Below are 115343 nucleotides of genomic sequence, written 5' to 3'. Positions count from 1 at the left end.
GATGGGGTCAAACGGGAACACTTGGTAAACTTGATGAAACGTCCGGAAACGAAACACTCCCTGAAGCTCCTGCCGACCTGCGTACAAATCTTGCAGAAACAGCCTTCTTCTATCCGCAACTTCGCACCAATGAACAGGGAGAAATCTCATTCTCTTTCACGATGCCCGAAAGTCTGACGCGTTGGAACTTCCGTGGATATTCTCATACGAAAGGGATGCTGATGGGAACATTGGACGGTGAAGCTACCACAAGTAAGGAATTTATGCTGACTCCTAATCTTCCCCGCTTTGTACGTGTGGGAGATAAGACTTCTCTTACAGCTTCTATCTCTAATATGACTGGTAAGCCACAAGCCGGAACAGTAACTCTGATTCTTTTCGATCCGATGACAGAGAAAGTAATCAGTACACAAAAACAGAAATTCAGCCTTGTTGCCGGAAAGACGATTGGCGTGAGCTTCCAGTTTACCGTCAGTGATAAATACGAAATATTGGGATGCCGGATGATAGCCGACAGCGGTACTTTCAGCGATGGAGAACAACAGTTGCTTCCGGTGCTTAGCAATAAAGAACATTTGGTAGAGACACTTCCAATGCCTGTACGTGGAGAAGAAACCCGTACTTTCTCACTCGACCGCCTGTTCAACCAACAAAGTAAAACGGCAACCGACCGTAAACTGACTGTCGAGTTTACAGGAAATCCGGCCTGGTATGCTATTCAGGCATTGCCTTCTTTGAGTCTTCCTACAAGCAATAATGCGATCTCCTGGGCTACGGTATATTATGCAAATACCTTGGCTTCGTTCATTATGAACAGTCAGCCGAAGATCAAAGCAGTGTTTGAAAGTTGGAAATTGCAGGGAGGTACGAAAGAAACCTTCTTGAGCAATCTGCAAAAGAATCAGGAAGTGAAGAACATCATTCTGTCCGAATCTCCCTGGGTGCTCGAAGCGCAAACGGAAGAGCAACAGAAAGAACGTATCGCCACTTTGTTTGACTTGAACAATATTCGTAGTAATAATATTGCGGCTTTGACCCGATTACAGGAGTTGCAGAACGCAAACGGTGCATGGTCTTGGTATAAAGGAATGACCGGCAGCCGATATGTCACTGCCTATATCGCCGAACTGAATGCCCGTCTGGCTATGTTGACAGGTGAGAAATTAACAGGTCCAGCTCTCTCCTTGCAACAAAATGCTTTCACTTACCTTCATCAATCAGCTTTAGACGAATATAAGGAAATCCTGAAAGCACAGAAAGAAGGAGTGAAATTTACCGGTGTTTCGGGCAGTATTCTGCAATATTTGTATCTCATCGCTATTTCCGGAGAGCAGGTGCCTGCGACCAATAAAGCTGCTTATACCTATTATCTTTCTAAGGTAGGAGAATTGCTTACTTCTCCTTCGATGGATACGAAAGCGATTGCCGCTATTGTACTGGATAAAGCCGGACGCAAGAAAGAAGCACAGGAATTTGTCGCTTCTTTGAAAGAATTCCTGACCAAGACGGATGAACAGGGAATGTTCTTTGCTTTCAACGAGAATCCGTATACATGGGGCGGAATGCAGATGCAGGCTCACGTAGATGTGATGGAAGCATTGGAGGCGATAGGCGGTAACAGCGATACCGTGGAAGAAATGAAACTTTGGCTGTTGAAGCAAAAGCAAACGCAACAATGGAACTCTCCGGTAGCTACTGCCGACGCGGTATTTGCGTTGCTGATGAAAGGTGTTAATTTGCTCGACAATCAGGGAGATGTACGGATTGTAATTGCTAATGAAGTGCTGGAAACGGTTGCTCCGAGTAAAACAACTGTTCCCGGATTGGGATATATCAAACGTTCTTTCACACAGAAGAGCGTGGTGGATGCCCGTAAGATTGAAGTGGAAAAGAGAAATCCGGGTATCGCCTGGGGAGCTGTATATGCAGAATTTGAATCCCCCATCAGTGATGTGAAACAACAGGGTGGTGAGTTGAATGTAAAGAAACAATTGTATGTGGAACGTATGGTAAATAATGTCCCTCAATTGCAGCCTATAACAGTGAAAACTGTTCTTCAGATAGGTGATAAAGTCGTTTCCCGTTTGAGCATCCGTGTAGACCGTCCGATGGACTTTGTGCAGTTGAAAGATCAGCGGGGAGCTTGCTTCGAACCGATCGGCAGCATTTCCGGTTATCGTTGGAACAACGGACTGGGCTATTACGTAGACATCAAAGATGCATCGACCAATTTCTTCTTCGATCATTTAGGAAAAGGAGTATATGTATTGGAATATAGTTACCGTGTCAGCCGTGCAGGAACTTACGAAACAGGTCTGGCAACCATGCAATGTGCATACGCACCAGAATATGCTTCACATTCTGCTTCGATGACGGTAGCTGTTAAAGAGTAACGCAGGACATTTGTAAGAGAAATATTCAGGCACGCATTATGCCGATTTTACGGTTCATTAGATAAACTGAAACCGTAAAATAGGCGTAATCCGTGCCTGAATCTATTTGATACCTCTTGATGGGGAGAATTATCCTCTTTCGTCAATCTGTGTTAATCTGTGTAATCTGTGGTGAAAAACTCATCTAAAACCCCTACATTTGTGCACCAAAATAAAAAATATCGCATGAAACGTAGTTTACTATCTATATTATCTTTACTTACTGTCGCTTTGGCAGCCGTTGCCCAACCTCGTATCTCTTCAAATAAAGAGACACATAACTTCGGACAAATTGAGTGGAAACGTCCGGTGACAGTGGAATATACCATCACTAACACGGGAAACCAGCCATTGGTACTGACCAACGTCACAACCTCTTGTGCTTGTGCCGTGGCCGATTGGACCAAAGAACCGATTGCCCCGGGAGGAAAAGGAGTAGTAAAAGCTTCTTTTGACGCAAAAGCGTTAGGACATTTTGAAAAGTCGATAGGAATATATAGTAATGCCAGTCCGAGCCTGGTCTATCTGAAGTTTACCGGTGAAGTAGTGCAGGAAATAAAAGATTATACAAAGCTACTTCCTTATACAATTGGAAATATTCGTTTAGATCGTGATGAGTTTGCTTTCCCCGATGTCTATCGCGGACAGCAGCCTTCATTGACCTTCGATATCGCCAATCTTTCGGATCGTCCTTACGAACCGGTATTGATGCATCTGCCTCCTTATCTGAAAATGGAAGCGGAACCCAAAGTCTTGTTGAAAGGCAAGAAGGGAACTATCAAACTGACGCTGGATGCGAGCCAGCTAAAAGATTACGGATTGACACAGACTTCTGTCTACCTTTCCCGTTTCTCCGGTGATAAGGTGAGCGAAGATAATGAAATACCGGTTTCGGCCATTCTTCTTCCCGACTTCTCTCGTATGACGGAAAAAGATTCTTTGAACGCTCCTGCCATGCACATTTCGGAAACGGATATTGATCTTAGTATCCCGTTGATAAAGAAGAATAAGGTAAGCCATGATATATTGATAGCCAATTCCGGAAAGACTCCGTTAGTCATCAGTAAGTTGCAGGTATTCAATTCATCGGTAGGAGTGAGCCTGAAGAAGACGGTCCTTCCTCCGGATGGAATGACGAAGCTCAAAGTAACTATTCGTAAGCGTGACGTAGGTAATAAGAAGCATCATCTACGTATCCTGATGATAACAAATGATCCGTTACGCCCGAAAGTCGAAATCAATATCAAACGCTAAATCCTATGATTATGGAACATCCTGAAAATAATGAAGAATATAAGGGGCTTGTTGTCAATAAAGGCATTGAGCAACCCTCATCTGTGAATCCTTACTTAAAGCGGAAACCTAAGAAACGCCAACTTTCAGTAGCAGAGTTTGTAGAAGGTATCGTAAAAGGTGATGTCACCATATTGAGTCAGGCTGTGACATTGGTGGAAAGCGTAAAGCCTGAACATCAGGCTGTCTCACAGGAAATCATAGAGAAGTGTCTGCCATTTTCCGGTAATTCGATCCGGATTGGTATCAGCGGCGTTCCCGGTGCGGGAAAGAGTACATCCATAGATGTATTCGGTCTGCACGTGCTCGAAAAGGGGGGCAAACTGGCGGTATTGGCCATCGACCCTAGTAGTGAGCGTAGTAAAGGCAGTATCTTAGGGGATAAAACGCGTATGGAGCAGCTTTCCGTGCATCCTAAATCGTTTATCCGCCCTAGTCCGTCAGCCGGTTCTTTGGGAGGAGTGGCACGCAAAACACGTGAGACGATTATTCTTTGTGAAGCTGCCGGATTCGATAAGATTTTTGTGGAGACCGTAGGAGTGGGACAGAGCGAAACGGCTGTTCACTCGATGGTTGATTTCTTCCTGTTGATTCAGTTGTCCGGTACGGGCGATGAACTGCAAGGGATTAAGCGTGGTATTATGGAGATGGCGGATGGTATCGTTATCAATAAGGCCGATGGAGATAATCTGGAACGTGCCAAGTTGGCTGCCACTCAATTCCGTAATGCATTGCATCTGTTTCCTGCGCCTGAATCCGGATGGATTCCCAAAGTATTGACTTACTCCGGTTTTTATAACCTGGGAGTGAAGGAGGTCTGGGATATGATTTACGAATACATTGACTTCGTGAAAGAAAACGGCTATTTTGAATATCGCCGCAACGAGCAAAGTAAATATTGGATGTATGAAAGCATCAATGAACAACTTCGTGACAGCTTTTATCATAATCCGAAGATTGAAGCGATGCTCTTAGAAAAAGAACAGCAGGTATTGAAAGGCAACCTGACTTCGTTTATAGCTGCAAGAAGTCTGCTCGATACTTATTTTGAGGATTTGAAATGAGGCTTTTCTGCTTTTTCAAGATCAGCTCTCGATTTACTTTGAGTCACAATATATACTCCTAGGAATACAAGTGCGATAGCAATCCCTTTCTCCCAGCCGAAACTTCCGATACCCATCGCGATTGCTGCAATCGTAGCCACGATCGGTTGCATATAATTGTACATACTGACTACCGTAGGACGGAGCAGCCTCTGTGCAGTCATAATGCAGAGATACGCGAGGAAACTACCTCCTAATACGACATAAAGTACCTGTAGAATGGCGACAGTGGAAATAGAAGTCCATTGAATCGTAGAAATATCATAATAGGAGAACGGAATGTAACACATCGAAGCATATATGAACATCCATTTATTAATCGTTACTGCCGAATATCGTTGAGACAATCCCTTGAATACAGTCAGGTATATGGAAAAACTGATTTGTGCAACGAGACAAAGCAAGTCACCAATCAGGCTTCCATTTCCGTTGCTTCCTGCCTGGCTGCTCACAATGAGAATGAGCGCTCCCATAGCACCTATAAAAATTCCCAGTACTTTTTTATTTGTCACCGGTTCTTTTAAATAGATAGCTGCTACAACCATTGTTACAATCGGTAGAGTGGTAGTTACGATAGAAGCATCAATAGGAGAAGTCATAGAAAGCCCGAAGATGAACACTCCTTGATTGAATACTAGCGCAAACAGTGAAGCAAAGAAAATTTTCAGCATATCCTGATGGTTCACATGTTCCTGTTTGCAAAATATAGAAAGGATCCAGAAAGCGGCTGCTGCCCCTACCATGCGGAATGTAGTGACAGAAATTGGAGAAAACTCTTGAAGAGCCGACTTACCGATGGGAGACATTAATCCCCACATAACGTTTGCTGTAAGCGCAAACAAATGACCATACAGGTTCTTACTTTTGTCCATGTTGATACTATTTATTTTACCATATCTCTGATATCATTAACAATCAAATAGAGAAAACGGTTGCAAAGGTAGTCTTTTATCGTATGATTTGTTTATATTTGCCTTGATTAAACTTGAATATTATGGAACAACAAGCCAATTATATCCGTCGTATCGAGATACACGGACTATGGGAACGCTTTAATATAGGATGGGATTTGCGTCCCGATGTGAACATCCTCTCCGGCATCAACGGAGTGGGGAAGACTACCATTCTGAACCGTTCGGTGGGATACCTCGAAGAACTTTCCGGTGAAATGAAAAGTGACGAGAAGAACGGAGTGCGTCTCTTTTTCGACAATCCCCAGGCAACCTATATTCCTTATGACGTCATCCGAAGCTACGACCGTCCCCTGATTATGGGTGACTTCACAGCCCGCATGGCCGACAAGAATGTAAAGTCTGAACTGGACTGGCAACTCTATCTCTTGCAACGCCGTTACCTCGATTATCAGGTCAACATTGGTAATAAGATGATTGAAATGCTTTCCAGCACTGATGAAGAAGAGCGTCGTAAAGCAGCTACATTATCTGTAGCCAAACGTCGTTTTCAGGATATGATTGACGAACTGTTCAGCTATACACGCAAAAAGATAGACCGGAAACGGAACGATATCGCTTTCTATCAGGATGGCGAACTATTATTCCCTTATAAACTGTCGTCCGGTGAAAAGCAAATGCTGGTTATCCTGCTGACCGTACTCGTGCAGGACAACAGCCATTGTGTATTGTTTATGGATGAGCCGGAAGCCTCCCTTCATATAGAATGGCAGCAGAAACTGATTGCTATGATACGTGAACTGAATCCGAATGTGCAGATTATCCTGACTACCCATTCGCCTGCCGTCATTATGGAAGGCTGGCTGGATGCCGTGACAGAAGTAAGTGATATATCTACCACCGTAGGGCACAAGCTCGACAAGGATTCTCCCAACTGTAATTTGTAATTCGTAACCTGTAATTGAACAAATGGCAACTTCACTACGAGATAATCTGACTTCTTCTTATTTCAATGCCGCCCATAAGCTTTATCCGAAGAAAGCCCGCCGACGTATCATCGCTTACGTAGAAAGCTATGACGACATCGCTTTCTGGCGCACATTGCTTGAAGAGTTTGAAGACGACGAACACTATTTCCAAGTGATGCTTCCTTCGGCCACCTCCCTGGCAAAAGGAAAAAAGATGGTACTCATGAACACGCTGAATACAGCCGAATTGGGGAGAAGTCTGATTGCCTGTGTGGACAGTGACTATGATTTCCTGTTGCAGGGAGCTACCAATACTTCCCGTAAAATCAATCGGAACAGGTATATTTTTCAGACTTATACCTATGCTATTGAAAACTATCATTGTTTTGCCGAAAGCCTTCACGAAGTATGTGTGCAGGCTACGTTGAATGACCGTTCCATTTTAGATTTCAACTTCTACCTGAAGAAGTACTCTGAAATAGTATATCCGCTTTTCCTCTGGAACGTATGGTTCTATCGCCAACGGGATACTTACACTTTCCCCATGTACGATTTCCATACTTATACTTCTTTGCGCGAGATTAATCTCCGGCATCCGGAAAAGAGCTTGGAATCCCTTCAACAACGGGTTAATCAGAAGTTGGCAGAGTTGAAAAGGAAATTCCCCCATAACATTAATCAGGTGAATGGATTGCGGACTGAATTTAAAGAGCTGGGCTTGGTGCCGGAAACTACTTACTTGTATATGCAGGGACACCATGTGATGGATAATGTGGTAATGAAACTACTGATTCCGGTCTGCACCGTATTGCGTCGTGAACGGGAACAGGAAATCAAGCGACTGGCCGAACACAATGAGCAATTCAGAAACGAACTGACTTGTTATCAGAACAGCCAGGTGAATGTAGAAATCATGCTCAAGAAGAATGTAGCCTACAAAAGACTCTTCCATTATGATTGGCTACGGCAGGATATCAGTGAATATTTGGAAGAAGGAAAGAATAAAGAAGAAAAGAAACAGAGATCATAAATAAAAGAAAAACTAAAAAAGAGAGAGACGATTGCTTATGAAAGAAGTAAAAGAAGTGGTTGATACAGTGAGTGTGGCATTAGCAAACGGGCAACCGGAAGAAGCAGGTAATGTAGTGATGCAAGAGGTGAATCATGCTTTGCTCTCGATGGGAGTGGATGAAGCTATGGCTGATAAGATTGATAACTTTATCATCTTATTGTTTATTATTGGAATAGCATTATTGGCTAATCTGATTTGCCGCAAGATTATTCTGCGTACCGTGGCTAAATTGGTGAGACAGACAAAAGCTACTTGGGATGATATTGTATTTAATGATAAAGTAATGGTGAACATCAGCAGGATGGTGGCGCCTATATTGATTTATATATCTATTCCTATTGCCTTCCCCGAACATGCAGACTCTGCTTTGCTTGATTTTCTTCGAAGACTTTGCATGATTTATATCCTTGCAGTCTTTCTTCGCTTCGTCAGTGCTTTGTTCACGGCTGTGTATCTGGTATATAGCGCGCGTGAACAATATAAAGACAAACCTTTGAAGGGGCTTTTGCAGACAGCGCAAGTCATTCTCTTCTTTATAGGAGCTATCATCATTATCAGTATTCTGATAAAGCAAAGTCCGGTAGTGTTGCTGACCGGATTGGGAGCTTCCGCTGCGGTTCTGATGTTGGTTTTCAAGGACAGTATCATGGGATTTGTCTCCGGCATTCAGCTTTCCGCCAATAATATGCTGAAGGTGGGCGATTGGATCACGATGCCGAAATACGGTGCGGACGGTACGGTGATAGAAGTAACATTGAATACCGTAAAAATACGTAACTTCGATAATACCATCACCACCATTCCTCCTTATCTATTGATTAGTGATTCTTTCCAAAACTGGCAGGGAATGCAGGAATCCGGCGGACGTCGTGTGAAACGTTCCATCAATATAGACATGACCAGTGTGCATTTCTGTACACCGGAGATGTTGGCAAAATACCGGAAGATACAACTGTTGAAAGACTATGTGGATGAAACGGAAAAGGTAGTGGAAGAATATAATAAGGAACATCATATCGACAACTCTGTGTTAGTGAATGGACGTCGGCAAACAAACTTGGGAGTTTTCCGGGCCTATCTGACTAACTATCTGAAGAGTCTGCCTACCGTCAACCAAGACCTGACCTGTATGGTACGTCAGCTTCAGCCTACTGAAACCGGTATCCCATTGGAACTTTATTTTTTTTCTGCCAATAAAGTATGGGTTGCCTACGAAGGCATACAGGCAGATGTTTTCGATCATGTGCTTGCCATTATTCCCGAATTCGACTTGCGTGTCTTCCAAAACCCGTCGGGGGCAGACCTGCATCGGATAGGGGTAAAGATAGAAAACTAATCAAACGATAAAACGCTTATAAATTGTAATTACTATGACTACACCGTTATCCAACCAGATTATCCGTGAAATCACTCCTTTGTCAGATAAGGATTGCTTTTACATTGCGGAACGTTATAAAACGGAATTCACTTATCCTATACACAACCACTCCGAGTTTGAATTGAACTTCACCGAAAAGGCTGCCGGAGTAAGGCGGATTGTAGGAGACTCTTCCGAAGTGATAGGTGATTATGATTTGGTATTGATAACAGGAAAAGATTTGGAACACGTCTGGGAACAGAACGACTGCCATTCGAAAGAGATACGGGAGATTACGATTCAGTTTTCTTCCGATCTTTTCTTCAAGAGCTTTATCAATAAGAATCAGTTCGACTCTATCCGCCGGATGCTGGATAAAGCACAAAAAGGGCTTTGTTTCCCGATGTCTGCCATACTCAAAATATATCCGTTGCTGGATACGCTTGCTTCCGAGAAGCAAGGATTTTATGCGGTCATTAAGTTTATGACGATCCTGTATGAACTTTCTCTCTTTGAAGAAGAAGCGCGTACCTTGTCCAGTTCGTCTTTTGCCAAGATAGATATTCATTCGGACAGCCGGCGTGTGCAGAAAGTGCAGGAGTACATCAATACACATTATCAGGAAGAAATACGTCTGGGGCAGTTGGCTGATATGGTTGGGATGACGGATGTGTCATTCAGCCGCTTTTTCAAACTGCGTACAGGCAAGAATCTTTCCGATTATATCATTGATATTCGGCTGGGCTTTGCTTCCCGGTTGCTGGTAGATTCTACGATGTCTATCGCCGAGATTTGTTATGAGTGCGGTTTTAATAACCTTTCCAATTTCAACCGGATCTTCAAGAAGAAAAAGAGTTGTTCGCCTAAAGAGTTTCGCGAGAACTACCGGAAGAAAAAGAAATTGATTTAGCGCATTCTCTTTTATGAACTCGGTGATTAACTCCCGAGTTCTATCTTCCACTCACCAATCGTTCGTGTGGCACTGTCAAAGTTTACACCTACTTTAACTATTTTCCTGTGATCCGCCTGATACGGAATAGCATACTTTTTGCTGTTAATCTGCGTTAATGCTTCTTCGGGTGTACCATCTACTTTAAATTCAAAAACATAGATGGTATCTTGAAGTTTCACAACCGCGTCTGCTCTTCCAATGGCTGTATCCACTTCCACATCTATATACTGTCCCATCAGCCGGAAAAACAGATAAAAGATAGTTTGGTAATGTTTCTCTTCCTTGTTGTTCAGTTTATTCGGGATAGACGCAAAGAAAGATTTCAGTCTTTCCAGACATTCTTCTAAATGACCGATACGCAAGTCTTTAATAAAGGACACTACATAAAATGTATTCTCTCGTGCAGGCAGATGCACATAAGCGGGCATTAGCGATTCGATAAATCCTTTTCTTACTTCTTTGTTGGGATAAGCCAGTGTATACAGTTGGAAATCCGGATCATATTCCTTAATTGTGAGATAACCGCTTTGGTAGAGCACCGGAAGAGGATCGGTGATTCTATTGCTGGGCGCATCAAACTGTTCGGCGGTGGCGGTCGTGTTATCCAGTTCCCGGATATCAAAATTGCTTTCTTGCAGAATATCTATCAGGAAAGTGGGAGTACCGGTCGAAAACCAAAAATTGGCATACTTCTTCTGTGCGAATGCATTGAACAAACTGAATGGATTATAAATATCTTCACTGTTCTCACTGAAATGATAGCCGTCATATTGTTGTTTCAAATGTACACAGGCTTCCTCGTATGTTTCTTTGTTGGCTTGCGCCATTTGTTCAATATCAATTTGTAGCTGCGTGCGCAACTCTTGTTCGGTGATGCCGCAGATGGCACTGTAATCATCCCTCATGCTGATATTCTGCAAGTTATTCAACTCGCTGAAGATACTCATTTGGCTGAATTTGCTGATACCTGTCAATAATAAGAAGCGAAGATACTGTCCCTGGGCTTTCAGTGGACTAAAGAAATCCCGCATGATATTACGTATTTCCTTTTGAACTTCATCATTATGATTGCTGTCCAGCATTGGTGAGTCATACTCATCTATTAATACCACCACCTGTTTACCCGTCTGTTTGTAAGCACGACGAATAATTCCTTCAAAACGTAAACTGAAAGTCGTTTCTCCTTCTTCCCGTTGATAAATTTTCTCCCATAAAAGCAATTGGCGGTTAATAACGGCTGACAGCATATCAGCGGTTATATATTTACTCACACTAAAATCAAAGTGTAGTACCGGGTAGACCGTCCAATCCTTTTCCAGAGTCTCCATAGCCAAGCCTTGAAACAGTTCTTTTTTTCCCAGGAAATAAGCTTCTAGTGTAGAAACCAGCAAACTTTTCCCAAAGCGTCGGGGACGACTTAGAAAATAGACTTTATTTGTATGAGTCAAACGATAAATCAATTCTGTTTTATCAACATAGACACAATCATTATTGCGTAAATCTTCAAAGTTCTGTATTCCTATCGGATATCTTCTGAAATTCTCTTCCATGACGCATATCTGTTTTTAGCGTGAAACATTCACAAAGATAATGATATTTAGTTTCAAGTCAATTATGCCTGTTCTTTTTTTAAGAAAGTCCAACGTTGGATATATACTTAGTGGGAAAGGAGCTATCGGTGTTTCTTTGCGTAATGCATTGAAAAGCGATGAAACATATCTTTGACGACAAACGGGTGGAAATACACTATCAGCCAAAATTTTCACCTTCTCACAACTGTCAGCCGATTAATTTTATGCATAATGAGAGATAAAAGAGTGAAGTTCCGGTCTTAAATTTGCTTATAAACAAGTTAAACTAATAGCGTAACTGATTGATAATACGTTTGTAACATCTTGTCATCATCTTGCAATGACTCTTTCAATAGATTGTATTTTTTTCGTCTTACGGTTGTAATGCTCACCCTCTATCTTTGCCAGCGTAATTAAAACGTAGAGCAAAGTTAGATGAAAAAACTATTTCTTATCCGATTTTCAGTGGCGGCCTTCTTTTGCCTGTTGTGTGTACTTCCTGCATTGGCTGCCAATATCAAGATTAAAGGAGCTGTGAAAGACAAACTATCCAAGGAACCTTTGATAGGAGCTACGATACGTTTGCTCGGAACTCAAGCCGGAGCAGTGACCGATATGGAGGGTAATTTCGAATTGAACAGCATGGGCGTTCTGGAAGGTATGTATGATATTGAGATTAAATATGTAGGCTATAAAACCGAAGTGCGCCGTAAAGTGCGTGTGGAGAATGGAAAACTGGTGATACTGAATCTGGAGTTGGAAACCGATGCACAGGAACTTGCCGATGTGGTGGTTGTAGCTAAGAAGAATAGGGAAAATGAGAATATGCTGTTGCTCGAACAGCAAAAAGCAGTCATTGCCGTACAATCTGTTGGTGTCAGGGAGCTTTCCCGTAAGGGTGTTTCGGATGCAGAAGGTGCTGTGACGAAAGTTGCCGGAGTGTCTAAACAAGACGGAGTGAAAAATGTCTTTGTCCGTGGATTGGGTGACCGGTACAATGCAACTACTTTTAATGGATTTGCTCTTCCTTCCGAAGACCCGGAATATAAGAATATCTCTCTTGATTTCTTCGGTACGGACATTATTCAGTCCGTAGGCGTAAATAAAGCATTCAACGCGGGAGGCAGCAGCGATGTCGGAGGGGCAACCATTGATATTGTATCCAAAGAACTCATTGGTAGCGGTCATCTGGGATTCGGCATTTCCGGTGGCTTGAATACACAAACGGTAGCAGCCGATTTTCTGAAACAGGATGGAGTGAACTTCATGGGCTTTGCCAATCGTACCGAACCTGCCGATGAAAACTCATGGAACTTCAGAAATAAGTTAGACCCTTCCGCTCAACATTTGCAAATCAACCGGAGTTACAGTATTTCCGGAGGTAAACGATTCTATGTCGGAAAAGACAAAAATCCGCTTTCTTTCTTCCTGACTGCCGGACATACGACGGACTATCAGTATACGGATGAAATCATACGTAATACAACTACCGGCGGTACGGTCTACAAAGATATGAATGGAAAGAAGTATGCCGAGAATATCAGTCAGCTGGCACTTGCCAATGTGGATTTCGATATGCAGAACCGTCATCACATCAGTTATAATTTGATGATGATTCATGCCAATATCCAGTCGGTGGGCGATTACAACGGTAAGAACTCGATTTTTAGTGACGACTATGAAAACCTCGGATTCACCCGTCGCCAACAAACGAATGATAATATGCTGATCGTTAACCAACTGATGACTAACTGGGGATTAACCAAATCATTAAGTCTCGATGCAGGTGCTTCCTATAATATGGTGAAAGGCTATGAACCGGATCGTCGTATCAATAACCTGACTAAAGCGGAAGACGGCTATACGTTGCTAAGGGGCAACTCACAACAGCGCTATTTCTCAACTTTAGATGAAGACGACTTGAATGTAAAAGCAGGCTTGGTCTATCGTCTGAAAGATAATATAGAAGAGATTTCGAATGTCCGTTTCGGATATACAGGCCGATTCGTAGATGATAACTTCAAAGCTACGGAGTATAACCTGACCGTAGGACATGTTTCTGTCATCCCTTCTTTGGACGACTTCTCGCTTGACGATTATTATAATCAGGAAAACTTTGCTTCCGACTGGTTCAAGATACAGAAGAACTTAGATGAATATACCGTAAAAAAGAATATCCATTCCGCTTATGCCGAGGCTACCTACCAGTTTACTCCCTGTTGGATTGTGAATCTGGGAATGAAATACGACAAGGTAGATATTGAAGTGGATTACAATGTGAATCGTGGAGGCTCTAAAGGAAACAATACCATTCAAAAAGATTATTTCCTGCCCAGCTTGAATCTCAAATACAATCTGAATGATAAAAACTCGTTTCGCCTGGGAGTTAGTAAAACATATACGCTTCCGCAGGCAAAGGAAATATCTCCTTACCGTTATGTCGGCGTGAACTTCAACAGTCAGGGTAACCCCAATCTGAAACCTTCGGATAATTATAACCTTGATCTGAAGTGGGACTTTAATCCCACTCCGACCGAATTGATTTCTCTCACGGCTTTCTATAAATTGATTAAGAATCCGATATCCCGCATTGAAGTGGCAAGCGCCGGAGGTTATCTTTCTTATGAGAATATAGCGGATAAGGCAACCGTGGCAGGAGTGGAGATAGAAATACGTAAGAATCTGTTTGTCCGTCCGGTGAGTAATGCTGCGCACGGAATGAATAAACTCTCTTTGGGATTGAATGGCTCTTATATCTACACGAATGCAAAAATGCCTTTGGCAACGGTTACCACCGGTTCGCAACTGGAAGGAGCCGCACCGTGGATTGTCAATTTCGACCTCTCGCATAACTTCACGAAAGGAGAACGCAGTTTTGTCAATACATTGGTACTTAATTATGTGAGTGATAAAATATATACCATTGGCACACAGGGCTATCAGGATATAATGGAGCAGGGAGTACTGACACTGGATTTTGTGTCCCAAGCCAAACTGAACAAGCATCTTTCGCTTAACCTGAAAGCCCGCAACCTGCTGAATCCCTCTTATAAGTTAAGCCGCAAAGCGAACGAAAACGGGGAAAAGGTGATATTGAATGATTATAAGAAAGGAATAAATATAAGCCTGGGAGTGTCGTGTACATTCTAAACCGGGTGATGAAATAAGATTATTAACTAATAATGAAAGCAAAATGAAAAGATTGTTTGTGAACTTTATGACGTTTGCCGTTATGGCAACAGCACTTACATTGACTGCATGTAGCAGTGATAGTGACGGAGATGGTAACGGAGATGGTGGAAACAACGGTGGGACCGGTAGCTCTATTGTTGTGGGCGAAAATATCCTGTCCGGCACGCTGACCGGAGAACAGACACTGGAAGCTAAGGAATATATTCTGAACGGAACGGTAGTCATTGAAAATGGAGGCCGTCTGAATATCCCTGCCGGAACAACGATTAAGGCTCGCGAAGGTTTCAGCAGTTATCTGCTGGTAGCACAGGGCGGTAAACTTTATGCTGACGGTACAGCTGATAAACCGATTGTTTTCACTGCCAATTCAACAACCCCTACATCCGGCTATTGGGGAGGAATCATTATCAATGGTAAAGCTCCGATTTCCGGTTCGAACGCCAATAAGAGTGATACAGGTCTGACGGAAATCGACAACAACTATAAATACGGTGGTAATGTCGATAATGACAATTCCGGTTCACTGACTTATGTGAAAATCTGCTATGCCGGTGCCCGCTCTACTGCCGATATCGAGCACAACGGATTGACACTGAACGGTGTTGGAAACGGTACCAAGATCGAGAATATCTACATTCTTGAGAGTGCGGATGATGCCGTCGAATTCTTTGGCGGTACGGTGAATGTAACCAACCTATTGGCTGTGAACCCGGATGATGACATGTTCGACTTCACTCAAGGATATTCCGGTAAATTGAAAAACTGCTATGGTGTTTGGGAAAGCGGTTATACCAGTACGGAAGCAGATCCGCGCGGCATTGAAGCAGATGGTAACTTGGATGGCATTTATCCGGATCATTTACGTCAGTCGGACTTTGTGGTTGAAAATATGACAATCGTAAATAATGCTGCCAATACAACGGATAATGTAGACCGTATGCAAGATGTGATTAAAATCCGTCGTGGAGCAAAAGCTACGATCACCAATGCCCTTGTCAAAGGTTCAGGCGGTACAATCGATTTGATTGATATGAATGACAGTAAAGGGGCAGGAAGTGCGTCTTCCAGCATCAGTATCACCCATACATTGAACTTTAAGAATAAGCTGAACGGTACATTGAATACATTTACCGAGCCGACTACGAATACTGGTGCAGATGCATCCCTGTTTACTTGGACTGGATATAATATTTCCTCATTATAATAAGATATAGGTTAGCGGAGTCCGTATTTTTCAATAGGAGGTATGGGAGAATTTGTAACAAACAGATTCTCCCATATTCTATTTATTTATTTTCGTAATCTTCTTTTAGCTTTTTTATTTGCTCCTTTATGGTATCAGTGATTACCTTTTTTGTATATTTGTCAACCTATTGTCTTACAATAATACAAAATATGCAGACAGACAACGAGCGATACAAAAAAATGGCTTCTCTTGCACAAATCGGGTGGTGGGAAGTAGATTTAACGGCAGGATATTATTTATGTTCCGATTATCTTTCTGATCTTTTGGGATTGGACGGCGACACCATCTCTACTTCGGATTTTCTGAACCTGATACGTGAAGATTATCGCAAGCAGATTGCCCAGGAGTTCCGGGCAAATTCTTCTATTCATAAGGACTTTTATGAACAAACTTTCCCTATTCATTCAAAATATGGTGAGGTCTGGTTGCATACCCGTCTGGCTTTTCGTGAAAAGGGTACAGGGGCTGGTGGAGGAGATAAGTCCTTCGGAGTAATCCAGCGTGTCGAGGCTCCCAAGGAAGAAGATCAAAGGGATGCCTTAAGGCGTGTGAATGATTTGCTTTGTCGTCAGAATTTTGTTTCGCAATCGTTGCTTCGTTTCCTCCGTGATGAGGCGGTAGAATCTTGTATCGCAGATATTCTAAGAGATATTCTGAATCTTTATAATGGGAAAGGGCGTGTTTATATTTTTGAATACGACGAAAATTATGCCCATCATAGTTGTATCTACGAAGTGGTTTCTGAAGGAGTATCGGCAGAGATAGACAATCTGCAGGACATGCCTGCCAATGAGTCAAAATGGTGGAGTGAACAGATATTATCGGGCAAGCCGATTATTTTAAATACACTGGAGCAGTTATTAGAAGAGGCTCCTGATGAATATCAGATTCTTGTAGTTCAGGGAATCAAATCGTTAATGGTGACTCCTTTGATGACAGGCGACCGCGTTTGGGGATATATGGGGATTGATTTGGTTGAGACTTACCATGACTGGAGTAATGAAGATTTTCAATGGTTCTCCTCATTGGGAAATATTATAAATATCTGTATCGAGTTGCGTAAAACTAAGGACAAGGTAATCCGTGAACAGACTTTCCTAAATAATCTGTTTCATTTTATGCCGATGGGATATATACGTATGTCCATTATCCGTGACGAGAATAATAAACCTTGCGATTATCGGGTGACGGATGCGAATGAGGTCAGTTCAACCTTTTTCGGGCTTCCTTTGGAGTCGTATATTGGTTCTTTGGCATCTGAAAAGCATCCTGACTATCTCCAAAAACTTAATTTTCTGGAAGAAATACTGGATAGTAATTCTTATAGAGAGAAAGATGAATATTTCTCTCGAACGGAACGGTATACGCATTGGGTGATTTATTCTCCCGGAAAGGACGAAATAGTCGGTCTATTTCTCGATTCTACGGGATCGGTACAAGCTAACCGGGCATTGGATCGTAGTGAAAAACTCTTTAAGAATATCTTTGCTAATATTCCGGCAGGAGTAGAGATCTACGATAAGGACGGCTATTTGATAGATTTGAATAATAAGGATTTAGAAATATTCGGTGTAGTGAATAAATCGGATGTGATAGGGGTTAATTTCTTTGAGAATCCGAATGTGCCGCAGGGGATTCGTGATCGTGTGCGGAATGAAGATCTGGTGGATTTCAGACTTAATTATTCTTTTGAGCAAGCAGGAGGATATTATGAGACAAGCCGTTCTAATGTGATAGAACTATATTCGAAGGTTAGTAAACTATATGATAATGAGGGTAACTTCAGCGGATATATTTTAATAAGCATTGACAATACGGAGCGTATTGATGCAATGAACCGTATTCGTGATTTTGAGAATTTCTTCTTGATGATATCCGATTATGCAAAAGTAGGATATGCCAAGTTGAATCTCTTGAACCGCAAAGGTTATGCTATAAAACAGTGGTATAAGAATTTAGGTGAGGAGGAAGATATTCCTTTGAGTGAGGTGGTAGCAGTTTATAGCCAAATGCATCCCGAAGACCGCAAGCGTTTCCTCGATTTTTATGATGGAGTCAGAGACGGAAAAAGGAGGCATTTCCAAGGGGAGATGCGTATTCGTCGTCCCGGAACGAAGAACGAATGGAATTGGGTCAGCAGTAATGTAATGGTCACCAATTATAAACCGGAAGAAAATGAAATAGAAATCATCGGTATCAATTATGACATTACAGAATTGAAGGAGACTGAAGCCGAATTGATTCAGGCACGTGATAAAGCAGAGATGATGGATCGTTTGAAAAGTGCTTTCCTTGCCAATATGAGTCATGAAATCCGTACGCCGCTGAATGCCATTGTCGGTTTCTCCGATTTGCTGGTAGAAACTGAAGAGCTGGCAGAACGTCAGGAGTATATTAAGATTGTACGTGAGAATAATGATCTTTTGTTGCAATTAATTTCAGATATACTCGATTTGTCAAAGATTGAAGCGGGTACATTTGAGTTTACTAACGGAGATGTAGATGTAAATCTGTTATGTGAGGATATTGTCCGCTCTATGGGGATGAAAGCGAAAGAAGAGGTGGAACTGGTGTTTGATGATCATCTTCCGGTTTGTCATGTCATTAGTGACCGTAACCGTATACATCAGGTGATCTCTAACTTTGTTAACAATGCAATGAAGTTTACCTCTGAAGGTAGTATTCATGTGGGATATAAACTAAAAGATGGCGAATTGGAATTCTATGTTGAAGATACAGGCATCGGTATTGAAAAAGAGCAGTTGCCACATATCTTTGAGCGTTTTGTGAAGCTTAATTCTTTTGTACACGGTACAGGATTGGGACTTTCTATCTGTCAGAGCATCGTTGAACAATTAGGTGGGCGGATTGGCGTTGATTCTGAAAAAGGAAAAGGATCAAGGTTTTGGTTTACTATTCCCGGAGTGATCGTGACGGAAGAGATGAACTGTGCCCGGTAGAGTGGTAATAAGGCAGGTGAATATCTTCCTTCCTCATTAATAAAAGCGGCTTTTATATAGAAGAAACGGTCTTGGTTTTGATGTCGATTGATACTGACATGAAACCAAGACCGTTTCTTTGGTGAAAAGGTGTAGTCCGTTTAAATTCCGAACGACAGTTTATCGATAGATTGATATACGATACTTGCAATACCCAGTCCGATGATACCCAATGTGCAAAGTGCTAGTCCCCATTTTGTGCAACGATCGCTGCGGAAAGTAGGAATCGGGTTGTCGGAAGGAGTGATGTACATTGCTTTTACAATCAATAGATAGTAATACAACGAAATCACTGTATTTACCAATGCGATGAATACCAGCAAGTGGAAACCTGCATCGAAAGCAGCCATGAAGATAAAAAACTTAGAGAAGAATCCGGCAAACGGAGGGATGCCTGCCAATGAGAACAGAGACAGAGTCATCAAAAGAGCGATTTTGGGATTCGTTTTATAAAGTCCTGCGTAATCTTCGAGCGTGAATTTCTGGCTGCGTAATGCCACGATAGTGATAACGGCAAATACTCCGAGGTTGGCGGCAGCATACACTAATACATAATATACCAATGCTGTCATGCCTTGTGCTGTACCACCAATAACGCCTAACATAATATATCCCGCTTGCGAAATACTGGAGAACGCCATCAAACGTTTCAGGTTTTGCTGACGGACAGCAAATATATTGGCAATAGTGATAGAAGCGATGGTTACCCAATAAAGTACTTCCTGCCAGTCATTAATCATTGGAGCGAATACTTTGATAAGGACAGCCAATAAAACAAATGCTGCCGATCCTTTTGATATAACACTCAAATAAGCGGTAACTGCACTCGGAGCACCTTCGTAAACGTCTGCTGTCCATAAGTGGAACGGAACCAGTGATAACTTGAATGCCATTCCTGTGAAGAAGAATATAAATGCCATGATCTGTAACGGATTTCCGTCGATATGGGCAGGGAGGTCATCGAAATAAAGAGTCCCGGCAGAACCATAGATCATGGACAGACCAAACAACAGCAATGCACTGGAGAAAAGAGCTGTCAGAATGTATTTGGCACCTGCTTCGGCAGAGTTGTGACGGTATTTATCGAAGGCAATCAATGCTGCCATCGGAATAGAAGCTGTTTCAAGACCGATGAAGAACATCAGGAAATGTCCGGCGGAAATCATGAGATACATACCAAACAAGGTAGAGAGTGTAAGCACATAGAATTCTCCTTGTTTGAATGAAGTATCTTCTCTTTTCATCCACTCGTGCGCCATCAGGAAAACAATCAGTGTACCGACATTCAGGATCGATTTAACAACTGTGTGCATCGGTACATAGTGATACATACCACCGAATGCATCGGTAGCAGTTCCCGGAATCAAGTTGATAGCCGTATGGATAGCCATCAGAATAACGGGCAACATGGTGTTCAGGCGTGCTTTCCCACTATTTTTGTGTGCATCCGGACTCATGAAGAGGTCAGCTAGAAATAGCAGCAGTAAGACAGCTATGAGCGACAGCTCTTCTCGCATATTTAGAAATTGTGAATAATCCATCTTGTTTATTTATGAATTAAGAATTATGATTTATGAGTTAGGGGATTAGTTGTGAGACAACCGGTAATACGCTTTCACCAATCATGTGGCTAACCCAGAAAGGAGCCATACCTAGTCCGGCAACGCAAACGATGAGGCAGATAACGGCTACACGTTCGTCCCAAGTTGCGTCGGTCAGTTCGAGGTGATGTTTGTTGGTGCAGGTTCCGTATAGAATCTTACCTACCAGGCGCAGGATGTAGACTGCGGTAATCACAATCGAAGAGCAGGCGATGATGGTCAGTGTGCGGTGAAATACGTCGTTGTTCTGGAAAGAGCCGACGAAGATGGTCATTTCAGCAATGAAACCGCTTAATCCCGGCAGACCGAGGTTGGCAAGACCGGCAATCACATAACATACACTAAGGAACGGCATAATTTTCATTAAACCGGCAAGTTCGCGAACGTCACGTGTGTGTGTACGTCCATATATCATACCGATCAGAGCAAAGAACAAGGCTGTCATTAATCCGTGTGAAAGCATTTGAAGGATTGCTCCTGTTGCTGCTGTCTGGTTTAGCATCAGAATGGCGAAAAGAACCAGTCCGCAGTGAGATACGGATGAATAAGCATTGATATATTTCAAGTCGGTCTGTACGCAAGCGGAGAAGGCTCCGTAGACTACAGAGATACCTGTCAGTATCAGGAATATCCAGGAAAGTTCGTTGGCTGCTTCCGGCATCAGATACATGGCGATACGGAAACATCCGTAACCTCCCAGTTTCATCAATACTCCGGCATGAAGCATGGATACGGCAGTCGGGGCAGAAGCGTGACCGTCAGGACTCCATGTGTGGAACGGGAAAAGGGCGCCCAATACACCGAAGCCGAGGAAAGTCAGCGGGAACCAGATGCATTGCTGTGCAAAAGGTATGTTGTGCAACTGTGCAATTTCGAGAAGGTTCATGGTGGTTGCTCCCGAGCCGAAATAGATTCCGAGAATACCGATCAATAGGAAAGCGGAACCGCCCATCAACATAAGGGTCAGTTTCATGGCTGCATATTCTTTACGTCCTGATCCCCATACACCAATCAGCAGGTACATCGGTATCAACGCAATTTCATAAAACATGAACATGGTGAACAAATCGACGGATATAAAGAATCCGAATACTCCCATAGACAACAGGGTGAACCAGAGGAAATATTCTTTCGTCAGCGGTTGCAGGCGCCAGGAAGCGAATGTACCGGTGAATACGATGACAGCAGACAATAACAACATGGCTACCGAAATTCCGTCAACACCTACTGAATAAGATATGTGAAGCGGGGCATACCAAAGCGTATCTGCACGGAAAAGCATTTCTGCCGTGTTTCCGGCGCTACGCTCTCCCAGATACAGGAATGTAAGTACGACGGAGGCAATCAGAAGTGCCGATGCGCCAGTAACCATAACCCCCCGGATGGCTTTGATTCCTCGTGCTGCCCAAAGTCCGGCCAGCATCAATAAGGGGATAAGTACGAATATGGATAAGAAATTCATCTTTATGATTTACTATTTAAAGATTTACTATTTACTATTTAGAGAATCAGCAGTAGGATAAGTGCCAATGCACCGCAAAGGAACACATACGCATATTGTTGTACCTGACCGCTCTGCAAACCACGAATCTCGTCGCTTGTTGTGTTGGTGGCCCATGCCAGGAAGTCAAAGAATCCATCCACTACATGACGGTCGAACCATGCGATAGGAGTAGAGATGCAGCGGAAGATAATCTTATGCGTAATAAACTGGTAGATATCATCAATATAGAAGCGATTATAGGCTGCCTTGTGCAGACCTTTGAATCGTTTTGCCAACGAATCAGCAACAGGCTGTTTGGCATTCTTGTACATCCATGTAGCGATTGCAATCGAAATAATCGCAATAACAACGCTCGTAATAGCTACTGACGGATCGAGATGGATAGAATAAGATTCACCATTCGAACTGATGAAGTGTCCGAAAGGAATAAATCCTGCTCCACAAGTTACAACAGCCAGGAACATTAACGGGAAAGTCATAGCCAACGGACTTTCGTGTGGTGTGTGATGTGCATGAAGTTCTTTGTTTTCCTTGCCCCAAAAAATACCGTAGTAAAGGCGGAACATATAGAAAGCTGTCATTGCAGCGATGACTGTCATCACCCATCCCATTACAGGGCTGTATTGGAAACAAGCAGCCAGAATTTCATCTTTCGAGAAGAAGCCCGAGAACGGAGGAATACCGGCAATAGCCAGACAAGCAATCAGGAATGTCCAGTGAGTGATCGGCATATATTTGCGTAAACCTCCCATAGCGGACATTTCATTAGAATGTACGGCATGAATGATGCTACCTGCACCGAGGAAGAGCAATGCCTTAAACATGGCATGTGTGAAAAGGTGGAACATGGAAGCCATGTAGCCCAAACCTCCTTCGTGTGGATTCATGGAAGTACAAACACCCAGAGCTACCATCATAAAGCCAATTTGTGAAATGGTAGAGAAAGCCAGTACACGTTTAATGTCTGATTGTACGCAAGCCACACTTGCCGCGTAGAATGCTGTAAATGCACCTACCCAAGCAACCATGTGCAGCGTATTCGGTGCGTATGTAATGAAAAGTGGGAACATACGTGCCACCAGATATACACCGGCAACTACCATGGTAGCCGCATGAATCAATGCGCTGACCGGAGTAGGACCTTCCATTGCATCCGGCAACCAGATATGCAACGGGAACATGGCACTTTTACCGGCACCACCGACAAACATCAGTCCGAGAGCCAACGGAAGCATAGAAGCTCCACCGCTTATCAAGGATACTGTATCCGGAGTGAATCCGAATGTACCACCGTAATATCCGTAAATCAGGATACCGATCAGGAAGCCCAAGTCAGCAAAGCGAGTAACAATAAACGCTTTCTTGGAAGCAGCGATGGCAGCCGGTTTTGTATAATAAAAACCGATTAGCAGGTAAGAACTTACCCCCACCAGCTCCCAAAAAAGGTACATCTGGAAGATGTTGGTTGCAACGACCAATCCCAGCATAGACATGGTAAATAGGGATAGGAAAGCGTAATAACGTTGAAAACCGACTTCTCCTTTCATGTAACCGAAAGAGTAGATATGTACCATCAGTGACACTGTAGAGATGACGATCAACATCATTACCGATATAGGATCGAGCAAGATGCCCAAGTCGAAGTGTAAAGTCTCTGTAAAAGGAAGCCACGTGAAGTTGTAAGGCATCAGTGTGGCGAATGTTCCGTCTTCCAGTCGTGGAGCGGAGAAATATTGGATAGCTGTAACGTAGGATAGTACTGCTACTGCTCCCAGTATCAGCGTACCGATTGTACCCGCTGTCCGGTGGGACATCCATTTACCTCCGATTCCCAATATGAGAAAGGAGAAGAAAGGAAGAAGGAGTATTAGAATTGTTAGTTCCATACAGTTTTATTTAATTACTTGAGTTATTATTATTAATTCTTGGTCTTATAGCTGATAATCACTATACTCGGACCTTCTGTTTGGTTTCCCGGTGTGAAACTAGTTGTTCCTCGGTGAGAAACACTTTGTTTCTCGGTGTGAAACGAAGTGTTTCAAGGGATGAAACACCTTGTTCCTGGGAATGAAACAAATCACCACTTCAACTCGTCCAGATTGCGCACCTGAATGCTTCGAAGATTACGATAAATGTTAATCATGATGGCGATAGCTATTGCAGTTTCCGCAGCCGAGATGGCGATGGAAAAGAGTGCAAAGAAATAACCCTCCATTCCCCCCGGAAAAAGGAAACGATTGAATACGGCGAAGTTGATGTCCGTAGCATTCAGCATTAACTCTACAGAAATCAGGATAGCCAGTGTATTTCGGCGGGTAAAGAATCCATAGATTCCTGCAAACATCATGATGGTAGAAACTACCAGGTAATATTCCATGTGTATCATATTCGAACTCTATTTTGATAGTTAATACTTAAAATTCCTATCTCTTACGTGCAATCATGATGCCACCGATGATACACGCCAGCAATAATATGCTGACAGCTTCGAAAGGCAATACATAACCGTATTTGTCACTACTTAATAAAGCGTTCCCGATAGCATGAATGCTAATTTCTTGCGGGGCCAAATTAGCTGTCTGCATGAAATCGTGCTTCAGTGTGATAAAAAGGATAATGGCTAAACCGGCAATCATAGTGAAGAGTCCGGCTAAGACTTTACTTCGTTTTGCTTTCTCGGCCCGGTCGCCTTCTCCACTGGTCAACAGGATGGAGAATACATAAAGAACGACGATACCACCGGCATAAACCATAATCTGAACGGAACCCAGAAAGGTGTAACCCAGCAAAAAATAGATGCCGGCCGTGCCGAAGAGCACGAAGAGCAGGTAGGTGGCCGAGCGTACGATACGTTGGGTAGTCACCGTCATGATGGACATAGCAATAATAAATGCTGCCAAAAAGTAGAATACTACTGTTTCAAGTGTTGATCCCATATCTAAACTTCTTTTTTCTTTTCTATTACTTTACTACCGTCGTGGTTCAACTTCAGGACAAGTTTCGTCCGGTCGAAGACTGCATGTTCGAAGTTCTGATCGAACGTGATGGCATCGTGCGGACAAGCATTGACACAGAGCTGGCAGAACATACAGGCACCCAAATCATATTCATAGGTTGCCAGGATTTTCTTCTTCTTTCCATCTTCTGTTTCGACGGTTTCGCTGGTCACTTTGATTGTATCGTTCGGACAGGCCATTTGACACAGTCCGCAAGCTACACAGCGATGTTCATTATTCTCATTGTGGGGCATATTCAGCGTACCACGGAAACGGTCGAACATTTTCAGCTCTTTCCGGTTTTCGGGATATTGCTCGGTCACTTTCTTACGGAAGTATACCTTGATGCTGGTTTTCATACCCGTTGCCAGTGTACTGATGCCATGCACCAGACCACCTAAGTACGTATATTTTTTATCTTTATATTCCATAATTTTCATTTATCAAAAGTGGAAGCCGAAAGCTACGCAGCATGCCATTAGTAATAGATTTACCATAGAAATTGGGACCAGGTATTTCCATTCCAGATTCAAGATCTGGTCGATACGCAAGCGTGGGAAAGTCCATTTGATCCACATCAGAAGGAATACCACAAAGAATGCTTTGGCGAAGAACCAGATAAAGCCCGGAATATAATCCATTACAGCATTAAATCCATCCAAACCAACAATGTGCAGCGGCATCCATCCTCCCAGGAAGATGGTGGCGGCAACACTGGCTACGATAAACAGATTCAAATATTCTGCCAGATAGAAGAAACCGAAGCCCATACCAGAGTATTCAGTATGATATCCGGCAGTCAACTCACTTTCTGCTTCGGGAAGGTCGAACGGGCCACGGTTACATTCTGCATTTCCGGCAATCAGATAGATGATGAAAGCAATGACCGCAGGAATATGTCCCTTGAAGATGAACCAACCATTAGCTTGTCCTTCTACGATTTCAGAAAATTGCATGGTTCCCGTCAGCACTACCATTGTCATGATACTCATACCAACAGAAAGTTCATAACTGATAATCTGTGCACCGCTTCGCATGGCACCGATCAAAGAGAATTTGTTGTTACTACCCCAACCGGCCAGCAAGATACCGACAACTCCAATGCTGGAAGCTGCCAACAGGAAGAACACGCCCACATTAAAGTCCAGAATCGCCGCACCTTTATTAAAAGGAATACAAGCGAAAGTCAGGAATGAAGCGATAATCACCATGAATGGAGCAAGATTGTAAAGGAAATGGTCGGCACCCTTCGGCATGAAGATTTCTTTGGTCAGCATTTTGAGCACGTCGCAGACCACTTGGATAGAACCCCATTTACCAACACGGTTCGGTCCAAGACGACACTGGAAGAAACCGCAGACCTTACGCTCCATGTAGATCAATATGATAGCCAGGATGGCATACAGTGCTACGAGGCACACGCCGACAGCTACACATTCTATAAAGATGGCTAATCCCTCCGGCATAATGGAGAGCAGTAGCTCATGTATCCAGTTTGTTACTATACTAAAGTCGAACATATATTTTTAATAATTAAGTATTATCTGTCAATATCCGGAACGACATAATCTATTGTTCCGCCAATAGCAATTAAGTCGGCAATCTTTGTGCCCCGGCAAATGGTGTCAATTGCAGCAACAAGCGGCAATCCCGTAGCACGGTAGTGCAGACGGTAAGGCGTTTTGTCACCCTGACTTTCCAGGAAGACACCAAATTCACCACGACTTCCTTCTACTGCTGCATAGTAACTGCCTTCCGGAACACGGATGATAGGTTTCATCTTCTCCTGATAAGGTCCCTCGGGAATATTGTCTATTAATTGCTCAATGATGTTCAGACTTTCCATGATCTCATCCATACGCACCAGGTAACGGGCAAAGCAGTCACCTTCCGTATAAACGATTTCTTTGAAATCGACTTTGTCATATACACCGTATGGCATTCGTTTACGTACGTCACACGCCCATCCTGATGCACGGCCTGTACCTCCGGTACAACCGAAAGAGATGGCATCTTCACGGCTTAACACACCGACGCCTTTCATACGGCTCTGTGCGATGATGTTACCCGTGAATATATCGTGATATTCGTGGATAATTCCTCTCATATATGGAATGAACTCTTTTACTCGTTTGACGAAGTTAGGATGAAGATCAGCCTGTACACCGCCAATCGTATTGTAGTTCATAATCAGACGTCCGCCGCAAGTTTCTTCAAAGATATCGAGAATTTTCTCGCGGTCACGGAATCCATAAAAGAATGCTGTCAACGCTCCTAAGTCCATAGCAAGACAAGAGTAGAACAGCAAGTGAGAATCGATACGTTGCAACTCGTCCATTATGGTACGGATGTACTGTACGCGTTCACTGACCTCAATGCCCATGGCTTTTTCAATACACATACACAATGCGTGACGATTTTGATGCGCGCCCAAATAGTCCAGACGGTCTGTCAAAGCTAATGTTTGAGGGTAAGTGAGGCTTTCATTCATTTTCTCGATACCTCGGTGGATATACCCGCAGTTCGCATCAATCTTACGAATAATTTCACCTTCCAGAGAAACACGGAAGCGCATTACACCATGAGTAGCAGGGTGTTGCGGACCGATGTTGACTACATATTCTTCTTCGCCGAACAGTTTCGTCTCTTTGTTCTTGATGGTTCCGTCCGGGTTCAGTTCTATTTCTTGAGTCGTATCAAACGTCTCTTCATTGGTCATGCACAGTGGGTTATCCTTTTCCGGGTCGTTATCTTTACGCATCGGATAACCAATCCAATCGTTGCGCAGGTAGAGCCGGCGCATATCAGGATGACCGACAAAGGTGATGCCATAAAAATCAAAAACTTCACGTTCGTAGAAGTCGGCTATCTTCCAGATGTCGCTGACAGACGGTATTTCCGGTAGCTCGCGGTTGGTTGTCGCTGTTTTTAGTGCTATCCGTTCGCCTGTAATGGTAGATTCCAGATGGTAGACTACGCCTAAGCCGCGGAGTTTTTCCGGAGCGTCTTTCTCATCGGCTACTCCCCAGTCCATACCGGTGAGGCTTTCGAGAAAGTCCATCTGTTTTTCATTTCGCAAGCGCAGCATCTCGTCGTGTAACGCTGCAGGAGCTATAAATTGTATTTCTTGCATAAATCAAATTAAATTAAGAATGAAAAATTAAGAATGAAAAATCTGCCGGGATGTTGCATGCGAATTCTTCATTCATCATTCATCATTCTTCATTTCTTAAATAATCCGGTTTCTTCTCTTTTCTGTTTACTCCACCAAAGAACTTTTCTATTTTCACTTTGCGTTGCAATTGCATCATGCCATAATAGAAAGCTTCAGGACGTGGCGGGCATCCGGGAATATATACATCTACCGGAAGAATCTTGTCCACCCCGTTTACTACGTGATAGGACTTCTTGAAAGGACCTCCGCTGACAGCGCATCCGCCTACGGCAACCACATACTTCGGATCGGGCATCTGGTCGTAAAGTCGTTTCAGTACCGGAGCCATTTTATTGGTGATTGTTCCGCATACCATAATCATATCAGCCTGACGCGGGCTGGCACGTGCTACCTCAAACCCAAAGCGGGCCATGTCATAACGCGCGGCACCCAGTGCCATAAATTCGATACCACAACAACTGGTTGCAAAGGTAAGCGGCCACAGTGAATTGCTGCGTCCCCAGTTGATAAAGTCGTCAAGTACTCCGAGGGCAACATTGGCTCCTCCAGCATTAAGTTCTTTGACCAACTTTTCCAATGATTCATTGTCGATAAACTCATCATACGGAATAGATTTTATTTTTGGCTTTTTGGTTATTTCCATTCCAAAGCTCCTTTCCTCCAGGCATAAGCAAGACCCAGAACTAAAATGATAAAGAAGAAGAGAACACTAATAAGTCCCTGTGGTCCCATGTCACGCATAACTACCGCCCACGGAAACAGAAAAGCTGTTTCGACATCGAACATAAGGAATAGGATGGCAAACAAGTAGTAGCCTACACGGAACTGCATCCATGATTTACCACGTGTCGGTATACCACATTCATAAGCCTCAAACTTTTGCAGGTTGTATGAACGGGGAGAGATAGCACGCGAGAGGGCTATTACTACACCGACAAAAGCAAGCGCTGTCAGTAAAACAACAACTAAAAATGTAAAATTCATAATTCAATAGCTGTTTAGATTGAATATTATATAGAAATAAGCAATTAGTCTATTCGCCCTATGGAGAATAAAACCAACTGTAATAAATGACGAGCAAAAGAGTCTACTGTACTGTAGGCTAAATGACAATCTTTCTCAACCCATATATATAATAGGAGATAGGATCGTAATAGTATGTAGGAGAATGGGATGAGACAGGGTAAGGTGGACTTTGATGTTTGTAATGGTCACAGAAATAAGCGATTAACAAAAACATGCTTTTATCTGTCGGAACATGTGCGACGTCTGTATGACTCATGTCACAGGTTTGCGTCGTATAAAGATTATAAAGACGTTCCAAAGCATCCTGAATCGGACGATCTTGTGATACATAGCATTTCTCCTGCCGATAAGTCGGGGAGGAAACTTTGCACATATCTTCCATTGCTCCATTAGTTGCACAATGGATGAGCAAAGCCAACACTAAAAGTAGTCCGAATTTTAAGCTTTGTTTCATCTTTCTCTTTTAACGGCTGCAAATATAGAACTAATATTTATACTTTTTGCAAAGTCCGTATAGCAAAAAAGCTTTTTTTAACTCCATATCTTTTAGATTCATTTTTTAGTCAGCATGGTTTCACAAATATCATTTAGAATGGGGTAATTTCTCCATCTTCATTTGTTAAAAGATGCAATAAAAAGAATGATTTACGCTCTTTTTGGCGAATAACACAAAGAAAATACATTTTTTTGCAGATTAAGAAAGAATACATGATTATGAAACGCACACTTTGGTTTATATTTTTCCTTCTAAACTCCTTGTTTTACCTCTATGCAGATAGTGAGAATGATTCTTTGTTGAAGGTGTTAGACAAAGTGATTTCTGAACGTTTGATATATACCCAGAAAAAAGAAGCTACCATAAAAGAATTAAAGAAAAAGAAAGTTGGCCTTAATTCGTCGGAGGATATATACAATTTAAATAAAGAGATTATCCATCAATATGAGACTTTTGTCTGTGACTCGGCAGAACAATATATTCATGAGAATATTGATATAGCAAAAACGATTGGTAATAAAGAATATCTTTTGGAAGAGCAGCTCCGGTTGGCTTTTGTCTATTCTTTATCCGGTTTGTTTATTCAAGCAAATGATATTTTTAAGTCGATAAAATGTGCGGATTTACCCGATCATTTAAAAGCTTTGTATTGCTGGAATCGTATACGTTATTATGAAAATCTCATTAAATACACGGACGATGTACGGTTTTCAAACGAGTATATATCGGAAAAAGAGGCTTATCGGGATACTGTGATGAGCATCTTATTTGACCAGTCGGATGAATATAGAAAAGAAAAAGCTGTGAAGCTTCAAGATAAGGGAAGTACCAAAGAGGCTCTTCTGATTTTAACAGAGATATATGATAAACAAGAGCCGGCATCTCATGGCTATGCTATGATGGCTATGGGACTTGCCAGAGCTTATCGGTTGATTGGGAATTATGCATTGGAAGAAAAGTTTCTAATGCTGGCTGCTATGACAGATACAAAACTGGCTGTCAAAGAGAATGAGGCATTATTGACATTGGCAGTTAATTTGTATCATAAAGGAGATATAGACAGGGCTTATAATTATATTAAAGTAGCGTTGGATGATGCCATCTTTTATAATTCCCGTTTTAAGAATACGGTAATTGCCCGCATCCATCCGATTATTGAAAATACATACTTGATCCGGTTGGAAAAACAAAAGCAGAACCTCCGTTTCTATATATTTCTGACTAGCTTGTTTGTGGTAGCTCTTGCTATCACCCTGTATTTTACATATAAACAAACAAAAATTGTATCCCGAGCTAAACGGCATCTTAAAGCTATGAATGAGGAACTGGTCGGGCTGAATAAGAATCTCGACGAAGCTAATCTGATTAAGGAAAAATATGTGGGGTATTTTATGAATCAATGTGCCGTTTATATTAATAAACTCGATGAGTACAGGAAGAATGTGAACAGGAAAATCAAGACCGGACAGATTGATGATTTATATAAGTCATCCTCCCGACCTTTTGAAAAGGAACTTGAAGAACTTTATCATAACTTTGATAAAGCGTTCCTTAAATTGTATCCTAACTTTGTGGAAAAGTTCAATTCTTTGTTGAAACCGGAGGAGCGTTATAAACTGGAAAAGGACCAACTGAATACAGAATTACGCATATTTGCATTGATACGGTTAGGAATTACCGATGTTGGACAGATCGCTGTATTTTTGCATTATTCTGTGCAGACAATCTATAATTATAAGAGTAAAGTGAAGAGAATGTCCACTCTTGATAGTAATATCTTTGAGGAGGAGGTAAAAAAGCTTGGTTCTTTGTCTCAAAAATGATTCTATCCGGTTTACCAAAACTAAAAAATGGTCTTATTGTAAACTATTGATTATTAAGTGTATATATAATAATTGATCTATAAAACGTTTACTTTCCCGCCTACTTCCACTAAGAAGTAGGCTTTTTTCATCTCTATATTTGCATCACAAGATTTTTGATAACTGAATACTAATCTAAAGAAACACACAACTATGAGTTTTTCAGAATTGTATCTTATTTATTATCCCAAACTAGTTCGGTTTGCAAAAGAATTTGTGATGTCGGAAGAGGAGGCTGAGAACATAACACAAGATGTGTTTACAGACTTATGGGAAAAGAGAGAGTCAATGAATCATATTGAGAATATGAATGCTTATCTTTTCAGGCTTGTAAGAAACAAATGTTTGGATTATTTAAAGCATAAAGTATTCGAGCAAAAGTATGTCGAGAATGTGAAGGCTTCTTTTGAGATTGAGTTGAATCTGAAATTGCAATCTTTGGATCGTTTTGATGTATATGATATATCAGAAAGAAATCAGATGGAGAACCTGATACGGGATGCTATCAATAGTTTGCCTAAAAGATGTCGTGACATATTTTTGTTAAGTCGCATGGAAGGATTGAAGTATAGGGAAATATCCGAACGTTTGGGCATTTCGGTAAATACAGTGGAATGTCAGATGGGAATAGCACTAAAAAAGTTGAGAGCAAAACTCAATGTGACATTGGCTGCATAACTTTTTAATGAATTTATCGGTATTTTTTAGGGGTATTTATTGAGATAATCGTTCTTTGATAAAAAAGGACTGTGTATATGGAGAATTGTCTGAATAAATATTTTGCGGATGAATTTACTTCTGATGAAAAAACAGAGTTTCTCATAGAAGTGGAAAACAACGAAAGGCTGAAGGAAGAATTTATAGAAAATCAGAATTTGCTGGCACTCGTTGATTGGATATCTCCGGAATATGAAAATAATAAAGAAGTTGTCCAACATAAATTATATGAATTTATGCGTAGAATGGAGCAACACAAAGATAAATAGCTTTAGGATACTATGAGTAAAATTTATATCATATTACTGACTGTTTTCTTTTATGCAAATGTTTATTCTCAACAAGCTTATTTTGTTGATGGGTATCATGGCGGGATATATGGACATTATCCGGTAAAGTGGAAAACTCAATTTATTGTGGATCAGCTGGCTATGCATCCGGACTGGCGGATTTGTATGGAGATAGAGCCTGAAACATGGGATACAGTCAGAGTACAGACTCCGGAGGCTTATTTGCGTTTTAAAGAGATGGCTACTAGTAATCAGGTAGAGTTTACGAATCCTACTTATGCACAGCCTTATTGCTATAATATCTCGGGAGAGAGTATAATAAGACAGTTTCAATATGGTATTGCTAAAATAAACAAACATTTTCCGGGGGTGGATTTTGTAACCTATTCGGTAGAAGAACCTTGCTTCACAAGTTGCTTGCCACAAATCCTTAAACAATTCGGCTTTAAATATGCTGTATTAAAATGTCCCAATACCTGTTGGGGAGGGTATACTGCTGCTTATGGCGGAGAATTGGTTAATTGGGTAGGACCGGACGGGACTGCAATATTGACTGTTCCCAGGTATGCTTGTGAAAAACTGGAGCCGGGATCAACCTGGCAGACAACTGCGTGGGGAAATTCGGATGCTTATTTAAAAGATTGCCGTAACGCAGGTATCAAGCATCCTGTTGGTATGTGTTTTCAGGATGCGGGATGGAAAAACGGCCCATGGCTGGGAAGTGGAAAGAACACAAAAAATAACTCTATATATATGACATGGAGAGATTATATTGAAAATGTCTCCATCGGAAAAACGGATGATAATTGGTCTTTTTCACAGGAAGATATACATGTGAATCTTATGTGGGGAAGTCAGGTTTTGCAAAAAATAGCGCAAGAAGTACGCGTTTCAGAAAATAGAATTGTCATGGCAGAGAAAATGTCTGTAATGGCTTATCTGGAAAATAAATATATTTGTCGACAGGCAGATATGGATGAGGCTTGGCGTACACTGATGTTGGCACAACATCATGATTCGTGGATTGTGCCTTATAATGGACTGAATAGGAAAGGAACATGGGCTGATCAGATTAAGCGATGGACAGACAGTACCAATCATCTTGCAGATGGAATTATTGAGGCATCTATGCAGAGCTTTAATGAAAAGTTTATTCCGCAAAATAATGCTCAACAGCAATATATACGTGTTTTTAATACATTAGGAATGAGAAGAAAGGAAGTCGTAAGTGTTCTTCTGCCTACGGAATCTGAAAATGCGGATTTAAGTGTCTATGACTGGAAAGGTAAAGATATAGGTTATTTGGTAGAAAATGAAGGTAAAGAGATAAGATTATTTTTTGAGGCAGAGATTCCTCCCTTTGGTTATTCCACGTATTGTATAAAAAAGAAAGAAGCCGGTAAGAAAGAGGCTTCGGAGAGTAGATTCGTTTTGGAAGGTAATAAGGTGAATAAACAGGAATACGTGGTTGAAAATGATATGTATAAAATTGTTTTTGACTTATCAAAGGGAGGAACCATAAAAAGCCTGATAGCTAAAAAAGAAGGGAATAAGGATTTTGCAGGTAAAACGGAGAAATATGCTTTAGGGGAGTTACGAGGCTTTTTTTATGAAGAAGGCAAATTTCGTTCTTCTATAGAGACTCCGGCCAAGCTGACAGTAGTAAGGGATAATGTATATGAGCAAAAAATTAAGATAGAGGGTGAGATTGCTTCCCATCCGTTTACACAGGTAATCACTCTCACTAAAGGTACGAGACGAATCGATTTTGATTTGACGGTTGACTGGAAAAATAATGTAGGTATTGGTGAATATAAAGAGGAACGTTGGCGTGATAATCGTCGAGCTTATTGTGACGATCGGTTTAAACTAAGTGTATTATTCCCGACTGATTTACATGCTCCCCGTATCTATAAAAATGCACCGTTTGACGTATGCGAAAGCAAACTGACTGATACTTTCTTTGGTTCTTGGGATCAAATCAAACATAATATTATACTTCATTGGGTTGACTTGGCTGAACAGGAAGGCGACTATGCTTTGGCTTTATTATCAGACCATACTACTTCTTATTCTTATGGAGAGGACTATCCGCTAGGACTGACTGCTCAATATTCGGGTGGAGGACTTTGGGGACCTGATTATAAAATAACACACCCTTTGAGGATGAAGTATGCAATTATACCTCATCGTGGCAAATGGGACAAAGCATCAATCGCAGATGATAGCGATTGTTGGAATGAACCATTGCTGTATTCTTGCTATCCAATGGCAAAACCGGAATCGAAATCATTTATTGATTTACAGAATACTGGTTATCAAGTGAGTGCTCTTCAAATGAAAGATGGAAAGGTACTATTGCGCCTGTTCAATTCTGAAGGAGACGAAAGATTACAAAAGGTTACCATTGACATGCCATTATCCGGAGTGGAGGAAGTTGATTTGAATGGACAATGTATCGAAAGAAAGAAGATAAAAACACGTGCAGGTAAATCGGAAATGACGATTTCAATGCCTCGTTTTGGTATTAAGACTTTCGTTCTTAGTTTGACTTAAAATAATTAGATTATTGTTATGTATAAAGCGACTGCTAATCTTTTAATTGTTTGCTTTTTGTGTTGGATGACGGGTTGCTCATCAACCCATACCGCATCGGAAGATTTGGTTCCGACTGATTATGTAAACCCGTTTATTGGTGCCAGTACTAGTGTAGGGGCTGCCGGTGTTTATCACGGATTAGGTAAAACTTTTCCCGGAGCTACGACTCCGTATGGTATGGTACAGGTTAGTCCTAATACAATAACGGGAGGTGATAACGGTTCCGGATACAGTGATGAACATAAGACAATCGAAGGATTTGCTTTTACCCAGATGAGTGGTGTGGGATGGTTTGGTGATTTGGGCAATTTTCTTGTGATGCCTACAACTGGTGAATTATATAAAGTGGCAGGTAAAGAGAATAATGATAGTATAAAAGGATATCGTTCGGCTTATAACAAAGCCACTGAAACGGCTAAGGCCGGATATTATTCGGTAGAATTGACTGATTATCATATCAAAGTAGAAAGTAGTGCGACACCGCACTGTGGAATTTTACATTTTACTTATCCTTCTAGTGACCAATCGCGTATTCAGATTGATTTAGCTCGTAGAGTAGGGGGAACATCTACTTCGCAGTATATTAAAGTTGTAGATGATTACACCATTCAAGGATGGATGAAGTGCACACCTGATGGTGGTGGATGGGGTAATGGTGAAGGAAAAGCCGATTATACCGTTTATTATTATGCACAATTTAGTAAACCTTTGACTAATTATGGCTTTTGGAGTGCAGATATTCCCGAACATTGGGTTCGGAAACGTGATGAAGTAGTGAGTATTCCTTATTTGACTCGTGTATCACAAGCTCCGGTTATAAAAGACAAGAAAGAACTGACGGGTAAACATCTGGGCTTTTTTACTGAATTTCCAACGAAGGAGGGAGAGACTGTAGAGATGAAAGTTGGTATCTCTTTTGTTGATATGGAGGGTGCTGCAAATAACTTTGAACAAGAAATAGCCTCTAAAAATTTTGGACAAGTAAAGCAGGAAGCTACTGAATTGTGGAATAAAGAACTTAATCGTGTCCGGATATCCGGTGGTACGGATGATGAAAAAACGATATTCTATACTGCCATGTATCATACGATGATTGATCCTCGTATCTATACAGATGTAGACGGACGTTATGTAGGCGGTGATTATAAAATACATACGGCTGACAGCACTTTTACAAAACGTACTATATTCAGTGGATGGGATGTATTTCGTAGTCAGTTTCCTTTGCAGACTATAATTAATCCGCGTTTAGTAAGTGATGAACTGAACTCATTGATTACTATGGCAGATCAGAGTGGGCGCGAATACTATGAACGTTGGGAATTGCTGAATTCCTATTCCGGCTGTATGTTGGGAAATCCTGCTTTGTCTGTTTTGGCGGATGCTTATATCAAAGGGATTCGTACGTATGATGCAGAGAAAGCGTATCGTTATGCCATTAACACATCCCGTCGTTTTGGTAATGATTCATTGGGGTATGCTCCGGAACCATTGAGTATTTCAACCACTTTGGAGTATGCTTATACTGATTGGTGTATATCTCAATTAGCGAAAGCTATGGGGAAAGAAGATGATGCCAAATGTTTCTATGAAAAGGGACAGGCATATCATCATATTTTTGATAAAGAAAAGGGGTGGTTCCGTCCCCGTAAAGCAGATGGAACATGGGTAGAATGGCCGGAGAATGCACGTCTTAAAGAATGGTATGGGTGTATAGAAGCAAACTCTTATCAGCAAGGTTGGTTTGTACCTCACGATGTTACGGGAATGGTGAATTTGATGGGTGGTAAGGAGAAAGTTATTGCGGATTTAACAGATTTCTTTAATAAAACTCCTTCTAATATGCTGTGGAATGAATATTATAATCATGCGAATGAACCTGTGCACTTCGTTCCTTTTTTGTTCAATCAGCTTGAAGTTCCCTGGTATACTCAAAAATGGACACGCTATACATGTGAAAAGGCTTATGCAAACAAAGTTGAAGGAATTGTTGGCAATGAAGATGTAGGTCAGATGTCAGCGTGGTATGTGTTGGCTGCTTCCGGTATTCATCCTTCCTGTCCGGGAAATACACGTATGGAGATTACAAGTCCGGTTTTTGATAAAGTAGAGTTCAATCTTGATCCCAGCTATTATACTGGTAAGAAATTCACGGTGATAGCTCATAATAACAGCATAAATAACGTCTATATACAAAAGGCCTTGTTGAACGGTCAGGAATACAATAAATGTTATCTTGATTTTGCGGACATTGCAGCCGGAGGTACATTGGAGCTGTTTATGGGTGATAAACCTAATGTTGAGTGGGGACTTTGATTGAATAACATACTCTAAAACAAATTGTTACTTTAAAATCTTGATAGTATGATGAATAAACTTGGGCTTATCATTGTATCGGTTATATTGGCTCTAATCCAGACAGGGTGTGCAGAGCAGAGTACATGGATGTCTTTGAACAGCTCTAATCCTCGGATTATCTGGGAAGTGAAACCCCAGGCAGATTTAGAGAACATAACCGGAGAGCAGATTTCTACTCCGGAATTTAAAATGTCCGATTACGTTAAAGGTGTGGTTCCCGGAACTGTTTTTACTGCTTATGTTGAAGCAGGAATCGTTCCAGATCCTAATTATGCCGATAATATTTATAAAGTAGACGAAACGTTTTATAACCGTCCTTTCTGGTATCGTACGGAATTCGAACTCCCGTCTTCTTATTCGGAGGGGAAGCGGGTATGGCTTCATTTCGACAATACGAACCGCTTTGCCGATTTCTATTTTAATGGCGAGAAGATATCAGGAACAAAAACATCTACTAAAGATGTAAGCGGTCACATGTTACGTTCGAAGTTTGATGTAACTAATCTGATAAAGAAATCCGGTAAGAATGTGATAGCTGTTCTGATTACCGATGCCGATCAGAAAAAGACGCGTAAGGCTAAAGACCCGTATGGAGTTGCGTGTAGCCCCAGTTATCTGGCTGGTGCCGGTTGGGACTGGATGCCATACGTTCCGGGACGTCTGGCTGGTATCACAGGCAATGCCTATCTTGTGGTAACGGGAGATGTAGTGATGGAAGATCCTTGGGTACGTTCAGAGTTACCGACCTTGCAGAAAGCAGAGCTTTCTGTCTCAACAGATATTAGAAATGCTTCTTCTTCCCCCAAAGATGTCGTTGTATCCGGAGTGATTCAGCCGGGGAATATTTCTTTCTCTAAAGACATTCGGGTAGAAGGAGGAACAACAGCCAGACTATCTATTAACAAAGATGACATAGCGCAATTGGTCGTTGACCATCCGAAACTTTGGTGGCCGAATGGTTATGGTGATCCCAATCTTTATACTTGTAAGCTGACTTGTTCTGTAGATGGAAAAGTGTCGGATGTAAAAGAAATGACATTCGGTATCAAGAAGTATGAGTATAAAATGGTCGATAATGTAGTGGGATATCCTGTTCTTACATTCTTTATCAACGGACAGAAGATCTATCTGAAAGGTGGAAACTGGGGAATGAGCGAATATCTGCTTCGATGTCAGGGTAAAGAGTATGAAACGAAAATCAGACTTCATAAGGAAATGAATTACAATATGATCCGTCTATGGACAGGGTGTGTTACTGATGATGAGTTTTATGATTATTGTGATAAATATGGGATTATGGTATGGAATGATTTTTGGTTATATGTAGCATACAATGACGTGGCGCAACCGGAAGCATTTAAAGCGAATGCCCTTGATAAAGTCAGACGTCTTAGAAACCATCCTTCTATTGCTATTTGGTGTGGAGCAAATGAAACGCATCCGGCACCTGATTTGGATAATTACCTGCGTGAAATGATTGCGAAGGAGGACAATAATGACCGTATGTATAAGTCTTGCTCCAATCAGGATGGATTGTCCGGAAGTGGTTGGTGGGGAAATCAACCTCCAAGACACCATTTTGAAACTTCAGGCAGTAATCTGGCATTTAATACACCGGCTTATCCATACGGTATTGATCACGGTTACGGTATGCGTACAGAAATAGGAACGGCCACTTTCCCCACATTTGAAAGCATCAAAGAGTTTATCCCGCAAAAAGACTGGTGGCCTCTGCCTACTGATGAGCAGTTGAAGAATGATGATGACAATGTATGGAACAAACATTTCTTCGGTAAGGAAGCGTCTAATGCCAACCCGGTTAATTATAAGAATTCAGTGAACACACAGTACGGAGAATCATCCGGATTGGAAGAATTCTGCGAGAAAGCGCAAATGCTGAATATCGAAGTGATGAAAGGTATGTATGAGGCTTGGAACGATAAGATGTGGAATGATGCAGCCGGACTTCTGATCTGGATGAGCCATCCGGCTTATCCCTCGTTTGTATGGCAGACTTATGACTATTATTACGATCCTACAGGTGCTTATTGGGGAGCAAAAAAGGCTTGTGAACCTTTACATATCCAATGGAATGCTTCCAATAACAATATAAAAGTAATAAATACTACAGCAAAGGACTTGAAAGGTGCAATAGCTAAAGCTGCAATTTACAACTTGAATGGAAAAGAAGTGCCTGCATACGGACAGGCAAAACAGGTCGATGTGGCAGCCAGCAACATTGCAGAAGCATTTTCTTTGAACTTTAACCCTTTCAATCTGGCTTATGGAAAGAAGGCTGTAGCTTCTTCTTCAACAGGTGCCTCTAAAAGTGCTTCAATGGTTACTGACGGAGGAGCGGGAAGTCGTTGGGAAAGTGCATACAGTGATCCTCAATGGATATACATTGATCTTGGTAAAGAAGAAAAGATAGAAAAGGCTATTTTGAAATGGGAGGCAGCTTGTGCTAAGAAATACGAACTGCAAGTATCGAATGATGCGCAAGAATGGAAAACCGTTTATGCCAACAAAGATGGAAGAGGTGGTACTGAACAGATTGAATTGGAACCTGTTACAGCACGTTATGTGAAATTGGCAGGCATCAGCCGTGCCACACAGTTTGGATATTCATTGTTCGAATTCGAAATCTACGGTGAGAAACCAAAAGAGATAGAAGAACTGACTCCGCTTCATTTTATCAAGTTGGAACTGACAGATGTCAAAGGTAATCTAATCTCTGAAAACTTCTATTGGCGGAATGGTGTGAATGATCTTGATTATACATTGCTGAATACACTTCCAGAGGCCGATTTGTCTTGCCGATTGGTGGATAAATCGATGTCTGACGGAAAGATGAAGATCGCTGTAAAGAACAATTCCGGGACTGTGGCTTTTGCTAATCGGGTGAGGCTTGTTAATAAGGCTACGCAAAAAAGAATACTTCCAATAATTATGTCCGATAATTATGCGACGTTGATGCCTGGTGAAGAAAAGGTTATCACTATGGAGGCAACTCCCGAACTGTTGAAAGGAGGCGTAAGTGTATTGGTGAAACAGTATGGGAAAGCAGAGAAGAACAAGCTGGATATAGCAGATTGATTGTTGTACGGTTATCTTTATGGTTTGATTAAAAGAATAAAGAAAATGGCTAATAGACTAAAAATGAGGATACTCTTGTTGTTATCTTTAGTTTATATAAATTGCGATTACTTACAGGCACAAACAACAATACCCCGGTTTGAAGAAGGGGAACGTGTGGTATTTGTAGGAAACAGCATTACTCACGGCGGACATTATCATTCATTTATCTGGTTGTATTACATGACTCGTTTCCCGGATAAACCGATTACTATCATGAATGCCGGAATTGGTGGAGAGAGTGCGTGGGATATGAAGGATCGTTTGGACTATGATGTTTTCAACAGGAAACCAACTTATGTGACTCTAACTTTCGGTATGAACGATACCGGTTATGATATTTACATGAAAGATAATGCAAAAGAACTGTCAGAACAACGGATTGCAAAGTCATTGGAAAGCTATCGGGAAATAGAAGAACGCTTACTGGCTAAAAATAAAATAAAGAAAGTATTGATTGGTGGTTCTCCTTATGATGAGACTTCCAAGTTTAATAATTTTATATTGCGTAATAAGAATAACGCCATTTTAAAAATAATAGATGCCCAACGTACATCGGCTAAAAAGAATGGCTGGGGTTTTGTTGATTTTAACCAACCGATGCGTGAGATAAGCAGAAAAGAGCAGGAGGCAGATTCTACATTTACATTCTGCAGGATAGATAGAATTCATCCGGATAATGACGGACAGATGGTTATGGTCTATTTGTTTCTGAAAGCACAGGGACTGGCTGGGGATGAAGTGTCATCAGTATCTATTGATGCATATCATTCATCTGTAATAACCCATAAGAACTGCAAGATTTCAAAACTGAAAAAGAACGGAGCTGATCTGACTTTTGATTATCTGGCGTATGCTCTTCCTTATCCGCTGGATTCAATTTCTAGAAGTGGCTGGGGAAATAAAAGGTCACAACGCGATGCAATGCAGTTGGTTCCATTTATGGAAGAGTTTAATCAGGAACGTTTTCAGGTAACAAACTTAGAGAAAGGAATGTATCGGTTAACTATAGACAATCAGTTTATTGACAATCTCTCATCCGAAAAGTTGGCGAATGGAGTGAATTTGGCAGATTACCCGAATACTCCCCAATATCAACAAGCTGCGAAAATCATGTATCTGAATGAAGAACGGTTTGAAGTGGAGAAACGTTTCAGAGAATACTTGTGGACCGAATATTCATTCCTGAAAAAAGAAGGATTACTGTTTGCAGATGATAAAAAAGCTATCGATAAGCTAAAAGAGTACTTACCTAAAGACGGGTTTCTTAGGATGAGCTACGATTGGTATATAAAAGCGATGAATCCCGAAATACGGGAGGTTTGGAGCAATTATATGAAGAGTCTTGTTGAAACAATTTATAAAATCAATAAACCTGTCACTCATAAAGTGAGGCTGGCAAGGATTGAGTAATGCTCATTGTACATAAATTGCATAAACTCTTTAAATTGGGCAATATGAATAGATTATTTGAAACCTTCTTGTTATTGATGATATTTTCTTCCTTTATTTATGGAAGAGGCAATACCCGTGTCGTGAATCTGCGTTGTGATAATATGGAGAATCCGATAGTTATTGAGAGCCGACAACCGATACTTCAATGGCAACTAGTGTCGGATCAAAGAGGAAAAAGGCAAACGGCCTATCGTGTTATGGTATCCAGCAGTCTGAAACAGCTCAATAAAGGGAAAGGTGATTATTGGGATTCCGGTAAGGTCAATTCATCAGAGTCTGTTATTAACTATCGGGGAAAACTTTTGCCATCCGAAGCACAGCTTTATTGGAAAGTGATGGTATGGGATGAAGATAACACTCCTACTAAATGGAGTGATGTGTCGAGCTGGAATATGGGATTATTAAAATCATCCGACTGGAAGACAAAATGGATAGGACAGACAGAAGATCTATATCCGGACTCGACACTGACATATCCGGCACCGTATTTTCGTAAAGAGTTTGCAATTAAGAAAGCTGTCAAAAAGGCTGTAGTATATGTCTGTGGATTGGGTTTTTATGAAATGACTTTTAACGGAAATAAAATAGGAGATCAGGTATTGGCTCCTGCCGTTACGAATTATGATAAGAGATCGTTGAAAAAACTTTTGTATCATTATGATGACCAGTCGTCACAGAGAGTTCTTTATAATGTATTTGATGTCACTTCCCATTTGAAGAAACAGAACAATGTGATTGGGGTCGTATTAGGTAATGGCTGGTATAATCAACGCGACCGTGTTGTGGAAGGTTATATGTGGTATGATATTCCTAAGCTGATACTACAACTGGAGATTGAATACAAAGACGGAAGTAGGGAAACGATTGTGTCTGATTCATCATGGAAAACGACTACGGGACCGATTTTGCATGATGCAATATTTACAGGTGAAGTTTATGATGCCCGTCTTGAACTTGGTTCGTGGAATCAGGAGGGGTATGATGACTCTACCTGGAAACCGGCTTTGGTGGTTCGTCCTCCTACGGGGACCTTGCAGGCACAGACAATTCCATTTACGAAAGTGATGGGAACGGTAAATACCCATTGTGAACAGGTAAACGACTCTTTGTATATCTTCACTCTGCCTGAAACCGTTTCGGGCTGGTGTGAACTTACTGTGAAAGGTAGGGCAGGGGACTCTGTGAAGCTGCGTTTCATTAGTGATGAGGGCTTGGATTATGGTCAGGAAGATGTATATATACTGAAAGGCGGTCAGGAAGAAAGATGGGAACCCAAGTTTACCTGGCATGCATTTAAAAAGGTAGAAGTTATCGCAACAGAGGGAATCGAAATCTCCGGGCAAAGCATACGGGTGAAATCCATTTATACAGATATCAGGAGTACGGGAAAATTTGAATGTTCTAACGAACTGTTTAATAATATCTGTGAGGCTTATAACCGTACAATGCATGCCAATTTCAAAGGTATAATAAGTAGCGATCCGCATCGCGAACGATTGGCTTATACTGGTGACGGGCAAGTCATCACGGAAAGCCTGCTCTATTCATTTGACATGACTCGTCTTCTCAGGAAGTTTGTGACTGATATTAGTGATGCGAGCAATAAAAATACAGGCTATGTTCCCCATACCGCACCTTTTGGCGGTGGAGGCGGAGGACCTGCATGGGGATCGGCTTATGTAGTCATACCTTGGAACTATTTCTGCCACTATGGTGACACTACACTTTTACGGGAACATTATCAGGGAATGAAGCATTGGGTTGAATATCTTCAGACTCGTACTGATGACAAGGGGATAGTCGTGAGGGAGGAACCGAATGGATGGTGTTTAGGTGAGTGGTCTACTCCTCACAACAGAATTGAAATTCCTGCCTCATTGGTGAATACGGCATACTTTTATCATGTTACTTGCATCATGGCAGATATTGCGGGTATTTTGGACAAGAAAGATGATGAGCATTATCTGCGTACACTTGCCGAAACGATCAGAAAGAACTTCAACGCTGCATTCTACAATGAAGCAACCTGTCATTATTGGGAGGGAAAACAAGGAGCCGATGTATTTGCGTTGGCATTCGGACTTGTTCCGGAAGGTAAGCAAGGAAAAGTGTTCTCGGCTTTACTCGAACATTTGAAAATGATTAATTATCACTTTGATACAGGTATACTGGCTACTCCACTTTTACTGAAAGTGCTGACAGAAAATGGAAGAGCTGACATTGCCTATAAATTGATGAATCAGCGGGATTTTCCAAGTTATGGTTATTTGGCTGACAAAAAAAATAATACACTTTGGGAAACATGGAATGGGGATGGAAACGATGAGGGATGCGGACATTGTCATCCGATGTTTGGGAGTGTTGTGGCATGGTTTTATAATTCATTGGCGGGTATAAAACCTAATTTGTCAAATCCGGGTATGAAGCATTTTTATATTGAGCCGATAATAGTTCCCGATTTGAAGTATTGTAGAGCTATCTATGATAGTCTGTACGGTCAAATCCGTTCTGATTGGAAAATAGATGAGTGTGGAAATCTGAATTTTCAAATAGAAGTACCAGCAAATACATCGGCTACGGTGACGATTCCGGATTGGGGGAGCAGAGTGATATTGGAATCAGGCAGACAGATAAGTAGAAATAGTAATATTGTAGTGGATAAAGTTAATCCAGCTCGGATGGAAGTTTCGTCGGGCTCGTATAATTTTGTCATTCTTAAATAAGTAAAATATGAAATATGATATGAATAGTATGAAACGGTTATTGTGTTTGGTTGGTTGTTTCTGTTGGCTGTCAGTGATAGTGTATGGAAATAAGAAAACATCATCATTTTATTTGTCGGAATTAAAATGTGAAAATCTAATTGAACCTTTGGGGATTGATAATGTGACTCCTCACTTCAGTTGGAAGTTAAAGGGGAACGGCTGGAAAGGCGGGCAAACTTATTATGAAATACAGGTAGCTTCGGATAGTATTTTGTTGGTGCAGGACAAAGCTGATTTATGGAATACCGGAAAATTGAAATCCAATACTTCGGTTATGGTACCTTATCAGGGAAAAGCTTTAACTTCTCGTTCTTTGTGTTATTGGCGGGTACGCGTTTGGGATGATAAAAAACAAATTTCTTCATGGAGTCCTGTTGCCCGTTTTGGAGTTGGTATCTTGAATAAATCACAGATGCAAGGAGAATATATAGGGGCTTCTGTTGAAGGTGGTAAGATTTGTGCTCCTATTCTTCGCAAGAAAGTGAAATTGACTCAGGGAGAGACTTCTTTCCTGCATGTAAATACGTTAGGTTATCACGAAATTTATATCAATGGGAGAAAGGTTGGGGAGGACGTTCTGACCCCTGCTGTATCACATTTATCTAAACGTTCACTAATTGTTACTTATGATATTACTCCTTATTTAAGAGAAGGAGAAAATGATCTGCTTATCTGGCTGGGACAAGGTTGGTATAAAACGACGACTTTCGGAACAGCTTATGAAGGTCCGCTGGTAAAAGCAGAATTGGATGTGTTGAGAAATGGTAAATGGGAAGTCGTAACGAAGACAGACGGAGCATGGTACGGACGTGAAAGTGGCTATTCGGATACAGGTACTTGGCGTGCTTTGCAGTTTGGAGGTGAGAGGGTGGATGGAAGGATTCTTTCGCGAGATCTTTCAACACAGGCTTTAGACAAAATGAAATGGACTCCTGTTGTGAAAGTGAATGTTCCCGATCATATCGCTTCCCCTCAAATGTGTGAGGTAAACAAGATACATCAGATTTTGCAGGCTGTGTCTGTAAAGAAGCTGGGTGAAAGTCTCTGGCTGGTAGATATGGGGAAGGTTCAGACCGGATGGTTTGAGATGCAAATGCCTATATTGCCGGCGGGTCATGAAGTTATTATGGAATATAGTGATAATTTGACGAAAGACGGTGAATTTGACAAGCAAGGTGAAAGTGATATTTATATATCTGGTGGTAAGCAAGGAGAATACTTCAGAAATAAATTCAATCATCACGCTTTTCGATATGTGCGCATCTCCAATCTTCCTCAGAAACCGGAAACAGGTGCAATGAAATCTCTGCAAATTTATGGAGATTATAAACAGACCGCAACTTTTGAATGTTCGGATGCCGACTTGAATGCTATTCACCAAATGATTCAGTATACGATGAAATGTCTGACTTTTAGTGGATATATGGTAGACTGTCCGCATTTGGAACGTGCAGGATATGGTGGTGATGGAAACTCCTCAACGATGTCTTTGCAAACGATGTACGATGTAGCTTCAACATTTGAAAACTGGGTGCAAACATGGGGAGACTCCATGCGTGAAGGAGGAAGTTTGCCGCATGTTGGTCCTAATCCGGGTGCCGGTGGCGGCGGTCCGTATTGGTGCGGATTCTTTGTACAGGCTCCCTGGAGAACGTATGTCAACTATAATGATCCCCGCTTGATTGAGAAATATTATTCTCAAATGAAAGAGTGGTTTAAGTATGTTGATAAATATACAGTAGATGGTTTGCTGAAACGTTGGCCCGATACCAAATACCGTGACTGGTATTTGGGTGACTGGCTGGCACCCATGGGAGTAGATGCAGGTAATCAGGCTTCAGTGGATTTGGTAAGTAACTGTTTTATCAGCGAATGCTTGAGCACTATGTATAAGACAGCCTTAACATTAGGAAACAAAGAAGAGGCGGAAGAGTTTGTTATGCGTAGAGAAAAACTCAACAAGTTGATTCATCGGACGTTCTACCGTGCGGATAAAGGAATCTATTCTACCGGCTCACAATTGGATATGTGCTATCCTATGTTAGTAGGTGTTGTGCCTGATTCTTTATACAATAAAGTGAAAAAGAATGTCATTGCCATGACTGAAGAAAAATATAAAGGACATATTGCTGTTGGTTTGGTTGGAGTACCTATTTTGACAGAATGGGCTGTTCGGAATAAACAAGTGGATTTCTTCTATCAAATGATGAAGAAACGTGATTATCCCGGTTATCTATATATGATTGACCATGGTGCGACAGCGACTTGGGAATATTGGAGCGGAGAACGAAGTCGTGTGCACAATTGTTACAATGGAATTGGTACTTGGTTTTATCAGGCTGTAGGAGGAATACGTCTTGACGAGGCTAACCCTGGATATCGTCACTTCTATGTCGATCCTCAAATACCAAACGGTGTGACCTGGGCAAAAGTAACGAAAGAATCACCTTATGGCACAATTGCCGTTAATTGGAAGTTGAAAGATGATAATCAGTTGAATCTTCAATTGACAGTTCCTGCCGGAACAACGGCTACAGTTTGCATCCCCAATAATGCTGTCTCATATAAAATGAATGAAAAGAAAGTGAGTGTTAAAAAGCAGACTGTTGATGTAGAAGCAGGGCATTATGATTTTCTATTTAACTTGAACTTAGGAGGCTACTAGAGTGTATTTGGTTCTTAATCAAATTCCGTGCTGTTTCATGTGCTAAATCCATTAATTTTAGCAAACAGTAATTTTATGTTTGCCCTGTTATACATTTGTCTTTTGATTGCCTTTAATTTATTAACCGTACCTTCCAGTACTGCATTGTTCCAGGAATAATCAATAGCTGCCTTTACCGCTTTCTGGTCGGATTTTATATATTTGGCAAACCCTCTGATAGCTTCGGATTTTGCATCTTCCGCCCTTTCGAGCCAGCCTTCCAATGGATTCAGGGATTTTCTATTAAGAATTTCCCTGAACTCTCTCGCAAGTTCTATTGCCTGTTTGGCCCGTTTGCTCTGATAGAGTTTCTCCAATTCTTCCAACTTTGGTTTTCCGGTAAGTATAAAGCGTTGGATAGTCTTTCTTGATATACGGTTTTCTTTTATTTTCTTTGCAATGTTTCTATTCTCTTCTTTTATTTCTTTCTGCTGGCTCTTGATACTGTTTCTTAGTGTTTGACTGACTCGTTTTATAGCCGATGCTGAAAGCTTATTATCCATCCTTTTAACTAACTGATTCACCTTCCAGCATCCCATGGAAAACTCCAGAGCCAATTTATCAATAAATTTAAAAATTAATTTCTGTTCATCGCTCATGTAGTCTTTACGCGTATGTTTGAATAATAATTTCCTGACTTTTTCTGTATGCATATTATATGCTTGTGCTATCTGGTAGAAAGTCTTTCCTTCTCTGTATGCATTATCCGCTTCTATAAAAAATTGAAGTTTCTCCCGATGTCTTTCTCACCCAGGTTCCAGAAATCCTTCATAATTTCTGTTTTACATTCCTGTACGGTTGGGAAGCTATATGTTTTCTTCGTTCCCCAAAAGCTGCGTAGTAGCTCGGAAAACTCATCGGCCAGCATATCAAGCATTTTTTTGATCAGATGAAACTTGTCGCTTATCTGAATTGCACCCGGCAGGCAACGGCTTATGGCATCGGCATAAGTGGCAGATCCGTCTCTGGTTACAAACTGTATTTGTTGGTTTTCTAATAAATAGTTATCCAACTCTTTACCCGAACGGCAGTCCAGCAGCGCAATGGTCTGATGGCTATGTTGATCGACAACCACACTCATATAAGTGTGCCCTTTCTTTTTAGCTGCGTCATCGATTCCTATAGCTGTAGCATGGGAAGTCGGAAGATTCCGGTCAATACTGCGTAGACAAGTGGAAGCGCTACAAGAGATATGCTGAAGCCCCAATAAGTATGAAGCGATACGAGAAGTCGTTTTTAAAGATACAGAAGTAATTCTGTCTAAAACTTCTTGGGTTTTTCGTCCATAACGGGGAGCTATACCGGGTAAGGATTCGCTGAAGGTGCGTACACAGTGTTTGCAACGAAATCTACGGGCCTTTACAAGAAGAACAGTACTCATGTTAAAGCTTTCAGAACCCTGAATATGACGGAAATAATAACTATGTACGTGTTTTGTTCTTCGCCCGCAATAAGGGCAAGCGGAAGTCTTGCGAGTACTGGATAAATGAACCACTACTTGATTTTCATGTATCGTCAGATGTTCCTGCTTGAAGCCAGGTACAGCAAGACGGATGGAAACAATGCTAAACCTTTTATTAGATTGAATATTGTTTAATGATTCTTTTTCATTACTTTTGTCGAAGGCGGATATGTTTGGATACATAGTAACTAGAGGCTTTGGTCAGCTATAAAGTTACTAAAAGACAAGCATATCCGCTATTTTTATTACAATAAAATCTATTGATTTATATGCAAATTGTAAATTAAAAACAAGATAGATTTTAAAATAAAACAGCACGGAATTTGAAGAAGAACCGTGTATTTATGATTTTCATTTCTCATATTCTCATTCATTAATCATAAATGGCAGAAAACTAATAGGATAGATTATGAGAAATGATTTATAAGATGGCATTTCTCATAGTTTTTCCGTCAAATACCCCGTATTTAACCTTGTTTCTCATACTTGTTAGATTCATTTCTCATAGTGTTTTTCCAATCAACCTATACAAGAATAAAGAAACAACTAGTCAACCATCATCAGGGAAGTACATATTCTCCTTGTCCCATATATTGTGGGAAAGTGTTCCCTACTAGTAGGGAAAAGATTCTCTTATTTTGTGGGAATAAATTTTCATAATATTAGGGAACATTTTCCCATAATATATGGGACAATCGGAACTACAGTTTATCTTCAACCAGAAAAAAGGAGAAGATAGTATTTGACTATGAGAAATACTCTGAAATACTATGAGAATAAGGTGAATTTTAAGCAAAAATAGAAGGAGTATTATGAGAAATGCCGTCTTAGAAAGTATTTCTCATAAGCTATTTATTTGATTATTTGCTGTTTATCAGTCACCTATGAGAATATGAGAAATGAAAATGAAAAATCTTTTCTAGAGGCTGCTGAATTTTTTATTGATACATTTAAAAACGCACCGTAATAAACTAATTTATCATTTAATTTAAGTCTGTGCAGAAACAAAATTAACTTTAGGAAAATTGTCTAGTGAATGGATTTGAAGTTAATCGCTTTGATTATTATTTTTATATGATTCTTTTTAAATTTCTCTTTAGTGGTTTCTTAAATTTCAAGCGTTCATAGTATAAAGTTCAATAGATATAGGTAAAAAGTTAGGATTGGTGTTTGAAATTCCACAATATTCCTCCGGTCTATATATTATCTTTTTATTAATTGGCTGGAGGAGTTGCTGGAAGTTTCGTTTGACTAAAGTGAAAAATATGATATCATGAAAAATGTTTTAGTAATGATTACGTGTGCCTTGATTTGTTTTTTGTCAGCGTGCTCGAATGTAAAAGGTGTACCTTCTATAGTAACTATTGAAAAAGGCTTTCGGGAAATTCCCGATAATATCCGAGTGGGATGTTATTGGTATTGGATTTCAGATAATATCTCAAAAGAGGGAGTGATTAAAGACCTGTATGCTATGAAAAAGGCAGGGATCACCCGTGCATATATAGGAAATATTGATATAGGAGGAAATGCTTATGGAGATGTGAAGATATTTACGCCCGAATGGTGGGATGCCATACATGCAGCACTGAAAACTGCGACAGAACTGGACATAGAAATAGGAATGTTTAATAGTCCTGGGTGGAGTCAGTCGGGAGGACCGTGGGTGAAACCGGAACAGAGTATGCGTTATCTGGCAGCTACCGATACGAGGGTGAAAGGTCAGCAAACTTTTTCGTACACAGTACCTGGATATTCGGATTCTATGCAGTTAGTTCGTATTATTGCTTATCCTGTCCAAAGCGACATGTTTCAAAAAGAATGGAAAGTGCAACAGAAAGGATATGAACCCGTAGTTTTTGAAATGCACCTTGATGAACCACAGCCAATTCGTAGTTTCATTTTTGCTACAAACAATTATGTCTGGACGAAAGCGGAGCTCCAAGCTAAAGTCGGTGATGCCTATAAAACGATCCGGAAGTTTGAGATAGACCGTACCAATGGTATGCGTTCTGTTGGATTTTTCACCAATGCTCCGGTTGTTCTTTCTCTTCCTGCAACGGAATCTGCGGACTTTCGTTTATTGTTGGATAAGCCAATTAATTCTTATGGGGATGTAGAAGCCACGGTCACTCTTTCTTCCGCAAGAACGATAGAACGATATCCGGAACAATCTTTGGCGAAGATGTATCAACGTCCCGATCCTAAATGGGATTCATATATGTGGACTAATCAGGATTGGTATAACGATTCGGAGGGCTTTGTGATACCACAGGATAAAGTAATAGATTTGACTGCTTTTCTTTCTTCCGATGGGACTTTGACTTGGAATGTACCGGAAGGTGACTGGATTATTTCCTGTTTGGAAATGAAAACGACAGGTGTGACAAATACACCTGCTACCCCTGAAGCTACCGGACTTGAAGTGGATAAAATGAGTAAGCAACATGTCAACGCACACTTTGATGCTTATATGGGTGAAATTCTTCGCCGTATACCTGAAGCTGATCGTAAGAGCCTGAAAATAGCAGTGCAAGACAGTTATGAGACGGGTAGCCAAAATTGGACGGATGATATGCTGGAGCGCTTCAAGAAAGCTTATGGATATGATCCACTTCCTTATCTACCTACTCTTTATGGTAAAGTAGTAGGGAATGAAGATATGTCTTCTCGTTTTCTTTGGGATCTGCGCCGTCTGATTGCAGATGGAGTTTCATACGATTATGTAGGTGGATTGAGAGATATTTGTCATCAACATGGACTCACAACTTGGTTGGAAAATTATGGGCATTGGGGATTTCCGGGAGAGTTCTTGCAATATGGCGGTCAATCTGATGAGATTAGTGGTGAATTTTGGAGCTTTGGTGATTTGGGGTTAATTGAAAATCGTTGTGCTTCTTCTTGTGGGCATATTTACGGTAAAAAGCGTATTTGGGCAGAATCATGTACAAGTGGAGGACCTAATTTCACCCATTATCCGGGCAATATGAAAGCACGTATTGATCGTTTTTTCGCTGAAGGTATCAATGCTTCATTACTCCATTTGTATATTCACCAACCTTATGAAGATCGTAATCCCGGTGTGAGTGCTTGGTTTGGAAATGATTTTCATCGTAAAAACACTTGGTTTAGTCAAATGGATTTATTTACAGACTATCTGCGGAGGTCGAACTTCCTTTTACAGCAAGGTACTTATGTGGCGGATGTCGCTTATTTCATCGGTGAAGATGCTCCCAAAATGACAGGTTCAATAGATCCTCAATTACCAAAAGGATATTCTTTTGACTTTATTAATGCCGAGGTTCTTTTAACGAGGGCTATCGTTAAAGATGGTTGTTTGACCCTGCCTGATGGAATGAAGTACCGTTTACTGGTATTGCCAAATCAAAAATCAATGCGCCCCGAAGTACTGAGAAAGATTAGTGAATTGGTACACGATGGCTTGGCTGTTTATGGTGATGCTCCTGAATATTCTCCTAGCCTGTCCGGCTATCCTGAAGCAGATAAGGAAGTATCACATATTGGTACAGAATTGTTTGCTAACGATCATTATGGAAAAGGAAGAGTGTTTCAACGGGGTATTATTTTACAAGATGTGTTGGATACACTGAATATACATCCTGATTTTAGGTGTGAAAAAGATATGCCAGTTTTGTTTATACATCGAAATCTACCAGATGCGGAAATTTATTTTGTGTCCAATCAGCATAATGAGAAAGTGTTTTTTAACGGAGAATTTCGTGTGTCGCAGGAATTCTCTCCGGAACTTTGGAATCCTGTAACAGGAGAGATTCGTTATTTACCAGATTTTAAAAGTAAAAAAGGCTATATATCTTTACCTGTTGAGTTGGAAGGAAATGAAAGCGCCTTTATTGTTTTTCGCAAGACTAACAAAGTAACAGAAAAGAAAGATAATTTCCCACAGAAAGCAATAGTTTATAAGATAGATACCCCTTGGAAGATCACGTTTGAAGCAGGTAAACGTGGACCGAAGACACCGGTAGTTTGGTCTCAATTGAAAGATTGGATGGATTCAGAGAATGATAGTATAAAATACTTTTCCGGGCAGGCTGTTTATGCAACTACTTTCACATTGGAAAAACTTCCGCAGAAGAGCTTGTATATTGATTTGGGTAATGTAATGGTAATGGCAAAAGTGACACTGAATGGGCAATATGTAGGTGGAGTATGGACTTTCCCATATCGTCTGAATGTGACAGAATATCTGAAGAAGGGTGATAATACATTAGAAGTAACAGTAGTCAACAATTGGCAGAACCGTCTTATCGGTGATCAACATCTTCCAGAAGATCAACGTATGACATGGACAACAATCAATCCATGGAAGGCTGATTCGCCTTTGCAGTCTTCAGGACTGCTCGGTCCGGTGGAAATACATACTTTCGATTATGAAATAGTTAAGCTCGAATGAACTGTTTTTTATCCTTATATGTGGTATTTTCATTTATAACCATTCTTTGTCTAAATATTGGTTTTCAAGATATTCCTGAAGTACATATTTAATAAAGAGATATTGTATACTACAAAAAAGCAATGTTGTTTAGTGGTGTATTGTTTTTTAATCGTCTTATTAATAAAGTAGATAAATGTAATCTAATAAAAAAAAACTAATAATAATGAATATTACTGTTCACAGAGTTTATAAACGATTTATTAACCGCTATTTCTATTGTATATGAAAAGCTTGTTTTATTTATTCTTACCTATTGTAGGTGTATGGTTGTTTTCATCTTGTGCAAATTTAGAGCAGGTTGAAACAACAGATCTTGATCGGGAATCTGTTTTTGCAGATAGTGCATATACAGCAGGGTTCCTTTCTCAAATTTATGTAGATGTTGGTTATGATGTTAAGCCCAATCGATACACTACTAATGCTTTTGGGGTAACAAAAGAACATGGGGGCTTACAGACTGCTTGTGACGAGGCTGCTTATAAAGTAGTCTCTGATGTTACTAATGATGTGATGTTTGCAACAGGGACTATTAATTCACTTAATGTATTGGAAGATGATGTTTGGAAGAAAGCATATACTAATATACGAAGGGTGAATTTATTTATGAAGTATGTGGATGGTGCTCCGTTACTTGAATCCACTAAGATTCAGTATAAAGCGGAAGCACGTTTCTTGCGTGCGTGGTATTATGCAATGATGTTGCGTCATTATGGTGGAGTACCTTTGCTTGGTGATACCATATATGAAGTGGCGGATGATATGAAAACAAAGCGTGACACATATGCTGATTGTGTGAAATATATTGTAGACGAATGTGAGTTGGCTGCAAAAGATTTGCCTGTTGTATTTAGCGGTATAAATAATGGACGCGCTACCGCTGGTGCATGTAAAGGGTTGATTTCTCGTATTCGTTTATATGAAGCTAGTAAATTATTCAATGGTAGTGATTTTGCTATATCTACTAATTGTCCAAAAGAGTTGATCGGTCATCCTGATTATGATAAAGAACGTTGGAAGGCAGCTGTTGATGCAGCTCTTGATGTGATAAAGCTAAATCGTTATGCTATTTACACACGCCATATAGAAGCTGATGGATACAATCCCGGAAGAACAGAACCAGGATGGGGATTTTATGCAATCTTTCATAATAATGACTTTGGTAAGGTGCCAGATGGGGCCTATGTGACGTATTCAAATGGATCGTATTGTGAAATGATATTTGAATGCAGGCCAGGGGAAGGCAATCAACGTGAGGCATTGTTTGGTCCTCCTACGTGTGGTGGTAATGGTAATGGAGGGTATATTTATCACGATTTGGTAGAACAGTTTCCGATGAAGGATGGAAAGAAAATAGGAAAGAGCGATAAATATCCTTATGATCCCATGAAACCAGCAGAAGGACGTGACCCACGTTTTGCTAATACTGTTGTTTGGAATGGTAGTGTAATGATGAGTGGAGGTGATAAAGATCACGTCGTCTATACTCATAAGGGGGTGGGATCGACTACTGATGCTTTTGGAAGTGGTACGCCGACCGGATATTATATTCGGAAGTTTAGTCATCGCCAATTAGCGGGAAATTGGTTTGTAGGTACTTCACAGGCGTTTGACTTGATTCGCTATGCTGAAATCCTGTTGAATTATGCAGAAGCAGTCAATGAATATTATGGGCCTGATCATAAAGATATTTTAGGAGAACAAATTATAAGTCCGTATGAAGTATTGAAAGTACTTCGTGAACGTGCTGGTATCGATGCTGGAGATGACGGTAGGTATGGATTGGAAGAGGGCGTAGAAACAGATTACCAAAAAATGAAAGACGCTATTCGTTTGGAACGTCGTATTGAGCTGGCTTTTGAGGGACATCGTTTCTTTGATGTGCGTCGTTGGATGATTGCTGAAGAAACTGAAAATATGCAAATGCACGGATTCGAAATTACCAAAAATATAACAGAAAAAGGCAAGGTGGTTCCGGTACGTAAACATACTTTCCGTAAAGCGATGTACTTCTTTCCTATTCCTTATAAAGAAACGGTGAAATCTGAAGATTTGATACAAAATCCTTATTACGAATAATTCTAAGAAATAGAATATAATATGAAATTAAATATAAGATTTACAATGGGGGTTTTCTTTACATTGGCAGTAGCTGTCAGCTCTTGCGATACATTTAAAGATGAAATAACCCCTGAAAGTTATTCAGAAGTAGCTAAAAACATAAATGCCAACTGGCAATTGTCGGCTGTTTCTCGAAATGGAGTAGACATTACGGACATGATGGATTTTACGCGTTTCCATATTGTGCTGAATGAAGATAATACATACAAAATAGAAAACTATTTACCTTTTATCGTGAAAGGTAATGGTAGCTGGAGTGTAGATGATCCTATATATCCGTTCCATCTTTTTTTTAAAGAAAATGGAACAGAGACGGAAATAAAGACGCTTATTGGATTTCGAACAGTAGATGGAAAACGTCAGATGACCATCACTTTGAGTCCGGGATGTCATACAAATAAGTATATCTATACTTTTAAGCAAGTAACAGAATAATGTTTTAAGGTAATTTTATGAAAACGAATATCAAAAAAAATAGGGTTGCTTGGGTAGGCAGTAGTATTCTGATGGCGCTTGTTGTAGTCGGATGTGTTTATCTTGATAAGGTTAATATCAACCAAGGTACAGAAGAGAATCCCATTTATTGGGCAAAAGCAGGAGAAATTGCCACTTTTACTATTGATGGACATATCGAATGTGCACAGAATCAAACAAGAAAATTTCTTATGGCAATCTTGGTCCCGAAAAGTTGGAATGCACGTGAGAATACAACTGTGACTTATACGGCTACTGGTAAGGAAGATGGAGTAACTCCGTTTCCCATGTCACCTGTTGACCCCCAATTAGTGCCAAAAAATGTGGATGTACCTTGGTCAGAAGTATTAAGGGCTGAATATGGTGTGGGTACCAATGTATTGAACGATATGGAATGGGTAGCCTTTAGTACGAATAAGATCTATCCGATGCTTGAGCATGAGGACGCTACTTTCAAAATAACTTTGAAATGTAAAACAGGACCTAAAAATCTCCGTTTTAAGCCTGCTTTCTTCATTAATTTTGCGGAAGATGATTTTCCCGGAAATGACGAAACCGGTATGAAATACAAGAAGTATGTACCTAGCCACGACTGCTTTGAAGTGGTAGAAGGAGTAGGCGAAGTAACTGATTTCTGTGCTTTTCACTATAATAAAGTTGAACCGCTAGCAGCATTACAAGATGACTTTGTGACATTCACTTTCCTAGGTGATACATATGAAAATGAACTTAAGAAGGCTGATGCTGTCTATCTGGAAGCTATTGCATATACGGATAATGGCAATACGTATGAAGTAAAAGAAAAGAGTGTAAAGACGTTGATGCCTAAGGAAGACAGTTTTCTTAGTAATATCTTTAATTTAACAATTTGGCCGGCAGAATATTTTGGAATTCAAGAGGGGGAAACAATCACCCGTATTGAGTACATCTTTACAAATGAGGATGGTACGCTTAGTATTACGAGTACTGATGATAAAATAGCTGCGGAAGGGGGAGAGATAGAAGGTGACAAGGAACCTTTTATTTGCGAACTTGCTTGTGAATAAAGCCATCATGTTCTTTTTATTAATATTAAAAGGTAGATAAATTATATGTATAATATAGTAACTAAAATAAGTAGACGGTTTTATTTTGTATTGCTTGCTATGGGTATGCTTTGGGGAATGATGTCTCCGAAAGTATTTGCGCAGGAAGTAGGTGGTACTAGTATTATCGGTAAGGTGGTTGACCAATACGGTAATCCGGTTCCGGATGTAACGATCACCATGAAAAATAGTGATTTTAAAGTTATAACAGGGATTGATGGAGTTTTTACATTTCAAATGAAAAAAGGAGATGTACTGCGTTTGTCACATCCGGAGTTCATTCACAAAGAAGTTAAGGTTAATAAGTTGAAGAATACAGAGCGTGTATTCAAGGTGACATTAAATGAACAATTTATTAAAAATAGAGAAACCGTTAGTGGCCCTTATGAGCCTAAAAATAAGAAAAACTATTTAGGCTCTGCTGCTACTGTGTACACGGACGACTTGTCGTCTATGATGGGGACAACCATCTTACCAGCCTTGCAAGGTCGTATGGCAGGTTTGAATGTAAGTCAATATGCAGGAGCTCGTGCACATCAGATTGCTGCTAATTCAAGAAATGATTTGATTGGTAGCGTTCCTTTATTTGGTGAGGGATTTTATAGTGACAACACAGAATTTGGTATCGGTTCACGTGGTAATGGTCCAGTAGTAGTTGTTGATGGTATCCAGAGAGAATTATATTCACTTGACCCGGAAGCTATCGAGTCGGTATCTATACAAAAAGATGCGTTGTCATCAATGTTTTTGGGCATGCGTAGTTCGCGTGGTGCTTTACTGATTACAACTAAAGAACCTATTAACGAAGGAATCCATTTATCTTTTACGGGACGTTTTGGTGTGCAGAGTGCATTGAAAACTCCTAAACCTCTATCAGCATATCAATATGCATACTTGTTGAATGAAGCATTACAAAATGACGGAAAGGATCCGCTTTATTCATACGATGACTTTAATAAGTTCCGTACACATTCTAGTCCATACACACATCCTGATATAAATTGGTTCGATGAAATATTGAACAAAAATGCTACTACACAGGCATATAATCTAAATGTAACAGGAGGTAATAGGGTTACACAATATTTTGTTAGTGTAGGTTATCAGGGTGAAAAAGGGTTGTTTGCAAATCCCACAGATAATGATGCACATGATACGAATTTATCATATTCACGTTATATGATTTCTTCGAAGGTGAACATCAATATTACTGATGACTTTACAGCAAAAGTAACTTTGCTTGGTCGCGTGGAAGATGGCAATCAACCAGGTGTATCTTATGGGAGCTTATTAAATTCTATTTATAATACTCCTAATAATGCTTATCCTATAAAAAACCCAAATGGAACATGGGGTGGTAATAAAACATTTGATAATAACTTGATGTCACAGTCGATTAATTCAGGTTATATCAAAGATAGCGCGAGAGATATGGTAGGAGGCGTTAACTTGAAATATGATTTTGGCAAATTAGTGGAAGGTCTGTCAGTTCGTATGGTGGGTAATGTTTCTATTCAGAACCGTTCCTATGTTCAAAGAAGCAAACGTGCTCCGGTATATGCTTATGGATTTGATAAAGAAGGGAAAGAATTTTATACTCTACATGGGGCCACAAATACACAATCTAATTTCTTTAATTCAGTGACTAGTTATCAGCAGATGTATGGTCAGATTGCTGTCGACTACAATCGGCGCTTTGGAAAACATGGAGTAAAAGCTACTTTAATGAGTGACACTCGTCAAACATTGGTCAACTATGATTTACCTCAGTTGCCTTCCAATATTATAGGTGATGTGGCTTATGATTATGCAGAGAAATATTTTGTACAGGCTGCTTTGAGTGAAAGCTATTTCAATCGTTATGCGCCAGGTAACCGTTGGGGAACTTTCTACGCGTTTGGCTTTGGTTGGGATATAAGCAAAGAAAATTTTATGGAAGATGCTAATTGGCTAGATCAGTTAAAAATACGTGGAACATTTGGTAAGACAGGTAATGGTATGGATAACTCTGGTTATTATGGATATCGACAAACTTTTTCTAGCAATGTGGCAGCTGGTTACCCAATGGGAACAAATCTGGGCATGGGGAATCTTACAACAGAAAATACCCCGTTAGCTAATCCCTACTTGACATGGGAAAAAGCGTATAAGTTGAATGTAGGAGTTGATTTGTCATTATTTAATAACCGTTTAAAACTGACTGCAGATTATTATAATGATAAATATTTTGATTTGCTCCAAAGCAGAGGTAAAAGTATCCAGTTAATTGGACAGTATTATCCGGCAGAAAATATAGGTAAGGTACGTCGTTTTGGTGGAGAACTCTCGTTGACTTATCAAGACCGTGTGAGTAATTTCAATTATTATATTTCTGCTAACTGGAGTTGTGATCAAAGTAAATTGCTCTATATGGACGAACAGTATGTTCCGGAAGAATATCTACGTCAAACAGGTCGTCCTGTAGGAGTAATGTACGGATTGGTAGCCGATGGATTTTTTACTTCCAAAGAAGAAATAGAAAATAGTCCGGTTATCGAAGGTTTTAAAAATATTCAGCCAGGTGATATCAAATACAAAGATTTGAATGGTGATAAAGTGATTAATGAGTTTGATCGTACTGTAATTGGTGGTGATAAACCGTATTCCTATTTTGGAATTAATTTGGGTTTTGAGTGGAAAGGACTAGAGTTCTCTATGCTTTGGCAAGGAGCTTATAACCGTGATTATTATTTAGGCGATGTGACTTTGACCGAGGGTTTCCAACAAAATGGTCAATTTTATGGTCAGGCTTATGAAAATATGTTGGGGAGATGGACTCCGGAAACAGCTGAAACTGCTACGTTCCCAAGACTGACGGCTGGTGGAAATAATTATAATCGTGGTAATGGCTGGAACTCCTCTTTCTGGTTACGTTCCGGAAACTATATCCGTTTGAAAAATATCAGTTTGGGATATAACTTGCCCGATTCATTTTGCCGTAACAATTTAGGTGGTTTGCGTGTGAAATTATTTGTCAATGGACAGAACTTGTTTACAAAGTCTGCGTGCGATTTAGTTGACCCGGAAGTTAGTTTCACAAGCTATCCGCTACAACGTTGCATTAGTACAGGTATTAATATCAGATTTTAATGAATTATTGTATGGTACGAAATAAATATTTAACATTTTTGTGTGCAGGCTTGTTGTTCATGGCTTCGGCTTGTAACGATGGATATGAAAAAGAACCGGTGGAACAATTCACGCTTGATTATTTGTTTTCCAGAGTCGATTCGGCTGGAGTACAATCCAGACGATTTCTGAACAATATCTATTATGAACATTTATATAGTGGATACAACCGGGTAGATGGTGATTTTTTGGATGCAGCCTCGGATGATGCTGTCTCTGTCAATAATAATGACCCAGCTGTCTATAAATTGCTAATGGGACGCTATTCGGCATTAACTCGTGTGACAGATATGGAATGGGGTGAATATTATCAAGGAATCCGTAAAGCGAATATCTTGATTAATAATATTGACGTGGTGCCTTTTAACCTGAAATATACGAATGCGTTGGGAGAGGTAAAACCGTTGAATTATACAATGAAAGCGGAAGCTCGTTTTTTGAGAGCTCACTTTTACTTTGAACTAGTGAAACGTTATGGCGGTGTCACTTTGGTGGGGGATCAAGTATACGATTTGAATGATGATATAGAGCTTCCCCGAAATACATTTGCTCAATGCGTTGATTATATTGTTCGTGAACTGGATGAAATTAAAAATGATCTTCGTTCATTACCAATATCGGATGGTGGTGACTATGCACATGCACCTACAAAAGAAGCTTGTATGGCAATGAAAGCCAGAGTATTGTTGTATGCAGCTAGTCCGTTGTTTAATGAAAGACCTATAGAACCTGGAAATGAATTGATAGGATATGCCTCTTATGATCCGGAGCGATGGAATCTGGCGGCTCAAGCGGCCAAGGCGCTGATTGATGAGTTTGGTCCTAATGGTAAAAAGACGTTAGCATTGACAACTGATTACCGTAATATATCTACAGAATTTTATAGCTCAACAAGTAATCCGGAATTAATTTTCTTTCGTCCTATAGGGAAAGGAAAAGGTATTGAAACAGCTAATGGTCCATTGGGATTTTCTGGAAATGCGCAGGGATATGGAAACACTAATCCAACACAAAATTTAGTGGAATCATTTTTAATGAAAGATGGAAAAACTCCCGGTAATAGTACAAAATATGAATATAATGAGAAGAATGATCCGTATAGAGATCGTGATCCCCGTTTAGAGTTAACAGTATTGCATCATGGTTCTTCTTGGTTGAATACGCAGCTTCAAACAAATTTCGGTGGAGCGAATAATCCTTCAGGGGCCGAATATAGCCGAACTAGTTATTATATATCTAAGTTTATGAAAGATTATAAAACGAAAAGCGAGTATGATAATGAAGCACTACACTTGTGGGTGATGTATCGATATGGAGAGGTATTGCTAAATTATGCTGAAGCGTTGAATGAATATCAGTCGACACCTTCACAAGATGTATATAATGCTATTATCGCGTTGAGGAAACGTGCGGGTATCGATGAAGATGATAATTATGGCTTAGGAGCATTAGGGGCGATAAATAAAACTGAGATGCGTAAAATTATTCAAAACGAACGACGTATTGAGATGGCTTTTGAAGAACAACGCTATTGGGATATCCGTCGTTGGAGAATAGCTGAAGAAGTTTTTGAGAAACCTCTGGAAGGTTTAAATATTCAAATTTCTGGTGCCGTAACGACTTATTATAAGATAAATGTATTGTCTACTACGTTTAATGTGAAACGTTACTTCTATCCTATTCCGTACTCGGAAGTGATAAAGAATAAAAATATGGTTCAAAACCCGAATTGGTAATATGTTATGAAAAGAATACTTTTAATATTATTAAGTATAAACCTGTTTGCGTTTGCCTTTGGACAATCGATAACAGTAAAAGGAAAGGTGTCTTCCACAGATGGTGAACTGCTTCCGGGAGTAAATGTAAAAGTGAAGGATGCGACAATTGGTACAATTACGGATTTTGACGGTAATTATCAGTTGAAGGTAAATAAAGGTGAAGTGTTGGAATTCACTTATATTGGTTTTAAGAAACTTACTGTGAAGGTTGGGAATCAGCGGGATTGGAACGTAGAGCTAACGCCAGACTTGACGAATCTTGATGAGGTAGTGGTAGTAGCTTATGGTAAAGCTAAGCGTATTACGATGACTGGAGCTGTTAGTGGTATACAAGCTCGTGAAATTCGTAATGTACCGACTAGTAGTTTACAGAATGCATTAACTGGAAAATTACCGGGCTTTTTTAGCCAACAACAATCCGGACAGCCGGGTAAAGATGCTTCTGATTTCTTTATTCGTGGTGTGAGTTCATTGAATACAGATGGTAATAAGCCATTGATTATAGTGGACGATGTTCAGTATACGTATGATCAGTTGTCTCAAATCAATGTGAATGAAATCGAAAGTATATCTATCTTGAAAGATGCTTCTACAACGGCTATCTATGGTATTAAAGGAGCTAATGGAGTATTGGTAGTGAAGACCCGAAGAGGAGAACAGGGTAAGCCTCAAATCAATGTACGTTTAGAAGGTGGTATGCAGATTCCAGTACGTACTCCGAAATTTTTGGACTCATACAATACGTCCATTTTGGTGAATGAAGCTTACGAGAATGATGGTATGCCTAGACCATTCTCAAAGGCAGATGTGATGGCTTTCAGAGATCATACAGATCCTTACGGTCATCCTGATGTAAATTGGTATGATGAGATTTTTAAGAAAAGTGCTTTTCAGGAAAATGTGAATGTGGATGTTTCCGGTGGTTCTAAAAGGCTGAAATATTTTGTTTCTGCTGGTTACTTTACGCAAGATGGTATGGTGAAAGACTTTGGGACAAAGGATAGTGGAGTGAATTCTAATTATTTTTACCGTCGTTTCAATTATCGTACTAATATAGACTTTGCTGTGACGGATAATTTGAGTATGCGCTTGGATATATCATCGCGTTTTATGAATATCAATGAGCCTTGTAATATGAATGCGACAGGTGAAATTTATGATTTTTCAAAAATGCATCCTTATTCAGCTCCAGTATTGAATCCGGATGGCTCTTATGCTTATTTGAATGATACGGAGGGGTATAGACCAACATTGAATGCTCGTTTAGCAAATGAAGGATATAAGCGTACCCGTCGTAATGATAATAATATTCTATATGGAGCTACTTGGAAAATGGATTTTCTGACACAGGGACTTTCTGCCAATTATCGTTTGGCATATTCGAGTGTAGACGAAAATCATCGTCAGGCAAACCGATCTCAATATCCTACTTATCATTATGATTCGTCAACTAATGGATATGTAATTAATCCCAATAAAGTATATGATTATGGAACGTTTTCTGTGACTAGTGGTACGGAAAAGGCTACAAAAGATTTGAATATTCAGGCATCGGTGAACTATGCTCGCGTATTTAATGGAGGAGATCATGATGTCAGTGCTATGTTTCTGTATAATCTTCAAACTACGACAGTAGACAGGGATGGTCTTGTATCAGCAGCTGTTCCCAGTAATTTTGAGGGATATACCTTAACAATGGGATATAAGTATAAAAGCAAATATTTGATAGATCTCAATATGGCTTATAATGGAACCGATCGTTTTGGAAGGAGTAATCGTTTCGGATTCTTTCCGGCTGTAGGTATTGGTTATGCTATTTCAGAAGAAGACTTTTTTAAGAATGTAGATTGGCTGGCAGATAGAGTACAACTTTTGAAAGTTAGAGCTTCTTACGGTCTTGTTGGTTCGGATGTGGCAGCGGGCAATCGTTATTTGTATGATCAGGTATATCAGAAGGGGGATGGTTACTCTTTTGGTGATTATCCAAAACTTACTGACTCTTATAAGGAAGGTGATTTGGGAACTCCTAATGCTACTTGGGAAAAGGCGAAGAAATTTGATGTTGGTTTGGATATGAATTTTTTGAATAAATTTTCGTTTACTATTGACTATTTTTTAGATAAACGTTATGATCAATTGGTGACGAGAAATGATATTCCGCTGGTTCTTGGCATCGGATTTTCTCCCAATAATATAGCTAAGACAACCAACCAAGGGTTCGATGGTCAGATTAGTTATCAGGACCGTTTTGGTGATTTTGATTTTAATACGAATCTAGTCTTTTCTTATGCAAAGAATAGAGTCGATTATAAAGCTGAAGCTCAGCAAAAATATCCATGGTTAGCAGAGACAGGGAAACCTTTGAACCAACCTTTTGGTTATAAATGGATTGGGTATTATACTCCAGAAGATATTACAAAAATACAGTCTGGTGCTCCAGATGCTCCGGCGACTCCATATACAGATATTCCAGTACAAGCCGGTGATTTAAAATATGCCGATTTGAATAATGATGGAACAATCGATGATTATGATAAAGGAGCTATTGGTAAACCGAATTTGCCTTCTACTACTTTGGGATGGTCGTTTGGTGGATATTGGCGAGGATTTAGCTTCAATGTATTATTTCAGGGCTCATTCGATTATAGCTTTGCTATTAATGGTACAGGTATTGAATCATTTAAGAGTCAGTTTCAACCGATCCACACAAGTCGTTGGACATTGGAACGCTATCAAAATGGTGAAGAAATTGCTTTCCCGCGTTTGACGACCAATCCTTCTACAATTAATAGTGCCAGTACCTATATGTCTGATTTTTGGTTGATTAATGCTTGGTATATTCGCTTGAAAACTGTCGATTTGGGATATCAGCTTCCAAAGAAGATATTGCCGAAAGCTATCGATAATATTCGTTTCTATGTAAATGCTTACAATTTGCTAACATTTACAGGTTATGATAAGTATCAGCAAGACCCGGAAATAAAAACAAATACGGCTGGTGATGCATACATGAACCAACGTGTTGTGAATTTGGGTGTGCAATTGACATTCTAATTAATTGATAAAAGATATAGTTATGAATAAATATAAGATTGGAAAGTTCTTATTACTTCCTTTGTTGTGTGGAACAATTGAAGCTTGTGACAAATTTGAAGCTTTTCCTTTGGAATACAAGAATACTCCGCAAGATGATGCTGTAGAAAATGTATTAAATAATATAGACCCGGCATGGGAATTAGAACTGTTGGAACGTAATGATTATGTGGTAGCTTTTAAAGATAAGAAATATGATAAATTATTTACTCGTACTTTAGGATGGAATGGAGGGGATGGAGTGCTGACGACTCAATTGCCTGATGGAAATACCTTTTGGTCATTTAATGATAGTTTTTATGGAGTTGTAGATGGAGAAACCCGGTCACGTGATGGAAACAAGGTGAACTTCCCACGTAACACGATTATGGTACAAACACCAGGTGATAAGGAGGAGAATCTTGTTTGGTTGGCTGATTTTATCCAGACTACTGATCCTAATGCTCCACGCTATTATCAGGCACGTACTCATATTCGTCATCCGAGGGCATCCAAAACAGATGAACAGATTCAAGAAGGAGAGATTGATCAAGACTGGTTATATTGGGCTGGTGATGCTACAGTATATAATAATCAATTGCAAGTTCTTTGGAATGGGGTGGATAATACGGATGAAGAACATTTGATGAGACATGAAGGGATTTGTCTGGCTACTTATAGTTTAGAAGGTAAACCGGGTGATGAAAACTACATGAAACTCATTAGTACAAATCATCATTTTAATGATGTTGATATTTATGGATATGGTTCTACTTTGTATGAAGATGAAGACGGACATATTTATTTGTATGGTACATATAATAATTATGATATTATAGTTGCACGTACGGCTACACATAGTTTAGATAGTCCATGGGAATATTATGTGTGTAATGAAGAAGGAGAATACTCCTGGCAAAATGCTTATCCAACGCAAGAACAAGTTGCTCTTTCAAAAATTCAAGCAGAAGATTGTAGTATGCCTTGGGTATTTAAAAAAGGAGACAGTTATTATATGGTAGCACAGGCCAAATGGTTTGGACGCGAAATGTATATTTTCAGGAGTGATAAGCCTTATGGACCTTTTGTAGATCGTAAAACTTTATTCGGATTTCCAAATACTTTGGATAAATTGGGGGTACAGACTTATGGTAATTTATATATGGTGAATTTACATCCTCATTTATCACGAGAAGGTGAATTAGTCTTTTCTACTAATACAGACCCTGCAGATGGCTTTGGAGGAAATTTTAATGCAATAGGTAGTGCAGATCTTTATCGTCCTTACTTCTATCGTGTATACAATTGGGAAATGCTTTATAAAGAATAAGTTTGATAGGCATTAATATCGTTCATTTAAGAGGATCATTTCTTGACTTTATAAACAGGAAATGGTCCTCTTAAATATTGTTAAAGATATATTTTGGGCTATTCTCAGGTAGGCTAATTGGGAAAACTAAAAAATGGATATTAGTGGTAAATGTTCTTTTATTCGTTCTTATAATAAATATCTTGTAAATTGATAAAAGTATATTTAGGAATGAATAAGTTGTATATGTTTTCATTATTCTGGTCATTATGTGTGACTAGTGTTTCAGCGCAAGTGAACTTGCTTCCAATATTCTCGGATAACATGGTGTTGCAGCAACAAACACAAGCCCCTATATGGGGTGAGTCTAAACCCAATAAAGAGATAGAGATTATTACTTCATGGGATCAGAAGAGATATACTATCCAAGCTGATGCGCGAGGAAAGTGGAAAACAAAAGTAACCACTCCAGCAGCAGGAGGTCCTTATGATATTACAATTTCCGATGGGAAACAAGTGAAGCTTTCTAATGTGATGATTGGGGAGGTATGGGTATGTTCCGGTCAATCAAATATGGAAATGCAGGTAGAAGGTTGGGGTAAAGTAATGAACTACCAACAAGAAAAAGAAGAAGCAAATAGCTATCCAAATATTCGTTTCCTATTGATAGAAAAAGCTACAAGTCCATTGCCTGTTAGTGATATAAAAGCAGCAGGAAATGGCTGGCAAGTTTGTTCGTCAAAAAGTGTGGCAGACTTTTCAGCAGCTGGTTATTTCTTCGGACGCGATTTGCATAAATATCAGAATGTACCAATCGGACTGGTTGACACATCTTGGGGAGGTACGTATATAGAAACTTGGACGAGCAAGGAAGCGTTGGCAACAATGCCAGATATGCAAAAGAAACTGGATGTGTTGAATGAACTTCCAATAACCAAAGAAGATCGTGAAAGGAAATTTCATTCGGATCTGGAAGATTGGAAAAAGGATGTAGAGAAGATTGATAAAGGGTTTGTCAATAGTAAAGCTGTATGGGCGGCTGTAGATTTGGAAGATAGCACATGGAAAACAATGAAAGTACCTGGTTTGATGCAAGATCAAGATTTGAAAGGATTTAATGGTATTGTTTGGTTTAGGAAAACGATAGATATTCCAGCTAACTGGGCAGGTAAAGAGCTGACATTGAATGTAGGGGTAATTGATGATAATGATTTTACTTACTTTAATGGTGTGCAAGTAGGTCATACAGAAGGATGGATGGCTCCAAGAAGTTATAAAATTCCGAAAGGGTTAGTTAAGATAGGAAAGGCTGTGATTGCTGTACGGGTAATGGATACAGGCGGTACAGGAGGAATTAATGGTAGTTCGGAAAGTATTTCACTTCATCGTTCCCAATCAGATGTCATACAATTGGCTGGAGATTGGAAGTATCAGATTTCTTTGAATATTAAGGATATTCCACAGATGCCAGTTAATACTGCTAATGAACCGAATGTTCCCAGTTTTCTGTTCAATGCAATGTTGAATCCCCTAATTCCTTATGCTATTAAGGGTGCGATCTGGTATCAAGGAGAGGCTAATACAAGGCAAGCATATCAATATCGCGAATTGATGCCATTAATGATAAAAGACTGGCGGGATCGTTGGGGATATGATTTCCCATTTTATATGGTACAGTTAGCTAGTTTCACAGCTCAACAAACTGTTCCGGTAGACGCAACCTGGGCAGAGTTACGAGAAGCTCAGACAAGAACCTTGCATCTTGCAAATACAGGTATGGCTGTGACAATTGATATAGGTGATGCTTTTGATATTCATCCGAAGAACAAACAGGAAGTAGGAAGACGCTTGGCGTTAGTTGCCCGGACGCAAACCTATGGAGAAAAGATTCCTTATTCTGGTCCTATGTATGATACTTATCAGATTGAAGGTAATAAGATACGCATTTACTTTAAGCATACAGACGGGGGACTGAAAACTCAAAATAATGAAACTCTAAAAGGATTTACTATCTCTGGCGTTGATCATAAGTTTCACTGGGCTGATGCTGTGATTGATGGTAATTCCATCATCGTCTCATCTCCTGAAGTTGCTTTCCCAATAGCAGTGCGTTATGCTTGGGCAGATAATCCAATTTGTAATTTATACAATGGAGTTAACCTTCCGGCGTCCCCTTTCCGTACAGATGACTGGCAGGGTATTACTTATGGTAATAAATAGATATAGTTGTTTCGATTTGTCAAGTGAAATAGATGTAACACATAAAAAAATAACCATGAACAAGCTCATTTATTTAGTGATCTTCTCTTTTTTCTCAACAGGTATATATGCCCAAATGAAAGACCTTGTGCAATATGTCAATACACTGCAAGGTACCGACTCTCATTTCGGATTAAGTTATGGAAATACATATCCTACTACAGGTATGCCTTATGCCATGCATACGTGGTCTGCCCAGACAGGGAAAAATGGAGAAGGCTGGAAATATCAATATGCAGTAGATAATATCAGAGGATTCTGCCAGTCTCACCAATGCAGTCCGTGGATGAGTGATTATGCAGTGTATTCCTTTATGCCGATGGTGGGGAAATTAGTTGTAAATCAGGAGATGCGGGCAACGAAGTTCAGCCATGATAATGAAATAGCCAAGCCGCATTATTATAAAGTGATGCTGGATAATGGAATTACAACCGAGATGGCTCCAACTACTCGTGGTGTACATTTACGCTTTTCTTATCCCTCTACCGAAGACGCCTATCTGGTAATTGACGGATATACAGATATGAGTGAAATCAAGATTGATCCGGCAAAGAGACAAATCTCCGGTTGGGTGAATAACCAACGTTTTGTAAATAACTCTAAGACATTCCGTAGTTACTTTGTAGTGCAGTTCGACAAAGCATTTGAGGATTACGGTATGTGGGAAAATCAGAAAGATGAGATTTATCCTAAAAAGTTGGAAGGAGAAGGCAAAGGCTATGGTGCTTATATCAAATTTAAGAAAGGATCGAAAGTACAGGCAAAGGCTGCCTCTTCCTATATCAGCGCAGAGCAGGCTGTGATTACACTGAACGACGAACTGGGTAAAGATAAGAATTTGGAAGCCACCAAAATACGTGGACATAAAACGTGGAATGAATTATTGAACAGAATCCAGGTAGAAGGTGGAACAGACGAACAAATGAAAACTTTCTACTCCTGCCTGTTCCGTGCCAATCTCTTCTCACGCAAATTCTATGAACGTAAAGCAAATGGAGAACCTTATTATTATAGTCCTTATGACGGTAAAGTATATGACGGATATATGTATACAGATAATGGTTTCTGGGACACTTTCCGTTCTCAATTTCCATTAACTAATATTCTTCATCCTACTATGCAGGGACGTTACATGAATGCCTTGCTTGCCGCACAAGAACAATGCGGATGGTTACCTTCCTGGTCAGCACCCGGAGAAACAGGAGGAATGTTGGGTAATCACTCCATTTCATTATTGGCAGATGCGTGGGCAAAAGGGATTCGGACTTTTGATCCGGAGAAAGCTCTGAAAGCCTACGCACACGAAGCCATGAATAAAGGTCCTTGGGGAGGTGCCAACGGACGTGGTTTCTGGAAAGAATATTTTGAACTGGGATATGTTCCTTATCCGGAATCAATGGGATCGAGTGCACAGACAATGGAATATGCATACGATGATTTCTGTGGCTACCAACTGGCTAAAATGACCGGAAACAAACACTATCAGGAAGTCTTTGCCCGTCAGATGTATAATTATAAAAACGTATTCGATCCGTCTATCGGTTTTATGCGTGGAAAAGGCGTTGATGGTAAATGGCAGGAACCGTTTGACCCATTGGAGTGGGGTGGACCTTTCTGCGAAGGTAATGCCTGGCATTATACCTGGTCCGTATTCCATGATGTAGAAGGATTAATAGACTTGTTCGGAAGCGACCAAAGATTTACGACCAAAATGGATTCGGTATTCACCCTTCCCTGCACTATTAAACCGGGAACTTACGGAGGAGTGATCCATGAAATGAAAGAAATGGAATTGGCGGGTATGGGACAATATGCACACGGCAATCAGCCGATTCAGCACATGCCTTATTTGTATAGCTATGCCGGCCAGCCATGGAAAACACAGTATTGGGTACGCCAGATCGTTGAAAGATTGTATAATTCCACAGAAAGAGGATATCCGGGAGACGAAGACCAGGGTGGTATGTCATCATGGTATATCTTGAGCTCATTAGGCATTTATGCCGTTTGTCCGGGTACGGATGAGTATGTAATTGGTAGCCCGTTATTTAAGAAAGCTACTATAACGATGGAAAACGGCAATAAATTCGTGATTGAAGCGAACAACAATAGTAAAGAGAATCTCTATATCCAGTCTGCTACCTTAAATGGACGTGTGTTGGATAAGAATTTTATCAGATACGACGATATAGCAGACGGAGGAATTATCCGTTTTGAAATGGGAAGTCAACCGAATAAAGAACGATGTACGTCGAAGTATGCTGCTCCTTTCTCATTGTCGAAAGAATAAGAAACTAAAAAGATATAAGAAGAATACAGTATGAAAAATAAAATTTTAACAGGTTTATTATTGGTTTTGATTGGAGGGTGGGGGAGTCTCTCGGCGCAGAACGTCGGGAGTAATTATGCCCGTCAGGTAAATACCCTGATAGGAACGAAGGGCGTGGGTTTGACTTCGGGATATCTTTATCCCGGAGCCACCTATCCATACGGAATGGTGCAGTTCACCCCCTCTTATTTTTCCAAACGTTCCGGATTCGTCATCAATCAGTTGAGTGGTGGCGGTTGCGAGCACATGGGCAACTTTCCCACTTTTCCGGTAAAAGGTAAACTGAAGATGTCTCCGGACAATATCCTCAACTACCGCATCAATATTTCTGAAGAAAAAGGACACGCCGGTTATTATGAAGCAAAGGTGCAGGAAGATATTCATGCAAAACTGACAGTAACCGAAAGGACCGGTATGGCGAGTTATGAATATCCGGCCGATCAGCAATATGGTACGGTAATTATCGGTGGAGGCATTTCCGCAACTCCGATAGAGCAGGCCGCCATCGTTATTACTGCACCGAATAAGTGTGAAGGATATGCAGAAGGCGGTAATTTCTGTGGACTCCGTACACCGTATAAAGTCTATTTTGTAGCAGAGTTTGATACGGATGCGTTGGAATCGGGAACATGGAAAAGAGATGAACTGAAGCCGAACACGACTTTTGCTGAAGGAGAATACTCCGGAGTCTATTTTACTTTTGATGTAAATAAGAAGAAAAATATCCAATATAAGATTGGGGTTTCTTATGTATCAGTAGAAAATGCACGCGAGAATCTGAAAGCGGAGAATACCGGATGGGATTTCCTGCAGATTCAGAATCAGGCAGAATCCAAATGGAATCATTATTTGGGTAAGATTGAAGTAGAAGGAACCAATCCGGATCGTACCACTCAATTTTATACTCATCTGTATCGTTCATTCATTCACCCGAATGTATGCAGCGATGTGAACGGAGAATACATGGGAGCTGACTTCAGAGTGCATAAATCCCGTTCCAAGCACTATACTTCTTTTAGCAACTGGGATACCTATCGTACACAGATTCAACTATTGTCAATCCTTGATCCTGAAGTAGCCTCTGATATTGTTATTTCTCACCAATTGTTTGCCGAAGAAGCTGGTGGTGCTTTCCCGCGTTGGGTGATGGCTAATATAGAGACCGGCGTGATGCAAGGAGATCCGACTCCTATCCTAATATCCAATGCTTACGCTTTTGGTGCCCGCAATTATGACCCGAAACCGATTTTCAAAACCATGAGAAAAGGAGCGGAAGAACCGGGAGCAATGTCACAGGAGGTTGAGGCTCGTCCGGGACTGAAACAGTATTTGGATAAAGGATATTACAACGCTTCTATACAACTAGAATATACTTCCGCTGATTTTGCAATCGCACAATTTGCCTTACATGCCGTAGGAGATGAGTTTGCAAGTTGGCGTTATTTCCATTTTGCACGTTCATGGAAGAATCTGTATAACCCGGAAACCGGATGGTTGCAATCACGTAATCCGGATGGTTCGTGGAAACCACTGACTGAAGATTTCCGTGAATCGACCTATAAGAATTATTTCTGGATGGTACCATACGACATTGCCGGTCTGATAGAAATCATTGGAGGCAAAGCAGCGGCAGAAAAACGTCTGGATGAATTCTTTACCCGCCTGGATGCCGGTTATAATGATGCCTGGTTCGCTTCCGGCAATGAACCGAGCTTCCACATTCCCTGGATATACAACTGGGTAGGAACTCCCTATAAAGCACAGGAGATTATTAACCGTGTATTGAATGAACAATATTCAAGTAAAATTGATGGTCTGCCGGGCAATGATGATTTAGGGACGATGGGCGCCTGGTATGTGTTCGCTTGTATCGGTCTTTATCCCGAAATACCGGGAGTGGGAGGCTTTACGGTGAACACTCCGATATTCTCATCCGTGAAAGTTCATTTGAAGAAAGGGGATATGGTGATAAAAGGCGGTTCGGAAAAGAATATTTATATCAAGTCCATGAAACTGAACGGTAAACCGTATGACAGTACATGGATCGATTGGGATCAACTGAATAATGGGGCTACGATAGAATACACTACCTCGTCCAAGCCTGACGTGAAGTGGGGAACTAAAGTGACGCCTCCCTCTTTTCCTTAAAGCAAATCAACGAGGTATATGAATTTATGATATAAGATAATTTTGTAAGAGCACTTATTTATAACATCAAACGTGAAAATGAAAAGAAAACTACAAAACATAGCTTATCTACTGATGGCTGCCGCATTAATCACTTCCTGTGGCGAGAAGAAGCAAACAGCAGAGTTCCCGGATTGGGCGTGGGCAGATTTCCAGCGTCCGGAAGGTATTAATCCGATTATTTCTCCTGACACTACTACCTTTTTCTATTGTCCGATGAGACAGGATTCAGTAGCATGGGAAGCGAGTGATACGTTTAATCCCGCTGCTACTGTTTATGATGGGAAAGTAGTAGTCCTCTACCGGGCTGAAGATAACTCGGCAACCGGTATCGGATCACGTACCTCCCGTCTGGGATATGCCTCTTCTGACGACGGACTACACTTCAAACGAATGTCCGTACCTGTATTTTATCCGGCAGACGACAGTCAGAAAGAACTGGAAAATCCCGGCGGTTGCGAAGACCCACGTGTTGCTGTAACAGAAGACGGGCTTTACGTAATGCATTACACACAATGGAACCGCAAACAGGCGCGTTTGGCAGTGGCCACCTCGCGCGATCTTCAAACGTGGGAAAAACATGGACCGGCTTTCGCAAAAGCATATAACGGAAGATTCATAGATGAATTTTCCAAATCTGCCTCTATCGTAACCCAATTAATCGACGGCAAACAAGTGATTGCCAAGATTGATGGCAAATACTGGATGTACTGGGGAGAAAAGTTTGTGAATGTAGCCACTTCCACAGACCTTGTCAACTGGGAACCGATGTTGGATGAAAATGGAGAATTCCTGAAAGTGATGACTCCCCGCTCAGGTAAGTTCGACAGTGACCTGACCGAATGTGGTCCTCCTGCCATCCTGACTGACAAAGGAATCCTTTTATTTTATAACGGCAAAAATAAATCGGGCGCAGAAGGAGACACACTGTATACAGCCAACTCTTATTGCGCCGGACAAGCCTTATTTGATGCCAAAGATCCTACTAAACTAATCGATCGCTTGGATAAACCTTTCTATATTCCCGAATCAGACTTTGAGAAGAGCGGACAATATCCAGCCGGAACCGTATTTATAGAAGGACTTGTATTCCACAATCAGAAATGGTTCTTATATTATGGCTGTGCCGATTCACGCGTGGCAGTTGCCGTATATGATCCTCTCAAAAAATAAAGAAAACGTTCATAATGAAAATAACAGTTTATAAAATAGAAATTAAGACATGAAAAAACTTTTTGTATTGATTGCAGCGGCTTGTATGACATGTACTGCTGCGTTTGCACAAACTGTGAAACCTTTTAAGGAGGGTGAGAGAGCAGTGTTTCTGGGAAATAGTATAACGGATGGTGGTCATTACCATTCATACATCTGGTTGTATTATATGACCCGCTTTCCAGATATGCCTATCCGTGTTTTCAACGGTGGTATTGGTGGAGATACAGCCTATGATATGAACAAACGTCTGGATGGTGATATTTTTGCGATGAAACCTTCCGTGTTGATGGTTACTTTTGGTATGAATGATTCCGGATATTTTGAATATAACGGTGATAAGCCCAAAGAATTCGGTGAGCAGAAATATCAGGAAAGTATAAAGAATTACCAGCAGATGGAGAAACGTTTTAAAGATCTTCCTGATACCCGTATCGTGATGGTCGGAACTTCTCCGTATGATGAAACCGTACAACTCAAAGAGAATACACCGTTCAAGACAAAGAATGAAACCATCAAACGGCTTGTTGAATATCAGAAAGAATCGGCAGCTAAGAATAATTGGGAATTTACCGATTTAAATGCTCCTATGACAGCTATTAATCAGCAATATCAGCAGAAAGATCCTACCTTTACCCTTTGTGGCAGTGACCGTATTCATCCCGATAACGACGGGCACATGGTGATGGCCTATCTTTTCCTGAAAGCCCAGGGATTTGTAGGTAAAGAAGTAGCGGATATGGAGATTAATGCTAATAAAAAACAAGCCGTTAAGTCGGAAAATTGTACCGTTTCAAATATAAAGAAGAACGGAAAAGATTTGAGTTTTGACTATTTGGCAGAAGCTCTTCCTTATCCTTTAGATACTATTGCTCGTGGTTGGGGACAGAAAAAGAGCCAGGCAGAAGTGCTGAAAGTTGTTCCTTTTATGGAAGAGATGAACCGTGAAACGTTGAAAGTAACAGGACTGAAAGGCAATTATAAGTTGTTGATAGACGATGAAGAAATTGGAACCTGGAGTGGAGATGAACTGGCAAAGGGCATTAATCTTGCTGCTGAATCCAAAACTCCCCAATACCAACAAGCATTGACGGTGATGCACCTGAATGAATATCGTTGGGAAATTGAAAGAACATTCAGAGAATATGCGTGGTGTGAATTCGGCTTTTTCCAGCAAAAGGGATTGCTGTATGCTGACGACAGAAAAGCGATCGAGGTGATGGATGAAAACTTGGATAAAAACGTTTGGTTGAAGGGACGTCGTGATATGTATTCAAAGATGATGTTTGAAGCTGTCCGTGATGCTCGCCAACAGGAAATGGATGTTCTTATCAATAAGATTTATGAAATAAATAAGCCTGTTGTAAGAAAGATTTTACTTAGAAAGATATGATGTGATAACAGCGTAAAAATACGATAGAATACTCACCGTAATGAGAAAGAATTCTCACTATAATGAGAACTTTTTCTCATTGCGATGAGTATTTTTTCTCATTACAGTGAGTATCGTTGAGAATATATGAATAGATAAGTACTCTTTGTAATAGCTTGATAATGTATGTCTTATTGTAGCTTTTGCATTAAAGAGACTACCTTTATTGAATTCTTAATTCTTTTTCCAGAAATCGGAAGTGAAAAGTAGTAATACTGTAAACAATTCCAAACGTCCCAAGAGCATTAAAAAAGAAAGCAGCCATTTGGCGGCATCAGGCAATTGACTCCATGAAAAAGCCGGGCCGCATGTACCGAGTCCCGGTCCCATATTACCCATACTTGAGATAACCGTTCCGATTGATTCCAGAAAACCGACTCCCAGCCCCATCATGATAAGTATGCTGATGATAGCGATGACTGCATATAAAAAAGTAAAGGCCAATACTGTAGACTGGATGGAAGGAGAAATAACCTGTTTGTTAACTCGCACCGGGAGCACGGCATTAGGGTGAAGAATATGTTTGAATTCGTTTTTCACAACCTGAAACAGGATAACCATACGAATACATTTTATACCTCCTGTTGTACTGCCGGCACAGGCTCCGATTATCATCACTATTAGAAGGCATCCCCAAAGGATAGAAGGCCAAAGCATATAATCGGCTGTGGCAAATCCCGTAGAAGTTTGCAAGGAAATCACTTGGAAAAGAGATTTACGGAACGCTTCTTCTATCTCCATAGAAGAAGTCTGATGAAGCCAGACTGCAATAAATATAGTAAAGAAAGAGACACACCAGAAATAGAACTTTAGCTCTGCATCATGAATGAACTTCTTTATTTTTCCATTGAACATCAACAGTAATAGCGTGAAGTTGATGCCCGAAAGAAACATGAAAATAGAGATTACATAATCTATATAGGGTGAGTGATAATATTCGATACTTGCTTGTTTGGTAGAAAATCCGCCAGTGCTGGTTGTCGTGAAAGCATGGCATATACTGTCAAACACACTCATACCTCCAAATACTAATAAGACAATCAATGTTCCTGTCATTCCGGCATAAATACCCCAAATCCATTTGGCAGTGATACCAATACGGGGATGCACTTTGTCATGAGTAGGACCGCTGGCTTCTGCTGCGAACACCTGAATTCCACCCACACCGAAAATCGGTAGAACGGCAATGGTGAAGAATACAATACCCAAACCGCCTATCCATTGCGTCATAGCCCGCCAAAAAAGTATTCCATGAGGCATTGACTCTATATTATTCAAGATGGTGGCACCCGTACTGCTGAACCCGGACATCGTTTCAAAAAATGCATCCGTAACACTTGGAATATACCCTCCTATATAATAAGGTAACATTCCGAAAAGGGAAAAGGTGACCCATGCTACACTGACTATGACATATCCATCACGGCGATTCAGGGATTTCACTGCGTCTTTCCCGATGGCGAGCAACAGAATACCGATGCTAGTGGTAATAGCCGATGAAACCAGAAAACTCTGCAAGTCATTCTCCTTATAAAAAAGAGAAACACCCCCACAACATAATAGCATAACTGTTTCTATCAGAAGCAGAAAACCCAGAATCCGGAATATCATCTTCGAGTTAATCATATACAAGTATTTGTTAATACTTAGTTAAAGAACTTCTCAATCTTTTTAATCATCATGCTTAGGCAGAATACGACTACATGGTCGCCGGGGCGGATTTGCGTATCACCTGTCACCAGGATACCTTCTCCGTTACGGATCATTCCTCCGATGGTGGTGCCTTTGGGAAGTCCCAGGTCTTTAATCAGGTGTTTGGTTATTTTGGCCCCTTCCGGTACGGTGAATTCTGCAACGTCCGCATTGGCAAAAGTCAGGCATTTCACATTAGACACGTCGGCGTCCAGCATCATTTGGTAGATATGGCTGGCAGCAATCATTTTTTTATTGATAACTGTGCCGATGTCAAGACTCTCTGCCATACCGATATAGTCGATGTTCTCCACTTCTGCCACCGTCTTTTCCACTCCCATACGTTTGGCGGCGAGACAGGCCAGGATATTCGTTTCCGAGTTGCCGGTCAAGGCTACAAATGCTTCGGTATTCTTTAGCCCTTCTTCGATAAGCAGGTCCATGTCGCGACCGTCTCCGTTGATAATCATTGTTTTGTCATCCAGTAGCTCTGTCAGGCGGTTGCAACGGTTCAGGTCATTATCCACTATTTTCACCTGCATATAGTCCGGTACATATTGTGCGGTACGGACTGCGATACGGCTACCTCCCATAATCATTACATTGCGTACGTCGGCATAGTCTTCTTTGCCGGCTATCTTACGTATATAAGGAATGTATTTGCGGGTAGTGGTGAAATAAACAATATCATGCAATTTAATAACATCGTCTCCGCGAGGGATAATCGTTTCCGTTCCGCGTTTGATGGCTACTACATGGTAAGGAATGTTGGGACCGCCTAATTGGTGCAGCGGTATATTCAGGATTTCAGCCTTTTCGCGCATCTTCGTACCAATCAGAACCAGCGAACCTCCACAGAATTCCCACCATTGGCGTACCCAGCTCATGCGCATGGAAGATACGATTTCTTTAGCAGCCAGCATTTCCGGGTAAATCAGCGAATCTACTCCCAGCTTCTGGAAAAACTCTTTATTTTTGGGTAGAAGATATTCATAGTTGTCGATACGCGCCACTGTCTTTTTGGCTCCCAGGTTGGTGGCCAGCATACAGGCAGTCATGTTGCGGCTTTCGTCCGGTGTGACTGCGATAAACAGGTCGGCTTCTTTGACGCCCACTTCTTTCAATCCGGAGATGGAAGAAGGAGAAGCGGCAACAGTCAGCAAGTCAAAGTTGGCGCTAAGAGCACTTAGTTTCTCTTCGTCATCATCCATCAAGATAATATCTTGCTTTTCGCGCGATAACAGTTTGGCCAAATGGGTGCCTACGTTGCCGGCACCGGCAATAATAATCTTCATGTCAATTGATAAATTCTTTTATTTTAGTCAGAATCCCTTCTTCATCCATGCCGCACAGTTGGTATAGTTCGGCGACTGCCCCATGTTCTACAAATATATTAGGGATACCGATACGCTTCACGGTCGGTTTGTATTCGTTGTCTGCCATAAATTCGAGGACAGCGCTACCCATACCGCCTTTGATAATTCCGTCTTCGATGGTCAGGATACGTTGGAATTTGCGTCCTGCCTCATGCAACAACTCTTCATCCAGCGGTTTCAGGAATCGTAAATCGTAATGGGCGATGGACAGACCTAAATCTGCTTCTGCCCGGGTGATGGCACGGGTGGCTACGTTTCCTATCGGTCCGATAGTAATCACTGCAAGGTCGCTACCCTCTTTCAGTTTCCGTCCTTTTCCTACCGGAATTTCTTCCAGCGGACATTTCCAGTCTACCAGTACACCGCGTCCACGGGGGTAGCGGATCACGAACGGTCCCTTGTCCGGCAATTGTGCCGTATACATCAGGCGACGTAATTCGTGTTCGTCCATGGGGGAACTGATAGTCAGATTAGGGATCGGGCGTAAACATGCCATATCAAAAGCTCCGTGGTGAGTAGGACCGTCTTCGCCAACCAGTCCGGCGCGGTCGAGACACAAAACAACAGGAAGATTCTGAATCGCTACGTCGTGGATGATATTATCATGCGCCCGTTGCATAAAAGAAGAATAGATATTGCAGAACGGTTGCAGTCCGTCTTTAGCCATCCCTCCGGAGAAGGTAACCGCATGTCCTTCGGCAATGCCGACATCGAAAGCGCGTTTCGGCATTTTCTCCATCAGTATATTCATCGAACAGCCGCTGGGCATGGCGGGAGTGACACCGACAATCTTCGGGTTGGCTTCGGCAAGTTCCACCAGTGTATTTCCGAATACGTCCTGGAAAAGCGGGGGCATTCCTTCGGTGTTGGCAATGAAACGTTCGCCGGTGACGGGATCGAATTTGCCGGGAGCATGCCATTCGGTAGCGTGTTTCTCTGCCGGACCGAATCCTTTTCCTTTGATAGTGTGCAGGTGCAGGATTTTAGGTCCTTGCATATCTTTGATATCACGTAATACTCTTGCCAGGTTCTTTACGTCGTGTCCGTCTATCGGACCGAAGTAACGGATATTCATCCCTTCAAAAATATTCTGTTGCTGTGCCGCCATTGATTTCAGGCTATTTCCGAAACGGATGAGTGCTTTGCGGCGTTCTTCGTTTAAAATGCCAAGCTTGAACAGCATGCGCGAGAGCTTGAAACGTAGCTGATTATAGCGGTTGGAAGTCGTTAAGTTGAAAAGATACTGCTTCATGCCTCCTACGCTGCGGTCGATTGCCATATCATTGTCATTCAGGATAATGAGCAGGTTGTTCGACGTGGCAGATGCGTTGTTCAGTCCTTCAAAAGCCAGTCCGCCACTCATTGATCCGTCGCCGATAATGGCTACTACATGGCGTTTGGCGTCTCCTTTCCGGGCGGCTGCGACAGCCATACCGAGAGCGGCAGAAATAGAATTGGAAGCGTGTCCGCACGTGAAAGTATCATATTCGCTTTCTTCCGGAGATGGGAAAGGGCGGATTCCTCCGAGTTTCCTGTTTGTGGAAAATGCTTCACGGCGTCCTGTCAGAATTTTGTGGCCGTATGCCTGATGTCCCACGTCCCATACAATACGGTCGTATGGTGTATTGTAGACGTAGTGCAGAGCTACGGTTAGTTCCACGGTTCCCAGGCTGGCGGCGAAGTGTCCGGGGTTGCAGCAGAGTTCTTTAATAATGTCTTGCCTTAGTTCACCGCATACTTCCGGCAGTTGCTCTACGGTTAGTTTACGTAGGTCTTCGGGGTAATTGATGGAGTTTAACAAGTTATATGTTGGTTCACTATTCATGATTCTAGGAAATTTAGTGCAAAAATACGAAAAGAAAGTATATTCGACCTCCTTTTCGGCGAAAAACTTATTTTGTTTCCTACTGTCTAATCAGTCTGTAGTACCAATAATAAATGAATAAATGAGAGTAGGTTAACTATCCAGTTAATCTAAATGGTTACTTTTTATCAATGAACTAATCATTTTACATGTATGTCTTCTTGTTTTATTCCTTTAAATAATGGTTGGCACTCTTTGGCTATTTCATCCAATAATTGATTAGAAATATTCATTGATAGCTGATTTGTATGAATGAAATATTGTTCCAGTTCCAGTCGGTATCTATGATACTAAATAAATCAACTCCTTGTATGGATAGTATTCCGTTTTGGTTATCTGCTTTTAGGCTAACTTGTATGTTATTCATATTATGGATAATTATATTTTGCAGTTTGTTGGTTTGATTATCAGATAAAGACAAAGATAAGAAAGTTCTTTTGCTTCTCCAATTATTTGTCATATCTTTATTGTACTTTTGCTTCGAGAAAAAGTTTAAAAAACAATATATTCAATAGATGTCTATTAATGAACTTATAAACCAGTCTGAAGGTCGGCGTTTAGAATTTAAAGGTGAGCTTCCTACAAATTCTGATTTAGCAAAAACTGTAGTGGCTTTTGCCAATGATGCGGGAGGTGAAATTTATATAGGTATCAATGATAACCCGCGACAGATAATAGGGTTGTCAGAAGAAGAATTACCTCGTATTGAAGAGCAAATTAGTAATTTAATATATGATAGATGTTATCCGATTATATTACCTGAAGTCTCTTTTTTAACTATAGAGGACAAACACCTTATTAAAGTGTGTATTTATCGTGGAAGTATGCCCCCTTACTATCTTAAAGATAAAGGGAAGCTGAAAGGAACTTATATTAGGGTTGGTTCAACCAATAAACTAGCTGATGAAACAATTATTGCAGAGTTAGAGCGGAGACGGAGAAATATTTCTTTTGATAGTGAGGTTGTCATGGATAAGTCCGCAGATGAATTGGATATAAGTGGGTTTAAGTTACTCTACAAAGAGAAAACAGGTGAAGATTTAAATATTCAAGTACTTCGTAAACTGGAATTGGTTAAGACTGAACAGGATAAAGAATATCCTACAAAAGCTTTACTTCTATTTTCGGATGATAATTTGCGTAATTCTATGTTTCCGAATGCCAAAGTTGAATGTGCCCGTTTCAAAGGGACAGGAACGGAAGAGTTTTTAGATCAAAAAAGCATTATTGTCCACATTGGGTTACAGGCGGAAGAAACTTATAACTTTGTACTTCGGCATATTAATAAAGCAGCAAATATAGAGGGAGTATATACGGTTTCACGTTGGGAGTATCCAGTGAAGGCAATAAGGGAGATTATCCGTAATGCGATTGTACATAGAGATTATTCTCTGACAGGAAAAGATGTCAAAGTTGCCATATATGATGATATGGTTGAGATCACAAGTCCTGGTCTTTTACCACCCTCTATTGATTATTCGGCAATGGAGAGCCGCCAATCAGATGCAAGAAATAAAGTAATAGCTCCTGTGTTTAAAAGACTTGGCATCATTGACCAATGGGGTAATGGATTGAAAATGGTGGCTGAAGAAATGAAATCTTATCCTGAAATTGATTTATGTTGGAAGGAGGTTGGTTTGTCTTTTCAAGTACAGTTTATTAAAAAGAACTATCAGGAGAATATAAATATGGAAGATAGTGCCGATAATGAACGAAGACCGGCTCAATATACTACCCAACATACTACCCAACATACTACCCAATCTACTACCCAATACACTACCCAGAAATTAACAGAAGCCCAAAATATGATTTTAAGTTATCTAAGAGAACATCCGGAGGCCACACGGGCGGATTTAAATAGTCATATTGAAGGTATAACAGTCGATGGTATAAAATATAACTTGGCACGTTTACAGGAGTTGGGCTTATTAAAACGCGTAGGAAGCAAACGATATGGGTATTGGGTAGTGCTTGGAGAATAGTTTGAAATTTTTAAAGAGAAAATAATATGGATTTCCGTACACAAATAGAGTTACCTGTTGGTTTACCGCCTATTACTCATGCCGGACAAATACTCATGATGGGATCTTGCTTTGTCCAAAATGTAGGGAATTTTTTGAAAGATGCCAAATTTCAATTAGATTTGAATCCTTTTGGTATTCTTTACAACCCTTCTTCTCTTTCTGCTGTTCTGATTGAAATCTTAAAAAGAAAAGTATATAAGAAGGGTGACTTGTTTTTCCATAATGACCTTTGGCATAGTCCTATGCATCATGGTCTTTTTTCTGGACCTACCTTGGAAAGTACATTGCAGAATATCAATATTCGGCTGTTACAAGTTCATCAGGCTATGCAAAAACTTGACTGGCTGATGTTGACTTTTGGAACTGCTTATGTTTATGAGCAGAAAGAAACGGGAAAGGTAGTGTCTAACTGTCATAAACTGCCTGAGAATAAATTTAATCGTAGGCTTCTGTCTGTTGAAGAAATTGTAGAAGATTATACAGCACTCATCACCGAAATGGCCGCCCGGAATCCGGATCTAAAATGGCTGTTTACAGTCAGCCCGATCCGTCATATACGCGACGGGATGCACGCCAACCAGTTAAGCAAATCGACTCTGCTACTCGCCATCGACCGATTGCAACAACTGTTCCCGGAACGAGTGTTCTATTTCCCCTCTTATGAAATCATATTGGACGAATTACGTGATTATCGCTTCTATGCCGACGATATGTTGCATCCGTCTCCTCTGGCGATTCGTTACCTGTGGGAACGCTTCTCCGAAACCTTCTTTTCTCCTGAAACAAAGCAGATTATCGTAGCTGTGCAAGACATCCGCCGGGACTTGGCGCACAAACCCTTTCATCCCGAGTCAGAAGCGTATCAACGCTTTTTAGGACAAATAGTGTTAAAAATAGAACGACTTATTGGAAAATACCCGTACTTAGATTTTCAAAAAGAAACAGAACTATGTCATATGCGATTGAATCCATAGCCAAAAGTATCGGTGCCCGCCGTGTGGGCAAACATAAAGCGACTATTGATTGGCTGCTAACAGACAGCCGCTCTTTGAGTTTTCCGGAAGAAACTCTTTTTTTTGCTTTAACTACCAAACGAAACAGCGGAGCCCGTTATATCCCCGATTTATATGACCGGGGCGTACGTAATTTTGTAATTACGGAAGAAGACTTTAAAGAAGTTGAGAATGGAGAGTTGAGAGTTGAGAGTTCTATGCAGCATGATGGTGCGCAGCCCACTCTCAATTCTCAACTCTCAACTCTCAACTTCCTCATCGTTCCCAATCCTCTGAAAGCTTTGCAGAAGCTTGCCGAAACACATCGTGATAAATTTAAGATCCCTGTGATCGGTATCACCGGCAGTAATGGAAAAACCATTGTGAAGGAGTGGTTGCACCAGTTGCTTAGCCCGGATCGTTGCATCGTTCGTTCTCCACGCAGTTATAATTCGCAGATCGGAGTCCCACTTTCTGTGTGGCAACTTTCTGAAGAAGCCGAACTGGGTATTTTCGAAGCCGGCATTTCCGAGATGGGGGAGATGGGAGCTTTGAAACGAATGATTAAGCCTACTATTGGTATTCTGACCAATATCGGTGGTGCCCATCAGGAAAACTTCTTCTCCTTGCAGGAGAAATGCATGGAAAAGCTGACGCTTTTCAAAGACTGTGATGTCGTGATTTACAATGGTGATAACGAGTTAATCAGTAATTGTGTCGCAAAATCAATGCTGACGGCACGTGAGATTGCTTGGAGCCGTACCGACATTGAACGCCCGTTGTATATCAGCCGTGTGACCAAGAAAGAAGATCATACCGTTATATCTTATCGTTATCTGGAGATGGATAATACTTTCTGTATCCCTTTCATCGATGACGCTTCCATTGAAAATGCACTGAATTGTCTGGCAGCTTGTCTTTACCTGATGACACCTGCCGACCAGATAACCGAGCGGATGGCCCGTCTCGAACCGATTGCCATGCGTCTGGAGGTGAAAGAGGGGAAGAATAACTGTGTACTGATTAATGATAGCTACAATTCAGACCTGGCATCATTGGATATTGCTCTCGATTTCCTTGTACGCCGCTCGGAAAAGAAAGGCTTGAAACGGACGCTTATCCTGTCGGATATACTGGAAACCGGACAAAGTACCGCTACGCTTTATCGGCGTGTAGCACAATTGGTACAGAGCAAAGGGATTAATAAACTGATTGGTGTAGGGCAGGAGATATCTTCTTGTTCCGCTCGTTTTGATGATGATCTCGAACGCTACTTCTTCCCTAATACAGAAGCACTCCTTGCATCCAATATACTTAAATCGCTTCATTCGGAAGTGATTCTGGTGAAAGGTTCCCGCGTGTTCAACTTTGATTTGGTATCCGAAGCCCTCGAATTGAAGGTGCATGAAACCATTCTTGAAGTAAATCTCGGGGCGATGGTAGCCAACTTGAACCATTACCGTTCTATGCTTCGCCATCCGGAAACAAAGATGATCTGTATGGTGAAAGCATCAGCTTACGGAGCCGGTTCGTATGAAATTGCCAAGAGTTTACAGGAACACCATGTTGATTATCTGGCTGTAGCCGTTGCTGACGAAGGTTCCGAACTCCGCAAGGCAGGCATTACCGCCTCTATTATCATTATGGACCCGGAACTTACTGCATTCAAAACCATGTTTGATTATAAACTGGAACCGGAAGTCTATAATTTCCATCTGCTCGACGCACTCATCAAAGCTGCGGAGAAAGAAGGAATCACCAACTTCCCCATTCATGTGAAACTTGATACAGGTATGCACCGTTTGGGCTTTGCGGTAGAGGATATTCCATTGCTTATCCGTCGTCTGAAGAATCAGAGCGCGGTGATTCCCCGTTCGGTATTCTCTCATTTTGTAGGAAGTGATTCGTCACAGTTCGACGCTTTCACCCGCGGACAGATTGAATTGTTCGAGAAAGGTTCGCAAGAATTGCAGGCCGCCTTCTCTCATAAGATTCTCCGTCATATCTGTAATACGGCAGGAATCGAGCGTTTCCCCGAAGCACAGTACGATATGGTGCGCTTGGGAATCGGACTTTATGGAGTCAGCCCGATAGACAATTCGATAATACATAATGTAAGTACGCTCAAGACCACCATCCTTCAGATCCGGGATGTTCCTCAAGAAGATACGGTAGGATATAGCCGGATGGGGCATTTGGTACGCCCTTCACGCATTGCAGCTATTCCTATCGGTTATGCGGATGGACTGAACCGCCACTTGGGACGCGGCAACGCCTATTGCCTGGTGAACGGAAAGAAAGCTCCTTATGTGGGGAATATCTGTATGGACGTCTGCATGATTGATGTGACGGATATTGATTGTCGGGAAGGCGATCAGGCTATCATCTTCGGTGATGATCTGCCGATTACGGTGTTGTCCGATAAGCTGGAAACGATTCCTTATGAAGTGTTGACAAGTATATCGACACGGGTGAAACGGGTATATTATCAGGATTAATTCACCACAGATTACACGGATTCACACAGATTGAAGAGAATATATAGTAGCAATAAATCGAAAGATAAGCTATAAATCTGTGTGAATCCATGTAATCTGTGGTGAAAATGATTATATTTGCAGCAACTATTAAAAACCTCTTATATCAAATAAACTTATGACAAACTTATTATTGTTAGGCTTTTTGCCCAGTGGTTCCGAATGGATTATTATCGCTTTGGTTATCCTTCTTCTTTTTGGTGGAAAGAAAATTCCTGAACTGATGCGCGGATTAGGCAAAGGCGTAAAGAGCTTCAAAGACGGTGTAAACGAAGCGAAAGATGAAATAAACAAGGCTAAAGACGAGTTGGACAAACCTGTAGATCCTTCTAAGAACTAAAAGAGCACAACATACGGATGGCAGAAATGACCTTTTGGGATCATTTGGACGAATTGCGTAAGGTACTTTTTCGGGTAGTTGGAGTTTGGTTTGTATTGGCAATAGGCTATTTTATTGCTATGCCCTACCTCTTCGACCATGTAATACTTGCGCCTTGCCACAATGATTTCATATTCTACGATTTATTACGGCATATCGGTAAAACATTTGATTTGACCGATGACTTCTTCACGCAACAATTTTATGTGAAGCTGGTCAATATCAACTTGGCTGCTCCTTTCTTTATTCACATGTCGACAGCATTCTGGATGTCGGTGGTGACGGCTATGCCTTATATCTTTTTTGAAATATGGCGTTTCATCAATCCCGCCCTTTATCCGAATGAGAGACAGGGGGTGCGTAAAGCATTGACTATCGGAACAGTGATGTTCTTCATCGGTGTACTGCTGGGCTACTTTATGGTTTATCCGTTGACTCTCCGTTTCCTTTCTACTTATCAGTTGAGCTCGGAAGTAGAGAATATCTTGTCACTCAATTCTTATATTGACAATTTTATGATGCTGATTCTCTGCATGGGATTAGCTTTTGAACTTCCATTGGTTACATGGCTGCTTTCTTTATTGGGAGTGGTCAACAAGTCCTTCCTGCGGAAATATCGTCGTCATGCGGTTGTCGTCATAGTGATAGCTGCTGCTATTATTACTCCGACGGGCGACCCGTTCACCTTGAGTGTTGTTGCTATTCCGCTTTATCTGCTGTACGAGATGAGTATTTTGATGATAAAGGACAAGAAGAAAACAGAAGAGGAAGTTGAAGATGAAGCTGGAGATGAAGTTGCCCTGTCCGAAGAGTGAAGCGATAGAATCTTATGAAATCCTTTTAGCAGTTTGCCGGGCGGAAGATGCTTATCTTGCCGTAGGATATAAGCAAATGCGCGACTTGCTGGAGCGTATTTGTCGCGCGCAAATGCAAAACGAAAGTTTACAGATGACCGACCTTTCCGCACGAATTAGCTTCGTGGCGGCTAAGGTTGGTCTTTCTGTTGCAGAGCAGAACCGGTTGCATACTTTCCGGCTCACTTCGAATGCTATCTTAAACCGCCAGCAGGAGCCCAACCGGGAACAACTCTTGCGCGATGCGAAAACATTAGCTTTCTTTATTCGTAAACTCCTGGAAGAGGATATTCCCTTGGAACTATACCGGCTACTTCCGCGTGCGGATGCCACTTACCTGGTTGCGCCTCCTGCCCGCGAACGGGTGCAGCGGATGCGTGTCTGCTTCCAGTATGCCGACGAGCAATATTTGTATGTGACTCCCTTGGATGAAGTCTCGGAGAAACCATATTTAGTTCGTTATAATATCCCTCAAATCAATGAAGAGTTTGCAGAAACATGCAAACTGCTTTGGCGTCATGCCCAGGTCAATTTATTGGATGTTGCAGTGGATGAGGCGGGAATCCTGACTCCTTCTTTCATTGTACTCGAACCGGATTATTTACTTGACATCAGTTCTTTGGCAGAATGTTTCCGTGATTACGGGCATCATCCGGCTAATTATTTTCTTTCCCGCCTTCAACCGATCGAAAATGCCCGCCCTCTGTTACTGGGAAATATAGCCAATCTTTTCCTGGACGAATGGATTCATGCGAAGAGTGAAGACATAGATTATCGTACCTGTATGCAGAAAGCCTTCCGGCGTTATCCTATTGAATTGGCTGCCTGTTCCGATTTGCGCGACAAAGAGAAAGAACGCCAATTCTTTGAGGACTGCAAACTGCACTTCGATCATATTCGTGAAACGGTCAATGATACCTTTCATGCAGCCGGTTATGAACTGGACAAGACGGATGCCGTGCTCGAACCGTCTTATATCTGTGAAGCACTCGGACTTCAGGGACGTCTCGATTATATGCAGCGGGATATGTCTTCTTTCATAGAAATGAAATCCGGCAAGGCGGATGAATATGCTATCCGGGGCAAGGTAGAGCCGAAGGAGAATAATAAAGTACAGATGTTACTTTATCAAGCAGTCTTGCAATATTCGATGGGAATGGATCACCGGAAAGTGAAAGCCTATTTGCTTTATACCCGTTATCCGCTTCTTTATCCCTCCCGTCCTTCGTGGGCGATGGTGCGTCGGGTGATTGACTTGCGTAACCGCATTGTGGCCGATGAATATGGCGTCCAATTGCGAAATAGCCTGGAATATACGGCACAAAAACTGGAAGAAATCAATGCCTCCACCTTGAATGAACGAGGATTGAAAGGACGTTTTTGGGAAACATATCTGCGTCCCTCTATTGATAACTTTCAATCGAAACTGAAAGCTCTTTCTCCACTGGAAAAGAATTACTTCTATGCGGTGTACAACTTTATTACAAAGGAACTTTATACCTCAAAATCCGGTGATGTGGATTATGAAGGACGTACCGGGGCAGCTTCTTTATGGCTTTCTACATTAGCGGAGAAATGCGAGGCCGGAGAAATCATTTATGATTTGAAAATAAAGGAGAATCATGCTGCCGATGAACATAAAGCCGGACTTACTTTTTCTTTCTTTAAAAAGGAAAAGCCTGGGGAAACTTTGTTGAATGAGTCTGCCGTAAATGACATTACCAGAGATAAAGCTATTGGAAATGATATTACTGGAAATGAAGCCTCTGCAAGTAAGACTGTCAGCAGTGAAGCTCTTGAAACAGAGACTTCTCTCCCTAATTTCCGTCAAGGCGACGCCATTATCCTTTATGAACGTAACCGCGATACAGATAACGTCACCAATAAAATGGTTTTCAAGGGTAATATTGAATACCTGACAGAAAACGAAATAAGTATTCGCTTACGTGCTACCCAGCAGAACCCATCCGTACTTCCTGCCGAAAGCCTTTATGCGATAGAACATGATACAATGGATACAACATTCCGCTCGATGTATCAGGGGTTATATATTTATCTTTCTGCAAGGAAGGAACGTCGTGACTTGTTGCTGTCACAGCGTCCTCCTCGGTTTGATGAATCATTGGATTCCATGATTTCCCGTTCGGAAGACGATTTTACGCGAATCGCCCTGAAAGCAAAAGCCGCACAGGATTATTTCCTTCTTATCGGGCCTCCGGGAACAGGCAAAACTTCATGTGCCCTGAAGAAAATGGTAGAGACTTTTCATGCAGATAAAGATGCGCAGATTCTTTTGCTTTCATACACCAACCGGGCTGTCGATGAGATATGCAAGTCGCTGGCTTCCATTGCTCCGGCTGTTGATTTTATACGTGTGGGAAGTGAATTATCATGTGATGAAGCCTACCGCGGGCATCTGATTGAAAATGAATTATCCTCTTGTAACCGTCGTTCGGAAGTGTACGAACGCATCCGGAATTGTCGGATTATTGTGGGAACGGTAGCGGCTATTTCCGGCAAACCGGAACTGTTTCGTTTGAAGCATTTCGATGTAGCCATTATTGATGAGGCTACCCAAATATTGGAACCGCAGTTGTTAGGCATCCTCTGTGCACGTGGAGAAGACGGAAAAGATGCAATAGATAAGTTTGTGTTGATCGGAGATCATAAACAACTGCCTGCTGTGGTACAGCAAAATACGGAGCAATCGGCTATTTATGATGAATCTTTACTGTCTATCGGGTTGACCAATTTGAAAGATTCCTTGTTTGAACGCCTCTACCGGAACTGTACTGCAACGGTTCATCGTTCCTACGATATGCTATGCCGTCAAGGGCGAATGCATCCGGAAGTTGCTTTGTTTGCTAATCGTGCCTTTTATGGAGGGCGTCTGATCCCTGTCGGCTTGCCTCACCAAATAGAATCATCCGATACTATCTGTCGTTTGGCTTTTTATCCCTCTGTGCCGGAGAAGGTCGGAGCGTCTGCAAAGATCAACTATTCGGAAGCACGTATTGTTGCCGACTTAGCTGTTCGCATTTATGAAGATCATCAGGCAGATTTTGACGAATCCCGTACTTTAGGAATCATTACCCCTTACCGGAGTCAGATAGCATTGATAAAAAAAGAAATAGAATCATTAGGTATTCCAGCTCTGAACCGAATCCTGGTTGACACAGTAGAACGGTTCCAGGGAAGCGAGCGTGATGTAATAATCTATTCCTTCTGTGTCAACTACCCTTACCAACTAAAATTTCTATCCAATCTGACGGAAGAAGAGGGTGTTTTGATCGACCGGAAACTGAATGTTGCCTTGACCCGTGCAAGAAAACAGATGTTCATTACAGGAGTTCCCGAGCTCCTCGAACGCAATCCACTCTATAAAAGTTTATTAAAATTAATAGAAAGCTTCTGAAAAATTGCATCATTTTGCAGATGTTAGTTTTTATTCTCTCTTTATGCAATTCATTAACACCTCTATGTTGAACAAACGCCTATATTTGCAACACGTTTTTTTCATAGAGATTTAGATTTAAGGTTAGAAGAATTGTGGAAGTCGTGAGACTTCCCTTTTTTTCATCTTAACGTTTACTATACTTCATTATAGGAATGCAAAAACACTGTTTCTAGTGTTTCGGTTAAAAATTTTGCAGGAGGATGATGCAGGATAAGTAAACCTAAAAAGCCTTCTTCGTGAGAAGAGGCTTTTTTATTTTTTCATTTTTCATTTTTTTGAATAATTGGTTAAAACAAAAGAGTAACTCGTCGCCGAGTTACTCTTTTGTTTTTAACGATTCTATCTGTACGAATAGATTTACTCCAATACGATAGGTTTGTATTTCGGAACTAATGCCTTCATGATAACCCAACCCAACAGATAAGCTACTGCACATACGCAGAAGATAACGAAATATCCGGCCGGTTTACCTTCGAAGCCCATGAATGTCATGGCTGGGTGTACGAATTGTGCCCCTTGTTCGAGTAACTCTTTCGTCATTTCCACCTCATGACCGTCAACTATCGTTGTTCCGGAAGCATATACGAACAAGTTACCTGCCACTTTCTGAAGAATCATAGAGCCTACGCCTCCTGCCATACCACCTATACCGGTGATACTTGCAATAGCTGTTCTTGGGAACATATCGCCTACGGTAGAGAATATATTGGCCGACCAGGATTGATGAGCAGCTCCACCAATACCGATTAAGATAACCGGGAACCATGGAGAAACAGTACCTAACGGTTGTGCTAACAGTACAACCAGCGGGAAGAAGGCGAAGATTAGCATCGCTTTCATACGGGCTGCATACGGATTCATACCTGTTCTGTTGATGAAGATAGTAGGTAATTTACCACCATAGATAGATAACATTGTCACTGCATAAAGCGTAAAGATCAACGCCATACCTAGCGGGTCGGAGGTTTTGATACCGAATTGTGTATTCAGATAAGACGGAGTCCAGAAAAGGAAGAACCACCATACGCCGTCAGTCATGAACTTACCGAAGACAAAGGCCCATGTTTGTTTGTAGCTGAAACATTGCCAGAACTTCATTCTCTTTTCATCTTTTTCGTCTGTCATTGGAGCACTGCCTGCTTCGCGATTATCTTGCTCGATGTAGTCAAGCTCTGCCTGATTGACATGTTTGCTTTTCGACGGGGCATCATACATAAACACCCAGAATCCCATCCAGATAAAGCCAAGTCCACCAATTACGATAAATGCCATTTCCCAACCGAACATTTTTGCCAGAATAGGAATGGTAAGAGGAGCGATCAATGCTCCGATAGATGCACCGGCATTAAAGATAGAAGTAGCATAAGCACGGTCTTTTTTAGGGAAGTACTCTGCAGTTACTTTAATAGCAGCAGGGAAGTTACCGGCTTCTCCTAAAGCGAGAATACAGCGGGCGGCGAGGAAGCAGTACATACTGACCGTAGCAATAGTCACTACCACATCTCCTGTGGCACCGGCCAGTTCTGCTGCACTATGAAGTCCAACTTGTGCTTCTGTGACAATACCACAAACGGCATGAAGACAAGCACCTGCCGACCAGACACCGATAGCCCATAAAAATCCTTTTTTAGTTCCCATCCAGTCGACAAAACGACCGGCAAACAGCATACATATAGCGTATACAATGGAGAAAACAGAAGTAATAGTACCGTAGTGAGATTCGTCCCAGTGGAATTCCGGTTTGATAAATTCATCCCACGTCAATGAGAGAACCTGACGGTCGAGATAGTTAACTGTAGTAGCAAAAAATAGCATAGCACAGATGGTCCATCTGTAGTTTGTCATCTTTTCGCCTGTTTTTTGAAATGCATTCATGATAATGGATTTAAATAGATTTTGTTTCGTTGACAAAGGTCGGTATTTCGACTGAATTTTATTTGTAAAAATTGGTCAAAATCATGTATTATTCGTTGCATTATATATGCTATTTGTTTCAAAGGATATAAAAATGTCTCATAGCATTATCATTTGCAACGTTGGGGGTAATACAGAAAGAAGATAAACGAGTTTGTGAATCAAGAGCAAATGAGTCTAATCTTTTAGACGCAGATGACGCGGATAATGCGGATTCTTATTTTTTGATCCGTGCTATCCGCGTTATCTGCGTCTGAAAAATTATATGTCATACAGGAATACGCAACGGTTAGCGCATTTCTGTATATTTGATCTTGTCCATGTCTCCGTAATCGAGGTTTTCACCTGCCATACCCCAGATAAACATGTAGTTGCTTGTTCCGGCAGCAGCGTGGATAGACCATTCCGGTGACATGATAGCTTGTTCGTTCTGCATCCATACGACGCGTTCTTCTTGAGGTTCGCCCATGAAGTGGCAGATAGCATTTCCTGCCGGTACATTGAAGTAGAAGTATGCTTCTACACGACGAGAGTGAGTGTGTGCCGGCATGGTGTTCCATACGCTACCCGGTTTCAGTTCAGTCAATCCCATTTGCAGTTGGCAGGGGCCTTCTTCAAGTACGTTGTTAACAATCAACTGGTTGATAACGCGGTCGTTGCTTTCTTCCAGCTTTCCGGCAGCAAATGAGTTTGCTTTCAGAGAACCTTTACGTCCGTCGATAGTAATCAATTGAGTCTTGTATTCCTTGTGGGCAGTAGCCGAGTTGATGTAGAATTTGGCAGGATTGCTGGAATCTTTGCTCTTGAAAGTCACTTTCTGCTTGCCTCTACCTACGTACAGAGCATCTTTGAATTTCAGCGTATATTCTTTACCGTCTACGGTTACGATACCTTCGCCACCAATGTTGATGACACCCAGTTCGCGGCGTTCGAGGAAGAATTTAGATTTCAACGGGTCGATTGTTTCAAGTACCAATTCTTTTGTTGCAGGTACTGCGCCACCGAAGATCAGACGATCGTACATAGAATAAGTAACGTTGATTTCGTTCGGAACCATTACTTTTTCCATCAGGAAGCTACTGCGCAAGCGGTTAGTATCATACGTTTTCACGTCTTGCGGGCTGCAAGCCACTTGCATCTTGTAATTCACCTGGGCGGAGGCAGACATTGCTGCGATACCCAACATCATTGCAATTGCTAATTTTTTCATCTTTCGAGTTTTTTATTGAGTTATATATTATATACCACTTATTATTATCAGTTAAAGGCTTTTCTACTTATTCCTTATTACTGTTCAATGCGTTCTTTGCGTCGTTTCTAGTCATGCGGATACGGTTGTAGATAGCCATTCCGAGTGCTAGTGCCACGAGGATGGCAGGGCCGATAATCTTCAGACTGTAAGTAAGGTGGAAGATACCCCAGCAGAAGAGACTGGAAGCAAAGTCAAGCGCGCCGCCTTCAAAACCGGCGGGGATGTTTACTGTTGGGTCACCTGTTGCTTCGTATACATCTTTAGCAGCCAGTGTGAAGAAGCCTGCCAGTCCTGTTACGAAATACAGACCTACAATCAATGCCACCAGGCCGATAATAAATGATTTCACTACGTTACCTTTTGTAATAGGCAGAATCATCGGGAACAGGTAGAACATACCTGCCAGAGAAGCCAGCGGTAAGAAACGGTTGCCTGGAAGGATTACAGCCAAGAAGATAGTGACAGGGATCAACAGCAGAGATACCACCAGGGTAGTCGGGTGACCGATAACCAGTGCAGGGCTCATACCGATGCTCAAACCGGTGTTATTCTTATATTTCTTAGCGATCAGTTCGCGGGTAGCGTCAGAGATCGGTTTCAAACCTTCGATAAAGAGGCTGGTGATACGTGGAATCAATTCCATTACCGCACCCATCTTGATACCCAGTCCTAAAATGCCCGGAATATTATCCAATACTTCTTTCCAGCTGGCACAACCCAATGCGCCGATACCGCAACCGATTACGATACCCAAGAACAGCGGTTCACCCATCAATCCGAATTTCTTTTTCATACCTTCAGAATCGATATTCAGCTTGTCGAATCCCGGAATTTTATCCAATAGTTTATTGATTACAATAGCAAACGGAACGAAACTTTGGCAGAACGGTTGAGGAATAGAGATACCGTCCATTTTATCATAGAACTTCTGGAAAGCAGGAGCAGTCATATCAGCCATTACCAGCGTAATGATGTAACAGATGATAGCAGCGAAGAATCCCCAATAGATATTGTCGGAAGCAAAGTAGACGATAGCACCGATAAATGCGAAGTGCCAATAGTTCCAAAGGTCGATATTGACGGTACGGGTTGTTTTGGTAAGCAACATTAATAAGTTAACTCCCAAGCAAACAGGGATGATGAAAGCACCGACTGAAGTGTTGTAAGCTACCGCCGCAGCAGAAGGCCAACCCATGTCGAAAATTCCCAATTCCAATCCGTAGATTTCAACCATTTTACTTAATGCCGGACCCAGACTGCTGGTGAGCAATGCCGTCACTACTGATAAACCAACGAAACCGACACCAACCAACAAACCGCTCTTCAGCGCTTTGGGAAGTTTAATACCGATACATACTCCTAAAATCGTGAAAATGATTGGCATCATTACTGCCGCTCCAAGACCGATAATGTACTTAAATACTTCTTCCATTCTGTTCTATTTTTTCTCTGTTTTAATGATAAATTACCTGTGTTTCCCCAGAGGGTATTAGTTGTAAACCGTGCCAAAAGTAAGACCTTTTTTGCTTTCTTCCAAAACGAAACTCTTAATTTATGAGATATTGCATCAAAAATGGACATTTTTGACGTTTGCGTGCACAAAATTAGTCGTTTCCGTGCACGAAAAACAAAAAATGCACCTACTTGACTAAAAAATCCCACTGGGTTTGGAGGAAAAACACTACTTTCGTACCGTGAAAAAAGACTATGTTGAATCCTTAAAATAACAAACCATGAGACGAACTCCTTTTTATAATTTTTTTATAGTGGCTTTATTGGTTACAATGACCGCTTCCGTATCGGCACAACAGGTAGACAGCAAACTTCCCTGGTCTGTGCGACTGACTGAATCGGAAATGATCCGTTACCCCGAATCCTGGCAGCTCGACTTTCAGCCGAAACTGAAGTGGGATTATTGCCACGGACTTGAACTGGGAGCCATGCTCGATGTGTACGACGCTTATGGCGACAAGAAAATTCGTGATTACGCCATCGCGTATGCGGATACAATGGTGCACGAAGACGGAAGCATTACCGCTTATAAATTAACCGATTATAGTCTTGATCGTATCAACTCCGGAAAAATCCTTTTCCGTATCTATGAGCAGACCAAGAATCCTAAATATAAGAAAGCGCTCGACTTGCTTTATAGCCAGTTTGAAGGACAACCGCGTAATGAGGACGGTGGTTTTTGGCATAAAAAGATTTATCCCCACCAAATGTGGCTGGACGGAATTTACATGGGAGCTCCTTTCTACGCGGAATATGCATTCCGTAATAATCTTCCGCAGGACTATGCAGATGTAATCAACCAGTTTGTCACTTGTGCCCGTCATACGTACGATCCTAAAAATGGTCTTTATCGTCATGCGTGCGATGTAAGCCGCACCGAACGTTGGGCGGACCCGGTGACCGGACAGTCGAAACATACGTGGGGACGTGCAATGGGATGGTATGCGATGGCATTGGTGGATGTGCTCGAATTTATTCCGCAACATGAAGCCGGAAGAGATTCCCTGCTTGATATATTGAATAATGTAGCTGTGCAGGTGAAGAAACTTCAGGATCCGAAGACCGGAGGATGGTATCAGGTGATGGACCGGAGTGGTGATAAAGGTAATTACGTAGAATCTTCTTGTTCCGCTATGTTTATTTATTCGCTCTTTAAGGCGGTTCGTTTGGGATATATTGATAAGTCTTATCTGGATGTGGCATTGAAAGGCTACAAAGGATTCCTGGATAATTTTATCGAAGTGGACAAGAACGGATTGGTAACCATCACCAAGGCTTGTGCAGTGGCAGGATTGGGAGGAAAGGTATATCGTTCCGGCGATTATGACTATTATATTAATGAAACTATCCGCAATAACGATCCTAAAGCCGTAGGACCTTTTATTATGGCTAGCTTGGAATACGAACGTTTACAAAAGTAATTTCCGACAATGAAAAGGACTATTTTTAAAGGAATGATGTGTTTGCTTCTACTGGCTGTGGGAGCAACATCTGTTTATGCACAACAACAGCAACGCAAAGACACATTAGTCGTGGCACGCGACGGGACAGGGGAGTATCGTAACATTCAGGAAGCCGTGGAAGCTGTCCGCGCTTTTATGGATTATACGGTGACGATCTATATCAAGAACGGTATATACAAAGAAAAGCTGGTCATTCCTTCCTGGGTGAAGAATGTGCAATTAGTGGGCGAAAGCGCAGAAAAAACGATTATCACTTACGATGACCATGCCAATATCAATAAGATGGGTACTTTCCGCACCTATACGGTAAAAGTGGAGGGAAATGACATCACTTTCAAAGACCTGACGATTGAAAATAATGCGGCTCCACTGGGGCAAGCGGTAGCTCTTCACACCGAAGGCGACAGACTGATGTTTGTCAATTGTCGTTTCCTGGGAAATCAGGATACTATTTATACAGGAACCGAAGGAGCGCGTCTCTTATTCACAAATTGCTATATCGAGGGAACTACCGATTTTATTTTTGGTCCTTCCACCGCTCTATTCGAATATTGCGAACTGCATAGTAAACGTGATTCGTATATCACTGCCGCTTCCACTCCTCAAAGTGAAGAATTCGGTTATGTATTTAAAAACTGTAAGTTGACGGCCGCTCCGGGAGTGAAAAAAGTATATTTGGGTCGTCCGTGGCGTCCTTATGCGGCAACGGTCTTTATCAATTGTGAGTTTGGCAATCATATCCGTCCCGAAGGATGGCACAATTGGAAGAATCCGGAGAACGAAAAGACAGCCCGTTATGCCGAATTCGGAAATACGGGTGCGGGCGCAGATGCTTCCGGGCGTGTGGCATGGGCTAAACAGTTGACAAATAAGGAGGCAATGAAGTATACTCCGCAAAATATCTTTAAGGAAAGCAGTAATTGGTATCCTTATAAATAAAAATACGTAGGTTTTCCGACTGTTTATGCAGCTTGAAATTTTTGTTTCCGGGCTTGGGCATTTGCTTTCCTGGCTTGAAACTCCCGTTCCAAGGCAGGAAACTGCAGTTTCCCTATGTGGGAACTGTCGTTTCTCTACGTGGAAACTAGCGTTTCTTCCCAGGGAAACTGTAGTTCCTATGCGTGGAAACTGAATTTGTCTGCGTGCAAAACAGGATCATATAAGGTGTTGCAGATAAACATCTGCAACGGTATCTGCAACAGTATCTGCAACGCTGCAATCGGTTGATTGCAAGTAAGATACAAGCAAAACGTTGCAGGTGGCAGATAAAAACAAAAAATAAAACTCGTAGGAGAGGATGAAGAATATGAAAACACTTAGGGTTAAAATGGTAGGGCTACTTGCAACGGCTCTTATTCTTTTTTCTGCATTTCGTGCAGACAAACCGGTCATCACTATCTTTATGATAGGTGATTCGACAATGGCTAACAAGAAAATAGACGGAGGAAATCCCGAACGTGGTTGGGGAATGGTACTTCCCGGATTCTTCTCCGAAGACATACGGATAGACAATCATGCCGCCAACGGTCGAAGTTCCAAGAGTTTTATCAGCGAAGGACGCTGGGAAAAAGTAATTTCTAAAGTGAAGAAAGGAGATTATGTCTTTATCCAGTTCGGCCATAATGATGAGAAAGCAGACTCTACCCGTCACACCGATCCAGGTAGTACTTTTGATGAAAATCTTCGTCGGTATGTGAATGAAACCCGCGCTAAAGGTGGAATACCGGTACTGTTCAACTCTATCGTCCGTCGAAACTTCGTGCAGCCGAAGGATGATGCCATCGCAAAAGATGTCCGCCGCACACCAGGGGAAAAGGAACAACCAAAAGAAGGAACTGTTTTATTCGATACGCATGGCGCCTATCTGGATGCTCCCCGCAATGTGGCAAAAGAACTGGGAGTGACTTTCATCGACATGAACAAAATCACCCACGACCTGGTGCAGGGACTTGGACCAGTAGAATCAAAGAAACTGTTCATGTTTGTCGAACCCAATCTGGTGCCGGCTTTCCCGAAAGGTCGTGAAGACAATACTCACTTAAACGTATACGGAGCACGAACAATTGCCGGACTGGCAGTGGATGCTATCGGCAAGGAAATTCCGGAACTGGCGAAATATATCCGTCAATTCGATTATATAGTGGCCCAAGACGGTAGCGGTGATTTCTTTACCGTGCAGGAAGCTATCAATGCTGTTCCCGATTTTCGCAAAGACGTCCGTACCACTATCCTGATTCGTAAAGGAACTTATAAAGAGAAGCTCATCATTCCTGAATCCAAGATTAATATCTCTTTGATTGGAGAAGACGGTGCGATACTGACTTATGACGGTTTTGCAAACAAAAAAAATGTATTCGGTGAGAACATGGGAACTTCCGGTTCGTCCAGCTGTTACATCTATGCCCCCGATTTTTATGCGGAGAATATCACATTCGAGAACTCATCAGGTCCCGTAGGACAGGCAGTTGCCTGCTTTGTGTCTGCCGATCGTGTCTATTTTAAGAACTGTCGTTTTTTAGGTTTCCAGGATACCCTCTATACATACAGCAAGCAAAGCCGCCAATATTATGAAGACTGCTACATCGAAGGAACGGTAGATTTTATCTTCGGTTGGTCTACGGCTGTTTTCAACCGTTGCCACATTCATAGCAAACGGGATGGTTATGTCACCGCTCCCTCTACTGATAAGGGAAAAAAATATGGCTATGTATTCTATGATTGTAAACTGACTGCGGAACCGGAAGCCACAAAAGTGTATCTGTCCCGTCCTTGGCGTCCGTATGCGCAAGCTGTATTCATCCGTTGCGAATTGGGGAAACACATTCTTCCCGTTGGCTGGAACAACTGGGGCAAGAAGGAAAACGAGAAAACTGTCTTTTATGCCGAATATGAAAGTCGGGGCGAAGGAGCCCATCCGAAAGCACGCGCTGCTTTCTCCCAACAATTGAAGAATCTGAAAGGATATGAGATAAATGCAGTTTTGGTAGGAGAAGACGGATGGAACCCGGTAGAGAACGGAAACAAGCTGATAACGGTAAAGCGTTGAAAATATACTTTTGAAAATCGATGGGAATGTCTACTTTCGCAAAAGAGAAATTAATAAAAAGTGCAGTATTGACTATTTTTAAAAATAGCATTAATTAAAGATTATTTTTAGTGTCTACTTTATTGAACTGGTATAAAGTTGGTGTAATATACCTCTGCAATGAAACAAAAATCAAGTGAATTTACCCCTGCAATGAAACAAAAAATAGGTAAATTTACCTATGCAATGAAACAAATTTGTATATTTGTAACTGTAAATAAACAAATTACGATATGTTTGAACGAAGGATACAGAATCAGTTGCATGAGTGGGCAGAGAAAAATAATAGAAAGCCTCTGATATTGAGAGGAGCCCGCCAAGTAGGGAAGACCACTATTGTTGAGCAGTTTGGCAAAGAATTTGATAATTTCCTGTCTTTAAATCTTGAAAAGAAAGAGGCAAAGGATTTGTTTGAGTCTACTGATGATGTAAAGATGCTGCTGCCTTTATTGTTTTTGTATGATAATAAGCCGCAGAGGCCGGGACGAACCCTGCTTTTTATCGACGAGATACAGTCGTCGCCACAAGCTGTTGCATTGTTGCGGTACTTTTACGAGGAATTGCCGGAGTTGTATGTTATTGCAGCAGGTTCTCTTCTGGAAAATATGTTGGACAAACACATCTCGTTGCCTGTAGGACGGGTGGAGTATATGGCTTTGCATCCGTGTTCCTTTATTGAGTTTCTTCAGGCAATAGGAGAGGGACGGTTTGTAGATTGGATTTTGGAAGCACGTTTGCCGGAGGCTTTCCATCAACAATTAATGCTACTTTTTAATAGTTATGCACTGATAGGCGGGATGCCCGAAATTGTAGCGAGGTATGCTGCTAACCGAGATGTTGTATCCTTGTCCGATACTTACAATCAACTGCTAAATGCCTACAAGAATGATGTGGAAAAGTATGCGGAGACAAACACGCAAGCTGCGGTGATTCGTTACATACTGGAAGAAGGTTGGGGATATGCAGGGCAAGCTGTCACTTTAGGAGGATTTGCACAGTCCGCTTACAAAGCCCGTGAAACGGGCGAGGCTTTCCGTACTCTGGAAAAAGCATTGTTGCTGGAGTTGGTATATCCTACCACTCATACGATAATGCCAGCTACCACAGATTTGAAACGCGCTCCTAAATTGATCTGGCTGGATACAGGACTAGTAAATTATGCGGCTGAAATACAAAAAGAATATCTTCTTAGTAAAGATTTGACGGATACATGGAGAGGTATGGCTGCCGAACAAATCGTTGCGCAGGAATTAAAAGCTCTTTCCAACGAAGTAGGTAAGAAGCAAAAGTTTTGGGTACGGGCTAAAAGGGGGAGTTCTGCAGAAGTGGACTTTGTATACATATATGGCGGGAAAATCATTCCAATTGAAGTGAAAAACGGACACAACGCCCACTTAAAATCCATTCATCAGTTTATGAATGAAACGGAGCATGATTTGGCAGTTCGAATCTGGTCGGGGAATTATGCTATAGACGAAGTTACTACTAATGAAGGAAAACATTTCAAACTTATCAACCTTCCTTTTTACATGATAGCCGCATTGCCTAATATTTTAAAAAAAATAGAGACATAAGTCATGTTGGCCCGATTCTGTTAAATAGCCGCTAAAGATTGCATGATACTACAAGTATTTTTCTATCTTTACGCCACAGAACCGAGTGATATGATGAAGAAAACCTTAATTTCAGTAATTCTATTGTTAGCTATTGCGTTCTCAACATACGCGCAACAGCACTGTTTTTTCACCCACTATTCTACTGAAGATGGACTATCCCAAAATACGGTGATGAACATCTTGCAGGATCATAAAGACAACCTTTGGTTTGCTACTTGGGATGGTATCAACCGTTTCAACGGTTATACTTTCAAAACATACAAGGCCCGTCAGGGAAACTACATCAGTCTGACCAATAACCGTGTAGATCGTATGTATGAAGATCGTTACGGCTTTCTGTGGTTGCTGACTTATGACAACCGTGTCCATCGTTTCGACCCGAAGACAGAGACATTCGAGCAAGTGCCTGCTGCCGGAGAAGAGGGGAGTGCTTTCAATGTACATACCATTGAAGTGATGCCGAACGGAACCGTCTGGCTGCTGACGGAAAACGACGGAGCCGTCCGCATCCTGACGCATCCGGATGAGAATAATCGTTTGACATGGGATATTTATTCCAGCAAGACAGAACTGTTTCCTTCTTTACATGTATTCAAAGTTCATCAAGATAAAGCCGGCAATGACTGGTTGCTGACGGATAATGGCCTCGGTATGATCCATCCCGGAAAGAAAGAGCCGGATTCTTATTTTACGGAGACAAAAGGAAAGTTTGGCGGAATGAATCAGGCTTTCTATGCTGTGCAGGAACGTGATAAAGATATTTGCTTCGCCTCGGATCATGGACGCATCTGGTCTTATCAGAAAGAAAGCGGAGAGTTTACGTTGATCGAGCTTCCCACAAAAGGACAGATCACCTCCATTCATCCCATTGCACCGGACGTATCCGTTATTACTACCGATTCGGATGGCTTTTTTACTTACAACCTGCGAACAAAAACAAACGTACATTACTCGTTCCTGACTTGTAAGGCGTTACCCGCAAAGCCGATCCTTTCTGCTTATGTAGACCGTTCTTCGGAAGTGTGGTTCGAACAGGAAGAACCGGGTGTTGTAGCTCATTTTAATCCCTCGACCGGAGTGGTGACCCGCGAGCAAATTCCTATAGAATACAGCAATCCCGAACGTTCCCGTCCGGCTTTTCATATCCATGAAGACGTAAACGGTTATCTTTGGGTACATCCTTACGGAGGAGGTTTCTCTTACTTCGATCCTCAAAAAAATGCTTGGTTCCTTTCTATAACGGACTGGGTAGCCGTGACTGGCGTTTTTCCAATAAGATTCATTCGGCCTTTTCCGACAAACAAGGTAATCTGTGGCTTTGTACCCACTCTAAAGGATTGGAGAAAGTGACTTATCGAAATGTACCCTTTGCGATGATGACCCCTATGCCTCATGAACACGAATCGTTGCATAATGAGGTACGTGCCCTGTGTGAAGACAAACTGGGAAATTTGTGGGTTGGCTTGAAAGACGGTATACTTCGTATATATGATGCCGGCAAAACTTATAAAGGATACCTCACCGAAAGCGGCACGATCTCTACCACCGGTACTCCCATGCTGGGAACCGTTTATTTTGTTATTCAGGATTCAAAAGGAATCATCTGGATTGCGACAAAAGGAGACGGCCTTGTTCGTGCCGAGCCGACTTCTTCCAACGGAATGTCTTATAAGCTGACCCGTTATCTTCATCGTGAAGATGATATGTACAGTTTGAGCGATAATAATGTATATTGCGTCTATGAAGATCATTATGGTCGTATCTGGCTGGCAACTTTTGCCGGAGGTATCAATTATATCACGGAGAATGAAGCTGGAAAGACATTGTTTATCAATCACCGGAACAACCTGAAAGGTTATCCCATCGATCCTTGTTACAAAGCTCGTTTCATCACTTCCGATAATAACGGACGCTTGTGGGTAGGGACAACTACGGGTGCCGTTGCTTTTGATGAGAATTTTAAGAAACCGGAGGATGTGAAGTTCTATCATTTCTCCCGTATGCCGAATGATACGCAAAGTTTGAGTAATAATGATGTCCATTGGATTATCTCCACCAAGAAAAAGGAACTTTATCTGGCTACTTTCGGCGGTGGACTCAACAAACTGGTATCTATCAGTAAGGAAGGTCACGGAGAATTCAAGTCATATTCCGTATTGGATGGTCTTCCTTCTGATGTCCTGCTTTCCATCCGCGAAGATAGTAAGCAGAATCTATGGATTAGTACGGAGAATGGAATTTGTAAGTTCATTCCCTCTGAAGAACGTTTTGAAAGTTATGACGAGCGTAGTATCACTTTCCCCGTACGTTTTAGTGAAGCCGCTTCGGCATTAACTGCTAAAGGAAGCATGCTTTTCGGTGCCAGTGGCGGAGTCTTTATATTTAATCCTGACTCTATACGTAAGAGCAGCTATATCCCGCCTATCGTATTCTCCAAACTGACAGTGGCTAATGAGGACATTACCCCCGGCGGCAACTCATTGTTGAAAGTGGATATTGACGACACTGATAAATTGGTACTTTCGCATAAAGAGAATATTTTCTCCGTTCATTTCGCGGCACTCGATTATACCAATCCGCAGAATATACAGTATGCTTATATTCTCGACGGATTTGAAAAACAGTGGACCTTTGCCGACAAACAGCGTAGCGTGACTTATACGAATCTTCCGAAAGGAGAGTATGTGCTCCGCGTCCGTTCTACCAATAGCGATGGTGTGTGGGTGGATAACGAACGTATCTTGGATATTGTCATTCTGCCTTCTTTCTGGGAAACGCCGATAGCATACGTGCTTTATATACTTTTCATTCTGATTATTATTCTTGTGGCCGTTTATATCCTGTTCACCATTTACCGGTTGAAGCATGAAGTGTCGGTCGAACAGCAGATTTCGGATATAAAACTGCGCTTCTTTACGAATATATCCCATGAGTTGCGTACTCCGCTTACGTTGATAGCAGGTCCGGTAGAGCAAGTCTTGAAGAATGATAAATTGCCGGCTGATGCCCGCGAACAGTTGGTGGTGGTTGAACGGAACACCAGCCGTATGCTTCGTCTTGTCAATCAGATATTGGACTTCCGTAAGATTCAGAACAAGAAGATGAAGATGCAAGTACAGCGTGTAGACATCGTTCCTTTCGTGTGCAAGGTGATGGATAATTTTGAAGCTGTGGCCGAAGAGCATCGGATTGATTTCCTGTTTCAGACGGAAAAGGAGCATCTTTATCTTTGGGTGGACGCCGATAAGCTGGAAAAAATTGTATTCAATCTGCTTTCCAATGCATTTAAGTATACGCCGAATGGCAAGATGATAACGATGTTTATCCGTGAAGATGAGAATACAGTTTCTATCGGTGTACAAGACCAGGGAATTGGTATCGCGGAAAATAAAAAGAAGTCCTTGTTTGTCCGCTTTGAGAATCTGGTGGACAAGAATCTGTTCAATCAGGCTAGTACGGGTATCGGACTTTCATTGGTGAAAGAGCTTGTGGAGATGCACAAGGCTACTATTTCCGTGGATAGTCGTTTGGGAGAGGGAAGTTGTTTCAAAGTCGATTTCCTGAAAGGGAAAGAACATTATGATAAGGAAACCGAGTTTATCCTGGAAGATGCGGAAGCTCCGGTAAGGATGGGGCAAGTGGTGGATATAGCCAACTCTTCCATTCAGTCTGAAACGCTGATACCCGATGATTCGGAGAAAATTGAAGCTGTTTATGAGGAAGATGCTGCGAAAGAAGAAAACTCCAAAGAACTGATGTTATTAGTTGAAGATAATCAGGAGTTACGTGAATTCTTGCGTAGTATATTTTCTCCGATGTACCGGGTAGTGGAAGCTGCCGATGGTAGGGAAGGAGCAAATAAAGCATTGAAGTATCTTCCGGATATTATTATCAGTGACGTGATGATGCCCGAGAAAGACGGTATCGAAATGACGCGTGAACTGCGTGCGGATATGACAACCAGCCATATACCTATTATCCTGCTTACTGCCAAAACTACGATTGAAAGTAAACTGGAAGGACTGGAATATGGTGCGGATGATTATATCACGAAACCTTTCAGTGCTACCTATCTGCAAGCCCGTGTGGAAAATCTGTTGATGCAGCGTAAGAAACTGCAAAGTTTCTATCGGGATAGCCTGATGCATATCCATATCTCTGCCGGTCAGGAGGATGCACCTGTTGCTACGGATGTGCCATCGGCAGAAGAAGACACCTCCGAAACTGTATCTGCAACGCTCGAAATGTCTCCCAACGACCGTAAATTTATGGATAAACTGGTGGAATTAATGGAGCAGAATATGGATAATGGTGAACTGGTGGTAGATGACTTGGTTCGGGAACTGGCTGTCAGTCGCTCTGTCTTCTTTAAGAAACTGAAAACACTAACCGGACTGGCTCCTATCGAATTTATCAAAGAAATGCGTATCAAGCGGGCCACGCAATTAATAGAAACCGGAGAGTTTAATATGACGCAGATTTCATATATGGTCGGTATTAATGATCCACGTTATTTCAGTAAATGTTTCAAGGCGCAAGTTGGAATGACGCCTACGGAGTATCGGGATAAAGTGGGAAGATAATAAGAAAGGCTATCATTTATCTGATAGCCTTTTTTATTCAATATGTCTTTTCTGACATTCTACTCTCTTTTATTATTCTGTCCAGCGAGGGTCACCAATGCTGCTTGGGAATAAGGCATCTATAATTTTGAAGTTTCCTTCTTCCGGATTTTCAAAAACTTCTGTAGATGGCTTATCATATTTGGTTACGTCACCAAGAGTGCTATGGAATGTCATGTCATTGGTACCATAAACTTTCTCGATAGTCAGACTAAGATTAGCAGCTGCATTTGCATTATGAGCTTTTCTATTGCTTCCACCATTAGCCAAGATTGTATTTTTGATAGCTAAAGACATGCCTAGGGTATTTTTATCTCCCAGTTCTAACATAGCTTTTGAACCTCCCCAGCCGTACATCGTACAATAATCGATGGAGAAAGAAGCAGCATTTCCTGCATAGAAGATGCGTCCTTGTGGTTTTATCAAGGTACTATTAGTTATTTCAGTAACAGGAATTTGGGCAACCGTTGATTCTTTATAAGCAAACATATCTCCGCTACAACCATTGATAATAGATTTGTTTACACTAACTTTATTAATTTGGATGCTTATACCTTCTTTGGCTCTTACTAATGATTTAGAGTTACTAATCGTACAGCTTTCTATTAATAAAGTGTTGATATTGGTTGATATATCATCTGTCATATCTGCACCTTTTTGAAGATTAAAGAAATAATCTCCTTGTGCATCAACATTTAAATTATAGAAACGTACCACATCTTTGTTGCCTAAAGTCAAAATAGTCTTAGTTGTCATTGTTGCCTGTTCAGCTCCGCCACTTGCTCCCCAGAATACGATTGATGTAACAGCTTCAGGTACAATGACAGTTTTACTGAATGTGATTGCTGTAGAATGTGGTACAACTAGAACTACATTTCCACTTTGTGCAGCAAGTACCTCGTTTGGATCATCAGCAACAGTAAGATATACAGGTGTGTAACCATCCGGGAAGTTTTCTGTAGTTTGGAATGATTTCTCACCTCTTAATATATCTTCACCGTTAACAGTATTGTATATACCGATAGTGTATGTGGTAGAAGCTGCCAGATCTGTAAGTTGATAACTACCTTCTGCATTCATTTCCGAAGAAATTGGAATGTTTGTTACTGCTGAAGTCTCTGTGTTCGTCAGTAAGAAGTGGGTTACGCTCTGATTCTTTTTCCATGTGATAATGGCAGTAGAACCAGTGATGGTTGAGATCTCCTCAATTAATTGTTCTGTCTTGGTCTTAAAGCTTGTATTTTCCGGATATACCCATTTGGAAGGTGAAGCTGTTTCAGAGCATGAACGGATACGAATATAATAACTGGTATTTGCATCCAATCCTTCAATAGTGTACGGAGAGCTTTTTATACTCTTATCCTCTCCGAAGATAACAGATCCTTCCTGATAATTTTCAGCTGTAAGTTCAGAAGTATTCACTTCAATGATATAATAATCAGTATTGATTGTATTATTCCATATAACTTCAGCATCATTGATGCTAGGGCTGACTGCCAGTTTAGTACTACGGAACAGACGATTATAGGCACTATCTGTTTCCCAATCATTTGCCTTCTCACACGATGAAAGCAGTACGGTCAGGGCTATAAAAAGCCCTGATAAAACCGTGTATTTTGTTGATTTGATAAAATTCATGTTCATGAGATCAATTATTGAATGATATTCATAATTTATTAGAAGTTATAAGAGTTCTCTATGTAACCGTTGGCATCCGAGACAGTTTTGGAGCCTATCGGTAATAGATGTCTATTTTTGATTGTAGCATTTAAACCACTGCTGATATCATCTACATACTCAAGATTTAAATCATTGGTTGTTTTACTGGTATCTGCTACTCCCTTCTTCCATTCATAGTTGGTTCCCCAACCGGTAACATATTCATAACCTGCAGTTTTAGCAGCTTCTTTCACTTTATCTGGATCTTCAAGGTTGCTAAGCTCATTAGGAATTTGTTCAGTACGCCAAGTGATACTATTCATATCAATAGAATACGGATCATCTGTCTTCATTTTATAGAAGATGAATTTGGGAGCAGTCTCAATCATAGTTTTGTAGTCTGTTCTGAATTGATCCAGCTTTTCGGAAAGTGTTCCCCAACGTATCAGGTCATATTTGCGAACACATTCACCTGCAAACTCCCATGCACGTTCTTGGTCAAGGGCTTCCATGAAATTGTTTCGGGCAGATGCTTCGATTGCAGTTTTAGCAGCATTTTGAGCAGCAGTGTCAAAGGCACGAATATGTACTTCTGTTAAAGCTTCAAGTGCAGTTTTTGTAGTGGTACCATTGGGATTGCTGCCTTCTAATCCATACAAGTTATACATCACTTCAGCATACATTAATAAAATATCAGAATAACGCATAACTACCCAGTTAATACCTGGAGCCCACTTCTGGTCTGTATTTTGTGCCAGAGAGATGATTGCATCATCCATTTTACGAATGTCCCATTTTGCTACATAGGCACTGAAAGGAGCGTTAGAAAGCAATGTCTCTTTTATCACAGCTTTATTGTCTACTGTCGTTTGTTTTAATTCATAGTAAGCACATGTAATATCTCTACGGCTGTCGTTATTATCAAAAGATAAAATATAAGAAGCTGTAAGTCTGATATTACCACTGCTATTACCTTTTGCGCCATATTTGTTGCTGGCACCATTGATACGAACTCCGGTACTGTAACCCATTTCACCAGATCTACCTAATCCGTGAGCTACCTCATATAGATTTTCATAATATTTGGTATCCAGTGTCCGTTTATTGATTAAATCCCATTGGTTTTCAAAAGATGGATTCAGTTTATGAACTTGTTTGCTTACTACAATATCCAAATGTGCTAATGCACGTTCGTGTAATTTTTGAACTTCAGCTACAGACGGACATTGAGTAGGGAATTGTCCGTCGCTGCAAGTCGGATGATTTCTATAACCTGCTTTTGCCTGTTCGCGAATACTATATCCGGCACGTGATAAAGCGATACGGGCAAATAGACCGTGTGCAAAGCCAGCAGTGGCATGTTCCGTTGTATATCCATCTTCACCTGCCCATGGAAGATAATTGGCAGCTTCGTCCAGATCATCTAACAACTGGTCTAAAATAATATCCCGGTCTGTTTTTGCTGCATACATGTTAGAACCATCAGGTTGGGTAGGCTCAAAGCGCATCGGAACATCTCCGTAATTCTTAACTATATCATAATATACCATTGCACGCATGGTTAATGCTTCTCCTAAATAACGGAGCATTGGTTTACGGGTGGTAGTTCCTTCTGCTAACAAGTCACTATTACGAATACCGTCAATAACGATATTGGCATTCTCAATAATAGCAAAACATCTTTCCCAGTTCGTATCGAGTTTATCCCATCCTTTGCTTAGATAGTAATTCCCTAATCCTCTTTCTGAATTTTGATGAACTTCCGATTGCTTGGTTGCATTTGCCAGTTCAATATCCGTATTATTACCGAAATTGATAGGAATACGGGAACCATAAGTGTGGTCGTATGTCAAATCGGCATATACCTTGTTTAACGCCTGTTCTGTATACACAACGGAGTTAAAAACATTTTCTCCTTTCAACTCCGAAGGGGATGACTGGTCGAGAAAGTCACTGCATGAAAGCAAGCTGAACAATCCGGTTCCTAGTAATACTAATTTTATATAAGTTTTCATATATGTATTTCCTTTCTATTTATGGGTTAGAATGTAACATTAATACCCCCTACAAATGAGCGGCTTTTGGGATATGCAGAATAATCTACGCCCGGAGTCATTGGAGTACTGCGGCGTGTATCTACTTCCGGATCTGCTCCCGAGTATTTTGTGAAACAATACAAGTTGTAACCAGTCACGTAGATACGTACGTTTTGCATAAACATTTTGTTTACGAAAACTTTAGGTAATGTATATCCGATTGAAATGTTATTGACACGCAGGAAAGAACCATCTTCTACTGCCCAGTCAAGTAATGGCATTTCTGTGATTGAACCTGGATTATACATGGAAGCTCCGGCATTTATTTCATTTAAGCGATTAATAGTATAATCAAGCCCATTACTCTTGATATATGAACTTTTCAGCATGTTTTCTCCTGTTGACGGATCAATCCAGGAATAACGGTTAGCTAATGTAAAGTTATCATTTAAATTCCATCCTTTTTTAGTATCATTGTAGTAACTTGAACCTAACTTGGTTGCATTCACAATCTTGTTACCAAGAGAGTAATTGAAGAAGGCTGATAAATCAAAGTTCTTGTAACGCATGTTTATACCGAAACCACCGGTAACAGTTGGAACAGTATTTCCTAGACGTTTCTTCGTAAATTTACCATCTTCATCAGCTTTCAGTTTTAGTGAGCCCGGACCAAAATTGTTATATTTAATCAGTTCTGTCGGATCAGTGAGATTCTCGTTAAGTATCCACTTGCTGCCGTCCCATGAAAAATCGTCAGTAGTATAGAAGCCATCCAATTCATATCCATATACTTCTCCCAGACGTCCTCCTTCTTCAATGAAGAAGTCGTTTTGTCCGGCAGGTTTGCCTCCCCAGTTACTACTTTGCCAGGTTTGTCCTCCGGCTAACTTATCAATTTTGGCTCTATTATAAGAAATGTTGAAGTTGGCATTTAAACCAAAATCTTTAGTATCTACTATGACTGCGTCTAATGCTAATTCTATACCTTTATTTGATGTCTGTCCAAAGTTCTTATATTGGGTAGAAAAACCAGTGCTTGAAGGTATTGTTGCATTCATCAACAAGTCTTTAGTTGTATTCCAGTATGCATCAATACTACCGGATAAACGGTTGTTCCAGAATCCGAAGTCAATACCTAAGTTACGGGTAAGTGTTGTTTCCCATTTTAGGTCAGGATTAGAAAGATTAGAAGCATGTTGTAATACAACAGCACTTGTTTCATTGAAATAAATGTTCTTATCACTTGTCTCTGCTAATGAGAAAGTAGAATTAATGGCACCTGATTTAATACGGTTATTACCAGCTGTACCTACACTTAAACGAAGTTTTAGGTTGGATAACCATTCTTTGCTTCTTTCCATCCATGCTTCGTCAGATATTCTCCATGCTAAAGCTAATGACGGGAAATATCCCCATTGGTTTCCTTTTGAGAATTTGCTGGAGCCATCGGCACGCATTGTGAAAGTCATCAGATACTTGTCTTGTATCGTATAGTTGACACGTCCGAAGAACGATAATAGATTGTCTTTGAAACCAATATAAGTAGAGGTAGGCAATGCCGTTCCGTTACTCATACCGGAAAGGACATCACTGATAGTCATATATTTGGAAAAAGCAACAGAAGTATTAATCGTTTCATGATCGTAACTACTTGAAACTTCATGTCCTAACATAACATTTAATTTGTGAGTGTTATTCAAGAACTTAGTATCATACGTTACTGTATTTGCATTACGCCAGTTTTTATTAACGACCTTATTTAACAGAGCTTGTGGCTGTCCATAATAACCATATTTAGAATTACTTGTAGCTTCCACTCCCCATACTTGGTCAGTATTGTTATATCTCCATCCATAACCAAACTCACTTCTGAATGTTAATCCTTTGATTGGTTTCCAGTTAAGTCCTACGTTATAGTTTTGTTGCAAGCGGGTTTGTTTCTTGTAAGTTGCATTTAAACGTTCCAGTGGGTTATATTGTGCATTGTTCACATTTTCATCATCATCGCTGTCTGAACTTGTTGTATTGATTTCCTCTACCGGTTTGTAGATGACGGAACGTGATATTAGTGAATTGGCTGCACTTGATTCGTTTGCATCTGCTCCACCACTGATACCATCAATCGTTTGGTAACTAAAACGGGCATTAAAGTCCATTGTTAACCATTTGTTGATATTGGTATTAAGTTTGGCATTAATATTCTCTTTTGAGAAACCTGAACCAAGCATGATACTTTTTTCTTCGTTATGGGCATAACTAACACTGAATTTGGTATCTTTATTACCTCCACTCACACTCACATTGTATTGCTGTTGATTTCCTGTACGACCAAAAATCTCATCCTGGTAGTCGGTGCCTTTCATAGATTTGTAAATATCCAAATCATCAAACATACCATATTTCATCCCTTCCTGGTCTATTTCCTGTTGCCATAATACATATTCGTAAGGGTTCAGTACATCTACCATTTTAGTAACTTTACGAACACCGAACGAAGCCCCCAAATTCACCTGAATCTTACCTTCCTGACCGGATTTAGTAGTAATGATGATAACACCGTTTGCACCACGGGCACCATAAATAGCGGTAGAAGAAGCATCTTTCAATACATCTACCGATTGAATATCTGTTGGAGCAATATCAGAGATACTTGATACGGGAAATCCGTCTACAATATAAAGCGGTGAATTATCTTGAGATAGAGAACCGCCACCACGTACGCGGATTTTTACGTCTGCATCAGGAGAACCTTCAGTCGTTGTGATAGATACACCAGCCATTTTTCCCTGTAATGCTTCTGATGCAGAAGATACTGGAATGGCAGCTATCTGTTTGGCACTAACGGAAGATACGGAACCAGTCAGATCCTTTTTTGCAACGGTTCCGTAACCAATTACCACAACTTCATCCAATGCTTGTGTATCATCAGAAAGAGTGACATTAATTTGACTTTGTCCTTTTACAGCAATATCCAGAGTTTTCATTCCGATATAAGAAATTGTAAGGGTTGCTTTTGAAGGAACCTTGATAGAATAGTTACCATCTAAATCAGTAATTGTACCATTGGTAGTATTACCTTTCTCTACTACAGAAGCTCCGATGATCGGTTCTCCTGTTGTGTCTTTCACATTACCTTTTACGGTAATTGTTTGCGCTGATACGCCAAGCGATATCGCTGCAAATAGCATTAGCAGCCAACTGCGCATGTTTTTCACCTTGTTAGACATTCTTTGCATGTTTATTAATTAATGGTTATTGTTTTGATTCTGTACTCACATTTAGAGTTAATTCCTCGGTACAAAAGTATATGAATGTGAATATAGATATGTGCAATATTTGTTTTTCACCTAGTATTTTTTGTTTTTTAATAGCCGGCAGGCATTTTTAGAATAGTTTTAAAACAAAAAATACACATGATAGCTTGAAAAGCCTTGTTTTATCGATTTTAATGATTTGGAAAAACAAAATTTGAACAAGACTTTTCTTTATCCTGCCTACTTTTGCCCTCATTAATCTAATAATGTATGAAAATGGATATAATTCTAAGTAAATGGTGTTTGGCCATTTTGTTTGCTTTTGGAATCCTGGCGTGTACTGATGGTAGTGACGCAAATGAATTGCCTAAAGAACCTGAAGGGACTGGAGAAACTCAAGATGAAAAGATACCAGCTTTTCCTGGGGCAGAAGGACATGGACGCTACACAACCGGTGGGCGTGGTGGCGATGTATATATTGTTACTTCATTGGAGGACAAGTTACAGAACGGAACTTTACGTTATGGTATTGAGAAACTAAGCGGAAAACGTACAATTATTTTCCAGGTATCCGGAACTATTCATTTAAATGGTGATTTAAAGATTAAGAATGGAGATTTGACCATTGCAGGCCAGACGGCTCCGGGGGATGGTATTTGTTTGGCTGGTTATCCGGTTTTCTTGGAAGCAGACAATGTTATTGTCCGTTTTATGCGTTTTCGAATGGGAAATAAAGAAGATGTCAGTGCAGACGGAGCCGACGCCTTTGGCGGTCGGTATCATAGAAATATAATGATTGATCATTGTTCTATGAGTTGGTGTACTGACGAATGTGTTTCTTTCTATCAAAATGAGAATTTTACACTGCAATGGTGTCTTATTTCTGAAAGTCTGCGTTTAGGTGGGCATACGAAAGGTCCTCATGGTTATGGTGGTATATGGGGAGGTATGAAAGCTTCTTTTCACCATAATCTATTGGCACATCATGATAGCCGTAATCCTCGTCTAGGTCCTGGAGTTAATTCGACAAAAGAGAATGAAATTGTTGATATGCGTAATAATGTCATTTATAACTGGTGTGGAAACTCTTGTTATGGTGGAGAAGCCATGCATGTAAATATTGTGAATAATTTTTATAAGCCGGGGCCTGCCACTCCTACTGGCACTTCTAAACGTGGACGTATTATTGCCATTGACAAAAAAGTGAGTGATTCGGATAAGAAATCATATCCGGCCATTTTTGACACTTGGGGAGATTTCTTTATCCAAGGAAATGTGGTGGATGATGGACAAATTAATGGTGCGGCTGATTACGATCGTTGTATGAAGGCTACAAAGGATAACTGGGAGTATGGAGTCTATAATCAGTTTGATAAAAAGTATGGAACGTTGGATGAAGGTACAAAAAAAGCTCTTAGACGTACCACTCCTGTAGAAACAGGTACTGTTACCACTCATGATGCTCGTACGGCTTTTGAGCGTGTTATGGATTATGCAGGTTGTTCTTTGCACAGGGATAGAGTGGATGAACGTATTGTTCAGGAGACTCGTACCGGGACTGCGAACTATCAGGGAATGAACGAGCACAATGGTCAGGGAGTTGTTGAAGGTATTGATT

General features: G+C 41.0%; 68 protein-coding genes and 1 pseudogene (2 of these 69 cut by a window edge). 44 read left to right on the top strand and 25 right to left on the bottom strand.

What is annotated here, in order from left to right:
* From DW862_RS01940 to meaB, 3 genes are all read left to right on the top strand, one after another.
* Window positions 1-2393: the 3' portion of an alpha-2-macroglobulin family protein gene (locus DW862_RS01940; RefSeq protein WP_165861870.1), read on the top strand. The gene continues 3352 nt to the left of window position 1, outside the view; only the last 2393 of its 5745 coding nucleotides appear in the window; the start codon falls outside the window, past its left edge; it ends in the stop codon at window positions 2391-2393.
* A gap of 225 nt (window positions 2394-2618) precedes the next feature.
* Window positions 2619-3686 carry a DUF1573 domain-containing protein gene (locus DW862_RS01935; RefSeq protein ID WP_004301426.1) on the top strand — a complete coding sequence of 356 codons (1068 nt, stop codon included), beginning with the start codon at window positions 2619-2621 and terminating at the stop codon, window positions 3684-3686.
* An 11-nt stretch (window positions 3687-3697) separates the two neighbouring features.
* On the top strand, window positions 3698-4789 hold the full coding sequence (gene meaB / locus DW862_RS01930) for a methylmalonyl Co-A mutase-associated GTPase MeaB (protein ID WP_120067246.1): 1092 nt from the start codon (window positions 3698-3700) through the stop codon (window positions 4787-4789).
* On the opposite strand, the gene DW862_RS01925 is transcribed toward meaB, so the two are convergent.
* Entirely contained in the window at window positions 4768-5700 is a 933-nt protein-coding gene (locus tag DW862_RS01925; RefSeq protein WP_120067198.1) for a DMT family transporter, read from the bottom strand. The genes meaB and DW862_RS01925 overlap by 22 nt on opposite strands.
* Before the next feature lie 122 nt (window positions 5701-5822).
* Between DW862_RS01925 and DW862_RS01920 the strand changes: the two genes are divergently transcribed.
* The 4 genes from DW862_RS01920 to DW862_RS01905 are packed head-to-tail and all read left to right on the top strand — an operon-like array spanning window position 5823 to window position 10046.
* Window positions 5823-6686: an AAA family ATPase gene (locus DW862_RS01920; protein ID WP_004315636.1), complete on the top strand. Its 864-nt coding sequence runs from the start codon at window positions 5823-5825 to the stop codon at window positions 6684-6686.
* Between the two features lie 22 nt (window positions 6687-6708).
* Entirely contained in the window at window positions 6709-7737 is a 1029-nt protein-coding gene (locus DW862_RS01915; RefSeq protein ID WP_004315637.1) for a DUF4435 domain-containing protein, read from the top strand.
* Window positions 7738-7774: 37 nt separating this feature from the next.
* Window positions 7775-9115 carry a mechanosensitive ion channel family protein gene (locus DW862_RS01910; RefSeq protein WP_008776530.1) on the top strand — a complete coding sequence of 447 codons (1341 nt, stop codon included), beginning with the start codon at window positions 7775-7777 and terminating at the stop codon, window positions 9113-9115.
* A gap of 34 nt (window positions 9116-9149) precedes the next feature.
* Entirely contained in the window at window positions 9150-10046 is an 897-nt protein-coding gene (locus DW862_RS01905; RefSeq protein WP_004315639.1) for an AraC family transcriptional regulator, read from the top strand.
* Between the two features lie 26 nt (window positions 10047-10072).
* On the opposite strand, the gene DW862_RS01900 is transcribed toward DW862_RS01905, so the two are convergent.
* The gene (locus DW862_RS01900) at window positions 10073-11638 is read right to left on the bottom strand and encodes an ATP-binding protein (protein ID WP_120067197.1); all 1566 of its coding nucleotides are present in this window, start codon (window positions 11636-11638) and stop codon (window positions 10073-10075) included.
* A 456-nt stretch (window positions 11639-12094) separates the two neighbouring features.
* Between DW862_RS01900 and DW862_RS01895 the strand changes: the two genes are divergently transcribed.
* The 3 genes from DW862_RS01895 (at window position 12095) to DW862_RS01885 (ending at window position 19057) form a co-directional block, all read left to right on the top strand.
* Window positions 12095-14809, top strand: a complete 2715-nt coding sequence (locus DW862_RS01895; RefSeq protein ID WP_120067196.1) for a TonB-dependent receptor — start codon at window positions 12095-12097, stop codon at window positions 14807-14809.
* Window positions 14810-14852: 43 nt separating this feature from the next.
* Window positions 14853-16055: a hypothetical protein gene (locus tag DW862_RS01890; protein ID WP_120067195.1), complete on the top strand. Its 1203-nt coding sequence runs from the start codon at window positions 14853-14855 to the stop codon at window positions 16053-16055.
* Between the two features lie 191 nt (window positions 16056-16246).
* Window positions 16247-19057 carry an ATP-binding protein gene (locus DW862_RS01885; protein WP_120067194.1) on the top strand — a complete coding sequence of 937 codons (2811 nt, stop codon included), beginning with the start codon at window positions 16247-16249 and terminating at the stop codon, window positions 19055-19057.
* Window positions 19058-19197: 140 nt separating this feature from the next.
* Here DW862_RS01885 and DW862_RS01880 read toward each other — a convergent pair whose 3' ends face one another.
* The 11 genes from DW862_RS01880 to DW862_RS01830 all read right to left on the bottom strand — a co-directional run bounded on the left by DW862_RS01880 (window position 19198) and on the right by DW862_RS01830 (window position 29852).
* A complete protein-coding gene (locus DW862_RS01880; protein ID WP_074707404.1) occupies window positions 19198-20637 on the bottom strand; it encodes an NADH-quinone oxidoreductase subunit N in 1440 nt (479 codons plus the stop codon).
* A gap of 37 nt (window positions 20638-20674) precedes the next feature.
* Window positions 20675-22159, bottom strand: a complete 1485-nt coding sequence (locus tag DW862_RS01875) for a NuoM family protein (protein ID WP_004312107.1) — start codon at window positions 22157-22159, stop codon at window positions 20675-20677.
* A 38-nt stretch (window positions 22160-22197) separates the two neighbouring features.
* Window positions 22198-24087 (bottom strand): NADH-quinone oxidoreductase subunit L, encoded by a 1890-nt coding sequence (gene nuoL, locus DW862_RS01870; RefSeq protein WP_009039049.1) that lies wholly within the window; start codon window positions 24085-24087, stop codon window positions 22198-22200.
* Window positions 24088-24278: 191 nt separating this feature from the next.
* On the bottom strand, window positions 24279-24587 hold the full coding sequence (gene nuoK / locus DW862_RS01865; protein ID WP_004312109.1) for an NADH-quinone oxidoreductase subunit NuoK: 309 nt from the start codon (window positions 24585-24587) through the stop codon (window positions 24279-24281).
* Window positions 24588-24624: 37 nt separating this feature from the next.
* Window positions 24625-25137 carry an NADH-quinone oxidoreductase subunit J gene (locus tag DW862_RS01860; protein WP_004312110.1) on the bottom strand — a complete coding sequence of 171 codons (513 nt, stop codon included), beginning with the start codon at window positions 25135-25137 and terminating at the stop codon, window positions 24625-24627.
* 2 nt (window positions 25138-25139) lie between these two features.
* The gene (locus DW862_RS01855) at window positions 25140-25628 is read right to left on the bottom strand and encodes a 4Fe-4S binding protein (RefSeq protein ID WP_004305338.1); all 489 of its coding nucleotides are present in this window, start codon (window positions 25626-25628) and stop codon (window positions 25140-25142) included.
* 12 nt (window positions 25629-25640) lie between these two features.
* A complete protein-coding gene (gene nuoH / locus DW862_RS01850) occupies window positions 25641-26717 on the bottom strand; it encodes an NADH-quinone oxidoreductase subunit NuoH (RefSeq protein ID WP_004312111.1) in 1077 nt (358 codons plus the stop codon).
* A gap of 20 nt (window positions 26718-26737) precedes the next feature.
* Window positions 26738-28330, bottom strand: coding sequence for an NADH-quinone oxidoreductase subunit D (locus tag DW862_RS01845; RefSeq protein WP_004312112.1), 1593 nt, complete (start codon window positions 28328-28330; stop codon window positions 26738-26740).
* Between the two features lie 82 nt (window positions 28331-28412).
* The gene (locus tag DW862_RS01840) at window positions 28413-29015 is read right to left on the bottom strand and encodes an NADH-quinone oxidoreductase subunit B (RefSeq protein ID WP_004312113.1); all 603 of its coding nucleotides are present in this window, start codon (window positions 29013-29015) and stop codon (window positions 28413-28415) included.
* Entirely contained in the window at window positions 29006-29356 is a 351-nt protein-coding gene (locus DW862_RS01835; protein ID WP_004312114.1) for an NADH-quinone oxidoreductase subunit A, read from the bottom strand. Before DW862_RS01835 ends, DW862_RS01840 begins: the two co-directional genes overlap by 10 nt.
* A 118-nt stretch (window positions 29357-29474) precedes the next feature.
* On the bottom strand, window positions 29475-29852 hold the full coding sequence (locus DW862_RS01830) for a hypothetical protein (RefSeq protein ID WP_004312115.1): 378 nt from the start codon (window positions 29850-29852) through the stop codon (window positions 29475-29477).
* Between the two features lie 260 nt (window positions 29853-30112).
* Between DW862_RS01830 and DW862_RS01825 the strand changes: the two genes are divergently transcribed.
* From DW862_RS01825 to DW862_RS01785, 9 genes are all read left to right on the top strand, one after another.
* Window positions 30113-31717 carry a DUF6377 domain-containing protein gene (locus DW862_RS01825; protein WP_118194908.1) on the top strand — a complete coding sequence of 535 codons (1605 nt, stop codon included), beginning with the start codon at window positions 30113-30115 and terminating at the stop codon, window positions 31715-31717.
* Window positions 31718-31909: 192 nt separating this feature from the next.
* Window positions 31910-32434: an RNA polymerase sigma-70 factor gene (locus DW862_RS01820; RefSeq protein ID WP_008642111.1), complete on the top strand. Its 525-nt coding sequence runs from the start codon at window positions 31910-31912 to the stop codon at window positions 32432-32434.
* A gap of 77 nt (window positions 32435-32511) precedes the next feature.
* Entirely contained in the window at window positions 32512-32742 is a 231-nt protein-coding gene (locus tag DW862_RS01815) for a hypothetical protein (protein WP_004305330.1), read from the top strand.
* A 12-nt stretch (window positions 32743-32754) separates the two neighbouring features.
* Window positions 32755-35319 carry a glycoside hydrolase family 38 C-terminal domain-containing protein gene (locus DW862_RS01810; RefSeq protein ID WP_008642113.1) on the top strand — a complete coding sequence of 855 codons (2565 nt, stop codon included), beginning with the start codon at window positions 32755-32757 and terminating at the stop codon, window positions 35317-35319.
* A gap of 18 nt (window positions 35320-35337) precedes the next feature.
* Window positions 35338-37677 carry a GH92 family glycosyl hydrolase gene (locus tag DW862_RS01805; RefSeq protein WP_008776537.1) on the top strand — a complete coding sequence of 780 codons (2340 nt, stop codon included), beginning with the start codon at window positions 35338-35340 and terminating at the stop codon, window positions 37675-37677.
* A 48-nt stretch (window positions 37678-37725) separates the two neighbouring features.
* Complete coding sequence (locus tag DW862_RS01800; protein WP_120067193.1) at window positions 37726-40815, top strand: discoidin domain-containing protein; 3090 nt, start codon at window positions 37726-37728, stop codon at window positions 40813-40815.
* Window positions 40816-40860: 45 nt separating this feature from the next.
* Window positions 40861-42267 carry an SGNH/GDSL hydrolase family protein gene (locus DW862_RS01795; RefSeq protein WP_120067245.1) on the top strand — a complete coding sequence of 469 codons (1407 nt, stop codon included), beginning with the start codon at window positions 40861-40863 and terminating at the stop codon, window positions 42265-42267.
* A gap of 44 nt (window positions 42268-42311) precedes the next feature.
* On the top strand, window positions 42312-45032 hold the full coding sequence (locus tag DW862_RS01790) for a family 78 glycoside hydrolase catalytic domain (protein ID WP_118407835.1): 2721 nt from the start codon (window positions 42312-42314) through the stop codon (window positions 45030-45032).
* A 19-nt stretch (window positions 45033-45051) separates the two neighbouring features.
* Window positions 45052-47739, top strand: coding sequence for a family 78 glycoside hydrolase catalytic domain (locus DW862_RS01785; RefSeq protein WP_120067244.1), 2688 nt, complete (start codon window positions 45052-45054; stop codon window positions 47737-47739).
* Between the two features lie 35 nt (window positions 47740-47774).
* Here the strand turns inward: DW862_RS01785 and DW862_RS01780 are convergent, their stop codons facing one another.
* Both DW862_RS01780 and DW862_RS01775 read right to left on the bottom strand, forming a co-directional pair.
* Complete coding sequence (locus DW862_RS01780; RefSeq protein ID WP_120067192.1) at window positions 47775-48431, bottom strand: transposase; 657 nt, start codon at window positions 48429-48431, stop codon at window positions 47775-47777.
* Between the two features lie 59 nt (window positions 48432-48490).
* Window positions 48491-49423: a transposase gene (locus DW862_RS01775; RefSeq protein ID WP_120067191.1), complete on the bottom strand. Its 933-nt coding sequence runs from the start codon at window positions 49421-49423 to the stop codon at window positions 48491-48493.
* Window positions 49424-50513: 1090 nt separating this feature from the next.
* Here DW862_RS01775 and DW862_RS01770 point away from each other — a divergent pair.
* The 13 genes from DW862_RS01770 to DW862_RS01710 all read left to right on the top strand — a co-directional run bounded on the left by DW862_RS01770 (window position 50514) and on the right by DW862_RS01710 (window position 76095).
* A complete protein-coding gene (locus DW862_RS01770; protein WP_120067190.1) occupies window positions 50514-53669 on the top strand; it encodes a glycosyl hydrolase in 3156 nt (1051 codons plus the stop codon).
* Window positions 53670-53933: 264 nt separating this feature from the next.
* A complete protein-coding gene (locus tag DW862_RS01765; protein WP_120067189.1) occupies window positions 53934-55787 on the top strand; it encodes a RagB/SusD family nutrient uptake outer membrane protein in 1854 nt (617 codons plus the stop codon).
* A 21-nt stretch (window positions 55788-55808) separates the two neighbouring features.
* Window positions 55809-56264, top strand: a complete 456-nt coding sequence (locus DW862_RS01760; protein WP_120067188.1) for a DUF5004 domain-containing protein — start codon at window positions 55809-55811, stop codon at window positions 56262-56264.
* A gap of 17 nt (window positions 56265-56281) precedes the next feature.
* Window positions 56282-57349 (top strand): DUF4961 domain-containing protein, encoded by a 1068-nt coding sequence (locus tag DW862_RS01755; RefSeq protein ID WP_120067187.1) that lies wholly within the window; start codon window positions 56282-56284, stop codon window positions 57347-57349.
* A gap of 45 nt (window positions 57350-57394) precedes the next feature.
* Window positions 57395-60517, top strand: coding sequence for a SusC/RagA family TonB-linked outer membrane protein (locus tag DW862_RS01750; protein ID WP_120067186.1), 3123 nt, complete (start codon window positions 57395-57397; stop codon window positions 60515-60517).
* Window positions 60518-60528: 11 nt separating this feature from the next.
* The gene (locus DW862_RS01745) at window positions 60529-62292 is read left to right on the top strand and encodes a RagB/SusD family nutrient uptake outer membrane protein (protein ID WP_165861869.1); all 1764 of its coding nucleotides are present in this window, start codon (window positions 60529-60531) and stop codon (window positions 62290-62292) included.
* Window positions 62293-62298: 6 nt separating this feature from the next.
* Window positions 62299-65388: a TonB-dependent receptor gene (locus DW862_RS01740; RefSeq protein ID WP_120067184.1), complete on the top strand. Its 3090-nt coding sequence runs from the start codon at window positions 62299-62301 to the stop codon at window positions 65386-65388.
* 22 nt (window positions 65389-65410) lie between these two features.
* Window positions 65411-66736 carry a DUF5005 domain-containing protein gene (locus DW862_RS01735; protein WP_120067183.1) on the top strand — a complete coding sequence of 442 codons (1326 nt, stop codon included), beginning with the start codon at window positions 65411-65413 and terminating at the stop codon, window positions 66734-66736.
* Between the two features lie 210 nt (window positions 66737-66946).
* Window positions 66947-68935 carry a sialate O-acetylesterase gene (locus tag DW862_RS01730; RefSeq protein WP_120067182.1) on the top strand — a complete coding sequence of 663 codons (1989 nt, stop codon included), beginning with the start codon at window positions 66947-66949 and terminating at the stop codon, window positions 68933-68935.
* A gap of 55 nt (window positions 68936-68990) precedes the next feature.
* On the top strand, window positions 68991-71264 hold the full coding sequence (locus tag DW862_RS01725) for a GH92 family glycosyl hydrolase (RefSeq protein WP_120067181.1): 2274 nt from the start codon (window positions 68991-68993) through the stop codon (window positions 71262-71264).
* 30 nt (window positions 71265-71294) lie between these two features.
* Complete coding sequence (locus tag DW862_RS01720; protein WP_120067180.1) at window positions 71295-73451, top strand: GH92 family glycosyl hydrolase; 2157 nt, start codon at window positions 71295-71297, stop codon at window positions 73449-73451.
* Between the two features lie 78 nt (window positions 73452-73529).
* Window positions 73530-74663, top strand: coding sequence for a glycoside hydrolase family 130 protein (locus DW862_RS01715; RefSeq protein ID WP_118194803.1), 1134 nt, complete (start codon window positions 73530-73532; stop codon window positions 74661-74663).
* Window positions 74664-74712: 49 nt separating this feature from the next.
* On the top strand, window positions 74713-76095 hold the full coding sequence (locus DW862_RS01710) for an SGNH/GDSL hydrolase family protein (RefSeq protein ID WP_004301490.1): 1383 nt from the start codon (window positions 74713-74715) through the stop codon (window positions 76093-76095).
* Between the two features lie 213 nt (window positions 76096-76308).
* Here the strand turns inward: DW862_RS01710 and DW862_RS01705 are convergent, their stop codons facing one another.
* From DW862_RS01705 to DW862_RS25745, 4 genes are all read right to left on the bottom strand, one after another.
* Window positions 76309-77760, bottom strand: a complete 1452-nt coding sequence (locus tag DW862_RS01705; RefSeq protein ID WP_087321471.1) for a TrkH family potassium uptake protein — start codon at window positions 77758-77760, stop codon at window positions 76309-76311.
* A 20-nt stretch (window positions 77761-77780) separates the two neighbouring features.
* On the bottom strand, window positions 77781-79121 hold the full coding sequence (gene trkA, locus DW862_RS01700; RefSeq protein ID WP_004305310.1) for a Trk system potassium transporter TrkA: 1341 nt from the start codon (window positions 79119-79121) through the stop codon (window positions 77781-77783).
* A gap of 1 nt (window position 79122) precedes the next feature.
* Window positions 79123-81027: a 1-deoxy-D-xylulose-5-phosphate synthase gene (dxs, locus tag DW862_RS01695; RefSeq protein WP_049701907.1), complete on the bottom strand. Its 1905-nt coding sequence runs from the start codon at window positions 81025-81027 to the stop codon at window positions 79123-79125.
* Window positions 81028-81295: 268 nt separating this feature from the next.
* On the bottom strand, window positions 81296-81433 hold the full coding sequence (locus DW862_RS25745; RefSeq protein ID WP_153882607.1) for a hypothetical protein: 138 nt from the start codon (window positions 81431-81433) through the stop codon (window positions 81296-81298).
* A 148-nt stretch (window positions 81434-81581) separates the two neighbouring features.
* Between DW862_RS25745 and DW862_RS01685 the strand changes: the two genes are divergently transcribed.
* The 6 genes from DW862_RS01685 to DW862_RS01660 all read left to right on the top strand — a co-directional run bounded on the left by DW862_RS01685 (window position 81582) and on the right by DW862_RS01660 (window position 91270).
* A complete protein-coding gene (locus tag DW862_RS01685; RefSeq protein WP_120067179.1) occupies window positions 81582-83051 on the top strand; it encodes an RNA-binding domain-containing protein in 1470 nt (489 codons plus the stop codon).
* A 26-nt stretch (window positions 83052-83077) separates the two neighbouring features.
* Window positions 83078-84067 (top strand): GSCFA domain-containing protein, encoded by a 990-nt coding sequence (locus tag DW862_RS01680; RefSeq protein WP_120067178.1) that lies wholly within the window; start codon window positions 83078-83080, stop codon window positions 84065-84067.
* Complete coding sequence (locus DW862_RS01675; protein WP_049701911.1) at window positions 84043-86583, top strand: bifunctional UDP-N-acetylmuramoyl-tripeptide:D-alanyl-D-alanine ligase/alanine racemase; 2541 nt, start codon at window positions 84043-84045, stop codon at window positions 86581-86583. The genes DW862_RS01680 and DW862_RS01675 overlap by 25 nt, the downstream gene beginning before the upstream one ends.
* Before the next feature lie 157 nt (window positions 86584-86740).
* Window positions 86741-86962, top strand: coding sequence for a twin-arginine translocase TatA/TatE family subunit (gene tatA / locus DW862_RS01670; RefSeq protein WP_004301497.1), 222 nt, complete (start codon window positions 86741-86743; stop codon window positions 86960-86962).
* Between the two features lie 17 nt (window positions 86963-86979).
* Window positions 86980-87816, top strand: a complete 837-nt coding sequence (gene tatC / locus DW862_RS01665; RefSeq protein WP_165861868.1) for a twin-arginine translocase subunit TatC — start codon at window positions 86980-86982, stop codon at window positions 87814-87816.
* On the top strand, window positions 87779-91270 hold the full coding sequence (locus DW862_RS01660) for an AAA domain-containing protein (RefSeq protein ID WP_120067177.1): 3492 nt from the start codon (window positions 87779-87781) through the stop codon (window positions 91268-91270). Before tatC ends, DW862_RS01660 begins: the two co-directional genes overlap by 38 nt.
* 399 nt (window positions 91271-91669) lie before the next feature.
* Here DW862_RS01660 and DW862_RS01655 read toward each other — a convergent pair whose 3' ends face one another.
* The 3 genes from DW862_RS01655 to DW862_RS01645 all read right to left on the bottom strand — a co-directional run bounded on the left by DW862_RS01655 (window position 91670) and on the right by DW862_RS01645 (window position 95910).
* On the bottom strand, window positions 91670-93187 hold the full coding sequence (locus DW862_RS01655) for an MFS transporter (RefSeq protein ID WP_004309406.1): 1518 nt from the start codon (window positions 93185-93187) through the stop codon (window positions 91670-91672).
* A 328-nt stretch (window positions 93188-93515) separates the two neighbouring features.
* Window positions 93516-94436 carry a 5-dehydro-4-deoxy-D-glucuronate isomerase gene (gene kduI, locus DW862_RS01650; RefSeq protein ID WP_004301501.1) on the bottom strand — a complete coding sequence of 307 codons (921 nt, stop codon included), beginning with the start codon at window positions 94434-94436 and terminating at the stop codon, window positions 93516-93518.
* A gap of 67 nt (window positions 94437-94503) precedes the next feature.
* Window positions 94504-95910 (bottom strand): PTS galactitol transporter subunit IIC, encoded by a 1407-nt coding sequence (locus DW862_RS01645; RefSeq protein ID WP_004301502.1) that lies wholly within the window; start codon window positions 95908-95910, stop codon window positions 94504-94506.
* A gap of 301 nt (window positions 95911-96211) precedes the next feature.
* On the opposite strand from DW862_RS01645, the gene DW862_RS01640 reads away from it, so the two are divergent.
* The 5 genes and pseudogenes from DW862_RS01640 (at window position 96212) to DW862_RS01620 (ending at window position 106737) form a co-directional block, all read left to right on the top strand.
* Window positions 96212-97411, top strand: a complete 1200-nt coding sequence (locus tag DW862_RS01640) for a glycoside hydrolase family 88 protein (RefSeq protein WP_004315060.1) — start codon at window positions 96212-96214, stop codon at window positions 97409-97411.
* Between the two features lie 9 nt (window positions 97412-97420).
* A complete protein-coding gene (locus DW862_RS01635; protein ID WP_087317507.1) occupies window positions 97421-98392 on the top strand; it encodes a pectinesterase family protein in 972 nt (323 codons plus the stop codon).
* Window positions 98393-98750: 358 nt separating this feature from the next.
* On the top strand, window positions 98751-100499 hold the full coding sequence (locus tag DW862_RS01630; RefSeq protein WP_165861867.1) for a pectinesterase family protein: 1749 nt from the start codon (window positions 98751-98753) through the stop codon (window positions 100497-100499).
* 272 nt (window positions 100500-100771) lie between these two features.
* The gene (locus DW862_RS01625) at window positions 100772-102112 is read left to right on the top strand and encodes an ATP-binding protein (protein WP_004315064.1); all 1341 of its coding nucleotides are present in this window, start codon (window positions 100772-100774) and stop codon (window positions 102110-102112) included.
* A 90-nt stretch (window positions 102113-102202) separates the two neighbouring features.
* Window positions 102203-106737, top strand: a pseudogene (locus tag DW862_RS01620) (two-component regulator propeller domain-containing protein).
* A 72-nt stretch (window positions 106738-106809) separates the two neighbouring features.
* Here the strand turns inward: DW862_RS01620 and DW862_RS01615 are convergent.
* The 3 genes from DW862_RS01615 to DW862_RS01605 are packed head-to-tail and all read right to left on the bottom strand — an operon-like array spanning window position 106810 to window position 113698.
* A complete protein-coding gene (locus DW862_RS01615; RefSeq protein WP_120067176.1) occupies window positions 106810-108420 on the bottom strand; it encodes a DUF5123 domain-containing protein in 1611 nt (536 codons plus the stop codon).
* 32 nt (window positions 108421-108452) lie between these two features.
* Entirely contained in the window at window positions 108453-110450 is a 1998-nt protein-coding gene (locus DW862_RS01610) for a RagB/SusD family nutrient uptake outer membrane protein (protein WP_120067175.1), read from the bottom strand.
* Between the two features lie 26 nt (window positions 110451-110476).
* On the bottom strand, window positions 110477-113698 hold the full coding sequence (locus DW862_RS01605; protein ID WP_120067174.1) for a TonB-dependent receptor: 3222 nt from the start codon (window positions 113696-113698) through the stop codon (window positions 110477-110479).
* 297 nt (window positions 113699-113995) lie between these two features.
* Here DW862_RS01605 and DW862_RS01600 point away from each other — a divergent pair, with 297 nt between their 5' ends.
* A protein-coding gene (locus DW862_RS01600; protein WP_117683320.1) for a pectate lyase crosses the window boundary here: on the top strand, window positions 113996-115343 show its 5' portion. The gene runs 293 nt beyond the window's last position; only the first 1348 of its 1641 coding nucleotides appear in the window; its start codon is at window positions 113996-113998; its stop codon lies beyond the right edge, outside the window.

This window comes from Bacteroides sp. AM37-9 (assembly GCF_003603455.1).
GTDB lineage: Bacteria > Bacteroidota > Bacteroidia > Bacteroidales > Bacteroidaceae > Bacteroides > Bacteroides xylanisolvens.
The sequence above is the reverse complement of the archived record's forward strand: the minus strand, read 5'-3'. Positions and strand labels throughout refer to the sequence as shown.

Excerpts from the sequence above, each read along its gene's own strand:
- DW862_RS01935 (WP_004301426.1), top strand. The coding sequence starts at position 2,619 with ATGAAACGTAGTTTACTATCTATATTATCTTTACTTACTGTCGCTTTG.
- meaB (WP_120067246.1), top strand. The coding sequence starts at position 3,698 with ATGGAACATCCTGAAAATAATGAAGAATATAAGGGGCTTGTTGTCAAT.
- DW862_RS01925 (WP_120067198.1), bottom strand. The coding sequence starts at position 5,700 with ATGGACAAAAGTAAGAACCTGTATGGTCATTTGTTTGCGCTTACAGCA.
- DW862_RS01920 (WP_004315636.1), top strand. The coding sequence starts at position 5,823 with ATGGAACAACAAGCCAATTATATCCGTCGTATCGAGATACACGGACTA.
- DW862_RS01915 (WP_004315637.1), top strand. The coding sequence starts at position 6,709 with ATGGCAACTTCACTACGAGATAATCTGACTTCTTCTTATTTCAATGCC.
- DW862_RS01910 (WP_008776530.1), top strand. The coding sequence starts at position 7,775 with ATGAAAGAAGTAAAAGAAGTGGTTGATACAGTGAGTGTGGCATTAGCA.
- DW862_RS01905 (WP_004315639.1), top strand. The coding sequence starts at position 9,150 with ATGACTACACCGTTATCCAACCAGATTATCCGTGAAATCACTCCTTTG.
- DW862_RS01900 (WP_120067197.1), bottom strand. The coding sequence starts at position 11,638 with ATGGAAGAGAATTTCAGAAGATATCCGATAGGAATACAGAACTTTGAA.
- DW862_RS01895 (WP_120067196.1), top strand. The coding sequence starts at position 12,095 with ATGAAAAAACTATTTCTTATCCGATTTTCAGTGGCGGCCTTCTTTTGC.
- DW862_RS01890 (WP_120067195.1), top strand. The coding sequence starts at position 14,853 with ATGAAAAGATTGTTTGTGAACTTTATGACGTTTGCCGTTATGGCAACA.
- DW862_RS01885 (WP_120067194.1), top strand. The coding sequence starts at position 16,247 with ATGCAGACAGACAACGAGCGATACAAAAAAATGGCTTCTCTTGCACAA.
- DW862_RS01880 (WP_074707404.1), bottom strand. The coding sequence starts at position 20,637 with ATGGATTATTCACAATTTCTAAATATGCGAGAAGAGCTGTCGCTCATA.
- DW862_RS01875 (WP_004312107.1), bottom strand. The coding sequence starts at position 22,159 with ATGAATTTCTTATCCATATTCGTACTTATCCCCTTATTGATGCTGGCC.
- nuoL (WP_009039049.1), bottom strand. The coding sequence starts at position 24,087 with ATGGAACTAACAATTCTAATACTCCTTCTTCCTTTCTTCTCCTTTCTC.
- nuoK (WP_004312109.1), bottom strand. The coding sequence starts at position 24,587 with ATGATACACATGGAATATTACCTGGTAGTTTCTACCATCATGATGTTT.
- DW862_RS01860 (WP_004312110.1), bottom strand. The coding sequence starts at position 25,137 with ATGGGATCAACACTTGAAACAGTAGTATTCTACTTTTTGGCAGCATTT.
- DW862_RS01855 (WP_004305338.1), bottom strand. The coding sequence starts at position 25,628 with ATGGAATATAAAGATAAAAAATATACGTACTTAGGTGGTCTGGTGCAT.
- nuoH (WP_004312111.1), bottom strand. The coding sequence starts at position 26,717 with ATGTTCGACTTTAGTATAGTAACAAACTGGATACATGAGCTACTGCTC.
- DW862_RS01845 (WP_004312112.1), bottom strand. The coding sequence starts at position 28,330 with ATGCAAGAAATACAATTTATAGCTCCTGCAGCGTTACACGACGAGATG.
- DW862_RS01840 (WP_004312113.1), bottom strand. The coding sequence starts at position 29,015 with ATGGAAATAACCAAAAAGCCAAAAATAAAATCTATTCCGTATGATGAG.
- DW862_RS01835 (WP_004312114.1), bottom strand. The coding sequence starts at position 29,356 with ATGAATTTTACATTTTTAGTTGTTGTTTTACTGACAGCGCTTGCTTTT.
- DW862_RS01830 (WP_004312115.1), bottom strand. The coding sequence starts at position 29,852 with ATGAAACAAAGCTTAAAATTCGGACTACTTTTAGTGTTGGCTTTGCTC.
- DW862_RS01825 (WP_118194908.1), top strand. The coding sequence starts at position 30,113 with ATGAAACGCACACTTTGGTTTATATTTTTCCTTCTAAACTCCTTGTTT.
- DW862_RS01820 (WP_008642111.1), top strand. The coding sequence starts at position 31,910 with ATGAGTTTTTCAGAATTGTATCTTATTTATTATCCCAAACTAGTTCGG.
- DW862_RS01815 (WP_004305330.1), top strand. The coding sequence starts at position 32,512 with ATGGAGAATTGTCTGAATAAATATTTTGCGGATGAATTTACTTCTGAT.
- DW862_RS01810 (WP_008642113.1), top strand. The coding sequence starts at position 32,755 with ATGAGTAAAATTTATATCATATTACTGACTGTTTTCTTTTATGCAAAT.
- DW862_RS01805 (WP_008776537.1), top strand. The coding sequence starts at position 35,338 with ATGTATAAAGCGACTGCTAATCTTTTAATTGTTTGCTTTTTGTGTTGG.
- DW862_RS01800 (WP_120067193.1), top strand. The coding sequence starts at position 37,726 with ATGATGAATAAACTTGGGCTTATCATTGTATCGGTTATATTGGCTCTA.
- DW862_RS01795 (WP_120067245.1), top strand. The coding sequence starts at position 40,861 with ATGGCTAATAGACTAAAAATGAGGATACTCTTGTTGTTATCTTTAGTT.
- DW862_RS01790 (WP_118407835.1), top strand. The coding sequence starts at position 42,312 with ATGAATAGATTATTTGAAACCTTCTTGTTATTGATGATATTTTCTTCC.
- DW862_RS01785 (WP_120067244.1), top strand. The coding sequence starts at position 45,052 with ATGAATAGTATGAAACGGTTATTGTGTTTGGTTGGTTGTTTCTGTTGG.
- DW862_RS01780 (WP_120067192.1), bottom strand. The coding sequence starts at position 48,431 with ATGCATACAGAAAAAGTCAGGAAATTATTATTCAAACATACGCGTAAA.
- DW862_RS01775 (WP_120067191.1), bottom strand. The coding sequence starts at position 49,423 with ATGTATCCAAACATATCCGCCTTCGACAAAAGTAATGAAAAAGAATCA.
- DW862_RS01770 (WP_120067190.1), top strand. The coding sequence starts at position 50,514 with ATGAAAAATGTTTTAGTAATGATTACGTGTGCCTTGATTTGTTTTTTG.
- DW862_RS01765 (WP_120067189.1), top strand. The coding sequence starts at position 53,934 with ATGAAAAGCTTGTTTTATTTATTCTTACCTATTGTAGGTGTATGGTTG.
- DW862_RS01760 (WP_120067188.1), top strand. The coding sequence starts at position 55,809 with ATGAAATTAAATATAAGATTTACAATGGGGGTTTTCTTTACATTGGCA.
- DW862_RS01755 (WP_120067187.1), top strand. The coding sequence starts at position 56,282 with ATGAAAACGAATATCAAAAAAAATAGGGTTGCTTGGGTAGGCAGTAGT.
- DW862_RS01750 (WP_120067186.1), top strand. The coding sequence starts at position 57,395 with ATGTATAATATAGTAACTAAAATAAGTAGACGGTTTTATTTTGTATTG.
- DW862_RS01745 (WP_165861869.1), top strand. The coding sequence starts at position 60,529 with ATGGTACGAAATAAATATTTAACATTTTTGTGTGCAGGCTTGTTGTTC.
- DW862_RS01740 (WP_120067184.1), top strand. The coding sequence starts at position 62,299 with ATGAAAAGAATACTTTTAATATTATTAAGTATAAACCTGTTTGCGTTT.
- DW862_RS01735 (WP_120067183.1), top strand. The coding sequence starts at position 65,411 with ATGAATAAATATAAGATTGGAAAGTTCTTATTACTTCCTTTGTTGTGT.
- DW862_RS01730 (WP_120067182.1), top strand. The coding sequence starts at position 66,947 with ATGAATAAGTTGTATATGTTTTCATTATTCTGGTCATTATGTGTGACT.
- DW862_RS01725 (WP_120067181.1), top strand. The coding sequence starts at position 68,991 with ATGAACAAGCTCATTTATTTAGTGATCTTCTCTTTTTTCTCAACAGGT.
- DW862_RS01720 (WP_120067180.1), top strand. The coding sequence starts at position 71,295 with ATGAAAAATAAAATTTTAACAGGTTTATTATTGGTTTTGATTGGAGGG.
- DW862_RS01715 (WP_118194803.1), top strand. The coding sequence starts at position 73,530 with ATGAAAAGAAAACTACAAAACATAGCTTATCTACTGATGGCTGCCGCA.
- DW862_RS01710 (WP_004301490.1), top strand. The coding sequence starts at position 74,713 with ATGAAAAAACTTTTTGTATTGATTGCAGCGGCTTGTATGACATGTACT.
- DW862_RS01705 (WP_087321471.1), bottom strand. The coding sequence starts at position 77,760 with ATGATTAACTCGAAGATGATATTCCGGATTCTGGGTTTTCTGCTTCTG.
- trkA (WP_004305310.1), bottom strand. The coding sequence starts at position 79,121 with ATGAAGATTATTATTGCCGGTGCCGGCAACGTAGGCACCCATTTGGCC.
- dxs (WP_049701907.1), bottom strand. The coding sequence starts at position 81,027 with ATGAATAGTGAACCAACATATAACTTGTTAAACTCCATCAATTACCCC.
- DW862_RS25745 (WP_153882607.1), bottom strand. The coding sequence starts at position 81,433 with ATGAATAACATACAAGTTAGCCTAAAAGCAGATAACCAAAACGGAATA.
- DW862_RS01685 (WP_120067179.1), top strand. The coding sequence starts at position 81,582 with ATGTCTATTAATGAACTTATAAACCAGTCTGAAGGTCGGCGTTTAGAA.
- DW862_RS01680 (WP_120067178.1), top strand. The coding sequence starts at position 83,078 with ATGGATTTCCGTACACAAATAGAGTTACCTGTTGGTTTACCGCCTATT.
- DW862_RS01675 (WP_049701911.1), top strand. The coding sequence starts at position 84,043 with ATGTCATATGCGATTGAATCCATAGCCAAAAGTATCGGTGCCCGCCGT.
- tatA (WP_004301497.1), top strand. The coding sequence starts at position 86,741 with ATGACAAACTTATTATTGTTAGGCTTTTTGCCCAGTGGTTCCGAATGG.
- tatC (WP_165861868.1), top strand. The coding sequence starts at position 86,980 with ATGGCAGAAATGACCTTTTGGGATCATTTGGACGAATTGCGTAAGGTA.
- DW862_RS01660 (WP_120067177.1), top strand. The coding sequence starts at position 87,779 with ATGAAGCTGGAGATGAAGTTGCCCTGTCCGAAGAGTGAAGCGATAGAA.
- DW862_RS01655 (WP_004309406.1), bottom strand. The coding sequence starts at position 93,187 with ATGAATGCATTTCAAAAAACAGGCGAAAAGATGACAAACTACAGATGG.
- kduI (WP_004301501.1), bottom strand. The coding sequence starts at position 94,436 with ATGAAAAAATTAGCAATTGCAATGATGTTGGGTATCGCAGCAATGTCT.
- DW862_RS01645 (WP_004301502.1), bottom strand. The coding sequence starts at position 95,910 with ATGGAAGAAGTATTTAAGTACATTATCGGTCTTGGAGCGGCAGTAATG.
- DW862_RS01640 (WP_004315060.1), top strand. The coding sequence starts at position 96,212 with ATGAGACGAACTCCTTTTTATAATTTTTTTATAGTGGCTTTATTGGTT.
- DW862_RS01635 (WP_087317507.1), top strand. The coding sequence starts at position 97,421 with ATGAAAAGGACTATTTTTAAAGGAATGATGTGTTTGCTTCTACTGGCT.
- DW862_RS01630 (WP_165861867.1), top strand. The coding sequence starts at position 98,751 with ATGAAGAATATGAAAACACTTAGGGTTAAAATGGTAGGGCTACTTGCA.
- DW862_RS01625 (WP_004315064.1), top strand. The coding sequence starts at position 100,772 with ATGTTTGAACGAAGGATACAGAATCAGTTGCATGAGTGGGCAGAGAAA.
- DW862_RS01615 (WP_120067176.1), bottom strand. The coding sequence starts at position 108,420 with ATGAACATGAATTTTATCAAATCAACAAAATACACGGTTTTATCAGGG.
- DW862_RS01610 (WP_120067175.1), bottom strand. The coding sequence starts at position 110,450 with ATGAAAACTTATATAAAATTAGTATTACTAGGAACCGGATTGTTCAGC.
- DW862_RS01605 (WP_120067174.1), bottom strand. The coding sequence starts at position 113,698 with ATGTCTAACAAGGTGAAAAACATGCGCAGTTGGCTGCTAATGCTATTT.